This is a genomic window from Cobetia sp. 2AS (assembly GCF_029846355.1).
GTDB classification, from domain to species: Bacteria; Pseudomonadota; Gammaproteobacteria; order Pseudomonadales; family Halomonadaceae; genus Cobetia; species Cobetia amphilecti.
Genome location: NZ_JARWKQ010000002.1, coordinates 57,672 through 173,014, shown reverse-complemented (window position 1 = coordinate 173,014; position 115,343 = coordinate 57,672). Strand labels below are relative to the sequence as shown.

The following is a 115,343-nucleotide window of genomic DNA, read 5'->3' as shown; positions in this document are numbered from 1 at the left end:
CTACCCGGCAGATACAGGCAGGCCATGCCGAAGGACAGAAGGATGGCCAGTGTGCCGCAGAGCTTGCCGTGGCGGACGCGGAACGGACGCGGCATGTCGGGCTCACGGATACGCAGGATCAGGAACGAGATCGCGACGAACAGATAGGCGATGACGATACCCAGGCCACCCGCATCGACGATCCACACCAGTGCCGGACGACCGAAGAAGGGCGCGATGCAGGACAGCAGACCGATCAGCAGTACCGCATTGGTGGGCGTCTTGTGCTTGGGGTGCAGCTTGCCCAGCCAGGCAGGCAGCATGCCGGCATGTGCCAAGGCATAGATGGCGCGAGAGCCACCGATGTAGAAGGCATTCCAGCTGGTGATGATGCCGGCGATACCTGCAAGGATCATCAGCTTGCTGGCCCAGGGCGAATTGAACAGGGCGCCCATGGCGTCCGGCACGCTCAGTGAACTTGCCAGCAGGGAGTCATGATCCAGCGCCATGCTGGTGGCCAGGATGATCAGCGCATACCAGACCACGGCCAGTACCACGGACATCATCAGCACCTTGCCGATGGCGTTGTAGGGCAGATTGATTTCCTCTGCGGCCTGCGGAATGACGTCGAAGCCGACGAACAGGAAAGGCACCAGTACCAGCACCGCGATGATGCCTGCCACCACGCCGCCTTCGGACTGGGTGAACAGCGGTGTCATGTTGGCGACATCACCTTCGAACAAGGCGCCGGTCACGAACAGGACGCCGGCGATCAGAATCACGCCTGTGACGACCTTCTGCAGGAGTGCGGCAGTGGTGATCCCGACATAGTTGATCGCCATCATGGCCAGCGAGCCGCCGACACCGACAGCCACCCAGGTCGCCTTCACATCCCAACCGGCGATGGTCCACATGTGGCCAACGGCATAGTTGGGCGCGAGGTTCTCGATGACCGTGGGCAATGCCACCGCCTCGAAGGACACCACGCTCAGATAGCCGAGAATGATGGTCCAGGTGCACAGGAACGAAGAGAAGTGCCCCATGGCCCGGTAGCTGTAGACATGCTCACCGCCCACCTTGGGCATGGCTGCTGCCAGTTCTGCATAGGTCAGACCGATCAGGACGACGGCGATGCCGCCAATGATGAAAGCGATGATGGCGCCGACGCTACCGGCATCCTGAATCATGCCGCCGGTGAGGACGATCCAGCCCCAACCGACCATGGCGCCGAAGGCAAGTGCCAGGACGTCGCCACGCGCAAGGACTCTGACTAGCTGTTCTGCAGGGGGAGTACTGTTGTTCATTGGAATACTCAATTCGATCTTGGAATTTGTTATATAGCGAAGCCGTTTCCTGCTGATGTCCCGTGCGCTCTTCTCAATTTCAAATCCAAAGCTTGCTGGCATGAACGAGAAGTAATGACAGTCCTGTCGCTGGCTGATGCTTGCTGAAAGGTCGCTCCTGTAAAGGGGGAGCCAAGAGCGATTCAGCAATCATTTCGCTGTGAGCATCAGTCAGTAGGCAACGCCTGAAACACACGCTACCAGCGCCATGCCCGATGGCGAATAGACCAATTTTGCGTTTGACTGGACCAATCAGAAGGGGCTGCGGATAATCAGGGCTGAATGGGCGTTGCGCGCCGCCTGTCAGGCGAGTGGCTGGCGGGGGTTGGACGACCTCGGGAAGCTGCGTGACAGCACTACGACAACGTCAACGGGAGACCGGGATGGAACTGGCCGCGCTTGAGCCGCTGATCGAATGTTATCGCCGCCAGTCCGAGACGCTGGGCAAGCAGGTACGGCTGGAGCAGGCGTTGCTCGAGGTGATTCGTGAGCAATGGCCACTGGGCGCGCGGCTGCCGCCGCATCGCAAGCTGTGCGAGGCGCTGGGGGTGGCGCGCAATACGCTGGCGTTGGCCATCAAGTCGCTGATCGAGGAGGGCTATCTGCACACCGGCCAGGGGCAGGGTACCTGGACGCGTCGCCCGCATGCGCGCCGGGCAAGCGCGGGGTCGGGAGAGTTCGGGGCGGCGGAGTTAGGGCCGGGTGAATCAGGGGCGGTCGCGGCGGGGGTAGCACCGGCGCCGCTGCCGTTGTCTACTCGGGCCCGCAAGGTGCTGGGCGGGCAAGGGGCGAGTCTGATCCAGAGTGGCGCCTTCGTGCCGGGTATTCCGGACATCGCACGCTTTCCGATGCGCAAGTGGCGTCAGCTGTATGCCAGCGTGACGGTGCCCCACAACGCGCTGCTGCTGTCCTACTCCAGCGGCGGCTATGGCCCGCTCAAACGTGAGATCCGCGATTTTCTGCGTCGTTGGCGCAATATCGATTGCGATACCCAGCAGATCATCATCACCGAGGGCACCCACCACGGCATCGAGCTGTGCGCGCTGGCGCTGGCGGATGCCGGGCAGCGGGTGGTGATGGAGTCACCCTGTTATTGGGGCGCGCGCAATGTCTTTCTGGCCGCAGGCCTCGAGACCCGCCAGATTCCCTGGCGGCCGGTGAGCGATGCGACGAGTGATACGACAAGTGAGCCAGGACACGATCTCACCTCGCTTGGCGAAGGGCCGGTGCAGATCGCCTACTTCACCGGCTCGCATCACTATCCGCTGAGTGTGCCCACTTCGCGACGTGACAAGCTGAGACTGTGCGAGGCCTGTCAGCCCGCCTATATCCTCGAGGATGATTACGAGTTCAGCGGCGATGATCATGGTGAGCTGCTGTTTGATCCCGATTCCAGCAATCGCCTACTGGTGGGTTCGTTCTCCAAGCTGATGTTTCCCGGGCTGCGGCTGGGCTATCTGGTGGTACCGCGTGCGCTGGCCGGGCCGATGAACCGCCTGCGCAGCGAGGTGTTCCGCGAGGGGCGCATGCTCGATCAGGCGGTGCTGGCGCAATTCATCGCCGATGGCGATCTGGACGCCTGGTATCAGCGCATCCAGCGCGATTATCTCGGCCGGCAGCAGGTGGTGCATGACCAGCTGTGTCAGGTGAAGGGCGTGATCAGCGTCTCGCCGCCGTCGCGCGGCATCAGCCTGTGCGTTCAGTTCGCCCCCGAGATCGATGATCAGCGCGTCGCGCAGCTGATGGTCAAGGAGCATCTGATCGTGCGGCCACTGAGCATGGTCTGCAGCAGCGAAGACTCGCGGCGCGGTTTGGTGTTGGGGGTCGGCATGCTGGCGGGCGAGAGTCTGGTCAGCGAGGTGGCGCGCCTGAGACGCACGCTGGAGAGCATTCTGAGCATGCGGGATATTCGCCGCCACAACTGAAAACGCCTTCGCCGGACAGGCGAAGGCGTGGTATCGATACCGGTTGCGTGCATTATTTTGCCTGCTGCATGCGCTCGGTCAGCTTGCGGAACTCCTCGCGCATGGCGCTGTTCTCGAAGCTGGTGGCGACCGGTACCTGCAGGCCGGCTAAGGTGTCGAAGGTCTTGACGCCCTGGCGAATCAGGTCGGCGACGTGGGCGCTGAGCTTGACGGTGCGATAGGTATTGGTCGCCACCGCAAGCTCGCGCTGACTCTTGGTCAGAGAGGTCGTGACGCGGTCACGCTGCTCGGTCACCAGCGAGCGATACAGGTTGATCGTCTTGAGCGTCAGCGCATTGGCGCGGATGTTGTTCTCCAGACTCTCGCGTGACCCGCCTTGCTTGATCAGCGTGCGAGCTTCGCGCGTGGTGGCCTCGGCTTCGTCGGCGAAGCCTTGCAGTTGCGGCAATACCTCGTCATTCACGCGCGTGATGAAGTCCTGCTGCATGGTCACGATCATGCGGTGAAGCATGACGACCATGCCGTAATAACGGCGCGCGTAGTCGAGGTTCTCGCCGCTGTCGCGGGTCAGCTCGGCGAGCTGCTGGGCCACCGACTTGATGCTGGCGAACACGACACTCATGGTCAGCACATCATCGCCGACCACCGAAGACAGCCACACCTGGACCTGGTCCGGCGTCAGGGTGATGCCGATCTCCTCGAGTCGCGCGGCCAGCTTGCCTTCCAGCGTGGTCAGCTCGCCCTGATAGGCGGCGATGTTCTTCTCATGCGCGGCGATCAGCAGATCATAATCGCCGCGCGTGCTGGCGGTGAATTCGCGCAGGGTATCGGTGGGCGTGAGGCGCGTCAGTGTCGAGACATCGGTGTCCGGCGCGAGCATGCGCTTTTCCTTCAACTCGGAAATCTCGCCGCGCGATTCGCGAATCTTGTCCTCGACTTGCCGGTAAGTGCTGCGCAGTGTCGAGAGTTCCGGCACGTCGAGGGCCTGCATGGCTTCCTCGATCATCTCGTCCATATCGCTGCGCGCAGACGCTTGATCGCGGCTGATCCATGCCTCTTCCGGCAAGGTGTCCATTTCATCGAAATAGCTGACTGCCTTCTTCAGGGTGGCGAAGGCTTCCGGCTGGTCAAAGCGCATATCATCGTCTGACTGAGCTGCAGTGGGTATGAAAATCGCCAGAGATAATGTGAGAGTCACCAGCATTCGCCATGTTGAGGTGCCGGGGCGAATGCGAATGTCTTGCGGTGTGCCATGTGTCATTAAATAAACTCGAGTCGGCGTGGAGCATGGCAGCGCAGAGTAGCAAAATCGCTGACAGGCGTCTCCGAGTTCGCGTCGCGTAAGGCGTGTTCAGTGAGGTTCGTAGGTCTCGGGCTTGCCGGTGGCGGGATCGATGCGATCCAGCGACGGCCCTTGATAGCGGTTGGTGATCAGGTCCACCACGGCGTCACCGTATTGCGCGAACCAGAAATCGCCCATGGCCTTCAGATGCTTGATGTTGGTGGGGCTGATGTCGTCCATCGCGTCATCAGGCGCCTTGAGCATGCCGGGCTGTGGGCGCATCTCGGCATTGACGCGGATATAGCTGCCCGGCGGCGAGATGGTGATGGCCTGATAGCCGACCACCTTCTCATCGGAGAGCACGTCGATCAGGCTGCCTTCCAGTACCCACTGCACTGCGCCCCAGTGCTGCGAATCCGGGCCATTGATCTTGCGCGTGCGTGTTCCGGTGCCGATCGACAGCACGCGACGCGGCTCATGCGGCCACAGGCGACAGGCTTCGGCGATGGCGCACATGGTGGGATTGTTGGCGATGACGCCGCCATCGATCAGCCAGGTCTGCTCGTTGTCCGGCCCCAGCTTCATGTCGCGGGTCGGGAAGTAGGTGGGCGCCGCGCTGGAGGCGTCCGCGACCTGCCAGGCCAGCAGCTTGTGATGCTCGCGCTTGCTCGACTTCAAGACATGCGGGCGGCGTCGCTCGATGCCGTAGGTGACGACAAGTACCTGCTTGCCAGCGGGGACATCCCTGAGCTTGGCCTGGCCGAGGTGCTTCTTGAGCATCGCGCTCTTGCCCTTGGCCTCGTACTTGGGCGCATTGATGCCATCGAGTTCGAACCAGCCGCGGTTGTCGGCGAAGATCTGTTTGGCGCTGGTCGCGCTGTAGAGCCCGCTTATGTCCTCGAGGCTCATGTTGGTGGTGGCCAGCGCCAGCGCGATCAGACTGCCGGTACTGGTGCCCGCATAGAAATCGACCCGCTCACGCAGACTGGTCTGGTGGTCATTTCTGAGTGTCGCCTCGACACGCATCAGAAACTGCGCGGTGGCCGCCCCGCGTATGCCGCCGCCATCCAGTGAAAGAATCAGCTTGGACATTCTTGCCTCCTGCAGAGCGGGTAACGCTCAGTCCTGTCCACGGCAACGCCTGTGGCTGCTACCAGAATAGAGAGGCCACTGGCTTTCAGCCGACTGAAATGACTGATACGCACAAACAGCAGGGCCTGATACTGGCGGGGAGAGCAGAGGTGACAGGCCAGCGAGGCACTGAAGACGAGACAAAGGGGGAAGGCGGAAAGAGGAGAGAAAAGAGGAGAGAGGGGAACAGAAGAGGAGGGAAGAGAGGCGTGGCGAGGAAAGCCGCGATTACCTCCCATGCAGCGGACTGATCGCTCATTGCATGGGAGGCAAGCCGTTGGCGGCCGGAGTCGGTGCTAGAGGGTGTAGTCGACGCCGACCCACAGGCGGCGACCATCTTCCACGTAGCCGAAATCGTCGTAGCGCACGCGTTTGTCGAACAGGTTGTAGAGGCCGGCGCTAAGTGTCAGCTGAGTGGTGGCATCGAAGCTGACGCCGGTATCGACGATCGTGTAGGACGGCGCGATAACGGTACGACTGGTGACACCGGTGGCGGGCTGAGTCTCTTCGCCACGCCAGTCGACTCGTGTCCAGTGATTGAGGCGATGGTTGAGCTGCCAGTCCAGCTGAGCCGTGGCCTGGTGGCGGGGAATCTGGGTCAGCGGTTGGCCCTTGTTCTCGCCACTGGTCTGCTCGGAATCGGTATAGGTGTAGCTGAGTGCCAGCGCGAGGTCGTGACGCAGCTCCTGATTGAGGCTCAGCTCGACGCCCTGGGTGACGGCACTGTCGACGTTGTTGTACCAGCGCGCATCATCCGCGCCGCCGGCGCAGGCACCATCCGGGCACAGTTCGGTGACGATCTTGTCATCGAAGTCGCTGCGGAACAGGGTCACGCCCGCCTGGGTGCCTCTGGCATTGTCATACAGCAGGGCGATCTCGCGGCTGAGAGAGGTCTCGGCTTCCAGATCCGGATTGCCGTAGATATCGCCGCCGCGACTGTCCTGTACCCAGTTGTCGGCGACCTGACGCAGACTCGGCGCCTTGTAACCGGTCGCCACGCCTGTCTTGAGCGTCCAGCTGTCGGCCAGTTGATAGACGCTGTAAAGACGCGGTGACAGGTGGCTGCCGTAGTTCTCGTCTTCATCCAGACGCACGCCGCCGGTCAGCGCCCAGTCGTCGGTCAGCAGCCATTCGTCCTCGGCGAACAGTGACCAGCGGCTGTTGCGGATCTCGTTGATGTCGCTCAGAGCGTTGGTGTCGTTGTCCTCGAGGTGCTCCTCCTCGAAGCTCACGCCCAGGGTGGTCAGGTGATCGCCCAGCGGAATCAGCACGTTGCTGCTCGCCTTGGTATTGCTCAACGTGATGTCACGGCTATCGTTGCGTGACGTCTCGTACTGGACGTAGGAATTGGTGCTGGCGCTGGCCCAGTCACCCTGATGGCTCAGGCTGAAGCGGCGAGTATCCCAATCACGATCACTGTCCTGGCCCTGACTGCGGTCTTCCTCGGTCTGGCGATTCTGGTCATGGTAGGCGAATTCGGCCTCGATGCGCTGGTTGTCGTCCGGCGTGAGGCTGAGCTTGGTGTCGAGGTCCTGACGCTTGCGCTGTGGGTAGCCGCGGGTGATGTCATCTTCCTGGCGCGTGGTCTGTCCGGCGCTGACGCTCAGGCCCAGCAACCCATCGATGAGCGGGCCCGAGGTGCGAATGCGGCTCTGGCGTTCTTGTCCCGACACGCTGTGCTGGGGGATGAAGGTGTCATAGTGCAGATTGGTGACCCATTCCTCCTGCGTCTTGCGGGTGATGATATTGATGACCCCGCCGATGGCATCGGAGCCATAACGCGTCGACATCGGGCCACGTACTACCTCGATACGCTCGATCGCTTCCAGTGGCGGCAGCCAATCCTGCTCGAAGCCACCACTGCCACTCGGTCGCGTATCACGGCTGTCGATCGGGCGGCCATCCACCAGGATCAGCGTGTATTCACCGGGCATGCCGCGAATGCTGATGTCCTTGGAGTATCCGCCGCTGGATACCGTCACGCCGGGCAAGCCGCGCAGCGCATCGGTGAGGTCGCTGTAATGACGGCCTTCAAGGCTCTCGCGCGTGATCACGCTCATCGAGGCCGGGGCGTCCTTGACCATCTGATCATGACCGGACGCGGTGACGACGATGTCTTCCAGCTGGTCGGAGGCATGGCTCGGGAGTACCACCAGAGAGGGGAGCGCCGCCAGGGCCAACAAGACGGCTGAGCGTGAGGCCATGGGGCGGTGAGGTGCAGGAGGGTGCGCTGGCATCGATTGAAGTTCCCGAGATTATCGTTATGTGTGTGCATCATTCGTGCACTTTTTGAATGATAATGCTTTGCATTGGCGCAGCGCAACGCACTGTTGCGAAAATGTGACGTTGGTGACAATCTTCGACGCTGAATCCATTCATCTTGGTGAGATAGGGCTATCTATGGGGAATTCTCGGCTAGTAACGGCAGGACTGTTGGCAGGGGTGATCGGCCTGCCGCTGTCAGGTGTCGCCTTGGCCAGCGCGGCATCGCAGCCAGCTGATGCTCCTGCTGCGGCGATGTCGCCGCTTGCGACCCAGCTTGCGCAACGGGGGTTGGCGGCGGGTGAGGGGTATCCCGGCCTTCACAGCCTGTGTAGCCTCGAGGCACCCTTGGTAGACGCGGGCAAGCGCCACCGACACTCCGAGGATGAAACTGCCAAGCCCAGACCCAGATCGAAGCCCTCCGCTGACAAGCGCAAGTCGCTGGGGCCGCACAGGGTATTCGACAATCTCTACTTCGTCGGCAATGGCCAGGTTTCGAGCTGGGCCTTGACCACCTCCGAGGGCATCATCCTCATCGATGCGATGAACACCCCGAATCAGGCCGAGACCATCATCGCGCCAGGTATGCGCGAGCTGGGTTTGGACCCTGCCGATATTCGCTATCTGGTAATTACCCATGGCCATGGCGACCATTACGGCGGCCAGTCCTGGATCGTGGAGCAGTATGCGCCCGAGGTGATCATGACCAAGATCGATTGGGACATGCTGGATGACCCCGAGCAGCGCATCGACAACCCGCGCTGGGGAGAGCCGCCAGAGCGGGACCATCAGGTCATAGACGATGAGAGGCTGACGCTGGGTGACACCACGCTCGGCATGTACATCACGCCCGGCCACACCCCCGGCACGCTGTCGCTGGTGCTCCCGGTCAGGGATGGCGATGAGATGCATCACGCCGTGTTGTGGGGCGGCACTGGCTTCAACTTCGGGCCGAATGAGGCCAGACTGCGTGGCTATTCTGCCTCGGCGTCACGCATGCATCAGATCGCGCAGCAAGCCGGCGTAGACGTCTTCCTGTCCAATCACCCCAAGCGTGACGGCACACCCGGACGAATCGCGGACCTTGAGACTCGCAAGCCAGGCGAAGCGCATCCCTTCGTGACCGGAAACCAGGCGTTGGGCGCGCTGGATCTGCTCAGTGATTGCACGTTGGCCCAGGCCGAGCGTCTGCGCGCCGCACGCTGAGTCATCCTGCGGACATAGCCCGCGACAAACGAAACAGGCCGCCCAAGATGGGCGGCCTGTTTCGTGTCGAGCATGTCGCATCACACTCGGCTTGCTCAGGTGTGTGCTGAAGGTCTGCGATCAGGTGTTGAGCACGACGCCACCATTGAGGTGAATCGTCTGGCCTGTCATGTAGCTTGAGTCTTCGCTGGCCAGATAGACGTAGGCCGGGCCCATTTCGCTTGGCTGGCCGGGGCGTTCCATCGGTACCTGCTGGCCGAAGTTGGCGACCTTCTCATCCTCGAAGCTGGCGGGGATCAAGGGAGTCCACACCGGGCCGGGCGCGACGGCATTGACGCGAATGCCGCGGTCCATCAGCGTGCCGGACAGTGAGCGTACCAGCCCCTGGATGGCGCCCTTGGTGGCGCTGTAATCGATCAGGCTGTCATTGCCCTTGAAGGCGTTGACGGATGAGGTGGCGATGATGGAATCGCCTTTGGAGAGGTGCGGCACGGCGGCCTTGATCATGTAGAAGTGACTGAACAGATTGGTCTTGAAGGTGCGCTCGATCTGCTCGTCATCGATCTCGGTCACGTCATCCCAGTCGTACTGCTCGGCGGCATTGTTGACCAGAATATTGAGCTGTCCGAATTCCTCCATCGCGCCCTCGACGACCTTGCGGCAGAAGGCCGGGTCGCCGATATCCCCTGCGATGCGGCGCCCGCGTCTGCCTTCGGCTTCGATCAGACGGATGGTCTCCTGGGCATCGACTTCTTCACTGCCCAGGTGCGTGATCAGACAATCGGCACCTTCGCGTGCGAAGTGCACGGCGGCGGCGCGACCGATACCGCTGTCACCACCGGTGATGACTGCCACCTTGCCCAGCAGTTTGCCGCTGCCGCGATAGCTCTCGCGGATATATTCGGGCTTGGGGTCCATGCGATGTTCATCGCCCGGTTGATGGTTCTGATGCTGTGGGGGCTGTTGCTGAGTCATGCCGTCACCTCCGGTTCGTTGATCGTGAATGCGCTGCTGCGCGTTCAGACGCTGAACGTCTCCCCACAGATCTGTGGACGATCGTGGCGGATTAAACCCCCTTGATCATGATTTTCTTGTTTAGCGATATAAAAACGCCCAGCCCCGAGTGAACGGAGCTGGGCGTCAGAATGTCTCGTCATCGGCAAGCCTGACGGTTGTCAGGAAGCGATATCCTCATGCTTGTCATGCATGGTGGCTGGCGTACTGGCGCCCGCTGCCATGGTCTGTGCAAGCGGAACACGCGGCTCGCTTTCCTGAATCTGTTCTATTCCGTGCAGGCTCGGCAGATTGGCAGGATCATGCCCGGGGCCGGTTTCGAGGCTGGGCAGTGCCTTGCGAATGATGCTGGCGCACAGGGCCCGGTGTGCATGCAATGTCAGACCTTCCCGTTCGAGGAATTGCAGCAACCGAGTGGCCGAGACCAACGCCACGATGGGATGGAGATCGCGAAAGTGTTCCTCGACCTGGCTGGAACTGACCGACGCGAGTCGCTCCGGATGGGTATGCGGCATCGAAATATCCTCTTTTCGGGTTCCGATGAGTCGGAATCTTGAGTGTTACTTCAGGTGTCACTCTGCCTCGCCGGCGGTGGGGCTTGCCCATCTTCCGGCGTGACCCCTGCGCTTTCCTTGGCGCATCGGTCATTGGTCTCAAGGTGACAGCTCGTACTGAGAGTGTTCGTGCTGAGAGTGTTTGGTTTACGACGGTGTTGCGTTGTTCAAATGCTAGTATTAGAGAATTCGCGAATATCTTCCAGCCTTGATGCGCGCATGCTCTCATTTTTATCGTGATTTCACGAAACTTCATGTCTTCGCGTAGGCGAATACCTGCCACGGGGTTCCGACTGTTAGAATAACGCTCCCCCATGTCGTACAGATGTCCGTCATGTTGAATATAGTCAGGATGGCCACCAAGCCACCTGACAGATGATCATTTTTCCTTCTATGGATGTGCCATGAAACGCTTTGTGCTGCTCGATACCGCGCCGATCCCCGGCACGACGGATTCGTTGTGTCTGTTCGAGTATGGCGAGGACTTCGTCATCAAGATCGAGAGCGGCAAGGGCGGGCAGCTGATGAATACCCGCATGCATGGCTCGGAAGATGCGCTGGCTGAGATTCCGGCCGGTCTGCTCAAGAGTCGCGGCACGCCGGCGACGCCGCAGCGCGTATTGATCGGCGGCTTGGGGATGGGTTTCACCCTGGCCGCCGCACTCAAGCACTTCAAGGCAGATGCCGAGGTGGTCGTTGCCGAGCTGGTGCCGGGAGTGGTGGCCTGGAATGACGGCCCGCTGGGGGCCAAGGCGGGTTATCCGATTCGGGATCCGCGCACGACAGTCGAGAATCGCGATGTGGCCGAGGTGCTGCGTGAAGCGCCCGGCGGCTTCGATGCCATCATGCTGGATGTGGACAATGGCCCGGAAGGCCTGACCGCGGATGACAACGACTGGCTCTACAGTGCAGAGGGGCTGGCGGTGTGTGCCAAGGCGTTGCGCCCGGCCGGCATTCTGGCGGTGTGGTCGGCCACGGCCGATGCGCGCTTCTCGCAGCGCCTGTCGCGGGCCGGTTTCAAGGCCGAGGCACGTCAGGTCTACGCGCATGGTAGCTCGGGGGCCAAGCACACCATCTGGATCGCGCGTTACGTCGGGCGTGCGGAGAAGTCTGATGACAAGACGAAGGCCGGAAAAGGCAATGGCAAGCGCTCAGGCAGCCCGAGCAGAAAGCCGGCATCGAAGGGTGCCGCACGGCCGCCGCGCCGCAAGTAAGCTGAGTGTCTCGTTGCTGATGACGTGATGGATGACTCTTCGCCTCATGCGCTTACACACGCTGTGAGAGACAGCAGCGCCTTCACCGCAGGGCGAACGCATGACAAAACGGGCTGGCCACATGATGTGGTCAGCCCGTTTTGGTGTGCGTCATCGGCGCTTATCGATAGCGTCTAGCCTGTCACAGCGCCAAGCGCTTTCGACTAGGCCCGATGCTGGATTCTGGCTCAGGCCGCTTCGCGCGCCTTCATGTCCTGGTGATATTCCTCGGCGAGGCGCTTCTTGGTGGCGTCATCGAAGACGCGGCCTGCCAGCTGGAAGACTTCCTGCTCTTCCTCATCCAGGTGGTGGGTCACCAGGTGCTCGAGCTGCTTGGCGGTGGCCAGCCAGCCCGGCGAGCTGTAGTCGGTCGCCTCGAGCTTTTCGACCAGCTCATCGATCTCATGGTGCTCGGCGACACTGTGACGCGCCTTCTCCTGCGTCATGTCGTGCTCCATCATCGGCATGTAGAGCGCACGCTCCTCAGCACCGGCGTGATTGGTGAGCGATTCCTTGAGGCGCTTGAACAGGTCACCGCGCGGCTCGCTGTCACCTTCGGTCTGCAACAGCATGTCCAGCAGGCGGCGCTGTTCGTCGTGGGTCTCGCGCAGGGCTTCAAATACGGTCATGTTCCAGCTCCTCATCATGTCTGGCGTGTTGAGTGGCGGGTCTGCTTGTGTGCGCTCTTGCTCAAGTGCGGGCTTGCTTGTGTCAGGTGTGTACAACTCTGGTGGCGGATCGGCGGAAGTTCAAGTGCGCAACGCCGATCGGCCTTGAAAAAGCCTTGGCGCGAGGCAAGGAAACAAGGGTGACCCTTGAATTCTTTGCTCGGTGGCGTGCCCGCAACGGTGTCTGATCGATGCCAGCTGCCGGCCGCCACCGTCAGGAGCCCCGACATGTCCCAAGACCAGACCACGCCAGTCGATTCCTTCAGCCCCAAGGGGTCTCACGCACCGGCGTTATCGGCGTCGCTGTCCGGCAGTCAGCTGGACCGTCCACCGGGCGGTGGCTGGCCGTCGATCAAGGCGGTCGAGAAGTTCATCTGGCAGGAGCATCTGCCCATTGAGGGCCATCGCAGCCTGATGAAGATGAACAAGCCCGATGGCTTCTATTGCCCGAGTTGCGCATGGCCGAATGGCGACAAGCCCAAGGGTGCCAACTTCTGCGAAAACGGTGCCAAGGCGCTGGCGTGGGAGGCGACACGTGAACGTGTCAGTGATGAGCTGTTCGCCGACAACACGCTCAGCGAGCTGCGCGAGTGGTCGGATCACCATCTGGAGAAGGAAGGGCGCTTGACGCGACCCCTGCGCTACAACGCCCAGACGGACCGCTACGAGATCACCAGCTGGGAAGCGGCCTACGCCGAGATCGGCCAGCGCCTCAAGCGCTATGAGGACCCGAACCAGGTCGAGTTCTATACCTCGGGGCGCACCTCCAACGAAGCGGCGTTCCTGTTTTCCCTGTTCGGGCGCATGTACGGCACCAACAACTTCCCGGACTGCTCGAACATGTGCCACGAGACCACCTCGCGGGCGCTGCCGGAGTCCATCGGCATCGGCAAGGCGACGGTCAATCTCGAGGACTTCAAGCAGGCCGATGCCATCTTCATCTTCGGCCAGAACAGCGGCACCAACAGCCCGCGCATGATGGGGGATCTCCACGAGGCGCGTGGCCGCGGGGCCGAGGTAGTCAGCTTCAACCCGCTGCGCGAGCGGGCACTGGTCAGCTTTGCCGACCCGCAGTCACCCAAGGACATGTTGAGCGGCAAGGGTGTCGAGATCAGCAGTCAGTATCATCAGCTGCGCATCGGCGGGGACCTCGCCGCCGTGCAGGCGATGTGCAAGTACGTGATCGAGGCCGACGATGCGCTGCGCGAGCGCAATCCGCATGCGGTGGGCTATCTGGATCATGACTTCATCGCCCAGCACACCCACGGTTTTGATGCCTTCGCCGAGCATTGCCGCAAGCTCGAGTGGCAGGACCTGGTCGCCATGTCCGGCCTGTCACGTGAATCGCTGGAACAGGCGGGGCAGACCTATCTGGAGGCCGAGCGCGTGATCTGCTGCTGGGGCATGGGCATCACCCAGCATGCGCGCGGCGGCGACACCATCCAGCAGATCATCAATCTGTTGCTGCTGCGCGGCAATATCGGCAAGCCCGGCGCGGGGGCCTGCCCGATACGCGGCCATTCCAATGTGCAGGGCGACCGCACCGTCGGCATCGAGAATCTGCCCAATGACGCGATGCTGGATGCCTTCGATCGGGTCTTCGACATCAAGTGCCCGCGCGAGAACGGCCATGATGTCGCCGAATGCTGCGAGGCGATTCTGCGCGGTGAGGTACGCGCCTTCATCGGCATGGGCGGCAACTTCTTCCGCGCGATTCCCGATCAGAAGCGCGTGGTCGAGAAGGTACACGAGATGGACATGACGGTGCATATCGCCACCAAGCTCAATCGCAGTCACCTGCACCCCGGCAAGCATGGCTGGGTGCTGCCCACGATCGGTCATAGCGAGCGTGACCTGCAGGCGGGCGCCGATGGCAAGGGCGCGGAGCAGGTCTCCAGCGCTGAGGACGGCATGTGCAATGTGACGCCGTCGCGCGGCGTGATGGCGCCGGCGGACCCAAGTCTGCACTCCGAGATCGCCATCACCTGTCAGCTGGCCAAGGCGACGTTGCCGCCGCATCCCACCCTGGACTGGGATTGGCTGCAGGCGGATTACGCGCGGATTCGTGATCGCATCGAAGAGGTCTTCCCGCAGATCTTCCCTGACTACAACGCGCGCCTGGCTCAGGGCGGCTTCCATATTCGCATCGCCCCGCGCGAGCGCATCTGGCATACCGACTCGGGGCGTGCCAACTTCCTGTTCCCCGAGGGGCTGGGCACGGATGAGGAGGGGCTGAACAAGGTCACCCATGAGACCCTGAACATGGATAGCACCTTCCTGCTCATCACCATGCGCAGTCACGACCAGTTCAATACCACTGTCTATTCAAATGACGACCGCTATCGCGACGTCTATGGCACGCGCATGGTGGTGATGATCAGCCCGCAGGACCTCGAGACGCTGGGGCTGAGCGAGGGTCAGCGCGTGACGCTGGAAACGGTCAGCGAAGACGGCGTCGAGCGCAGCATGGCGGGCTTCAAGCTCAAGGAATACGACATCCCGACCGGCTGTCTGGCAGCGTACTACCCGGAAACCAATGATCTGATTCCGCTGGATCACCGCGATGCGCGCAGCAACACGCCCGCCTCGAAATCGGTGCCGGTCAGGTTGCGCCTGATGGACAGCGAAGAGGTCAATGCCAGCGAAGGGGTGCTGGCGAGCAGCTGAAGGGCTTCAGCATGAACCGCTAAACAAGGAAAGGCTGCAAAATTTGCATCCTGTACTCGGCGTCAGGTTTTGATGTCAGTGAAGGAGGGCGAAAGTCACGCCACGCGCTGCACTCAAAGAGTGCGCCGCGTGGCGTTCTACTGTCTGGCGCTCAAGATGATGCCAACGTCGGCGTAATTGAGGGGTTTGTAGGTACTGCGCCGGACTTGTCGCAAAATCTTTTCTGGAGGCGGTCTTGTGTCCAACCGCGCCTGTAGCCAGGCCGGATCCTGACGCCTGTGACAGCTTCATGGCACAGGCGGCGAGCTGGCGTCTTGCACGGCTTGAGGATGGGTGGCGTGAATCTTGCGTGGTGGTAGGGTAGCGACCGCCGCTCTGACCGCTGCCCTGCCCGCTACCTTGCCCGCAGGGGGCGGTGGCCGGCGTTCAGGCAGGCTGACACCACCACAAGACTCGACGACTCACGACCGAGCTCCAGGAAGGCACTCATGGCAGAACACTCCTCACCTAACGCATCAGGCCGCGCTTCAGACCCTGCCTCAGATCAGGCATCGATGGCAGGCGAATCCGGCAATGATTATCCCTTGAGCGAAGTGCCTGCCTCGGCACGACGGGGACTGCTCTCCACCTCGATGGTGCTGCTCGGCTTCACTTTCTTTACCGCCACCATGTGGGCGGGCGGGTCATTGGGTGCCGCGTTCGCGCTCAATGAACTGCTGTGGATCATCGTGATCGGCAATCTGCTGCTCGGCGGTTACGCTGCCGCCCTGGCCTATATCGCCTGCAAGAGCGGCCTGAATTCGGTGCTGATGGGCCGGCTGTGCTTCGGCGAGAAGGGCAGCCGCCTGTCTGACTTCGTGCTCGGGTTCACCCAGATCGGCTGGTACGCCTGGGGCACCGCGACCATTGCCATCGTGCTGGTCAAGACGCTCGGCTTGCCGGAGTGGCTGACCACACCGCTGATGGTCATCTTCGGTTTCGCCTTCTGTCTGACGGCGATGATCGGTTATCGCGGGCTGGACATGCTCTCGCGCATCGCTGTGCCGGCCATGTTGCTGTTCATCCTGTTCAGTCTCTACACCGGCATGATCGATGTCGGCGGTGTCGCAGGCCTTGCGGCACTGACGCCGACGGATTCCATGAGCTGGACGGCCGCCATCACAGCAGTGATCGGCACCTTCATCAGTGGCGGCACCCAGGCGACCAACTGGAGCCGCTTCGCGCGTTCGCCGAAGATCGCCGTCATTGCCACCCTGGCGGCCTTCTTCGTCGGCAATGGCCTGATGGTGCTCACCGGTGCGCTCGGCGCGATGATCTACCAGCAGGCCGATATCGTCGACGTGATGATCGCCCAGGGACTGGTCAGCCTCGCCGTCCTGATGCTGTTCCTCAATATCTGGACTACCCAGGACAACACCATCTACAACTTCGCGATCGCCGGCTGCAATCTGCTGCGCACCCCGCATCGTCAGCGTGTCACCCTGGGCGGCGCGGCCATCGGCACCGTGTTGGCGGTACTCGGCATGTATGAATGGCTGATTCCGTTCCTGATTCTGCTCGGCACCTTCATCCCGCCGATCGGCGGCGTGATCATGGCCAACTTCTGGCTCGGTCACAAAGGGCAGTATCCGCGCCTCGCCGAGGTGCCCAAGGTCGATTACCACTGGCCGGGCCTCGCCGCCTACGCCATCGCCTGCCTGTGCGCCTGGAGCTCACCCTTCATGCCGCCCGTCGTGGGTGTCGTGGTCGCCTTCGTCGTCTACGGTGGACTGATCAAACTTGCCAAGGTCGAGCTCGCCAACAAGACGGCGGCATGAGTGGCTGAGTGTCTAATGTGAAGGGCAGAGGAATATGAAACGCCCAACGAGTCCTGGACTCGTTGGGCGTTTTTCATGGGGGAAGAAGCGTCTGGGGAGAGCCACTTCAGGGTAGAGTCACTTGATGCACAACATGGTTGTGCATAGAATGAGGGGAAAAAGGTGCTGCCATGGCGGTGGAATTCAGGGATGTGTGGCTCGAGAGCTTCTACGAGCATGATGTTGGCCACCGCAAGGTACCTGCGGCGCTCTCCAGTTCGCTCTATCGCAAGTTGCAGATTCTCGATGCCGCAAGTCAGGAGTCTGATCTGAGGATTCCACCGGGCAATCGATTCGAGCATCTACAGGGCAATCTTGCAGGTTATTGCTCGATTCGTGTCAACAAGCAGTATCGACTCATCTTTCGATGGGAGGCAGGGATTGCCCATCAAACATATCTAGACCCGCATGCTTACAAGGGCTAGAGGAGGTAGCAGTGATGAGAAACACCCAGCGGCGCCCACTGACGGTAGGAGAGATGTTGACGGCAGAGTTTCTGGAGCCGATGAACATCGACATCCGCACCCTGGCCGAGGCGATGGGAGTACACAGGAATACCCTGAGCCGTATCGTGCATGACAAGGGGACCTTGACGGCCCCGATGGCCATCAAGCTGGCGGCTGCGTTAGGCAATACGCCGGAGTTCTGGCTCAACATCCAGCATGCCGTGGAGCTTTGGGATGTGCGCCATCGTGCCTACGCCCAGGATGCCAAGGGCGTACGCCGGATAACACCGCAAGTTGATGCCGGCGAGCTTGCCTCGCACTGACGTCGCGCGCTCTTCACGGCGAGTGATTGAGATGGCGTGAGCCCGTGAGTACATGCCCGGCAATGCAAAGCCCCAGCCTGAAACTCAGGCTGGGGCTTTGTGCTTTTTGTATCCGGAGCCATCTCGTCGTGCCGCTCGCGTTGATCAGGCGGTTGCTGGCTTCACCTGAATCAGCAGGCAGACCGCGATCAGCGCCATGCCGAGCCAGCCGAGCGGAGCGATATATTCCCCGACGATGGTGACGGCGAGCAGCGCGGCGACCAGCGGTTCGAACAGTGTGAGCAGGGTGGCCTTGCTGGCGGCGACGGTCTTCAGGCCGTAGCCGAAGGCGATATAGCCGAGGAACATCGGCACCAGCGCCATATAGAGCGCGACCGATGTGTTGCCGGGGGTGGCGAACAGGCGCGGGTCTGCCACCAGCATGCTGAGGCCCAGGCCCGCGATCAGCGCGATACCGGCGACGCCGAACAGGCTGCCCATGGCAGCGCGGGCGTGGGTGCCGTGGTCCATCATGCGCCGGGCGATCAGCGAATAGGCAGCGTAGGTCGTGCCGGCGATGATGCCCAGCACGATACCACCCAGACGTTGCCAGTCAGCGTAAAGCACGCTCCCTGTCGCCATCGGGTCACCGCCGGCGCTGAGGGCGCTGACGGTGGCAATGTCTCCGACATGAGTGGCCGTTTCGCCCATCGCCATCATCACCACACCGGTAATGCCCAGCGCGAGGCTGATATACCAGCTCAGCGTGAGTCGGTGGTCGCCGAACAGGCGCTCCAGAATCGCCGCGGCCAGTGGCGCCGTGGCGATGGTGATCACCGTGCCGATGGCGACGCCGGCCAGATGCATCGAGGAGTAGAAGGCCAGCGGGTAGATGACGACGCACGCGGCGCCGAGCAACACCCAGCGCTTCTGCGCCATCAAAAGGCCCAGGCAGCCCATGATATTGGGCCGCGCGATCACGGCCTGAAGCAAGCCGCCGACGCCCATGGCGAAGGCGCCGGTCGCCAGCGGGCTGACAGCCTGATTGAAGTGGGCCGCCGTGCCGGTGGTGCCCCATAGCAGCGCGGCAAACAGGACGGCCAGGCTTCCCATGTCGGTCGATCTTGAAGAGGCAGCGATATCGGGGCGGGTGGTTGTCATGGTGATGTCCTTGCGTGTCTTGCCAATCCCTTGGCCGTTTTCAGTCGCAGCATAAGCGCTGGCGAAAGTGTGCTGAAACCACTTTCGGGGAGTTGAGTTGTCGCGCCAGCTGGCTGCCGCTCAGGGCGCGCACTCCAGCTTGCCAACAAATCCCTCATCGCCGTCAGGCGTCGTGACGCTGCCATGGCTCCGTTCCTTGCTCCGGCCCTTGCTCCGGTCCTTGCTTGGCATCGCGGCCATGCTCGGTATCGCTCCACGGATCACGCTCACCCCAGTGGGCAGTGTCGCCGTGTGTATCAGCTAGCGCGTCGCAGGCCGTGTCAGGTGTCGTCCAGGCCGCGAGGTCTGCCTGCGGGCTGGCCATCGGCGCCTGCGTTGCCTGTGGACGCAATTGCAGCATCAGGCAGGTCATGATCAGCACCATGCCGATGGCGCCCATCAGCGTGAACTGCTCGCCGACCACGATGACGGCCAACAGGCCCGCCACCAGTGGCTCGAACATGGTCAGTACCGTCACCCGGCTGATGGGCACGCTGGCAAGCCCGCGTCCGAAGATGAGGCTGGCCAGCAGCATCGGGATCAGCGCCATGTAGATGGCGACCGCCGAATTCACCGGCGTGGCGAACAGGCGCGGATCGAGGAACAGGCAGCTGATGGCCAGGCCGATCAACAGCAGGACGCCGGCACAGCCGAACATCGCCCCCATGGCTGCACGGCGATGCACGCCCAGCAGCATCATGCGTCTGGCAAGCAGCGAATAGGTGGCGTAGCTCGCGCCGGCCAGCACGCCCAGCCCGATACCGATGAGCTTGCGGCTCTCGCTGGCAACGCCGCTGGCAGTGGCGTTTGCCGCCGTGTCTGCCAGGCGTGTCTCGCCCATGGCCATCAACCCCACACCTGTCATGCCCAGCATCAGCGCCGCGTACCAGCGCGCACTGACGCGCTTGCGATCCAGCACATATTCCAGCACCGCTGCCGCCAACGGCGCCGTGGCGATGGTGATCACGGTGCCCATCGCCACGCCGGTGTATTCCATGGCCGAATAGAAGGCCAGCGGGTAGACGATGATGAACAGCGCCGCCCACAGCACGAGATGCTTGTGGACCAGCAGGGCGGCCAGTTCCTCATGGAGGATTCGTCGCGACAGCACGGCCTGCAGAATGCCGCCAAAGCCCATGGCGAAGGCGCCGGTGGCCAACGGGCTGACATCCTGATTGAAGTGGGCGGCGGTGCCGGTCGTGCCCCATAGCAGGGCGGCCGTGAGGACGGAAAGATTGCCGATCTGGCGTTCCAGCGCTGGGCGGAAGGGCGTCCGGGAGAAGGAGTGCTGCATGGTGGATGGCTCGCAATGAAGTGTGTCTCGGTGTGCACGAGATTACGCCTCATCGCGAGAATATATTGTGCTGAAACTACGCTCTGATCTGCCAGGAGAAGCAAAACGTCATATACCGCCAGAGTGCGGTGATTGACTGTCGGGTTCGGGTACTCAATCGGTTGTTCAGATGATCGAGTCAGTCAGTCGTCATTCAGTGATTCAGTCATTCGGGGGAGTGAGGCTCGAATACTGACGCGTCATCTCGCGTGGCGACTGGCCGAAGTAGCAGGAAAAGCGCCGCGAGAAGGCGGAAAGGTTCTGATAGCCGACGGCCTCGGCGACCTGCTGGACGCTGAGATCGGTATGGATCAACTGCGCCCGCGCGCGCTCCATGCGTCTGGCGGTCAGGTACTGCTTGACGCTGACGCCCAGATTGTCGCGGAACACCTTGTGGAACTGGGTCGGGCTCAGGTGGGCGAGTCGGGCCAGTGATGCCACGTCGTGGGGCTGGGCCAGCTGCGCGTTCATGATGTCGAGCACTCTGAGCAGACGACGATCGACGCGCTGATCACAGGTCTGCTTCTCCAGCAGACCGAGAAACAGCGCGATGGAGAGCTGATCGATGTGCTTGTCGACCTCACCTTGCAGCTGTGCTTCGAGAAACAGCAGGTAGTTCATCAGCAGGGTGCTGATCGAGAACACCACGCGTTGCGACGCCGCAAGGTTGTCGGGCAGGTAGTCTAGGTCAGCAACGATGAAACGCGCGGCGTCCTTGGCATGAAACAGGTGCGATTCCCCGGGGCGAATGATGACGCACTCGCCGGTGACCACGGTGCCGTGATGGCTGCCGACCTGGATATCGAGATGGCCGCGGATCGGCAGCACCAGCTGGTGGTGGTCGTGGTCATGACTCGTGGCCTGCGGGGTATAGGCGCGCAGCGAGAGTGTCGTCATGGTGCGATGGCCATCATCGGGCGATGCAAGGGCAGCAAGCAGAGCAAGAGGAACACGCGGGCTATCAGCGGCTCAGCTCGATGCTGCGGGTCTGGCCACGGCCGACCTGCACCTGACTGAGAATCAGCGGGCTGCGTGTGCCGTCCGGCAACTGGATGACACCGGCGACATAGAAGGTGCCGGACGGCAGGCCAGTGGCATTGAAGTAGCCATTGCTGTCAGTGCGCACGATGTGGGTATAGGCCTGGGCACGCGGGTCGGCGCGAGACGCCGTCTTGCCTGCCAGCGCCAGTTCGGCGGCTTCTGCGGAGTAGGTGGTGACCGGTGCGATCGAGATGCCCGCCCGGTTGGCGTAGATCGTCTGGCCCTGCCATTCATAGGACATGCGGCCCTTGATCACCGAGGTGCCGGTCTTGTCCAGCTTGGCGTACTCCGCCTCCGGGAAGGCGACGGTGCGCTGGACGCGCTGCTCGCCCTGTTCGGACTGCGAAGAGCCGAAGTCCGGCAGCGAAATGCTGTCGGCCATGCGCGAGGCGCTTTCACACCCGGCAAGAACGGCGGTACACATGAGCAGAGCGAGCGGAGTACGCAAGTGACGAAGCATGGCGAGTCTTCCCTGAAGTCGAGTGATAGGCGGCGCGGGCGTCGGCTCGTGAGCGAGCCAGTCTGGCCACAGCTGCTGCCTTTGCCCCACATCCTACTGCGCCGAGCACAGTCAGGGAACTGCCGGTGAGCGGGAGACAGGCACGGGTGACTCTTCCGTCAGGCATCGGCATCCGTGGGCATCCGCTGGTAACACTTGCGGTTTCGACCGACCCTTGTCAGTAGGCCAGCAGCAAGCGTTTGCCCGTGAGCGCGCTGGGTTGCGCAAGGCATGCCTCTGGAGTTGCTTAAACAGGAACTCCTTGTTCATTATACGTTTGTCTATAACGTGATGGCGCTTGTTACCATGCGGCTCATCAAACCCTGTGCAAGGGCTGCGCAAGAGCTGTTCAAAACCGCTCAAGATCTGCTGGTGTGCTGTTCGAGTGCAGCACACAGGTGGCATTACCGCCTAGCGCGCGGTGCGCTGGCGTCGGGTGAACCATTCATTGTCCGGGAGGGGCCGCATGTCGACATCTCAGAGCGCTACTGATCCTTCACGTCGCCAGCTGTTGAAGCTGGGGCTTGGTGGGGCAGGCATTGCCGTGTTCGGCGGCCTGTCCCTTCAGGCCCTGGCCGAGACAGTCGCTGACGAGCAACAGAGGCAGGATGACAGTGCCTTCGCGACGTTCATGGTCCTGTCGCGCTGGCTGCTGAGCGACAAGACCCTGGATGAGCGGCTGGGCCAGCGCTACTTCGAGGCGCTGGCGAGAATTCCGGCCGAGGGAGTGCCCGGTGTCGGCAGCTTGCCGGCCCTCAAGACCCGCTTGCTGGCCCTGGGCGAGTCGCGAGAGTACGTGAAAAAGGAAGACCTGAGTGACGGCGAGATGGCGCTGGTGCGCCGTCTGCTGCAGGCCTGGATGCTGGGCACGGTCGGCAAGTCGATCAGTGACCCTGCCGCCGAGGTCATCGCCTTCGAGCGCGCTGGCATGTATGCCGGGCCGCGCGATGTGCAGGTGGTGCGTACCTATTGCCCCAATCGCCCGGGGTTCTGGGCAGAGGCACCCAAGGCCTGAGTGGGCACGCTTACTCCCAAGGCTTGCGCGTGGCGGATGGTCGGGCCTTGAGTCCGTGCTTAGATCTCAGCTCCTGACATCGCCTGCATGCCAGACCTTCCAGGGGCGTCCTGACCGCCCCTGTTGCTGTTCCCAATTTCCCGAGGAGAATCCTGCATGGCCGAGGAATCCCGTGCGTATGATGCCGATGTGATCGTGGTCGGTTCCGGCGTTGCCGGTGCCCTGATCGCACATCGCCTGGCCGAGGCCGGCAAGTCGGTCATCATGCTGGAAGCCGGCCCGCGCATGCAGCGCTGGCAGATCGTCGAGCGCTTCCGCAACCAGGCCAACAAGATGGACTTCATGGGGCCCTATCCTGCCAGCAAGGCGGCCCCCCATCCGATGCTCTACGGCGAGAACGCCGACTATCTGGTGCAGAAGGGCGAGCAGGCCTACGACGCCCAATACATTCGCGCCGTCGGCGGCACTACCTGGCACTGGGCGGCGTCTTCCTGGCGTTTCCTGCCCAGCGATTTCGTGCTCAAGAGCGAGTATGGCGTCGGGCGCGACTGGCCGATCGGCTATGACGACCTGGAAGACTATTACTTCCGGGCCGAGGTCGCGCTGGGTGTCTGGGGGCCGAATGATGTCGATCTCGGCAGCCCGCGCAGCGCCGAGTATCCGATGGCACCTCTGCCGCTGTCGTGGAACGAGCGGCGGGTCAGCGAGCGCATCAATCCCCACGGCTTTGACATGGTCACCGAGCCGGTGGCGCGCAACAGCCGCCCGTATGACGAGCGCCCGACCTGCTGCGGCAACAACAACTGCATGCCTATCTGCCCGATCGGTGCGATGTATTCCGGCATCATCCATGTCGAGAAGGCCGAACGTGCCGGTGCCAGGTTGATCGACAATGCCATCGTGCATCATCTGGAAAGCGACGCCAGCGGCAAGATTCGCGAGGTGCGCTATCTGGACCCCGACGGCAAGCAGCATCGCCTGAGCGCGGCGCGGGTGGTGCTGGCGGCCAATGGCATCGAGACGCCCAAGCTGATGCAGATGTCGGTCAACGCTCATACCCCCGATGGGGTGGGTAACCAGAACGACATGGTCGGTCGGCATCTTATGGACCATCCCGGCACCGGGGTGAGCTTTCTGGCCGATGAGCCGCTGTGGGCCGGGCGTGGCCCTCAGGAGATGACTTCGATCATCACCTGGCGCGACGGCGACTTCCGCAAGGACTTCGCGTCCAAGAAGCTGCACCTGTCCAACATTGCCCGCACGCAGCAGATGACCACGGAGGTGCTGTCGGAAACACCGCTCAGGCTCGGCGCGGATCTGCAGGCGCAGATCGATAACCGCGCCAGCCGCTATGTGCAGTTCGACAGCTTCCACGAGCTGTTACCAGAGGCCGCCAATCGCATCACGCCGTCAAAAAAACGTGACGCTCTCGGCCTGCCGCGCCCGGAATTCCGTTATGCTATCGATGATTACGTCAAGCGCAGCGCCGCGCATACCCGTGAACAATATGCGCGTATCGCTCAGCTGATGGGAGGCACCGACATCGCGTTCCGTGATGAGTTCTCCAACAACCAGCATATCTGCGGTACGACCCTGATGGGAGACAACCCCAAAGACTCCGTGGTGGATCGCGATTGCCGAGTGCATGGCCATGACAACCTGTTTGTCGCCAGCTCCGGCAGCATGCCCACCGTCGGGTCGGTCAATTGCACCCTGACCATCGCGGCGTTGTCTCTGCGTATTGCCGATCTGCTCGAACAGGAAATATAAGCATGGTCCCGCACGTCCGTACTGCTGGCACCCGTGATGCCATTGATGAGAAAGGTCGCGGTGCCCGCCCGATCCTTCGCCCCGCACGCCTGACCCGTGCCGTCCGCCTGGCCGCCATTGCGGGCACCAGCGCCTTGTTGCTCAGCGCCTGTGGTAGCGGCGAGGACGAGCACGCCAGCCAGGTGGAAGCCGACAAGGCTGCCACCAATGACCCCGCGCTGATCGAGAAGGGCCTGTACATGGCGCGCGCCAGCGATTGCGCGGCCTGTCACAGCACCGAGGACGGCGATGAATATGCCGGTGGCCTCGGCTTCGAGACCCCGGTGGGCGAGATCTACGCCACCAACATCACCCCGGACACCGAGCACGGCATCGGCAACTACACCCTCGAGGAGTACACCCGGGTGCTGCGCGAGGGCGAGGCCGCCGATGGCCACAACCTCTATCCGGCGATGCCGTTCCCGTCCTATGCCCGTCTGACGGATGAGGACATCAAGGCGCTCTACGCCTGGAACATGCATGAGGTGACGCCGAGCAGCACGCCCAACCGCGAAAGCGAGATTCCCTTCCCGCTCAACATGCGCTGGCCGATGGCACTGTGGGAAGAGATCTTCTCGCCGCTGGAGCCGTGGCAGGACCACGACGACAAGAGTGCCGACTGGAACCGTGGCGCCTATCTCGTCCAGGGGCCGGGCCACTGTGGCAGCTGTCACACCGAGCGTGGCTTCGCCTTCCAGGAAACGGCACTGACCGGTGATGAAGAAGGCTATCTCGGCGGGGCGATGATCGAAGGCTGGCGCGCCTTCAACCTCACGCCGGACATGCAGGATGGTCTGGGCAGCTGGAGCGAGCAGGATATCCAGACCTATCTGGCGACCGGCAACCTCAAGGGCAAGGCGCAGGCTGGCGGCCCGATGGCGGATGTGGTCGAACACTCCATGCGTCACATGAGTGAAGATGATCTGCGCGCCATCGCGGTCTATCTGAAGTCGATTCCGGCGGTGGATGGCAAGGGCGAGCAGGGCGAGGCGGTCAATGATGGCGATCGCGAGGCCGAAAGCGAGCCGCAGGTCGCCACGCGCTTCAATCAGGGCGCACCGGCCGATGACGTGCTGTTGCTGCGCGGTCAGCCGCTGGACAAGCGCCCCGATGATGAAGACCTGATCGGTCAGCTGACCGATGCAACTCCTGGCGTGCGTCTGTATCTGGGCCACTGCGCCATGTGTCACGGCGCGGATGGCGCCGGCACCCAGGATGGCTACTACCCGTCGCTGTTCCACAACAGCGTGACCGGCAGTGTCTATCCGGACAATCTGGCCCAGGCGATCCTCAATGGCGTGCAGCGTGAGAACAATGGCCACAGTGTCTTCATGCCGGCCTTCGATGACAGCCTGACCGATGATGAGCTGATCAACCTGATGGACTATCTCGAGAATCGCTTCGGGGAAGGTCATCAGTCCGAGACGCTGGCATCCCCCGACACGCGTCGTCAGCAGTTGAGCGACAAGCTCGAGGACTGGCGCAAGCACTGAGTCCGGTGCAGGCGCTGAGTCCGGTGCAGGCCTGAGTCCGGTGCAGGCACAGAGGTCTGTGCTGACAGGCCTGCGCAAGCGCTTGGTCGCCGAGTAAAAAGACAGCCCATGAAAGCGGGCTGTCTTTTCCGTGACCTGCTTCCGTGACCTGCGCCATGGCGCAGAGAGTGTGGTTGTCGTGTGCGTTCAGGCCGTCTCATCCCGCGTTCAGTTTCTCCGTGACTGGCTCATCCGTGACTGGCGATGTCACACAGTTGGGGTAATATTGCCCCATGCAGGACCCCCGATTCACATTCATCCCGCTCGGGTTGCGCTCAAATGCAGCACAAACTGAAGAACTGCGGTAGAATGTGCGCCCAGACTTTAGCTCTTTATCAATTATTCGAGGCAACATAGCAGTATGACCGACGCTAATCTTGACGACCAGCTTGCATCCCTGTTTCAGGAGCAGGACACCAAGCAGGACCAGAACGCCCGCATCAAGGAGCTGGAGCGTCAGCTGCGTGAAGCCAGCAAAGAAGCCGACAAGCTCCGTAATGCCCGTGACAAGGCAAAGAAGGAAGTCGAAGACCTGCGCGCTCGCAACGAACGCCTGAGCGAGAAAGCCGCAGCCTCTGACAAGCACCGCAAGCAGGTCGAACACGAGTTCAACCAGAAGCTGGTGCAGTACAAGGCACGTCTGGCACGCGAACAGGCTATCGCCCAGTCTCGCATGATGCCGATGGGCGCAGCCGTCGAGGAAGCGACCGAAGAAGCCGATGCGGCCTCTCTGGAAGACCTCGGCCTCAACGCTGCCGCTATCCGTGCCCTGACTGACGCTGGCTACGACGACGTCGCCAAGGTTCGCAAGGCTCACGCTGATGGCGTGATCTCTGAAGTCAAGGGCATCGGCCCGAAGGCTCAGTCCCAGATCGCTGAAGCCCTCGACGCCTGATCGTTGCCGTTGATCGAAAAAACCCGCCAATCGGCGGGTTTTTTTGTGTCTGTCATTCGCCCTGTGGCGGGCATGACCGCTGGATCTAGTGCTGGGCCTACGGCCGGGTCTACACCTGGGTCTACTGCTAGAGCTCAGGCCAGCTGACCGCTGACTGTTGCTCGCCCAGCCAGTCCTCGAGGGCGGTGCGCATGTCGGCGGTCGGGATCGAGCGTCCGTTCAGCGCATGCACCACCCTGGGCAGACTCGGCGCCTCACCGGCATCCGCCGGCCAGGCCTGCTTGAGCGTGAAGGCGAGCTTCATCGGCTCCTCGCCGTGCAGGTTCTGCTGCATGCGGGCGTGTTCCACGGCCAGCGACTCGAGCTCGGCCTCAAGGCTCGCATCCTCGATATCGGCGCGGCTGACCAGCAGCATGCGCGGCAGGTCGAGCATGTCGGCGCGCGGCAGCCAGTCCTTGGACAGCGGATGCAGCGCCACCAGACGCGTCGCGTCATCGCCGTTGAGGAAGGCAGCGTGCATCTTGCGGCTGTTGATCAGCGCCTGGGGTGCATCACCGACATACTCATCGCCTTCCAGCTCTTCCAGCGAGCGCGGGCTGACCAGCTGCATGCTGGAGCCGACCTTGACCTCGACCCACTGCTTCAAGGCCAGATGCGAGCGTGCATCGTCATCGCTCATCACCACTCGCACCGCACGCGTGGTGTCGTTGAGGAAGCGGATCAGCAGCTCCTGCGGCTCGAACAATTCGGTGTAGCGGATCAGCTCGTCACGCGCGACCAGGCTGACATCGTCGAGATCCGCGCCGTCCAGCACTCGCAGTGACATGCCGCCTTCGGCCAGCGCCTTGAGCATCTGCGGCGTCAGGTAGGCGGCGTCGAGGCTACCATCGCTCAGCCCTTGCTCCACGGCCTCAGGGCTTGAGAACTGCTTGAGCAACAGCGGGCTGCTCAGTTGCTCATCAAGGGTGCCCTCGGCTTCGAGCATCACGGCGGGACTGACGCTGACACCGCCATCGGCGGGCATGCCGATCTCCAGCGCGCTGGCGTGCTGGGCAAGGGTCAGGCTGGCAGTAGTGAGCGACAGGGTGGCGAACATGCGTGCCAGGCGCGGGCGAGATATCGGTAGTGATATCGAAGGACAGAACAGTGCAGGGGGAAGCAGGGACATCTGGCACTCCGGCAACGGTAACAGGGTGATGGTGTACGGCAGCGATGACAGCGCTCGCGCGTGGGCGCCAATGGTAGCCGTTTGGTCTGTGGGTGTCAGGCACGGCGCGGCGTCATGTCTCACCTCGCCGCCGGCACGCCATCCTGCGGGGTGGTTGAGAGGATGACCGTGAGGAAGACCGTGGAGATGAGCGTATGGATGACCGTATGGTTGACCGTATGAATGACCGCGGGCATGAAAAAAGCCCCGTCTCCGAACGGAGGCGGGGCTTTTGACGACTGTCAGCGCAGGTGGCTCAGACCACTTCAGCTCATGACTGAGCACATGCGGCAGCTCACGGCTCAGTACATAGGGCAGCTCACGACTGCGAGCGTGCCACCGGTGCTTCGCCGGTCGCGGCATCTGACGCAGGCGTAGCTACCACACCATCGCGGCGCGCGAAGTGATCGACCCACAGCGCGATCACGCCATCGCCGGTGACGTTGGTGGCGGTGCCGAAGCTGTCCTGGGCCAGATACAGCGCGATCATCAGGCCAAGTTCCGCCTCGCCAAAGCCGAGCATGCTGCCCAGAACCCCAAGCGCCGCCATCACCGCGCCACCCGGTGCTCCGGGCGCGGCGATCATGGTCAGGCCCAGCATGATCAGAAAAGGAATCACTTCGCCGAGGCTTGCGAGTGCCAGGTTGTGGCTCATCATCATCACGGCGGTGGCGCAGGTGACGATGGTGATGGTGGAACCGGACAGGTGGATGGTGGCGCACAGCGGCACGCTGAAGTTGGCCACTTCATCGCTGACGCCATTGGCCTTGGTCTGACGCAGGCTGACCGGAATGGTCGCCGCCGACGACATGGTGCCCAGCGCCGTCAGGTAGGCCGGCAGCATGTTGCGCAGGAGGCCCAGCGGAGAACGACGCTGGATCAGGCCGGTGATCAGGTAGGCCGTGCTCAGCCAGATCCAGTGCATCACGATCGCCAGCACCAGCACCTTCCAGAAGGTATCCAGTGTCGACAGCGCCTTGCCCTCGTAGGCCATCTCGGCAAAGGTGCCGGCGATGAACAGGGGCAGCAGCGGGATGATGACGCGATTGAGGAACACCTCGACCACTTCACGCGATTCGAAGACGGCGCTTTTCAGGGTCGGCAGTTCGCGGCGGCTGATGACCACGCCGAACACGAAGGCCAGCACCAGGGCCGTCATCACCGGCAGTGCCGCGGGGATTTCGAGATCGAGAAAGGGAGTCAGGGCATCGCGGCCTTCAGCGACCGGCGCCATGCCGGACAGCATGCCGGGCAGCAGGTTGCTGGCCACCAGAAAGGCGAAGATGCCGGCCAGAATCGTCGACCCGTAGGCCATGCCGACGGTGCGACCCAGCATGGCGCCGGAATTCTTCGGCAGCGACGCGATGCCGCTCATGACGTAGAACAGGATGATCAACGGGATGGTGAAGTTGATCAGCTGGCCGATGATGACCTTGGCGGTCAGCGCGGCACGTACGAGGGCATCCGGGGCCATCAGGCCGATCAGCAGGCCGGCAATGATGCCGAGGATAAGTTTGACGATGAGCTTCATGTGGATCTCGAGGGTTTGACGGGTTCTTGCCCCGATAACGGGTCGTGAATCGCGTACCACCTCGGCGACGCACCGAAATGGCGCGCAGAGTTTACCTGAATTGCGCCACCATTTCAGGCGCCTGGCCAGCTGCCGTGGCACGGGGGGTTATTGCCCATGACTCGACGTGCTGACCAGGCGCCATCTCAGGCTCTCAGCCGTTCATCGCTTCGCTTTCATCACTTTCGCGCTTTCACTCTTTCGCGCCTCGCTTGCCCACCCAGCGCTTCGCTTGCGCTCTCGTCTCGCTGTATTAAAGAGGCCGATCGACGCTACTTCACACCATGATGAATCAATGCCACCGCTGCCAGTGCCAGCCCGAACAGTGACATGCCCTGCCAGCCATACACGCTCATCATCTTGACGCCGATAGCGGAACCGGCTGCCGCGCCGAGGTAATAGCACAGCATGTAGACGGCGTTCATGCGGCTCTGGGCCTTGGGGTCGATCGAGAACACGCGCACCTGGTTGGGAATCTGGGCCGCGAAGACGCCCAGGTCCAGCAGGATGATGCCGACGATCAGTCCGGCCAGGCTGTCACCCCCCATGGCGAGCACCGCGAAGGACGCCAGCACCATTACCAGGGCGAAGCTGATCAGACGCCCCGCGCCGACACGATTGACCAGTCGGCCCGCCGCCTTGGCACCGAAGATGCCCGCCAGCCCGATGATGCCGAACAGCCCCGCCTGCTGGACGCTGTAGTCAAACGGCGCATCGGTGACGTGAATGGCCAGCGTCGCCCACATGGCATTGAAGGCCGCGAACCACAGCGCGCCGGTCAGCGCGGATTCCCGCAGCAGGGCATGTTGCTTGAACAGCGTGCCCATCGAGGCGATCAGTCTGGGGTAGGCCATCTGCACGGCAGGCGCGCGGCTGGGCAGATGACGATGCAGCAGCACACCGATGATGACGGTGAGGATGGCCGCGACCAGGAAGACGCTGCGCCAGCCCCAGTATCCGCCGATGCTGCCGCTCAGGGTGCGTGACAGCAGTATGCCGATGGTCAGTCCTGTCATCAGGGTGGCGATGTTCTTGCCGCGCGCCTCGGGGGTGGACAGCGAGGCGGTCAGCGGAATCAGCTGCTGGGTGATGTTGGCACCCAGTCCGGCCACGAAGCTTGCCAGCAACAGCGGCCAGAAGCTGGGGGCCAGGAAGATGCCCAGTGAGGCCAGTGCCAGGGTGATGGACAGATTGCGGATCAGCTGGCGTCTGTCCATGGTGTCGCCCAGCGGCGAGATCAGCAGGATGGCGGCGGCATAGCCGAATTGGGTCGCGGAGGGAATCAGGCCGATCATGCCCTGGCTCACGCCCAGTGAGCCGGCCATCTCCGCCAGAAGCGGCTGGTTGTAGTACAGATTGGCGGCGGTCGCGGCGACCGCGATCGCCATCAGCAACAACAACCCGCGGCCAATGGCGGGCGTGCTGTCGGCCTCTGGTGTCGATGTCGGCGTGTCAGTGCCTGCCTGGACAGTATCTGATCGCGCAGTGTCCGATGGGGAACTGCTTGAAGGGGAAGTGCTTGAAGAAGTGCCTGTCACCTGGGTGTCCTCATGTTCGTGCTGCCAAGCGTGGCAGCGGTGATTCACGAGGGGCAGAGTAGGTAGTGTTCACCTATAAGAGAAATGTTGTTGTTTGATATGTTTGATGCCCATCCGGTATAGATCCTGTGATCTACCATGGAGGCGTTAAATCCTGGTTGCCCTCAAGCCTGGCTGTGCTCAAACGTGGCTGCGCTCAAGCCTGGCTGTGCTTAAACGTTGCCTGGAGGCACTGGCCTGGCCGCGCGACACTGTCGCGTTCCACCAGCCTCGGGGCCAGTTGGGTCTGGCCCGGGAAGGGAGAGCCTTCCAGACGTGCGATCAGCTGATCGACGGCCGTGGTGCCCAGCGCATAGATCGGCTGACGGATGGTGGTCAGGGCGGGTGAGAGGTAGGCACTGATCTCGATATCGTCGTAGCCGATGATCGAGAGTTGCTTCGGTACCTCAAGACCCAGGTCCTGGGCGGCGCGCAGACAGCCCAGCGCCAGCAGGTCATTGAAGGCGAAGATGGCATCGGGTCTGTCGGCCGGATTGGCCAGCAGCAGGTGGGCCGCGCGATGACCGTCGGCCAGCATCAACTGGGTCGCGATCTGCCAGTCCTCGGCGAGCCCCAGGCCGGCGGCGTGCAGGGCGTCCAGTGCTCCGCTCAGGCGCTCGCGGGAACGGGCATGATCACGAGGCCCGGTCAGCAGGGCGATGCGCTCGATCCCCTGCGCCAGCAGGTGCTCGATGGCAAGCCTGCCCCCCAGGCGTGAATCGTCATTGACCACCGTCATGTCCCAGCCCGGCTGGGGCTCGGCGTCCATCATCACCGTCGGCAGTGGCAGGGCGCTGAGCGCCTCGAGAAAGCCCGCGCCGTTCTCGGCGGTCATCACCACCAGGCCATCGATGCGTCGGTCCCGCAGCGTCTCGAGATAGCTGAGCTGCTTGGCGTCGATATCGTCGCTGTTGCACAGGATCAGGCTGTAGCCCGCCTGGTAGCAGCGGTCCTCGACACCGCGGATCACCTCGGCGAAGAAGGGGTTGTGCGCACTGGTGACGATCATCCCCAGGGTGCGGCTGCGGTTGGATTTCAGCGCGCGGGCGACGCTGTCGGGCCGATAGCCGAGCGCGGCGATCGATTCGCGTACCCGCGCCTCGGTCGCACTGGCCACCGGGCGGGTGGCATTCACGACATGCGACACCGTGGTTACCGAAACTCCAGCGTGTGCCGCCACATCCTTGAGTCGAATCACTTTTCTATCCCTGGTGGTGAGCCTGATGGTGAAAGTCGAGCGGGCGTCACTGGCCCTGCGAGGCGAGCAAGACACGCCATTGATGGAAAGACGCAAAAAGACGAAAAAACGCCGGCCAGTGGCCGGCGTCCTGTCCCGCGCTGCAGGCGGCGTGAGCCGTGTGAGCGCTTATTCGGTGATCAGCTTGAGCGGCACGGAGATGGTCTTCTCGACGTCTTCGTCCTTGAGCAGCTTGTCGGCGGTATCGACGCCGAGACTGCCGATCAGTGCCGGTTGCTGGGCGACGGTAGCGTCCATCTTGCCGGCCTGCACGGCCTTGATGCCTTCATCGGTGCCATCGAAGCCGACCAGCAGGATGTCCTTGCCGGCGGCCTGCAGCGCACGCTGGGCGCCCAGCGCCATCTCATCGTTCTGGGCAAAGACGGCATTCACGCCCGGATGCGCCTGCAGCAGGTTCTCCATCACGTTCAGGCCCTGGGTGCGGTTGAAGTTGGCCGGCTGCGTGGCGACCAGGCTGAGGCCTGACTGGCCGTCGATGGCCTTCATGAAGCCTTCACCGCGATCACGCGTGGCCGAGGCGCCGGCGACACCTTCCAGCTGCACGATCTCCCCCTTGCCTGCGAGTTTCTCGGCGATGAAATTGCCCGCCAGTTCGCCACCGGCGACGTTGTCGGAGGCGACGTGCGCCGCGACACGACCGCCATTGGCGCTGCGATCCAGTGTCACCACCGGTACATTGCGGCCATTGGCGGTGCGCACGCTGGAGACCACGGCATCGGAATCGGTCGGGTTGATCAGCAGCAGATCGACGCCGCGGGACAGGGCGTCCTCGACATTGGACAGCTCTCGCGCGGCGTCATCGCCGGAATCCAGCACGATCAGCTCGTGGCCCAGTTCCTCGGCCTTGTCCTTGGCACCCTGCTGGAGGCTGACGAAGAACGGGTTGTTCAGCGTCGAGACCACCAGCGCGATCTTGTCGGCCATGGCGGATTGCACCGGCATCAAGCTCAGGCCTGCGGCAGTGATGGCGGTTGTCAGCGTGGAGGTGAGCATCTTTTTCATGGCGATGGTCCTTTCGTTGTTGTCGGCGACCCGCTGGAGGGCCCCCGTGGTTGGCGCACGGGGGCGAGGGTCTTCGATGCTGCCGGGAATGAAACCGTGTCGTGTGTTACTGACTTGCTCTTCTATTTCTGCGGTACTTGCGCTTCTATTTCTGCGCGCGGCTGTCGATCAGTACCGCGAGCAGTATGACGGCGCCCTTGGCGATCATCTGGTAGTAGCTGGAGACGCCCATGATGTTCAGCGCATTGTTGAGCACGCCGATCACCAGTGCCCCGATCAAGGTGCCGAAGATGCGCCCACGGCCACCCATCAGGCTGGTGCCGCCGATGACGACTGCCGCGATGGCGTCCAGCTCGTAACCGGTGCCGGCATTCGGCTGTGCCGAGCCCAGACGCGCGGCGAGGATGGCACCCGCCAGTGCCGCGAAGGCACCCGCGATGGCATAGACACTGATCTTGATGCGATTGACGTTGATGCCGGACAGGCGCGCGACCTTCTCACCACCGCCGACCGCATAGACGTGGCGCCCGAAGCGGGTGTGATGCAGTACGCCCCAGCACAGCACGTAGACGAAGAACATCATGTAGATCGGGATCGGCACGCCGAGCCAGTAACCACCGCCCAGATTCCAGAAGCTGTCGGCGGCTTCGCTGACGCCGATGGAAACCGGACGGCCATCGGTGTAGACGAGCGTGGCACCGCGCAGCACCGTCATCGCCACCAGCGTGACGATGAAGGCCTGGATGCGACCGAAGGCGACGAACAGACCGGAAATGGCACCCAGGCCGGCACCGGCGATGATGGTGCCCGGCACGCTCAGCCAGGGGGAGAGGCCGGCGGCGGTCATCGAGGCCGCGAAGGCGCCGGTCAGCGCCAGTACCGCGCCGACGGACAGATCGATACCCGCGGTGAGAATGACGAAGGTCACGCCCATGGCGATGATGGCATTGATGCTGGTCTGGCGAAGCACGTTGAGCAGGTTGTCGGACGACAGGAAGTTGTCGGACAGGCCGGCACTCACGGCGATCAGCAGGGCCAGCGCGATCAGCGCCTTGTTGTCGACCAGCAGGCGCATGACGTCGAGGCGGCGGCCGCTGGCGGCAGAGGAAGAAGGAGTAGACATCAGTTCGGCATCTCGTGGCGGGAAGCGGAGGAATCGGGGGTAGAAGACGGGCGGACGGTATCGCGTGATGCAGCGCTGGACATTGATGTGCCATTCGCGGCGTCGTTGCCACTGCTCAGGGGGCTCTCGAGGCCCGAGGCCGCAGTCATGATCGCTTCCTGGGTCGCGTTCTCACGGCTGAATTCGCCGGAGATGCGTCCATCGGCGACCACCAGAATGCGATCGGCCAGGCCGAGCAGTTCGGGCATCTCCGAGGAGATCAGCAGCACGCACTTGCCCTGGCGCTTGAGCTCGTTGATCAGCAGGTAGATCTCGCGCTTGGCGCCGACATCCACGCCACGGGTCGGTTCATCGAGAATCACCAGCTCCGGCGCCGGCATCAGTGCCTTGGCCAGCGACACCTTCTGCTGGTTGCCGCCGGACAGCGTATCGACCGGCTGGTCGGTATTGCTGACCTTGATCTGCATGCTCTTGACGAAGCTTTCGACGGCGGCGGCTTCCTCGACATGACGAATGCGCCCGAACGCGCCACAGAAACTCGGCAGGGCGCTCAACGACATGTTGCTGGCCACCGAGTGGGCGAGAATCAGGCCCGCCTGCTTGCGGTCTTCCGGCACATACACCAGGCCTGCGGCCAAGGCCTCGGCCGGCGAGGCGAAGCGCACCGGCTGGCCATGCAGCTGCACGCTGCCGGCGCTGATGCGGGTATCGCCGCACAGGGCGCGGGCCAGTTCGGTACGCCCGGCGCCCATCAGGCCGCCAAAGCCGAGCACTTCCCCGCGGCGGGCCGAGAAGCTGATGCCCTTGACGCCCGGCGCCTCGAGATTCGTCACCTCGAGCATCACCTCGCCATCAGGGCTGGCGGGCGTGTAAGGGTAGCGCTCGGCCAGCTCGCGACCGACCATCAGGCGAATCAGCCCATCTTCATCCAGCTCTGCCGTCGGCCCCTGGTGAATCATCTGGCCATCGCGCAGCACGGCGACTTCATCGCACATGCTGAAGATCTCGTTCAGGCGGTGGGTGATCAGGACCAGCGAGCGGCCTTCGGCGCGCAGCTCCGCGACGACCTCGGCGAGAATCTCGGTCTCGATGTCGGTCAGCGCATCCGTGGGCTCATCCATGATGATGATCTCGGCGTCCAGTGACAGCGCACGCGCGATCTCGACCATCTGCTGCTGACCGATGCTCAGCTCGCTGACGGCGGTGCGGGAATCCAGCGATTGGCGAAGGCGGTCGAGCAGCTGGCGGGCATCACGGTGCAGGCGCTTCCAGTCGACGGTGCCCAACGCGGTGCGTGGCTCACGGCCGAGGAAGATGTTCTCGCCGGCGGACAGGCCCGGCACCAGATTGAGTTCCTGGTGGATGATGGCGATGCGGCTGTCCATCGCCTGACGCGGGGTGGTGAAGACCACTTCCTCGTCACGCAGCCACAGCGTGCCGGCGTCGTAGCGATAGACGCCGGAGAGAATCTTCATCAGCGTCGACTTGCCCGCGCCATTCTCGCCGGCCAGCGCATGCACGCGCCCCGCGCGCAGTGTCAAGTCGACACCCTTGAGCACGCTGACCCCGGAGAAACCCTTGTCGATGCCCTTGAGTGCCATCAGCACTCGCGGTTGTGCATGGCTCTGCATCAGAAGGGCACTCCACAGTGCAGAATCACGTTGGCGTACGGCGTGCACTCGCCCGTGCGCACGATGACGCTCGCCTCGGGCAGCGCCGCCTTGAAGGCTTCATGACTGAGCTGCTGGCGGGCGATCGGTGCGAGGGACAGGCGGTCCAGGGTGTCCAGGCGTTCGACGATGGCGTCATGGAAGGAGGGACTCTTGACCGGCAGCTCCTCGGCCAGGGTCGTGGCCTCGATGCAAAGCTCGGCCAGCAGGGCGTCCAGCACCGGTAGCATGGCAGGCAGGCCGGGCACCACCGCGAGATCGACACAGGGCACGCCCTCGGGAATCGGCAGGCCGGCGTCGGCGATCACCACGGTGTGGGTATGGCCGAGACGGGCGAGGTGGCCACTGAGAGGTCCGTTCAAGATGCCGTGTCGTTTCACGTCGCAGTCCTTGGGTAAAGCAGGAATGAGTCGATCCAGTGTCTGAATCCGCTGGTTCACAATGGCGCCAATTATGAACCGCAAACGTTTGCGGTGCGGTAAGCGATACGTCGTAGGCGCTGTAGGGTGACTACCTTTCTGTAGTCTGAGGTCCAATGCGGGGTGCGCTCGGGAGGTGATCAACAAGGAAGGCGATCGAAAAAGAAGGTGGTCGGAAGAAGAAGGTGGTCGAAAGAAGGTGATCGAAAGATGGTGATCGAAAGAAGAAAGCGCTCACACAAGAAAACGTCTGCACAAGAAAGCCCTCAAGTTCACGAACCCTGTGCCGATAGCCACAACACTCAGACAGACAAATACGCCCGGTATGCGTGCTTTTTCGCCTGATGGCGGTTCAGCGGGCATGTGAAAATACCTTCACCCTATCGAGAGGTGCATATGGCGACGATTTCATCGCTGGGGATTGGCTCTGGGCTCGACCTCAACAGTCTGCTGACGGATCTGGAGACGGCAGAGCGTCAGAAGCTCACGCCGATCGAGACCCAGCAGGCAAGTTATGAGGCCGAGTTGTCGGCCTGGGGCACGATTCAAAGTCGTCTGGAATCCCTGGATAACGCCGCCGCGGCGCTGGCCGATGCCGAGACCTATGCCGGCATGACGACCACCGCCAGTGGCTCGGGCGTCAGTGCCACGGCAACCTCGGAAGTGAGTGCGGGCAGTTATTCGGTGGCTGTCACCCAGCTGGCGCAGGCGCAGAGTCTGGCGACGACGGGCCAGGCGAGTCGCGATGAAGCCATCGGTGATGGCACCGCGACCACGCTGACGCTGTCATTGGGCACGCTGGCTAGTGACGGCAGCTATGCGGCGGACGCCGAGCGCAGCGCCAGCATCGTCATCGACGAGAGCAACAACACGCTGGAAGGCATTCGTGATGCCATCAATGAGGCGGGTCTCGGGGTCACGGCCTCGATCGTCAATGATGGCTCCGACACGCCGTATCGCCTGGTGATGACCTCGGACGAGACGGGCAACGAGGCGGTGATGAGCCTCTCGACCAGCGGCGAGGTGGCAGAGCTCGATAGCCTGCTCAGCCATGACCCGACGAGCAGTGACCCGGCCGCCGGCGGGATGGAGGAAGTCGTCGCGGCGCGCAATGCCGAGTTCAGCGTCAACGGCATCAGCATGCAAGCCACCTCCAATATCATCGATGATGCCGTGGATGGCTTGACTCTGACGCTGAGCGAGACGAATACGACTGCGAGCGTGGTCACCGTCAAGGAGAATGCCGAGTCGGTAAGCAAGGCGATGGAAACCTTCGTCAATGCCTACAACGACCTTCAGGACACCATCGACAATTACACCGCCTTCAATGCCGATGAAGGGACGGCGGGGGAATTGCTGGGCGATTCGACGCTGCGCACCATCGAGAGTCGTCTGACCTCGGCGCTGAATTTCACCAGTGAGGGCGATTTCTATGCGCTCTCCTCGCTGGGAGTGAGCCGTACCAACGATGGCAAGCTCGAATTCGACAGCGCCGTGATCGAGGCTGCCGACAGTGAGCAGCTGGCGGCGATGTCGGGGTTCTTCATCTCCGATGATGAGGCGGGCACCAGCGGTTTCGCCAGCCAGATGTCCAGTCTGCTGGAAGAGGTAGTCGGGGAAGACGGCACGCTGGAAAGCACCACGGAAGGCATCGAGGGGTCGCTGGAGAGTCTCGCCAGTCAGTATGAGCAGACCGAAGACACCATCGAGGCCACCATCGAGCGTTATCGGGAGCAGTTCACGGAACTCGACATCCTGGTGGCCAACCTGACATCCACCAGTGACTACCTGACCAGTCAGCTGGAAACGCTGGAAAACAGCTGGGACATGACGGGCTGATCGGTGGCTGATGCCTTGAGACATTGGTTATTGGTCATTGGTTACTGACCCAGGCCCAGGCCATCCGCCATGCGCTTGCGAGATTCGATGAGTCCGGCGATGCCCGCAGTCGAGACGGCATGCCGACGACGGCTCCATATCTGACAGAGATACTGACAAACGCCATGAACAAGGGAACCCAATCACCATGAGTCGCTATCGTGGCGCCAATGCCTATGCCCGTGTCGGCGTGGAATCCGGTGTGCTTTCCGCCAGCCCGCACCAGTTGATCGTGATGTTGTTCGAGGGAGCAGACCGCGCGCTGGCGGCGGCGCGTCTGCAGATGGAGGCCGGCGACGTGGCCGCCAAGGGGCAGTCGCTGGCCAAGGCGACCAGCATCGTCACCGAAGGTCTGCGTGCCTGTCTGGATCATGAGCAGGGCAATGAAGTCGCGACCAATCTCGATCGCATGTATGACTACATCGCGCGCCTGATCATGCAGGCCAACCTGGGCAATAGCCCGGAAAAGCTCGACGAGGCGCGTCGCCTGCTCAACGAGCTGGGAGACGCCTGGCGTCAGATTGCCGTACACGACAAGGGATTGGACTGACCATGGACAGCAATGCACTGCTCGCCGATGACACCTTCCAGCAATGCGATGAGCTGCTGGAGCAGATGAATGCCATGCTGCGCTCGGCACGCCTGGGTGACTGGCCCGCGGTTCTCGGCGGGCAGGCCAGCTATATCGAGAAGATGCAGCAGCTGCGCATGCCGCGAGGTGGCAACGCCGAGACGCGCAGGGCGCTGGAACAACGCCTGCGTACGCTGACCACACTGGAATCAGAGCTGACTGTCCAGCTCAAGGCGCGTCAGAGCCAGTTGCAGGAAGTGCTCGGGGATGTGGGTACGCGCCGCAAGCTGGCACGCAGCTATGGCCAGGGCAATTATGGCCAAGGCAGCTACGGTCAGAATAGCTGAGGTCACAGTAGCCAAGGCCAGAACAGCCAAGATCAGAATAGCTGAGGCCAGAACAACCAAGGTCAGGCAAGTTACGATCAGGGCGGCCAGGCTCAGCAGAGCAAGGCTTGATCGGGCGCGGGGAGAGCCGAGCCTCCAAGGCTTCGCGCATGACTCCCTGACGGCCTCCCCGGGCAATGAGGATTGCACGACATGAGCGGCATCAATCCCTTGATCGATAGTCTGCTCCATCAGGTGTTGGGGAGGGCGGCACAACGCCCGCCGCCGGCGGACTCCGGTGTCGTCTTCCCGACCTCCGCTCTCCAGTCGCGCCAGGGGCTGGGGGCGGAAGATGGCAAGGGCAGTGGCGGCCAGAATGGCGCCAATCCGCTCTTCCAGACGGGAACTGATACAGGCTCAGGCGCAAGGCCTGCGGCCCCGTCATTGAATGCCAGCGCAGCGTTGCTGACAGCCTCGCAAGCCTCCACTTCTCCCACTGGCGCCCTCGCGTCAGCTTCCTCCTCCCTCCCACCGTCCGGTGCTTCCGTCGAGCTGACGACGCAGACGCAGACGATGTCGCGTTTGCTCGATGCCCTGTCACAGCTGGTAGCCAGTGGCTCGCCGTCCGCGCGGGTCGGGTTGGCGCTGCCGGAAGGGCAATCGCTTGTTTCTCTGCTGGCACGCGGCCAGCCCTTGCCCGGTCTTCTGGCGCCCATGGCGTTGTCCAGCGCATCACTTCTCAGTCTGTCGGCGGCCTTGAGCCAGCAGATCCACCAGAGCGGGCTCTTCTACGAGGCGGACCTGCTCGCCTGGGTCGAGAATCGGCTGGGATTGGCCGAGCTCGGCGGTCATCCTCAGCTTGCCAATGCCAGATTGGAGGCTCTGTTGGCATGGCGGCAATGGCCGGTGCTGGCGGAGGCGCGCTTCATCCCCTGGGAGGCGGCACGCGAGGACGCCTTTGTCTGGCGCATGCGAGACGTGCGAGCAGGGCTGCGCCGTGAGCCTCGCGCAGGCATGGCACGGCCGAGCGGTGACAGCTTGTTGCCGCCGGGTGGCATTGACGCGGCCCGCCAGGGCGCCAGCGCCCATGAAGCCAGTGCGCTGGGTGCCTATCGCGCCAACATGCAATTGGGCGTCGCTCAACCTGCCGCCTCTGATGTGTCTCGCCAGGCGAGTGGCTCAGACGCCCTTGCCAGCGGGCTGGTGCAGCAACAGCTGTTGTTGATTCTGGGTCAGCCCTTCCATTGGCAGGGCTTGTTGATGCCCGGCCTGCATGTCTTCTTCAGCCTCTATTTCCCGGGGCCGCCTTATCGGCATCGCTCGCGGGATGAGGAGGAGCGACGTGCAGCGCCATTGGCCGTGACGCCCGTGGCTGCGCATGACGCCACAGCTGACAGTCGCCGCAGTGATCACGGCGAGGCACAACAGTGGAAGATGTCGCTGACCTTGGTGGCAGGCGACAGCGATGGCGAGGAGGGCAGCGATCGCAAGCCACAGGTGACTTCCGAGTCGGAGGATCTTGCCGCGAAGGAAAATGCAGAACAGGGCGAAGGGCAGGCGCCAGCGCCCGGTAGTGCGGAAAGTGCGGAAAGTGAGGGTGGTGAGAAAAGCAGGAGCAGTGATGCTTCAGAGAGGGCAACGCTTGCACTGAACCTGACCTGGTATCAGCTCGCTGCGCCTGTGGCATTGGTGGTCGAGATAGAGCGACTGACGCAACCCTCCAGCAACTCAGGCGAGCGTGATACGGCCTTGCGCGAGCTGCAGCATGCGCTCGCGCAAGGTCTGGCCGGGATGGCGCCCAGGGTGCACGTACGCCCCGTCGATGCAGTACCTGATCATGAGGCGCCCGCGTCTTCTGATGGCACATCTGTCGATGCCCCTCGGGCCACGGCAGAGCAAGCGACGGATTTCATGCATACCCAGGGTGAGAGGCTGGGGCAGCGCATCCAGCAGCGGGCCAATTCGCTGGGTCTGAGCATGCATGAAATGCCCGAGCTGGTCGAAATGCTGGCCACCGGCCTGCCGGCACGCAAGGAACTGCCCACAGCCTTGATGCAGGTCGTCGTCAAGATCGCTGAGCTATGGGCCGAGAGACATCGCTCACAGAAGGCACCTTGCGAGTAAAATTCTCGAATGTCCCGCTCTGCAGGATGATGTTTCATCCTTGTACGATTCTTGCTCATTGAGCCTTGGCGAATGTTTTTATGACATGCCACTGCATGGCGACTGTGGAGGTGTGAAGTGACACTTCAGGCGTCACGCCACAGGCCAGGATATCGAGAAATATAATTTATTTATAATATTTAAATAAAGCGTCACTCAGGCGAACTGCTTGCGTGGATACGGTATTGAAACTCCGCCGAGGGTCGCTTTGTAAATGCAGCTCGATCCTGCATGTTGTTTGTGCCAGAACCCTCATATTCAGTGTTTTATTGTGTTGAAGCGGCGAGAGAAGCCCATTTGGGCGAGCCGCTGGCGGGTCCTCTCACAGCGTTGAAATAGCAGATAGCCCATTCTGGACAAGTGCTGACATTGCGTTATTCCTCGCCTTTACGCAGGGGTAACTTGCTGCCTGTTGGCGGCCCGTTCGGGGCAATTGCTCGATATTGTACAAGGCATGCCCCGGGTGGCGGGAAAGAGTCAGGCCTGCCTTTCACGAAAATGCAACACACTGTGCGCACCATCCGCTTGCTATTGCTTTGTATGACAAATCTGGTGCATCGTGATTATGCAAGTCGTCTTGAAGACAAGATTGAGGGCTTTTCTGACACACCTTGCTGCCATTTCGGCGGCTTGATGCAGCTTTTGTGCATATAGCGTAGTGGTATGTAAAAAAATGTTGATGAAGAGTCTGGTCCATTACGTGATTAAGTATTAGAATCGCCATCTTAAAGTGGGTGGCTCATTTGGTCATGAAGCCGCTAGCCCGCATGGCGCCACTGGTCCGGCGCCATTGAGTATTTCGTTTCATCACATCAAAACCATAAGGAATGACGGTCGAGCGCCAGGGTTGGCGGTAGCTCGGGACGATCAGACCACTCAGGGAATTATGATGTCCTCACTGCTCAATGATATACAGAGTGTCAATCTGTCGTATCTTCTGCTTGTGCAGCGCTTGTTGGTCGAAGATACGGAAATGGCGCTGGTACGCCTGGGTCTCGATCAAGAGATGGCGGATCTATTGTCTGGCATGAGTGTCAGTCAGCTGGTATCGTTGTCGTCCTGCAATCAACTGCTGTGCGAGCTGGCGTTGGATGATGCCTCGCAGCTCAAGGGAGTCTTGCAGGGTGGACGCGACCAGGATTTCAGCGCGATGCACACTGCCATGCTGCTGAATGCGCGCCAGAACGATGCTGGACTTCGCCAGGGGGGAGTCAGCTGATGACCCAGAAAAGTCTCGTCGATGAACTGCAACAGCTGCAGTTGGCAGTAGAGTTGATCGAACTGGGGGCCCGCCTGCAGGTGCTCGAGACGGAAACGGAGATCAGCCGCGCGCGTCTGGTCAAGCTGTACAAGGAAGTTCGTGGTGTCTCGCCGCCCAAGGGCATGCTGCCGTTTTCCACCGACTGGTTCATGACCTGGCAGCCCAATCTGCATGCATCGCTGTTCCACGGTTTCTACCGCCGGCTCAAGGCGCAGGGCGCGTCGCGCATGAATGCCTTCGTCAAGGCATATCGCTTCTACCTGGAGCATGTCGGCGAAGACGAGCCGGTGCTGGCGCTCACGCGCGCCTGGACGCTGGTGCGCTTTTTTGAAAGCGATCTGCTGGAAGTGGCCAGCTGCAAGACCTGCAGTGGCCATTTCGTGGTGCACGCCCACACGCCATCACATGATTACGTGTGTGGCATCTGTCAGCCGCCATCGCGTGCCGGCAAGACGGCAGCCCGCCGCAAGGCCCGTGAAGAACTGGCACTGGAGCAGTCGGCAGCCGTCGCTAGCCTCGGCTGATAGCTGTCTTGTGTCAGTGAAGGCGCCAGGATTGCGCCAGGCGAACGAGCAAGACGAGCGTGCAAAGACCAGAAGGCTTGCCCATCCCCGGGCAGGCCTTCTTGCGTTGTGCGCCATTGCTCTGACGCCTGGCTCATTGCCGACTGTTCGACCATGGTGCTTTCGACCATGGTGCTTTCGACCATTGCTCTTTCGACAACGTCTGCCTCAATGAATATTCCCCCGTGACCCTAAAGACATGCTCAGCGACGCCGATAGTCAGATTCATGCGACGTTGACCGAATGCCAAGGGGGTTATTGTGTTGTTGTTCATAGGCTATCTAGTGGTCATCGGGTCCACCCTGGGCGGGTATCTGATGGTGGGCGGGCACCTGGCGGTGCTGATGCAGCCCGCGGAATTGCTCATCATCTGTGGCTCTGCCGTCGGCGCCTTTCTGGCCGGCAACAACGGCAAGGCCATCAAGGCCACCGGCAAGGCATTCTCGAAGTTGAAGCGCACGCGTGGCTACAACAAGTCCCTGTACATGGAAGTCATCGGGCTGTTGTATCTGCTGCTGTCGCGTGCCCGTCAGCAGGGCATGCTGGCGATCGAGCAGGACATCGACAATCCGCAGGAAAGCGCCTTGTTTGCCGAGTATCCGCGCCTGCTCTCCGACCCCATTCTGATGAATTTCATCACCGACTACCTGCGCCTGATGGTCAGCGGCAACATGGACCCCTTCGAGCTCGAGTCGCTGATGGAGCACGAGATCGAGACCTTCAAGCACGAGACCGAAATTCCGGTGCATTCCCTCTCGGCGGTGGCCGATGGTCTGCCGGCCTTCGGGATCGTCGCCGCCGTGATGGGGGTGGTGCATGCGCTGGCCTCGGCGGATCAGGGCGCCGCCCAGCTGGGCGTGTTGATCGCCAATGCCATGGTCGGCACCTTCCTCGGCATCCTGCTGGCCTATGGCTTCGTCACGCCGGTCGCCAACAAGATCCAACACGAGGTGCACGAGGCCGTGAAGATGATGCAGTGCATTCGCGTCATCCTGATGGCCTCGCTCAATGGCTACGCTCCGCAGGTCGCGGTGGAATTCGGCCGCAAGGCGTTGTTCACCGCCGAGCGTCCCAGCTTCAACGAGCTGGAAGAGCATGTACGCGAGATCAAGAACAAGGGTGCGGGCTGATATGGCGTTGCTGTCAGTCGCAAGTGCGTCTCTCGCAAGTGCGTCACTCACAAGTGCGTCAGTCGCAAGCGTGTCCGTTACCTGCGTGCCAGTGACACAGGTATCGCTGGCTGTCGTGGTCGAGTCAGTGGGTGTCTCTGGACTGAAGCTCGGAGGTCTCGATGAGTGAAGAGCGCAGACCCATCGTCATCAAGCGGCCGCGTATCGTCAAAGGACATCATGGCGGTGGTTGGAAGATCGCCTACGCCGACTTCATGACCGCGATGATGGCCTTCTTCTTGGTGATGTGGGTGATCTCGAATGCCTCGGATGACGACCTGAGGGAAATCTCCGACTACTTCGGTGCGCCGCTGGAAGTCTCGCTGCTGGGGGGCGATCGCAATTCGGCCTCCAGCAGTGCCATTCCCGGTGGCGGCTTCATGGCCGAGCAGACCCAGGGCGAGAAGGGCGCTGATCTGCAACGCCTGCAGCGCCAGGCGCTGGCCGATGATTCCCGCATGGCCGCCATTCGCGACGAGATCGACACCACCATGACGCAGCGCATGGCCGATGACGCGGACCTGGCCGAACTGCGTGAGCAGCTGCAGATCGAGCTGACCTCCGAAGGCTTGCGCATCCAGATCACCGATAGCGACCAGCACCCGATGTTCGCGTTGGGCAGCAAGCAACCCTCGCCACAACTGTCGCAGCTGCTTGGCTTGCTGGCGCCGATTCTCAAGCGGCTGCCCAATCATCTGAGCATCACCGGGCATACCGACAATCGTCCCTTCGTCGGCGAAGGCGGCTACGGCAACTGGGAGCTCTCAACCGATCGCGCCAATGCCGCGCGCCGCGTGCTGGGCAACAGTGGGCTGCCCTATGAGCGCATCGTGCGCGTGGTCGGCATGGGCTCGCGCATCAGCCTCGACAGCCAGAACCCCGAGGCCGCCATCAATCGTCGCATCAGCCTGATGGTGCTCAGCCAGTCGGCCTATCGCGATATCACCGACAGCAACGGCGTCAATCCCCGGCCCGCCGAGGACATCAACAGCCTGCGCGAGCGTCTCGAACAGCTGGCAAGCCCGGTGCGTGTGACGAATCCCGTCGCTGGCAGTCCTGTCACCGACAGCCCCGTCGCCTCCGGGCTGGACAGCTGAGTGCGCTCAAGGCGCCTCATGTCAGAACTCAAGCGGCGCCGCTTCCCGTGTGATAGCGCAATGACAGCCAGCGAGAACATGCATGGATATCAGTGAGTTTTACGACACCTTCTTCGAGGAGGCGCAGGAGCTGCTGGCCGAGATGGAACGCCTGCTGCTGGCGCTGGATGTCGAGGCGCCGGATGGCGAGCAGCTCAACGCCATCTTTCGTGCGGCCCATTCCATCAAGGGCGGCGCCGCGACCTTCGGCTTCACGGTCCTGCAGGACACCACCCATCACCTCGAGAATCTGCTGGACCGTGCCCGCCGTGGCGAGTTGCGGTTGAGCATTCAGCATATCGATCGCTTTCTGGAGACAAAGGACATGCTCGACGACCAGTTGGCGGCCTATCGCAATGCCCAGTCCCCCGACCCCGAGGCCTACGCGCATATCGTCGCGGTGCTCAAGCAGCTGGGCGAAGAGTCGTCGGTGATGGATGCCTCGAGCGAACCAGTGCCATCTGACATTGATGGCCCGAGCCTACCAGGGCCGTCAGGCGAAGCGTCTGCGCCAGTCGGCAGCGATATGGCCACGCCGCCTGCGCTCGAGCCACGGCCCAGCGCCGACGCAAGTGTGCCGTTGCTCTCGGTCACTCTGATGTTCGTCGCCGACCGCGAGCGTGAACTGCTGATCGAAGAGCTGGCCAACCTTGGAGAGGTCATCTCCAGCAGCGGTGACGAGCAGGTATGTCGCGTCATCGTGAGTACCACGGTCAGCGCCGCGGATATCGAAGCGGTACTGTGCTTCGTCATCGAGCCGGAGCAGATTCTGATCGAGCCCGCGACAGCTGCTCCACCAGCGGAGGTTGATGGCGTAGCTGATGGCGTAGTGGGCGGCGTAGCGGATGGGCTGGTTGAAGCGCTGACTGAAGAGCTGACTGAAAAGCAGGCCGAGGACGTCGCCGACGGCATGGCTGACGACGCAGCGGTTGAACTTGCTGACCAGCCAGCGCCTGCGGAAGCGACAGCCGACACAGGCTCTTCGGCAGATGTCTCTTCCGCTGGCGCGGCAGAATCGTCCTCCGCTGGCGCGGCAGAGACGTCTTCCACTGCCGTGGCAGGGCCATCTGCCGCTACCCCGGCGAGTGGTGAGCGACGCAGCCAGCCGGGGCGGCGCGCCACTGATGCGCCCACCGAACAGGGCTCCATCCGCGTCGGCGTCGACAAGGTCGATACCATCATCAACCTGGTCGGCGAGCTGATCATCACCCAGTCGATGCTGGAGCAGACGGCATCGGCGACCACGCCGCCGGATCAGGCGGCGCTGGTCAGTGGCATCAGCCAGCTGCAGCGCAATGCACGAGATCTGCAGGAAGCGGTGATGTCGGTGCGCATGATGCCGATGGATTACGTGTTCTCGCGGTTTCCGCGCCTGATTCGCGACCTTGCCTCGCGGCTGGGCAAGCAGGTCGAGCTGGTCAGCCAGGGGCATGACACCGAGCTGGACAAGAGCCTGATCGAGCGGATCATCGATCCGCTGACCCATCTGGTGCGCAACAGCCTCGATCATGGCATCGAATCGCCCAGCGAGCGTGAGGCGGGTGGCAAGAGCGCCCACGGCACCCTGACGCTGTCTGCCCGCCATCAGGGCGGCAATATCGTCATCGAGGTGATGGATGACGGCGCCGGCCTCGATCGCGCGCGCATTCTGGCCAAGGCGCGCAGCAACGGCCTGGCGGTCAGCGATAGCATGAGCGACGACGAGGTCTGGCAGCTGATCTTCGCCCCCGGCTTCTCGACGGCCGAGCAGGTCAGTGATGTCTCGGGGCGTGGAGTCGGCATGGATGTGGTCAAGCGCAACATCCAGGCGCTGGGCGGGCACGTGGAGCTCGCCTCCGTGACCGGGCAGGGCACCACCACGCGCATCGTGCTGCCGCTGACGCTGGCGATCCTCGAGGGCATGGCCATTCGCGTCGGCGAGGAAATCTACATCCTGCCGCTGTCGGTGGTGGTGGAGTCGTTGCAGCCGCAGGCCGACATGCTGTTCAGCATGGTCGGCAATGATCGCCTGCTGAAGGTGCGAGACGAATACCTGAGCCTGGTCGCCTTGCATGAGGTGTTCGCGGTACCTGGCGCCCAGACGCAGCCGGAGCAGGGCATCGTGGTGGTGGTGCAGGGCAAGGGGCGCCACTACGCCTTGCTGGTGGATGAGCTGATCGGTCAGCAGCAGGTGGTGGTCAAGAATCTCGAAAGGAATTATCGCAAGGTGCCGGGCGTCTCTTCGGCGACGATCCTGGGCGATGGGCGGGTGTCGCTGATACTGGATGTCTCGGACCTGCATCGCCTCGCCAACCAGATGCCAGCGGTGCAGAGGCAGGCAGAGGTCGTCACTGAGTCCGCCATGCCCCAGGTCGCCATCATGCCCCAGGTCGCCATTGTCAGCTGAGGCGATGGCCGTTCACCGGCCGCATCCTCGCCCCTTGCGCCTCGGCGCGAAGCTCCACCCCATCACAGACAGGAGATGAGAATGTCTCACACTCAAGTTGCCGCGGCGCAGACGTCCAATGTCGGCCTGGCGCAGGACCACGCCTCCAAGGTCAATGACGGCGGCGAATACCTGGTATTCAGCCTCGGCGAGGAGCACTACGCCGTGGATATCCTCAAGGTGCAGGAGATTCGCGGTTACGAGAACGTCACGCGTATCGCCAATGCACCGGCCTTCATCAAGGGCGTGACCAACCTGCGTGGCGTCATCGTGCCGATCGTCGATCTGCGGCTGAAGTTCCAGTTGGGCCAGGCTGAATACACGGCGCAGACGGTGGTCATCGTGATCAATATCGGTGAGCGTGTGGTCGGCATCGTCGTCGATGGCGTCTCCGATGTGATCAGCCTCGCGGCCGATCAGGTGCTGCCGCCGCCGGAATTCGGTGCGCGCATGAACAGTGACTTCCTGGCGGGGCTGGCGACCGTCAATGATCACATGCTGCTGATCATGGATATCGAGCACATGATGACCAGTGATGAAATGGCGCTGATGGAGCCCGCGACGCAGTCTGCATGACCTGCTGTCTCGCGGCATGAGTCAGGCGTAATAGGCGGCATGTTGCCTGCGGCGTGTGCTCGCCTGATCTCGCAAGCTTTCCACCCGTTTCGTCTCGAGCACCGCTGGCCTGCTGGTCAGCGGCGTTCTTGCGTTCAAGAACGGCCGACAGCGGCCGATAAGGTGTGCACCACAAGGTCGTGGGCGGCTGTGCCGGGCAATGACGGTCATGCTGCCGGTCAGTGGTCTCGCCGGGTCAATGATGATCACGCTGTGACGAGTACGAGGCTAAGCAAGGGCAATGCGAAACAATCAGCCGGTGACGGCAAGGGGATACCCCATTGGTGAGCATGACTACCTGATCTCGCGTACCGATCTCAAGGGACGCATCACCTACGCCAACTCTGTCTTCATCGAGGTCAGTGGCTTCACGCGTGATGCCTTGATCGGTGCGCCGCACAATCTGGTCCGCCACCCCGACATGCCAGAGGCCGCCTTCGAGAATCTGTGGGCGACGCTCAAGCAAGGCGAAAGCTGGCAGGGACTGGTCAAGAATCGACGCGAGAACGGCGACTATTACTGGGTCGACGCCTGTGTGACGCCGCTGATCGAACAGGGCGAGCTGATGGGATTTGCCTCGGTGCGCGTCAAGGCCAGTCGCGAGCAGATCGCCCAGGCCGAGCAGGTCTACTCGGGCCTCAAGCAGGGCAAGCGCGACTATCGCTTGAGCAAGGGTCGCATCGTGCGTGCTGGCTTCATGGGGGCCTTCAAGCGCCTCACCCAGTGGCGCATGGCGCCGCGTATCGTGCTGCTGGCCGCATTGCCGCTGGTGGCCGGAGCCTTGATGGGCAGCGAGCTGCTGCAGGTGCTGGCCGATAGTCAGGCGCATGCCCGCGCGGTGCTGACCCAACTGTCTGCCGAGCTGCCCGCGGCACAGCTGGCGACGCTCGAGCAGCGCCAACAAGCGCTTGAGGCGAGCCATGCGCGTCTGGAGTGGGGGGTGTGGACCGCCTTCGCTGGCGTGGGCGTGGTGTCGCTGTGGTTGGCACTGAGTACCTACCGCAGCCTGGTTCGTCCGCTGCGCAGTACTCTGGATTTCGCGCGCCAGATCGCCGCGGGCAATCTTTCCCAGTCGATGACGCTGGCGGGCAATGACGAGATGGCACGCCTGGTACGAGCGCTGGACAGCATGCGCAAGTCGCTGGTCGGCATCGTCAGCGAGGTCAATGCGGGCATCAATGTGGTCAGGCCTGCCGCTGGCGACATGGCGCACGGCAATCAGGAATTCTCGGCGCGGGTCGAACAGCAGGCGGCATCGCTGGAAGAGACGGCGGCCAGCATGGAGCAGATGACCGGCACCGTGCGCCAGAATGCCGACAATGCCATCCAGGTCTCGCAACTGGCTGATCAGGCCACGCGCTCCTCCAATGAAGGTGGCGAGGCGATGCAGGCGGTGGTGGTGCGCATGGAGGGGATTACCGCCACCTCTGAAAAGATGGCCGACATCATCAAGGTGATCGACTCGATCGCCTTCCAGACCAACCTGCTGGCCCTCAATGCCTCGGTGGAGGCTGCACGCGCCGGTGAACATGGTCGTGGCTTTGCCGTGGTGGCCGGTGAGGTGCGCAATCTGGCCTCTCGCAGTGCCGAGGCGGCGCGCGAGATCAAGACGCTGATCGACACCACCCAGCGGGAGATCAGCGACGGCGGTGATCAGGTCGAGGCGGCGCGCGGCACCATGGAGGCGATCGTGACCGGCATCTCGCGGGTCAATGACCTGATCGCCGAGATCTCCTCGGCCTCGCGTGAGCAGAGCGGCGGCATCGAGCAGATCAATACCGCCATCAACGAGATGGACCAGGCCACCCAACAGAACGCCCAGCGTGTGATGAGCAGCGCCCATCTGGCGCAGGACCTCGAACGTTCGGTCGCGGGGCTGTCGCATGCGGTCAACGTCTTCCGCTTTGGCGGCGAAGGCCCGGAGCAGATCCCCGCACGTCTGCCGGGGGACGCATCAGCCGAGCAGACTTCTTATGAGCACGCTCAGGCCGCGACTCGAGCGCAGGTGCCTGGCGGCTCACAGGGTCCGCGACGGTGACAGATCTCACGCCGCCACCCATCTGGTCCGCCCCGTCACCGGCTTCCCACGCCCTCGGGCGGGACCTGGTGATGACCGATGACGACTTCGAGCGCATCGCGCGCCTCATCTATCAGCGCGCCGGCATCGTGCTGGCGCGTCACAAGCGTGAGATGGTCTACAGCCGTCTGTCGCGCCGGCTCAGAGTGCATGGTCTGACGCGTTTCCATGATTATCTGACCATGCTGGAGGCCAGCCTGAGTCGCAGTGATCACGACGAGTGGCCTGCCTTCATCAATGCGCTGACCACCAATCTGACCGCGTTCTTTCGCGAGCCCCATCACTTCGTGATGCTCGAGAACTTCCTGCGCGAGCGCCTCCAGCGCCAGGCGTCGGGGCAGCGAGCGCCGCTACGTATCTGGTGTGCGGCCGCCTCGACCGGGGAGGAGCCCTATTCCATCGCGATGGTGCTGCGCGAGGTGATGGGAGCCGCGGCGAATCAGGTCGAGCTGATCGCCACCGATATCGACACGGACGCGCTGCGGGAAGCCGAACTCGGCATCTACCCCTTCGAGCGCATCGCCAAACTGGGTGAGCAACGCTGCAAGCGCTTCATGCTGCGTGGCAGCGGCAGTCGCCAGGGGCAGGTGAGGGTGCGCCCGGAGATCAAGCAGCTGGTGAGCTTTCGCCACCTGAATCTGCTGGATAGCCACTGGGACCTCGGTAGCGGCTTTGACGTGATCTTCTGTCGCAATGTGATGATCTACTTCGACAAGCAGACCCAGTCACGCCTGCTGGACCGCTTCGCGCTGATGCTCAAGCCCGATGGACTGTTGTTTGCCGGTCATTCAGAGAATTTCTCATGGCTCAATGATGCCTTCACGCTGCGCGGCCAGACGGTCTATACCCTGTCTCGCCGCCGGACGGAGGGTGCGTGATGCGTCGTGATGGCTGGTGATGATTCCCTTTCCCTTACCCACTCTCCAGGAGTGTCTGGATGCCTACCCCCGCTTCATCGTCATGCTCGGTCTCAAGCTCAAATGCTGGTTCAAGGCCAGATTCGAACTCAAGTGCAGCTGCTGGCGCAGGCACGTCCCAGACCGGGGCCGGGCGCATGATCCGTGTGCTGTGTGTCGATGACTCCGCGCTGATTCGTGAGTTGATGGCAGAGATCATCAATGCCCAGCCTGACATGCAGGTCGTGGCCACCGCGCCGGACCCGCTGGTCGCGCGAGACCTGATCAAGCGTCACGAGCCGGATGTGCTGACGCTGGATGTGGAAATGCCACGCATGGATGGGCTGGACTTCCTCGAGCGCCTGATGCGTCTGCGGCCGATGCCGGTGGTGATGGTGTCTTCGCTGACCGAGCGTGGCGGGGAAATCACGCTGCGCGCGCTGGAGCTGGGCGCGGTGGATTTCGTCTCCAAGCCGCGCCTGGGAATACGTGGCGGCATGCTCGAGTATGCCGAGACGATTGCCGACAAGATTCGCGCCGCCGCGCGGGCGCGTGTGCGGCCTGCGGGTCGCGCCGTGACGTCGCCGTCTGCTGGCGGTGCACAGGCCGGCTCGGTTCTGTCCAATTCGACCCTATCCAATCCGGCTCAGCCCAGCCTGCCTCAGTCCAATCCATATCAGTCCAGTCTGGCAGACAGGTCAGTCGCCACTTCGGTTAGTCAGGACACGGTCAGTCAGGGCACGGTGCCGCCTGCGACCGCTGCTGCCGGCCGCCGGCCATTGCTGTCGAGCGAGAAGCTGATCGCAGTGGGGGCCTCGACCGGCGGGACCGAGGCGATACGCGCGGTGTTGCAGTCGTTGCCGGCGGATGCGCCGGCCATCCTGGTGACTCAGCACATGCCGCCGGGCTTCACGCGCTCGTTCGCCGAGCGACTCAATGGGTTGTGTCGTATCGCCGTCAAGGAAGCTGCGCACGGTGAGCGCATCCTGCCCGGGCATGCCTATATCGCGCCTGGCGACGCCCACCTGACGCTGTCGCGCAGCGGGGCCAACTATGTGGTCACCCTCGATCAGCGTCCGCCGGTCAATCGTCACCGCCCATCGGTGGATGTGCTGTTCGATTCCGTGGCGCGGGTGGCCGGTCGCAACGCCGTGGGCGTGATCCTGACCGGCATGGGTCGCGACGGCGCGCGGGGGTTGTTGCAGATGCGCGAAGCCGGCGCCCACACCATCGCCCAGGACGAGCAAAGCTGCGTGGTCTATGGCATGCCGCGGGAAGCCGTCGAGCTCGGGGCCGCGGAAAGCGTGTTGCCGTTGAGTCGCATCAGTGGGCATCTGCTCCACCAGGTACAGCTGGCCGGGCGTTCGCAACGCGTCTAGACCGCTTCGTTCTGCCTGGGCGTGGAGGTTAAGTGGGTGTGAGTTGCCGGCAAGGAGAAGATGGGCGCAGAGGGTAAAGTCTGCCGGCTTGTGGCCGATAACCCCCTCACAAGGCTGGAATTTTCAGCCGTTCCCTCATGTGATTCTGGAAGAGAGCCCGACCGCTGATGGCCGACAAGAACCTGCGAATCCTCGTCGTCGACGACTTTCCCACCATGCGTCGGATCGTGCGCAACCTGCTCAAGGAGCTCGGCTTCACCAATGTGGAGGAAGCCGAAGATGGGCAACAGGCCCTGGAGTTCCTGAATCAAGGCAGCTTCGAACTGGTGATTTCCGACTGGAACATGCCCAACCTCGATGGGCTCGAGATGCTCAGGCGCGTGCGTGCCAATCCCGCCACGGCCACGTTGCCGGTGCTGATGGTTACCGCTGAGGCCAAGAAGGAAAACATCATTGCCGCTGCCCAGGCCGGTGCCAGTGGCTATGTGGTCAAGCCCTTCACGGCGGCGGTGCTGGAAGAGAAGCTGGGCAAGGTCTTCGAGAAACACGGCCTCTAAGCCATCGCGCCACGTTGGTCGGGCCGCGCTGGTCAGGCAAGGCTGGCGCGGTCAGCGTAGTTGGTCACATCAAGGAGGGTGTCATGAGTCATCTGGAATCATCATCTGAACCCCAGTCATCCTCGGGCGCTGATCCTGGTGTGATGGCGCGCGATGGGGCAGCCAACTTCGCCAGAACGGGGGACAGCAGCGAAGACCTGATTCGGCGTATCGGCCAGCTGACGCGCATGCTGCGCGACAACATGCGTGAGCTGGGGCTGGATCGGGAGATCGAACGTGCTGCCGAGGCGATCCCCGATGCTCGTGATCGCCTCAATTACGTGGCCAGCAAGACGGAGCAGGCGGCAGATCGTGCCCTCAATGCCTGTGAGCGGGCCCAGCCGCTGCAGGATGCCCTGGCCAGTGAGGCGAAGTCGCTCAGCGGGCGCTGGGACGCCTGGTTTGCCGAGCCGGTGGCTCTGGATCAGGCGCGTGAATTGGTGATCGACACGCGTGCCTATCTGGCCGTGGTGCCTGATCAGACCAGCGCCACCAACAGCGAATTGCTCGAGATCATGATGGCGCAGGATTTCCAGGACCTTACCGGTCAGGTGATCAAGCGCATGATGGATGTCATCCAGCAGATCGAGATGCAGCTGCTGCAGTTGCTGCTCGACAATGTCCCGGAGGGCCATGCACGTTCGGCGCTGGCGTCTTCCGGGCAGGCCGCCACCACGGCGGCCGCTGCGGGGCTTTCGGCAGCAGAGCTTTCAGCCTCGGCGCTGGATGAGCAGGCAAGCCCCGGCGACGGGGGCGCCCAGTCTGGCGCCTTGCTCAATGGCCCCCAGGTGCGAGCCGATGCACCGGGGGTGGTCGCCAGTCAGGATGAGGTCGATGACCTGCTGGATAGCCTCGGTTTCTAGCCGCCTTCCGTGTAGTGGCACCTGCTGGTCCTTGTTCTTAATACTCTCGTCCTTCATGCCCTTGCCCATCACGCCCTGCGTGGCGGGCAAGGGCGTTTTTGGGCGCTATTCCGCGCTTTGATGCCCGCCGTGCTTGGCACAATGAGGCCCATTCTCGGCATGATGCGTTCGCCGTGCGCGCCAGAGTGAGCGAGCGTCATGCTCTTCGGCAGTTCAGGCAGATGCGATCCCAGGCAAGCGGAGTAGCCGGTGGCTGACGAGCAGAGCAGCGACGACAAGACAGAAGACGCCACGCCCCACCGAATACAGAAGGCCCGCGAGGAAGGGCAGGTGCCCCGCTCGCGGGAGCTTGCGACCTTTCTGTTGCTGGGCGGAGGTGCGGCAGGCCTGTGGCTGTTGGCCGGGCCGCTTGGCGACACCCTGGAGCGAGTACTGGGCGCCTCGTTCGGCTTTGATCGCGCTCAGGCACTCGACAGTCGCGTGATGCTTGCCAACGCCTTGATGCTGGGCCAGGAGGCCTTGCTGGCACTGTTGCCGTTGTTCGCCTTGCTGATGGTGCTGGCGCTGGTCGGCCCGGTGCTGCTGGGAGGCTGGATGTTCTCCACCAAGTCGCTGGCGCCGTCGCTGGGCAAGCTCAATCCCGTCAAGGGGCTGGGCAGGATGGTGTCCTCCCAGGCGCTGGCCGAGCTGCTCAAGACCATCGCCAAGTCGATACTGGTCGGTGGTGTGGTGGTGATGTATCTGCATGCCCAGCGCCAGGAATTGATGGCCTTGATGATGATGCCGCTGGGCAACGCCATGGCGGATGCACTGGCGATCGTGGCGCGCTGTACGGCGCTGGCGATATTGATGCTGATCGTGCCGACGCTGATGGATGTGCCGTATCAGTTGTGGAGTCACGCCAAGAAGCTGCGCATGAGCCTCGAGGAGATCAAGCGCGAGCACAAGGAGACGGATGGCGACCCGCAGATCAAGGCGCGCATCCGTCAGCAGCAGCAGGCCATGGCGCGTGCGCGCATGATGAGCGCCGTGCCCACTGCCGATGTCATCGTCAACAACCCGACGCACTACTCGGTGGCGCTGGTCTATCACGAGGGCGACATGCGCGCACCGCGGGTGGTGGCCAAGGGGCGTGATGAGGTGGCGCTGCGCATTCGCGAAGTGGGCGAGGCGAACGGGGTGCCGATGCTGAGTGCGCCGCCCCTGGCGCGTGCCCTGCACACCCATGTCGATCTCGAGCAGGAGATTCCCATTGCGCTCTATCAGGTGATCGCCGAGGTGCTGGCCTGGGCGATGCGACTCAAGCGGGCGCGCCATCAGGGTGGCCTGCGCCCGAGCCTGCCGGCAGATCTGTCCGTTCCCGATGAGTATCAGGTGCCCGAGGAGGCGCAAGGGACGGCTGAGGAGGCTGGCCCGCCAGGCGCCGAGCGTGATGACGGGGAGCCGGCAGCCGAAGCTGAGGCTTCAGCCACAGGCGCGATGTCTTCTGATCATGAATCTGATGACGCCGATGCCGGGGCGGTGTTCCAGCCCAGCGCCAATCCAGGGGCAGACGGTGACGCGACGACGGATCCTCGTGTCGGAAGTTGATGACCGCAGTTGATGACCGCAGTTGATGACCGACGTGGCTGATCGAAGTTGAGGCCCGAACTTGATAACCGTGCTGCTGCCCGATGCTGCTGCCCGAACCCCATGACTGACCGCCATTTCCGCTCCCCAAGTCCGGGCCGCTGCGCAGCACGCGCAACGCCCTTCACGATCGATGAGCCGCTTGCATGAATACCTTGCTGACACTGTTTGACCGCGTGGGGCTCAACACCTCCAGCCAGCTGAAGGTGCTGGCCGGGCCGCTGCTGATCATGATGATCCTGTCGATGATGGTGTTGCCGCTGGCGCCTTTCATCCTCGATCTGCTGTTCACCTTCAATATCGCGCTGTCGATCATGATCCTGATGGTCAGCATGTTTGCGCAGAAACCGCTGGATTTCTCGGCCTTCCCCGCGGTGCTGCTGTTCTCGACCTTGCTGCGTCTGTCGCTCAATGTCGCCTCGACGCGGGTGGTGCTGCTGGAAGGTCACAACGGCGGTGACTCGGCCGGCAAGGTCATCGAGGCCTTCGGTCAGTTTCTGGTCGGCGGCAACTTCGCCGTCGGCCTGGTGGTGTTCTCGATTCTGGTCATCATCAACTTCATGGTCATCACCAAGGGCGCCGGGCGTATCGCCGAGGTCGGCGCACGCTTCACGCTGGACGCCATGCCCGGCAAGCAGATGGCGATCGATGCCGACCTCAACGCCGGCCTGATCGGCGAAGACCAGGCGCGCGAGCGCCGCCGGGAAGTGTCGCAGGAAGCCGATTTCTTCGGCTCGATGGACGGTGCCAGCAAGTTCGTGCGCGGCGATGCGGTGGCGGGACTGGTGATCATGGTGGTCAATATCATCGGCGGGCTGATCATCGGGGTCGGGCAGCACGACCTGAGCATGTCCGATGCGGCGCGCACCTATACGCTGCTGACCATCGGCGATGGCCTGGTGGCCCAGATTCCGTCGCTGGTCATCTCGACCGCCGCGGGCGTGATGGTGTCGCGGGTCAACACCAATGAAGATGTCGGTCAGCAGATGATCGGCCAACTTTTCAAGAGCTCGCAGGTACTGTGGTTGGCGGCTGGCGTGATGGGGCTGCTGGGCCTGGTGCCGGGCATGCCCAACATGGTCTTCATTCTCTTCACCTTGCTGCTGGCGGGGCTTGGGTGGTGGGCCTCCCAGCGCGAGAAGGAGGTCAGCAGCGAGGCGAAGGAAGAGGCGGCGCCCGCGCCTGCGGCGGCCGTGCAGGAGGTCAGCGAGGCCAGCTGGGATGACGTGCGACTGGTGGAGCCGCTGGCGATGGAGGTCGGTCATCGCCTGATCGCGATGGTCGACATGCGCCAGGGCGGTGAGTTGCTAGCGCGCATCAAGGGAGTGCGTCGCAAGTACGCCCAGGAGATCGGATTTCTGCCGCCGGTGGTGCATATCCGCGACAACCTGGAGCTTGGGCCCAATCAGTATGTGATCAGCCTGAAGGGCGCCGAGGTCGGGCGGGGCGAGGCCTATCCGGGCCGCTGGCTGGCGATCAATCCGGGCAAGGTGTCCGGCAAGCTGCCGGGCGTGGCCACCACCGAGCCGGCCTTCGGTCTGGCCGCCACCTGGATCGAGCCGGAAACCCGCGAGCAGGCCCAGGTCTATGGCTACACGGTGGTCGACACCCCGACCGTGATCACGACCCACCTCAATCATCTGATGACCCGCCATGCCGATCAGCTGCTCGGGCGCAGTGAGGTCAGCAAGCTGCTCGAGAAGCTGGGCCCGCAGGATGGCGGCCTGGTGGAGGAAGTGGTGCCGGCCTTGATCAGTCAGGGTACCCTGCAGCGTATCCTGCACAACCTGCTGGATGAGGAGGTCTCGATACGCGACATGCGCACCATCCTCGAGGCACTTGCGGAGCATGCCCCGCACAGCAAGGACCCCAACGACCTGACCGCCATGGTGCGCGTCGCCCTCGGGCGTGCCATTACCCAGTACTGGTTCGGCGCCGAACGCGTCTTGCGCGTGATCGGTCTGGAGGCACAGCTCGAGCAGGTGCTGATGCAGGCCTTGAGCAGCGGCAATGCGCTGGAGCCCGGCCTTGCCGATACCTTGATGCAGCATGCCGAGAATGCCGTCGCCGCGCAGGACGCCAATGGCGAACCCAGCGTACTGGTGGTCGGGCATGCGCTGCGACCCTTGGTGGGGCGCTTCCTGCGTCGTCGCTTCAAGAGCCTGGCGGTGCTGTCCCAGGCAGAGATTCCCGATGACCGCGAGCTGCGGGTCACCCAGATGATCGGGGGTCGTGCGGCGTGACGTCAGGGCGGTGCGACTCACCACTGAGCAAGACAACAACATGCCGCAAAGGCAGAGAAGTGCGACAGGGAAGGTGCCGGCAAGGGGTGTGTCGAGCGTCTGCAGCAAGACGGATCTGAGGAGTCAGCGGTGCAGAGAAGAAGGCGAGTGGTGACAGGCTGCAGTACGCCCTGGGCGGGAGTGGCGTCGAGAGCGGAGCTGAGAGCGAAGCAAAAAAGCAGGACGGCACCGATGGCGGCCTTGATGACGGCAGCAGCGCTGTGGGCCGCGACGCTGTCCACGCCGGTGCAGGCCGCCAGCGCGGCGGTGATGATGTCCGTCGAATCGCTGACCATCGCTCAGCGGGGGCATTGGTATATGCGCCCTCTGGCAGTGGCAGATGCCGTGCGTGATTCAGGGCTGATGGCGCCTGACAGGACGCGCGTCACCGCGATTCATTGGCGCTATTCGCTCACGAGTGCGCCGGGGGAATGGCAGATCATGCTCTGCCTGGAAGAGCGCTGCGCCATGCTCGAGGCGAGGCGAGGCAAGTTGACCCTGCCGACCCGGGAGTTGGCGACGGCGCCTTTCTCGCTGAAGGTCTATCGCAATGGGCGTGGCGTACTCAAGCCGGCGGCACATCTGGATGACATCCAGCTGGTGATCGACGTCGAGAGTCTGGAAGGCGCGTGACTGGCGGCGTTGTCAGCGAAAGGGGCTGTCTTTGAATGGCTGATGATGAATGACGGCGATGAGTGGCTGACGATCAGCTGGCTGGTTGGCTAGTGAGTGGCGTGCAGCAGCAGTGTCTGGAGGCTCGGCAGAATGCCGGGCCTCGCGTGTTTCTGGGTCAGTAAAAAGGAAAGACAGTCGGGGTGTGCAGCCCGCGAGCCTCACGCCTTAGGTATTCAAGTCCGGACGCTCAGGCCAGGACAGTCTGGTCAGGACATTCAGGCCGAGACGTTCAGGCGTGAGGCGCCCGCCGCAGGCCGTCCATCGGCGCCGTAATGGCCGGGCGCACGTTGATGCAGGCTGTCGAGAATCTTGCTGTGCAGCGCCATGCGCTGACCGATCAGCTCGCCATTCAGGCGATTGCGTGCCTGGGCGCGGCGCGTCAGCGTCACCAGATGCCACCACTGGGTAGCCAACACCGGCTGGCTGGCGAGCACCGCATGCAGTTCCAGTGGGTCATTGGTGAGCCCTGCGTTGCTCAGCCAGCTGCGCCGGCGGCTCTCCAGCGCTTCCAGGCGGGCGGCGTTGGCCAGCTTGGCTTCGCGCGAGGCCTCAAGGTCTGGCGCGCTCGGCAGGCGTTGGCCCAGCAGGCGCTGTTCTTCCTCGAGCAGGGCGATGAAGTCATTCAGCTCCTGCTCGAGGCCGGAAAAGATCTCGCCCAGCAAGGCCGTCGAGGCGTCATCGAGTGTCATGTGTCACCTTCGAAGGCATCGATCAGGCCTTGTGCGATGCGATCGACATCGATCTTGATGCTGCCATCGGCGATGGCCTGCTTGAGGCTGTCGACGCGCGCCTGGTCGATGTCCTGGCCTGCATCGATCGCGCTGCTGGAAAGCTCGACCTGGGTGGAATCGGCCGTGGAGGTCGCCGCCGTGGTGGCGGTGGTGTCCTTGGCCGTCTCGGGACGCAGTTCGCGCGGGGCTTGAGTGTCGCTGCGCTGTATCGGGCCGCCATGTTCAATCTTCATTGACTGTCCTCTCTGGCCGTCGGGCCGGGCTCGACGACGAGCCTGTCATGGATGGGTTGCGTGCGTTATCTGCGCGCTTGAATCGACTATCGGCCATGCCGGCACAAGCTTTACCCCACACAGGCAATATGGTCCCTCAGGAATGAGGTGTCTGGTGCGGGTGGCGGCTTTTCAGTATCAAGCATTTCGGCCTTCGAGCGTCAGCATGTCTTTCCGGTGCGTCAGCGTGTCGTGGCTGAATGTGCACAGCCAACAGGATGACTCGGGTTGGCCCGGCGCGGCTCAGCTCGGCTCATCTAAACTGAAGTCATCATGGCGCTACCCGCCGCGGCCCGATGACGCGGGCGCGCACCCAGTCGCCCGGAGCGAGTTCGATGCGGATGCGCTCATCGAGCCCCCCAGCCTCCAGTGCCCGCGCACTGCGCTGCATGCTGAAGCCTGTGCCGCTGACCTGGTAGGTCACGGTATCGCCGAAGTTTACCAGCGGGATGGCGCGCACGCTGTTGCGGGTGATGACCTCGCCGGCGCGCAGGCGGCGGCGTACCTCGAAGCCTGACAGTGCCGCGGCGCTCTCGAAGCCATTGCCACGCAACTTGCCCAGTGGCGTCAGTACCGGCGTCAATCTCGCGGGTGCCAGCGGGGCGCCGCTCGCAAGTGGCTGTGGCGTGCTCAGGCGCCAGGCGTAGCGTTCCATGCGAACGCTGACGATATGTTGCTTGCCGTTGGCGCACAGCAGCTGCAGGCGTTTGAGGCCCGGTGCATGGCGGTCACTGCGCGCGGCATTGAGGCTCAGCTGGGGTGCCGAGCATTCTTTCAGGCGGGCGGGCAGGCGACGCAGCTCGAGTTGTACGGAGGCCTCGCTGGGCGCGCCCAGTGGTGGCTCGCCGGGCATGCGCACTCTGACGGGGCCGCTGTCCTCGGCGGTGAAGAAGTCGCTCAATTGCCAGCGCAGGGCCTCGACGGCGCGTGTCTGCGCGTCTTTGACTGAAGGCGCTGTTATTGAAGGCACTGGTGTTGATGAGGCTGATGCTGATGCCTGGGCGGCAGACGGCTGAATGGCAGAGCCGATCGCGTATGAAGTGTTGGCATGCACAGCGGTGCCCGCGGGCAGCAGGACCAATAGCCCGGTGCTGGCGATGGTGCGCCACAGGCCTTTTGCCGTCGTCAGGCCTTTTGTCACAAACAGTCCTTTTGCAACAGACAGTCCTCTAGCCACAGACAGACCTTTCGCTACGCTGATTTTCGGCATGCTGTCTCTCATCGCGAGTGGCGTCCGGGGCGGAAGGCGGGGTCAAGCGTCCCTGGTTCAGGGCACAAGGTTCAGGGCGCTGGATCAGTGCCGCGAGAGATTGTAAGCCGCCCCCGACACCGGCATGGCCAGAAATAGCCGCGATAAAGTGGCTTGTTCTTACCTTCATCCTGGCGCTGGCTGACTATTCTCAGTCCTGCTTTCCGTCATGCTCCCCTACGCGTGAGCTGATCGATGGATGTTCCCTCGCTCACATCAGAGCGAGGTGCCGACAGCGGGGCACTTCCATGTTTGATCGACTTGATTCCCTCATGAGCTTTCACCAGCAGGCACTGGGCCTTCGCGCCGAGCGTCAGCAGGTGCTGGCCACCAATATCGCCAATGCCGACACGCCGGGCTATCTGGCGCGCGATATCGACTTCTCCGCCACCCTGGCCAAGGCGACGGCGGGCAATGCCGCGCCGGGGCCGCTGGCGCTGAACACGACTCAGGCCGGCCATCAGGCCGCCAGTGGGGCGGGGCTGTCGCTGGGCGCGGACCTGCTCTATCGCGTGCCCACACAGCCGAGTCTGGACGGCAATACCGTCGACATGGATGTGGAGCGGGTCAATTTCGCGGACAACAGTCTGCATTACGAGGCCAGCCTTGAGCTTCTGACCGGCAAGATCCAGGGCCTGCGTCTGGCCATGCAATCGGAGAACAGTTGATGGCAGCGTTCAGCATCTTCAACGTCGCGGGTTCCGCGATGGCGGCCCAGTCGCAGCGCATCAATGCCGTGGCCAGCAACATGGCCAACGCTGACAGCGTGGCGGGCCCGGATGGCAAGCCCTATCAGGCGCGTCAGGTGGTGTTCGAGTACGCGCCCCTCGCGCGTCAGGCCAATGCCTCGCTGGCGACGGCCAACCTGGCCGGTGGCGGTCTGGCGACACAGATGGCGTCGCGTAGTGCAGGCCTCGGGGGTGTCAGGGTCAGCTCGGTGGAGCTGAGCGATGCCCCGGCGCGCCAGGAGTATCGCCCCGATCATCCCCTCGCCGACGAGCAGGGCTATGTGACCTTCTCCAATGTCGATCCGGTCGCCGAGATGGTCGACATGATCGCGGCTTCCAAGTCCTACGAGGCCAATGTCGAGGTCTTCAATACCTCCAAGTCCCTGCTGCGCAAGACGCTGACGCTAGGGGAATGACCTTCGCTCGGGGCTTTGGCCTTCTGACCGCTTCTTCTGATTTCGGGTAACCGCATGGCGACGCTAGACACCAGTGTGCTCAACAGCATCAACCAGACCACCACGACCTCCGGCGTCACCGACAGCACGCAGTCGGTGAGCAGTACCGAGGAGCTCAATGATCAGTTCATGACCCTGCTGGTGGCGCAGATGCAGAACCAGGACCCGATGGACCCGGTGTCGAATTCCGACCTGACCGCGCAGCTGGCCCAGATCAGCACCGTCAGTGGTATCGAAGAACTCAACACCACCCTTGAGGGCATCACGGCGCAGATTTCCAGCAGTGAAGCGCTGCAGGCGGCCAGTCTGCTCGATCAGGGCGTGCTGGTCGGCGGCAATGCGGTGCTGGTGGGCAACGCGACCTCGACACCCTTCGGCCTTGAGCTGGCCGACGATGTCGACAATGCCACCGTCGAGGTGCTGGGCGCGGATGGCAGTGTGGTCAAGACCTTCGAGTTGGGCGCATTGGAGGCGGGTATTCATGGCTTCGTCTGGGACGGTTTGCTGGATGATGGCACTGAAGCCGCCGATGGCTCCTACCAGCTGGCCGTGACGGCCGAGCGGGCAGGCGAGAGCTATGACGACCTGCAGACGCTGAGTTATGGCGTGGTCAGTGGCGTCAATCAGACCGACAGCGGTGCTCAGCTGGACCTGGGGCCGGTGTTGGGTGTCGTCAGTCTGGACGCCGTGCGTCAGGTGCTTTGAGCTGAGCCCATGGCGCCGGGATAGCGCCAGCGAGCCCGCCGGACGGGCCACCAGTTTCAGGCCGTTTGGCCGCCCCCGAGCTCGCTGACAGGTCTCGGGCTTTCATCTTCATCGTGATCAAAGGGACAGACCATGGCGTTTTCACAGGCATTGAGCGGCTTGAGTGCGGCGGCAACCAATCTGGATGTGATCGGCAACAACATCGCCAACTCGGAAACGGTAGGCTTCAAGTCCTCCGAGACCCAGTTCGCGGATCTTTATGCCAGTTCTCAGGCGGCGGGTATCGGGGTCCAGGTTGCCTCCATCTCCCAGGACTTCTCGACCGGTTCGCTGGAAACCACCGGGCGTGATCTCGATATCGCGATTTCCGGCGAAGGATTCCTGCGCTTTGCCGACAGCACCGGTCAGGTGGTCTATTCGCGCAATGGCCAGCTCAATGTCGATGCCGATGGCTATATCGTCAATACGCAGGGTGCTCAGCTGACGGGTTATGCCGGCGAGCGAGTCACTGGCGAGCCCGTCGTGCTGCAGGTGCCGACCGCGCCCCTGGCAGCCAGTGCGACCCAGGACAATCTTGCCAACAGCATCTATGGCGCGCAGATATCCATCAATCTGGATTCCGAAGCCGAGCCGACCACCACGACCTTCGATCCGATGGATCCGACCAGCTATGACTATGCGTCGTCGATGACCGTGTATGACAGCCTGGGCAGCGAGCATGTCGTGACGTCGTTCTATACCAAGACCGGCAGCAATACCTGGGATGTTCAGCATGTCATGGACTTCGCCGGCAAGTCGGCCGAATACCAGTCGGATGTGAATGCCGGCATCACCCCGACGGTGGATTTCGATGTCCAGGTGGAGCAGATCAGCTTCGGCACCAATGGCCAGCTGAACAGTGACTATACCCAGACCGCCATGACCTACACCCTCGCGAACGGTGCCGAAGACATGAACTTCAGCATCGATCTGACGGGCAGCACCCAGTACGCCAACGACTACGAGGTCACCTCGCTATCCCAGAACGGCTACACCTCGGGCAGCCTGGTGGGTATCTCCATCGACGGTGACGGGCGGGTGATCGGCAGCTACTCCAATGAACTGACCCAGACGCTTGGCACAATCGCGCTGGCCAACTTCGCCAACGATCAGGGCCTCAAGCCCAACGGCGACAACAGCTGGCTGGCGACCGCCGAATCCGGTGAGCCGCTGGTCGGCGTGCCGGGTGAGGGGGTGTTCGGTGATGTGGTCTCGGGTGCGGTGGAAGCCTCCAACGTCGACCTGACCACCGAGCTGGTCGATCTGATCATCGCCCAGCGCAACTACCAGTCGAATGCCCAGACCATCTCGGTGCAGGACGAAGTCCAGCAGACCGTGATCAACCTGCGTTGATCCGGGCTGACATGATGCCATGTCGCCTGACAGCGCCAGCGCTGCGCGCGTCATCTGACCAGATCGGAGTCGGTTGATGGACAGAATGCTCTACACCGCCATGAGCGGCGCCCAGCGCAGCCTGGCGGCTCAGGATGTCGCCAGTCATAACCTGGCCAACCTCTCGACCACCGGCTTTCGCGAGATGCTGACGCTGTCGCGGGCGGTGGATGTGCAGGGCGAAGGGCTGGCGACACGCGTCTCCAGTCAGCTGACCACCGCGGGGGCCTCGATGGCCCAGGGCACGATCCAGACCACGGATCGCTCGCTGGATGTCGCGCTGGACGGCCCCGGCATGCTGGCCGTGCAGGGCGCGAATGGTGAGGAGCTCTACACCCGCAACGGCGCGCTGCAGATCGATGCCGATGGTGTCCTGACCTCCGGCGGCTTGCCGGTAATGGGCGATGGCGGGCTGATCGAGCTGCCGCTCAACGCCATCGTGCATATCTCCGCCGATGGCAGCGTGAGTGCGCGCTCGGCGGCGGATGCACCTGACACCATGGTGCTGCAGGCCAAGCTCAAGCTGGTCAATCCCGAGGCCATTCCCGGCAGTCAGGCGCTTGTGCGCGGCGAGGACGGCTATTTCCGTCAGCCGCCGACTGCGGCGGGAGAGGCCGCGCCACCGCTGGCTGCCGACCCGCTGGTGCGCGTCGTCTCCGGCGCCCTGGAGAGCAGCAACGTCTCGGCGACCGACGCGATGGTCGCCATGATCAACAACGCGCGCAGTTTCGAGATGCAGATGAAGAGCATCGATACGGCAGAGCGCATGGCCGAGCGTGGCAACAGCCTGCTTGGTACCGACTGACCCCGTAATCACGGCGGAGCCCCCTGATGATTCGTGCCCTATGGACAGCCAAGAGCGGCCTTGAAGCTCAGCAGATGCAGATGGACGTCACGGCCAACAACCTGGCCAACGTCTCGACCAATGGTTTCAAGCAGTCGCGCGCGGTGTTTGAAGATCTGCTCTACCAGAACATGCGCCAGCCCGGCGCTGCCTCCTCTGCCACCACCGAGCTGCCCTCGGGGCTGCAGGTGGGCACCGGGGTGCGCACCGTGGCCACCGAGCGTCTACACATCCAGGGCAATCTGGAGCAGACCGAGAACTCCAAGGATGTCGCGATCAATGGTCAGGGCTTCTTCGCGGTGATGCTGCCGGATGGCACCAATGCCTATACCCGCGATGGCTCCTTCCAGCTCGACAGCACCGGCCAGATGGTCACCGCCAGTGGCTACCCGCTGGACCCGGCGATCGTCATTCCGGCCAATGCCCTGAGTGTCGATATCGCCTCCGATGGCGTGGTCAGTGTCACCCAGCCCGGTTCCACCAACAGCACCGAGGTCGGTCAGCTGCAGCTGTCCACCTTCATCAACCCGACGGGGCTGTTCAGTCGCGGCGAGAATCTGTATTCCGAGACCGATGCCTCGGGGCCGCGCAGTGACAACGTGCCGGGCTTCAATGGTGCGGGCACTCTCTATCAGGGCTTCGTCGAGACCTCCAACGTCAACGTGGTGGAAGAGATGGTGGGCATGATCCAGAACCAGCGCGCCTACGAGATCAATTCCAAGGCCGTGACCACCACCGATCAGATGCTGGAGCGTCTGGTCCAGATGTAAGGGTTGTCGCATGTCGCTTTCGCGTGATCTCCCGGTGGTGGCACTGCCATCCCTGTCAGCTGTTTGCCCAGGTCAGAATGGCTTGGCGTTGCCTGGATTGGCGTTGCCTGGCTGGCGTCGCATGCGCCGCGCGCTGGCCGGATTGGCGATGCTGACCATGACGCTGGTAGGCGCCGGGTGCGCCCATATCCCCAGCGAGCCGCTGGTCGATACCACACCAATGGAATCGACGATGCAGCCGCGCCCGGAACCGATGGCCAATGGCGCCATCTTCCAGCCGCTGTATGGCAACCAGCCGCTGTTCGAGGATCGCCGCCCGCGTGCCATCGGCGACATCATCACCATCCTGCTCGACGAGAATGTCAGCGCCAGCAAGAGCTCGGCCAGCAATGCCAGCCGCGACGGCAGCCTCGGTTTCTCGCTGACCGCCATCCCCGATTTCATGACGGGGCTGCTGGATGGCACCGATGCCGATATCGAGGGCGAGAATGATTTCACCGGCAGCGGTGGCTCGAATGCCAACAACAGTTTCACCGGCACCATCACCGTAACGGTCAGTCAGGTGCAACCCAACGGCAATCTGGAAGTGCGCGGCGAGAAGCGCATCGCGATCAATCAGGGCACCGAGTCGATTCGCTTTTCCGGAGTGGTCAATCCGCGCACGATTTCCTCGGCCAATACGGTGCAATCCACCCAGGTGGCCAGTGCACGCATCGAATATGTCGGTGATGGCTATATCAACGAGGCGCAGAACATGGGCTGGATGCAGCGCTTCTTCCTCAATCTGGCGCCGTTCTGAGCCTGGCGTGCTGATTGCCGTGCAATGTTCTGTAGAGAATTGTTTTGCAGAGACTTGTTCTGCACTGACTTGTTCTGCAGAGGCTTGTTCTGCAGAGAATTGTGCCGCGAATTGCCCCGCCCTGAAGGGTCCGTCCCGATTTCTTACCATGCTGTCCCATCATGAGTCGCTATCCGATGCCTGAGATGCTCCCTTATCCCCGCTGGCGCGCTGCGCTGGCCGCCTGCCTGATGCTGGTGAGCTGCCTGGCCCTGACGTTGCAGTCGGCGCAGGCCGATCGCATCAAGGACCTCGCCCAGGTGCGCGGCGTGCGTGACAACCCGCTGGTCGGCTACGGCCTGGTGGTGGGGCTGGATGGCAGTGGGGACCAGACCACCCAGGCGCCGTTCACTGGCCAGAGTCTGACCAACATGCTCTCCCAGCTGGGCGTGACGGTGCCGTCGGGCACCAACATGCAGCTCAAGAACGTGGCGGCGGTCATGGTCACCGCCAGCCTGCCGGCCTTCGCAAGCTCCGGTCAGCCCATCGATGTCGTGGTGTCGTCGCTGGGCAATGCCAAGAGTCTGCGCGGTGGCACCCTGTTGATGACGCCGCTCAAGGGCGTGGATGGCCAGGTCTACGCGCTGGCGCAGGGCAATCTGATCATCGGTGGCGCCGGTGCCTCGGCCGGCGGTTCCAGCGTGCAGGTCAACCAGCTCACGGCCGGGCGTATTCCCAGTGGCGCGACGGTGGAGCGCGGCGTGCCGACGCGTCTCGGTGATGAGAATGGCGTGATCCATCTCGATCTGTTCGAGGGCGATTTCAATCATGCCCAGAACGTCGCCAGCGCCATCAATCGCAACTTCGGCGGCTCGCTGGCCTCGCCGCTCAGCAGTCGCGATATCGTGGTGCAGGCACCGCGTGACCTCAGTCAGCGTGTCGGGTTCATCGCCAGGCTCGAGAACATCGAAGTCGCCCTGGGTGTGCCGCGTGCGCGTGTGGTGGTCAATGCGCGGACCGGCTCGGTGGTGATGAATTCCGAAGTGCGCCTGGCGCGCGCTGCGGTCACCCACGGCAACCTGTCGGTGGTTATCGACGCCAATCCGGTGATCAGTCAGCCTGCGCCGCTGTCCCAGGGGCAGACGGCAGTGGTCAACGACCCCGATATCAGCGTGAATCAGCAGGGCGGTGCGCTGCGCATGGTCGAGGGAACTGCCAGTCTGCAGGAGGTCGTCGATGGCCTGAATGCGCTGGGCGCCACGCCGCAGGACCTGGTCTCGATTCTGGAAGCGCTCAAGGCAGCCGGTGCGCTGCGTGCTGATCTCGAGGTGATCTGATGAGTGTGCTTGGTAGCGGTGCCAACGTGGATGCCGGTCGTCTGGCCTTCGATACCCAGGGTCTGGCGAGCCTCAAGGGGGCGGCCAGCAGTGGCGGCGAGCGTCAGCAGGAGGCGCTGGAGGAGAGTGCGCGTCAATTCGAGGCCTTGATGCTCAACATGATGCTCAAGCAGATGCGCTCGGCCACCGAGAACTCAGCGCTGACCGGCTCCCAGCAGCAAGAGATGATGACCTCGATGCTGGACCAGCAGCTCTCCCAGCAACTGGCCAGTGTCGGCGACGGTATCGGCCTGTCGAAGATCCTGATTCAGCAGTTGTCTTCCAGCACGGCGACGGGCACGAACAAGGATCGCAGCACCGCAATCTCCCCTAGCGCTGCAGTGAATGGTGAGTCGGACGATGAACAGGGTGCCGATGACTGGTTGTCGGCGGTAGGGCTGCCCCCGGAGGTGGGCGCGGCTCGCGAAGGTGACTGGCAGGCGGCGGTGGAGACACGCGCTGCAGACGAGGTTACCGGCTTCATGGCGATGCTCGATACGCTGGCGCCCGGCGACATGGCGCGAGGCGTCTATGCCGAATTGCCGATGGCGACGACAGGCAAGGATGACGTGTCTGACACCGTCAGCCCGGTGACAGTGACCGACGTGGCAGCGCTCAGCGAGCAACAACGCCGTCAGCCCGAGAATGTACAGCGCTTCGTGGCGGAATTTGGCCCCGCCGCTCAGGCGGCCAGTCGTGAAAGCGGGCTGCCCGCAGAATTGATTCTGGCCCAGGCCGCGCTGGAAACGGGCTGGGGTGAGCGTCGTATCCACACCGAGGCCGGCACTGACAGCCATAACCTGTTCGGCATCAAGGTCGGCAGCAGCTGGCAGGGCGACAGCACCACGGTGCTGACCACCGAATATCGCGATGGGCGCCGCATGCGTCTTGAAGACAGCTTCCGCGTCTATCCCGATCAGGCCAGTGCGCTGCGCGATCATGCCGCACTGCTGACCGGCGCCCAGCGTTATGCCCACGTGACCCGGTCGCCGGACGCCGAGAGTGCCGCGCGCGCCTTGCAGGAGGCGGGCTACGCCACTGACCCGCACTATGCCGACAAGCTGATCTCGATCATGAGTCGGGTCGGCCCGCTGGAGGCCAGCGGCACTCTCGAGACACAGGAAACCCGCCTGGCATCACGCGATGCCGTGCCTGCGTCATCGTCTGTCGCAACCGCCAACTCAGGCTCCCCGCGCGGGCTGCTTGAGGCTTCTGCGCCGCTGTTTGCCCTCGATGCGCGCGATGCTCAGCCGCTGGTCCAGATGTCGTCTGCGACGGATGTGGCGTCTGCGGCGGATGTGGCGTCTGCGACGGGTGTGGCGTCTGCGACGGGTTTGGCGTCTGCGACGAATAAAGAGATCGGTACTGGCAGTGAAGGCACTGCATCAGGTGCCATCCAGTTGGCGATGGGCCGTTCAGAGCCGCTGATCCGCTAGAGCCGCTGATGACGATTCACTGTCGATGAATTGCTGGCAACTATTGCTGCCTACGGTCTCAAGTTGGCGTCTGGCGCGCCGATAATCACAGCATCCGTACGCCGGTGTGGCGTCATTCACCTTCTCCCTTTTCCCATTGTTCCTTTCAGGTAAACGCCATGGCCAGCAGCATGTTGAGTATCGGTGTCAGTGGTCTGCAAGCCGCCCAGACGGCGCTTGCCACCAACAGCAACAACATCGCCAACGTCTACACGCCGGGCTATAGCCGTGAAACGGTCGAACTGAGTGGCAGCAGTGGTGGCGGTGTGAGCGTGGCGTCGATCAGCCGCCAGACCGACAGCTATCTCTCGGCGCAGCTGGACAGCGCCATGAGCGCCAGCACGGCGCTTGAGACCCACGAAGCCAACATCAGTCAGATCGACAATCTGCTCGCCGATGACGAGGCGGGCCTGGCGCCGTTGATGCAGGAGTTCTTCGGCGCCATCGAAGGCGTGGCCAGTCAGCCGAGTGATCCGGCGGCGCGCGAGAGCCTGCTGGGCAGCGCCGAGAGTCTGGCCGGGCAGTTCAATGCCTTCTCTGCCTATCTGGATGACATGGACTCTGCGGTCAATTCACAGCTCGGTGATGTGGTCGGCGATATCAACACTGCCACCAGCCAGATCGCCTCGCTCAACGAGCAGATTTCCCTGACGCGTGCGCGTACCGGCGAAGAGCCACTGGGCCTGCTGGACCAGCGTGATCAGGCGGTGACCGACCTGCAGACGCTGGTCGGCGTCGAGGTGCAGGAACAGGATGGTCGGCTGAGCGTCAGCCTCGGCAACGGCCAGCTGCTGGTCAACGGCAGCAGCAATTACGAACTGGCCGTGGAGCCCGACCCGCAGGACATGAGCCGTTCGGTGGTCACTTACAGCGTGGCGCCGGGCGTCACCAGCGCCATCGATGAGGCGCAGCTCGAAGGTGGCACCCTGGGCGGGTTGTTGAGCTTCCGCGCCGACAGCCTCGAGCCGACCCAGAATCAGCTCGGCCAGTTGGCCGCGGGGCTGGCGTTGACCTTCAATGCCCAGCACGCCGACGGTGTCGACGCCAATGGCAACGCGGGGGGCGACTTCTTCACCCTCGGCGATCCGGAAGTGCTGCCGGCCAGCGGCAATGCCGCCGGAGCGGACCTTGAGGTGACATTCGCCCCCGCCACCCAGCAGGAAGGTGACGACTTCTACAGTATCGCGCTGACCGGCGATGACTACCGCCTGAGTCTTGACGGCGGCACCTATCAGCTGGAAAACCTCAGCAGCGGCGCCGTGCAGACCCTGACCCCGGACAGCGAAGGCGTGATGCGCCAGGATGGCCTGGTGTTCACCGCCACCGGCATGGCGGACGGTGACAGCTTCACCATCCAGCCGACGCGCAATATCGCCGATACCTTCGGGGTCGCGATCGACGAGGGCGCCGAGATCGCCGCGGGTTCCAGCGACGCCAGCCTCGACAACCGCAACATTCTCGCCCTGCAGTCACTGCAGAGCAGCGACGCCCTGGGCAGCGCCGGCAGCTTCAATGATCACTACGCGTCACTGGTCAGCCAGGTCGGCAACCAGACCCGTCAGGTGCAGGTCAACCTGGAGGCTCAGCAGGGCCTGACCGAGCAGCTGTCGGCGGCAGACCAGTCGATCTCGGGGGTCAATCTGGATGAAGAGGCCGCGGACCTGATCCGTTATCAGCAGTATTACCAGGCCAACGCCCAGGTCATCCAGACCGCGTCGACGGTGCTGGATACCATTCTGAACATCCGCTAACGAGGCCGTGATGCGCATCAGTACCCAAACCCTCTATGCCCAGGGCGTCACCTCGATGCTGGATCAGCAGGCGGCGTTCTCCAAGGTGTCCGAGCAGCTGGCCACCGGCAAGCGCGTGGTCAATCCCTCGGATGACCCGAGTGCGGCCAGCCAGGCGGTGACGATCTCGCAGTCCCAGGCCGTCAATGAGCAGTTCAGTGACAGCCGCACCACGGCGCGCAACAACCTCTCCATCGAGGAAAGCGCGCTCAATCAGATCACCGACACCATCACGCGTGTCCAGAGCCTGATCGTGCAGGCGGGCAACGGCACCCTCAGTGACAGCGACCGTGATGCGCTGGCCACCGAGCTTGAAGGCAGCCGCGAAGTGCTACTGGGGCTGGCCAACAGCACCGACGGCAACGGCAACTATCTGTTCGGCGGCATGAGCGGTGATACGGCGCCCTTTGGCGAGGATGGCAGCTATCGCGGCGATGATGAGCAGCGCCAGCAACGCGTCGACAGCTCGCGCCTGATGGAGGTCAATCATACCGGCAGCCAGATCTTTGGCGGCGTGGCATCCGGCAATCAGCAGCTGGCCCGCCAGACCAGCGAGAGCGAGTCGTCACTGCCGATCACCTTCAAGGGCCCGGAAGTCGTTGATGCCGCGGCGCGGGTGGATGGTGCGGCCTACAGCGTCAGCATCGATGCCGCTGGCGTCACGATCAGCGGCACCGATGCCGATGGCAATGATCTCCAGGTCCTGGATGGCGAAGGCAACCCGCTGCCATCGCCCATGGCGTTCAGCGATGGCATGACGCTTGCGTTCAATGGCCTGTCGATGACGCTGTCCGGTGACGAGCAACAGGTCGCTGAGGCCCAGGCTGAAGGCAAGGCAACGCAGCTGGTGGTCGAGGAGGGTGAGGCCAGCGCCGATCTGTTCGCCAACCTGGATGGGCTGATCACTGCGCTGAGCACGCCGATCGAGAGCGAGGCCGACCAGGCCGCCTTCAACAACGCCATCTCGACCGCCAGTCGCCAGTTCAGCAACAGTCTCGACAATGTGCTGACGGTGCGCGCCGATGTCGGCACCAAGCTCAACGAGCTGGATTCGCTGGATATCATCGGGGATGACCGTGAGCTCAACTATGCCTCGACACGCTCTGACCTGATCGATCTGGACTACAACGAGGCGATCTCCGACTACTCGCTGACCCAGGTGGGGCTGCAGGCCTCCCAGCAGGCGTTCTCGGATATCTCGGGCATGTCGCTGTTCGACTATCTGCGCTGAGTGATGGCGTGACCGCGTTCGAAAAATGATGAAAAAGCCGCACTGGATACTCGCTCTCGCGATGGCATTCGGTGCGGCTCTTGCGTGCTGGTGGTTGCTTTTCAGTTCAGTGCTTGCGTGTCATGGCATCGTGCCCAGGCCTTCATGCACGGCCTGGAAGGCGCCCAGCGCCTGACGGAACAACAGCGACAGCCAGTCCGTCATGCCCGGCATCATCAGCCACAGCATCGCGATGCCCAGCAGCAGGGTCAGCGGGAAGCCGATCGAGAACACCGACAGCTGCGGTGCCGAGCGGTTGAGTACGCCCATCGCGAGGTTGATCGCCAGCAGCGAGGCGACCAGCGGCAAGGCCAGCAGCAGGCCGGCGCTGAACAGGCTGGCGCTCCACAGCAACAGATTCTCGAGCCCGACGGGCCCCATGCGGCGCAGGTCGAGGGGAATCTCGTGGAAGTGGGTGACCAGGATTTCCAGTACCAGCAGATGGCCATTGAAGGCCAGAAACAGCAGCATGGCCAGCATGCCCAGCAGACGCGACAGCACCTGGGTATTGGTGCCGGTGTCGGCCGAGAAGAAGCTGGCGAAGGCCAACCCCATCTGCAAGCCGATGAATTCCCCGGCCGCCTCGACGATGGCGAAGGTGATGCGCATCACCAGGCCCAGTGCCAGGCCGACGCCCATCTGCAGTGCCAGCTGCCAGACGGCGGCCGGGCCGAGCACATCCACCGGGGGCGGGCTCTCGACCAGCGGCGCGATGATCAGCGCCAGGCCAAAGGCCATCAACAGGCGCACTGGCGTCGGCAGGCTGCGGTGACCGAACAGCGGCGCGCTGATCATGAAGCCGGACAGGCGCGCGAAGGGCCACATCACGCTCAGCAGCAGGGCCTGGAGATGCTCGGGGGACAGCAGGTCATTCGGCAATGGAGCGGCCTCCCGCCGGGAGTGCGTCGGGCTTTACGGTGACGCTCATCGGTGCATCGCTCATCCGATCAGGTGCGGGAAGCCGGTGAAGACGCTGCGCGTGAAGTCCATCAGCGTCTCCAGCAACCAGGGGCCGGCCAATACCAGGGTGCCGAACACGCCGAGAATCTTGGGGATGAAGGACAGGGTCATCTCGTTGATCTGGGTCGCGGCCTGGAACAGGCTGACGATCAGGCCGATGAACAGGGCGCTGGCCAGCAGCGGGCTTGCCACCAACAGGGTGATGTACATGGCATGCGAGGCCAGGCTGGTGATGACTTCAGGTGTCATGGCGGCGCGTTCTCGATGGGCAGATGGGAGGTGTCGAGGCTGGCAGTGCACGGTTGCGCGGCACGGTTGCGCGGCACGGTTGCGCGTCACGACGAGAAAGCCCGGTGACGGCGTGATGTCAGGGCCTGGCTCAGTAGAAGCACTCTCAGTAGAAGCTCTCTCAGTAGAAGCTCTCGGCCAGCGACCCCAGTAGCAGCTGCCAGCCATCGACCATCACGAACAGCATCAACTTGAAGGGCAGCGAGATGGTGGCGGGTGGCACCATCATCATCCCCAGCGCCATCAGCACACTTGCCACTACCAGGTCGATGATCAGGAAGGGCACGAACAGGCTGAAGCCGATCTGGAAGGCGGTCTTCAGCTCGCTGGTGACGAAGGCCGGCAGCAGCACGCGCCACGGCACGTCCTGCGGGGTCTGGATTTCCTCGACCTTGGCCAGGCGCGCGAACAGGGCGATATCCGGCTCACGCACCTGACCGAGCATGAAGTCGCGCAGTGGATCGCCGCCACGTTCGATGGCTTCCTGCAGGCTGATGGCCTGGCTGTCATAGGGTTGCCAGGCCTCGTCGTAGATGCGCTCCAGCACCGGCGACATCACGAAGAAGGTCAGAAACAGCGCGATGCCGACCAGCACCTGATTGGGCGGCGCAGACGCGGTACCCAGCGCGGTGCGCAGCAGGCCGAGCACGATGATGATGCGGGTAAAGGCACTCATCATCAGCAGGGCCGCCGGCAGCAGGGCGAGGCCACTGAGCAGGATCAGCGTCTGGATATTCAGTGACCAGGACTCGCCGCCGTCCGGCAGTGGCTGGCTGGTCAGGCCGCTGAGCACATCGGCGTGCGCCGCTTGGCTGGTCAGCAGGCATGCCGACAATGCGATCAATAGCCCTGTCAGCAGCTCTCTTGTCTTCAGCCTTCCTGCTTTCTTCAAGCCCGGCGACAACCTCACCAGCCCCGTCATGAGCGAGGCTCCGCGTCATCTGTCTTGTCTGAGGTAGTAGTTTGCGTCACATCAGAGGGCGTCGTGGCGGACGTGGCAGCCGGCGAGCGTCTGGCAAGACGATCGCGCAGCAGCTCGGCGAAGCCGGCCGCGGCACCGCTCCCGCCGGTTGCGGAGGCAGGCGAGGCCAGCGATGCGTCGTTCGGAGTGCTGCCATCGTCTGCGGGCACCAGGCCGCCATTCTCGGCCGTCAGCTCACCGAGGGAGGTGATGCCCGCCGGCCCGACGCCCAGCAGCAATTGCTGGTTGCCCACCGCTACCACCACCAGGCTCTGCTTGTGACCCAGCGCCAGACGCGCCAGCGGGCGCAGGGCAATGCGATTGCCGCGCAGTGTCTGGGCACCCCCGAGTGTCTTCATCAGCCAAGCCAGCAGCAGGATCACGCCGATCACGCCGGCAAGTGCCAGCCCGGTATTGACCAGGCTGGCCGCCCCCAGCGGTGAGCTGTGGCCTGTGTCGGCAGTCAGGTTTGCGTCGCTACCGAGAAAGGCCGGTGACGGCGCCTGAGTGCTGGCGCTGGTATTGGCGCTGACATTGCTGCTGGCGTTGGCAGCGCTGTAGGGCGCCGACTCGGCATCCGGCAGCAAGATCGCGCCGTCAGGGGCATCGGAGGTCATGACAGGAACAGCCTTAGCGGTTGAGCTTCTGTACCCGCTCATTGGGGGTGATGATTTCCGTGATGCGGATACCGTACTTGTCCTCGACCACGACCACCTCGCCCTGAGCGATCAGATAGCCGTTGATCAGGATGTCCATCGGCTCACCGGCCAGGCCATCCAGCTCGATCACCGAGCCCTGCGACAGCTCCAGCAGCTGCTTGATGGTCAGGCGCGTGCGCCCCAGCTCCACGGTCATCTTGACCGGGATGTCCATGATCATGTCCAGCTCACGCGGACGTGCGCCGCCACCGCTGCCATCGAGGGGCTCGAAGATGTCGCCGCCCTGGGGGGCAGCCTCGCTCTGCTGTTCTTCCAGCGCCTTGGCCCACTCGTCGCCCATCTGCTCGGTCATCGCATCGGCCCAGGGGTCGTCAGTGCCGGATGTCGGGGAATTCGGTGTGGCCTTGGGCGCGGGCGCGTCTGGCGAATTGGGCTCACTCATCGCCGCTGTCCTCGCTGGCAGTGTTGATCGGATGATTGATGATGCGGGTCACGCGCAGGGCGCGGTGGCCATTGGCGCGTCCGAAACCGGCTTCGAGAACCGGCACATTGTTGACGTAGGCGTTGACGCGCTCGGGCTTCTCGATGGGCAGCACATCGCCCACGGAAAGTTCGGCCAATGCGCCCAGCGTGGTGGTGATGCTGGCAAAGTCGGCGTGCAGCTCGACATCGGTGGCGCGCACTTCCTTGCGCAGGCGCTCGCCCCAGCGACTGTCACCCTCGGCGCTGGTTTCCTGCAGCGGGCTCGAGAGCAGCTCGCGGTGCGGCTCGATCATCGAGTAGGGCAGGCAGATCTGGAAGTCGCTGCTGTGATTGCCGACCTCCAGATGGAAGCTGGTGCACACCACGATCTCGTTGGGCGAACTGGTGATATTGGCGAACTTGACCTGCATCTCGCTGCGCAGATAGTCGGTTTCCACGGCGTAGACCGCCGACCAGGCGTCGCGGTAGGCATTCAAGGCCAGCTGCATCAGGCGCTGGATGACGCGTTGTTCGGTGCGCGTGAATTCGCGACCCTCTGACTTGGTCACGAAGCGGCCGTCACCGCCGAACAGGCTGTCGACCACCATGAACACGAGACTGGGCGGAAACACCAGCATCGAGGTGCCGCGCAGCGGCTTCATGGTGAACAGGTTGATGTTGGTCGGCACCGGCACGTTGCGGGAAAATTCGTTGTAGCTCAGGAACTGCACCGGCCCGGCGGTGATATCGGCGCCGCGGCGGATCAGGTTGAACAGCCCCATGCGGAACTGGCGACTGAAACGCGAGTTGATGATATCCAGGGCATGCAGGCGATCCCGGATGATGCGGTGCTGGCTCGCCGGGTCGAAGGGGCGAATGCGCGCTTCGGCGGGCGTGCTCGAGGCGTCAGCCGTTGCACCGCTGTCACCGTTCACGCCGGAGAGCAGAGCATCGATTTCGTCCTGTGACAGCAGATCGTCTTGAGCCATGGCCAGTTATTGCACGATGAAGTCGTTATACAGCACACCGGAGATGGCCAGTGGCTGGCCGCCTTCACTGTAGGGGCGCGAAAGCGCCTCGGTCAGGGTGCTCTGCAGCGTCTGCTTGCCGGCCTGGGTGATCAGCTCATCCGGGCTCTGGCCCGACAGCAACAGCAGCAGACGGCTCTTGAGTTCGGGCTTGAGTTCTTCCACGCGCGCCACCGCGTCCTGATCGGCCATCTTGAGCGTGATGCCGATATAGAGCAGGCGATTGCCGCGCGGGCTTTCCAGGTTGACCGTGAAGGGCGCCAGCGGCATGAAGACCGGCGGTGGCACGACCACGACTTCCGGCTCGGCGTCCTGTGCGGCCTTCTGATCACTGAGCATCGGCAGTGCGAAATAGACGGCCACTAGCGCCGCGATCACGGCACTCATCAGGCTGATGACCCCGATCAGCAGCCAGGAGCGACGCTGACTGGCGGGGGAGGTGATAATCGTTGACATCGTGGTGCGGTGTCCCTGGAGTCGGTGGCGGGGCCAGTATGACCGAAGGCGTGGTTATCGAACGGCGGAATAACGCCACGTGCGAGCGCTTACTTGAATGATGACGCGCCAGGCGGACTCATCTGGCAGCTACCTGACGGGAGCCGCTGACACAAGCACCTGGCAAGCGCCAGGCCCGTCATGCCTGCCATTCACGCTGTCCCCAGGCTGCCTGGGATGCACTTGCAAGATTGCTTGTGAGATTGCTTGTGAGATTGCCCGCGGCGAGGCTTCCCTCCATGGCGTCAGCGCTTGTGCTGGCATCACTCGCCGGCTGACCCTCGATGTGCTGGGCGAACTGACCCTGATTGGCCGAGTTGTCCGCCGCCCCGTCCGGTGTGTTGTCAGGTGTGTCGTCCGGAGTACTGAAACTGATCGCCGTCAGCTCGTGCCCCCGGGATTCCAGCGCCTGACGCAGCTCGCTCAGGGATGACTCGACAGCCGAGCGCACCTGTTGGTGGCCCGCGACGAAGTGCGCACTGGTGCCCTGTTCGCCGATGTTGAGGCGAATGGTCAGCTTGCCCAAGTTGGCCGGATTGAGCGCGATCTCGGCCTGCGGCGACTTGCTCAGCTGCATGCGTACCACCTGCTCGCTGAGTGCCTGTTGCCAGGCCTGAGTGCCGACGCTTGCGGGGATCAAGGTGCCCGCCTGTGATGCCAAGCCCGCTGGAGTGGCTGCTGGATTGCCCGCGCCATTGAGCATGGCGCCGCTGCCTGCAGCGGTCGAACTCGACGCGCCAGCAGATGACGCACCCGATAGCAGGGACTGATCGCCACCGCTACGTGAAGAATTTGCATCAAGCAGGGCGCCGTCGGCCTTGGCGGTGACGCCTTCAATGGCCTCCTCGGACAGTGGACCCAGCGCGCCACCCGTCAGCGAGGAGGGCGCATCTTGGCTCAGGCTGCCTGCCGCTGTTGCGGAGGTTCTGCTGCTGGGCGCCTGATCCGCAATCGCGCCGTCCAGTCCCGCCGCCGCAGGATTGTGCAACACAGCGAGCCAGTCACCTTGCAGCGCCGTGCTGCCCGCTGTAGAGAGCGCCTGCGTGCTAGCGAGCGTTGCCGCTGCCGCTTTCAGTGCTGCCTGGTCGCTGCCAGAGGCGTCTTGACCGCCTTGCGTGAGTTGCTGCAGCTGTTGCGTGCGCGAGATGCCGCGCTCGACGCTGCTATCCAGTCGTGAGGCCTTGAGTGGCTGCGCTGATCGCTGTCCGTTTGCCGATGAGGGCTGGGCAGGCGGGAGGGTGCCGCTCTGGAGGGCGGCAGCGACCGGGTCCGGAGTGAGTGAGGTGTCTGACGATGCTGCCTGAGTCTGCTCGAGGTGCTGGGCATGCTTGTCTTCAGCCGCCTCGCGACGCTCGACACGCTGCTGCTGTGCGTCTTGCGCTTGCGTCTGCACCGCTTGCCTGTCCTGCTGACGATCCTCACGCTGCGCGCGTGACAGATGTGCCTCGAAGGCGCTCTCTGCGGAAGACGAGCTGACGTCGTCGCGCGAGCTAGCCTCCTCAGAGGAGACCTTGGCGCTGGTCGGCGCCCTGGTTGGCGAGGTGGCCGACAACATCGAGATGCGTGCAGTGTCCGTCATGGTGTCACTCCTTCGACTGGCCGTCTTCAGCCATTGGCACGGCGTAACCAGGCCTGGGTGGCTTGCTCATCGCTCTGGCGTTGCTCGGCGGTGCGCGCCTGCAACGCGGCGCTCAGGCTGGCGCGGTCCGCCAGGCCCTGCCAGGCCGCGTGGGTCTGCTGTTCCTTCACCAGCCGCTGATGCTGATGGTGCGTCTGGGTCTGTTCCTGGGCCACCCGCATGCGACATTGGGCAATCGCCTTGTCCAGCGAGGCGATGAAGGCCTGATAGTTGTGCCAGCTGGCCGGGTCCAGCCCCTGAGTCAGGCGTGCCTGCATCTGCTGGCAGTAGTCGAGACGGTACTGCTCGAGGGTGACCAGTTGCTGGGCAGCGGTTTCCTGACGCTGACGCTGGCTGGAGAGCTGGCGCGCAGCGCCATCACGCCGGCGCTCGCTCAGCTGGGTCAGGGTGTCGAAACGTGACGATGAGATGGCCATTCAGTGAGGGTTCCCGATCAATGACAGGTGAAGGCGGCCATCATGGCTGGGCCAGCAATTGTTCGAGCATGTTCGTACTATCGGCAAGACTTGCGTGCTGTGTAGTGCCTTGTTGCAGGAAACGTCCCATCGGCTCGTGCAGACGAACCGCGGCGTCGAGCACCTTGTCGTTGCCGGGCTGGTAGGCGCCGATGGCGATCAGGTCCTGATTGCGCTGATAACTGGAATAGAACTGCTTGAAGCGACGGGCGCGAGTGAGCTGCCGCTCCGGCGCCACCGCCGACATCGCGCGGCTGATCGAGGCTTCGATATCGATGGCCGGGTAGTGGCCGCTTTCCGCGATGCGCCGCGACAGCACGATATGCCCATCCAGAATCGCGCGGGCACTGTCGGCGATGGGGTCCTGCTGGTCATCGCCTTCGGTCAGCACGGTATAGAAGGCGGTGATCGACCCGCCGCCACGCCGTCCGTTGCCGGTGCGTTCCACCAGCGCTGGCAGCTTGGCGAAGACCGAAGGCGGATAGCCCTTGGTGGCCGGTGGCTCACCGATGGCCAGGGCGATCTCGCGCTGGGCCATCGCGTAACGGGTCAGCGAATCCATGATCAGCAGCACATTCTGGCCCTTGTCACGCAGGGACTCGGCGATGCGTGTCGCGTAGCTGGCGCCCTTGAGGCGATGCAGCGGCGTCATGTCGGCCGGCGTGGCCACGACCACGGCGCGCTTGAGACCTTGTTCGCCGAGAATGTTCTCGATGAATTCCTGCACCTCGCGCCCACGCTCGCCGATCAGGCCGACCACGATCACATCGGCATCGGTGAAGCGCGCCATCATGCCCAGCAGCACACTCTTGCCGACGCCAGAGCCGGCGAACAGCCCCATGCGCTGGCCACGGCCGACGCTCAGCAAGGCATTGATGGCGCGAATGCCGACATCCAGCGGCGTGTCGATGGGCGCGCGCTCCAGTGGATTGAGCGGGCGGCTCTCCAGCGGCGCATGTTCGACATCTTCCAGCGGGCCGAGGCCATCAAGCGGGCGACCCACGCCGTCGACGACCCGCCCGAGCAGCGCTTCGCCGACCGGATAGCGTCGCTCGCCGACATTGCCATGCCCGAGGGGAAACACCCGCGCCCCCGGTGCGACGCCGCTGAGCGGGTCGATGGGCATCAGGTAGAGGGTCTGATCGGCGAAGCCGACCACCTCGGCCTCGGCCGGCGGCAGGTTCGCGCCCAGCTCGACCAGACAGCTGGCGCCCACCGGCAGGCGCAGGCCGACCGCTTCCAGCACCAGGCCGGTCGCGCGTACCAGCCGGCCATTGCTGCGCTGGGGCTCGAGGCTCTCGACACGCTCACGAATGGCGCCGAGCGCGCTGCGCCATTGCTGTGCGGAATAGGGGCTCATGGCGTGTCACTCATGTGCGATCTCCTGCCAGCTCGGTGCGTGCCTGCTCTGGCTGTACATGTTCTGACGACTGGCGTTGCACGATGCGCGAACCGCTGGCCTCATCCTTGCCATGCAGGCTGCCGTCGGCGCTGCCGCGATGGCGCAACTGGCGTGACAACATCTCCAGGCGGCTTTCGAGGCTGGCATCGTGACAGCCGCTGTCGGCTTCGGCGCGACATCCGCCGAGGCTCAGACTGGCGTCCGGCAGACATTGCCAGCCCAGCTTGGCGAGCTGTTGGCCCATCGCCTGCTCGACGCGCGGCAGGTCGTCCGGATTCAGGTAAAGACGCGGACGGCCGATCAGCGGCGGATCCGCCGCCAGCAGGCTGCGCACGCTGTCGATGATGTGCTCCGGGTGGGCACGAAATGCCTCGCGAGCCAGATGCTGACCGACGCTGATGGCCAGTGCCGCCAGCTCATCGCTGATCTGCTCATCCAGGCACGCCAGCGATTGCTGCAGATTCTCGATCAGCGGTGCCAGCTGGGCGGCCTGCTGTTCGAGCGCTAGCTGGGCGGCCTCGGCCTGACGCGCCGCCTGCTCGGCGGCTTCCTGCCTTGCACGCGCCAGACCCGCTTCATAACCGGCTTTCTCGCCCGCGGCATAGCCTTCGTCACGTGCCGCCTGTTGCTGCTCTAGCGTCTCCTGTTCGAAGGTCGAACGGGCACGCTGCGCCATGCGCCGAATCAGGCCGACATCCGGCGCCGCAGTGTGCGGCATGCCGGCTTGAAAGCCGCCACCCGACTGAGGCGATGCGGGCTTGCCATCCAGCGCGTCGAGTTCCAGCGGCTGCCATTGATGCATGTCATCGCTGCCTGCCACGTCGCGCTCGGCCCACGGGTCAGGCGCGTCATGATGCGGATCAGAACTGGACATGGTCCTCACTAGACGTAGCCCTCACTAGACATGGTCCTCATTAGACATAGTCCTCGCCACCGCTGTTGATCACGATCTCGCCGCTGTCGGCCAGTCGACGCACCGTCTGCAGGATGCTCTTCTGCTCGGCCTCGACCTGGCTGACACGCACTGGGCCGCGCGCCTCCATGTCATCACGCAGCATCTCGGCAGCACGCTGCGACATGTTCTGCAGGAATTTCTGGATGATCGCCTCGGGGGAGCCCTTGAGCGCCGTGACCAGCGTCTCGTTGTCGATCTCCTTGAGCAGCAGCTGGATGGAGCGATCCTCGAGCCCGACCAGGTTCTCGAACACGAACATCTCGTCAATGATCTGCTGCGCCAGACTCTCGTCGTGATTACGTACCGCCTCGAGGACCTGCTCTTCCTGCTGGCCCGGCATTAGGTTGAGTATCTCGGCCGCGGTGCGAATGCCGCCCATCTTGCTGCGCTTGAGGTTCTGGCCACTGAGCATGTTGCTCAGCACTTCTGTCAGCTCCTGCAGGGCCGCCGGCTGCACGCCACTGAATGTGGCGATACGCAGCAGCACATCGTTGCGCAGGGTGTCGGAGAAGTGCTCGAGAATCTGCGAGGCCTGATGGCGCTCCAGATGCACCATGATGGTGGCGATGATCTGCGGGTGTTCGTCGCGGATCATCTCGGCCACCAGCGGTGGCTCCATCAGGTTCAGCGTCTCGATGCCATTGTTCTGGCCGGAGCTCTCGTAGATGTCTTCGAGCAGCGAGCTGGCGCGCTCCTGACCCAGCGCCTTCACCAGCACCGAGCGGATATGGTCGGTGGAGAGCAGATTGACGGCGCTGAACTGCTCGCTGTCGGCGTGGAATTCCTCCAGCGTCTTCGCCATCTGCTCCTGGGTGACCTGCGGCATGTTGGTCATCGTCGCACTGAGCTGCTGGATCTCTTGGGCAGACAGGAACTTGAAGACCTCTGCGGCGCTGTCCTCGTCGAGGCTCATGATCAGGGCCGCGCTGCGTTCCATGTTCGTCAGTGTCTTACTCATGGTGACTCATCCAGTTCTTGAGGATCATGGCGACCATGCGCGGGTCATCGCGGGCCATGTCACGCGCATCCTTGAGGTTCTGCTGATAGGTGGTCGGCGTGCGCGGGCCACTGGCCGGCGCTGTCTGGCTCGCCATCATGCTGCCCAGATCGCCATTGGCCGTCGCCAGACCAGACTCCATGGCGCCGATACCACCCACTGCGCTGCCGGCTGCCTGAGTGCCGGGCGGCTGACCGATGGTCTGGTAGGCCTCCTGCGGACGCAGCAGCGGCTGCAAGAGCGGGCGCAGCAACTTGCGATATAGCAGCCAGGCGATGAAGCCGATGATCAGGTATCGGCCAAGCTCGATGGCCAGCGCCTGCATCTCGGGATTGTTGAGCCACTTCTCCCACCACCGCTGCGGCGGGCCGGCGTTCTGCTGTTCGGCGGTCATGAAGGGCGCATTGATCACGCTGAGGCTGTCGCCACGCTCGGCATTGAAACCCATCGCCTCGCGCACCAGCGAATCGATCTGTGCCAGCTGGTCGTCTGCCAGCGGTTCGCTGGTCGGGTTGCCGTCACTGTCCATGATGCGACGGTGATTGATCACCACCGCCACCGAGAGATTGTCGAGGCGCCCCAGGCGCGCACGGGTGTGGCGCACGCGCTTGTTGACTTCATAGTTGATGGTGCTGCTGCGCTGATAGTTGCTCAGACCGCTGGCCGCGTCGTCAGTCTGTGTGGTGCCGTCACTATTCGCCGCGTCATCGGCATTGATGGGCGAGGCGGCAATCCCCGGGGGCGTGTTGGAGAGGGCACCCGGCACGCCGCCGATGCCGAGCATCTCGCCGGCGCCGGTATTGTTGAGCTGTTCACTGCGCACTGCTGCGCTGCCCGGCTGCTGATTGGGCGTGTAGTGCTCTTCGGTCTCTTCGGCGTGGGAGAAATCGAGCTGGGCGCTGACCTCGGCGTGGAAGTTGTCGCGTCCCACCAGTGGCGTCAGCAGGGCATTGATGCGCGATTGATAGCTGCGCTCCAGTGCCTGGGCATATTCCAGCGCGCTGCCATCGAGATTGAGCGCATCGCCCGCCGGGCGCGACAGCGGATTGCCGTCCTGATCGACGACGGTGATGTCTTCGCTGGCCAGGCCCTGCACGCTGCCGGCCACCAGATGCTGGATGGCCTGGATCTGACGTGCCTTGAGCTGCTGGCCGCCCTTGAGTTCAACCACGACGGACGCCGTCGCTGGGCGGCGCTCGCGCACGAAGACGGAATCTTCCGGCAGTGCCAGGTGCACACGGGCGCTGGACACGGGCTCGAGACTGGCGATGGTGCGCGACAGTTCGCCGGACAGGGCGCGCTGATAATTGACGTGTTCGGTGAACTGGCTGATGCCGAAGGCCTGGGTATCCATCAGCTCGAAGCCGGAACCGCCCTGGCTGGGCAGGCCCTGCTGGGCAAGTGCCAGACGCAGGCGATAGACATCTTCCTTGGGGACCTCGACGGTGGCGCCTTCATTGCTCAGCCGATAGGGCACGCCGGTCTGCTCCAGCTGCGCGACGATCTCGCCGCCTTCGCTGGCGGGCAGATCACGATAGAGCACACTCCACTGGGTGCCAGCGCCCCACAGCAACAACGCGACGATGACAGCCACGCTGAAGGCGGCCGCCATGATGAGCGGCAGACGTGGCAATGCCGCCAGGCGCGCCATCAAGGGGTTGGCTGGCTTGTCCGATGATTGTGGCGTCGTCGAGGTGCCCGACTGGGCCGCTGTCTGGCTGGGTGTACTCATGCAGATGTCCGATAAGCGCCGTGGTCTGAACTCGCAGCGGGTGATTCCAGCAAGCAGGGCGAAACATGAAAACGATGGATCAACAATGTCGCGTTTCGCAGCGCCTTCTTGCGTAGGCTGGCCATTATCGAAGCTGGGCGCACATCCAATCAGACGAATAGCGTCGCAAAACAGGGGTATTAGTCACTTTCAGCCGCTCGACTGACTGGTAGTCTGAGCCCCACTGAAAGCGGCAGACGAATGGCGCGCGTTGAGAAAGGAGAGGCGGGATGGCAATTGAAGCAGTCGGCGCGGCGATGTCATCCGCGATGACGGGCAGTCTGCAGCAGCTCGATCAGATGGCGGCGCAGGCAGCCGCGGGAAGCAATGCTCAGTCGGCGGGCGCAGTGTCAGAGGCCAGCGGCACTGATGCTCAGGGCTTTGCCGGCATGCTCAAGGATTCGCTGGCGCGCGTCAGCCAGTCACAGCAGGTCGCGGCGGGGCAGGCCAAGGCCTTCGAGCTGGGCAGCCCGGGTGTCAGCCTCGATCAGGTCATGGTGGCGGGCCAGAAGGCTTCACTGGAATTCGAGATGACCGTACAGGTGCGCAACAAGCTGCTCAGCGCCTACAAGGAAATCATGAATATGGCGGTGTGATTCATGTTCGCATTCCAATGAAAAAGGGCAGACGCGATGCGTCTGCCCTTTTTTGTTTTCTGGCGGTGGTGCTGGATATCGCTGGCGGAGGTTGGAATGCACGAGTTCTGTCAACTAAAAGGACCAATATCAACAAGGCCACTATCCTCTGCCAGCGACGGGCCTGCCACTCTTGCTGAGTGACAGGCCTATGCAGCATGCGAGTCAGAGATCAGCCCAGCAGTGACAGCACGTTCTGCGGCACCTGGTTGGCCTGGGTCAGCATGGAAGTCCCCGCCTGCTGCAGAATTTGTGCAGTGGTCATGCTGGACACTTCTTCTGCGTAATCGGCATCCTGAATACGCGACTGGGCAGAGGCCAGGTTGGTTTCAGTCGTCGCCAGGTTGGTGATGGCAGAATCGAAACGGTTTTGCACGGCACCGAGGGCGGAGCGTTGGCTATCGACCTTTTTGATCGCACTGTCAATTTGTGCCAGAGGGTCCAAAGATGCAGTGCCATCAAATTGCTCCGTTGCGCTTGCTCCGCTTAGCTCAATGACACTTGCGTCTGTTTCAGACGTAGGGGAGCCGCCACCATTAGCTAGGGCAGCAGATGCTACTTCGTAACTGCTTCCTTGAATATCCACATATGATGTAACTGTACCATCATCAGCTGAGCCAACCTTGACTAGCTGGTCAGGTAGAGAAACTGCATTTGCAGTTGTAATACCATTTTCTTCATCTGCATAACTAACTTTAACTTTGTTTAATTCCACTTTTCCAGTTGAGTCATCTACGGAAGCAGCATAATGATCATCTCCAGATTTAACTATAAAGTTGCTTGTGGCATTGCCATTGGCATCTTTTACGTTATGAAGACTTATACTATCGGCATCAACGCCTAAAGTACTTGCTGCGCTACTTAGATTGACGTCGGCAGGGGTTCCGCCCCCATTAGTAACTTGTGAAAGCTTGTCGCTAATATTGAGTGTGTTGCTGCTAACAGAGAAGCCCTCTAACCCAAGTGTGCTGCGATTCGTTCTCTCCAACTCAATATCAATTGTGTCATCATCGTATGCGCCGACTTGAATGCTAAGTGAGTCATCAGTGTCTAATACATTGATTCCATTGAAGCTGGTTTGTTCTGAAATACGGTCAATCTCATCCATACGCATGGTGATCTCGTCCTGAATGGACTGGAGGTCTTCTGCATTATTAGTACCATTCTGTGCTTGGACAGTCAGCTCACGTACTCGCTGCAGGTTATCGTTGACCTGATTCAATGCGCCTTCAGCGGTCTGGGCGACAGAGATGCCATCGTTGGCGTTACGCTGTGCCTGGGACAGGCCGGTGATCTGGGAGTCCATGCGGTTGGCGATGGCCTGGCCGGCGGCGTCGTCCTTGGCGCTGTTGATGCGCAGGCCGGAGGACAGACGTTCCATGGAGGTGTTCAGGGCGTTCTGGGACTGATTCAGGTTCTGCTGAGTCACCATGGAAAGGGTGTTGGTATTGATCACTGAAGCCATGTGTCACTTCCTGTCGTAATGGGGAGATAGATGGCGTGTCGCCAGTAACGACTCCTGTGCCGTTGCTTCAGTTATCGTCGCGGCGCGACAGAACTTTAGAATTTTTTTGCAGCCTTTCGACGTTTCTCATTCCGACTGAGTTTCTGGCTCGCCCCGTGAGATGCTCGCGACATTCTGTCGATCTGCTGTCGGGCGTTGTGCGTGTCTCGTCTTCCCTCTCTGTCTCTTCACGTCTGTCTTCATTTCCGCCTCCCCGAGGCGGAGTGGCGACGTAAGGCAGGAAAGCCGTCGCTGAGGGTAGCTATTCGAGCGAATGGTTTGTGGTGAGGGCGCGACAATACGCTGGGAACAGGAGTCCCGACGATGGGGGCGCGACCCTGAGTCAAACGACCCCGAGGGATGCAAGCGAGGACCAGGACGCCGATGTATACCGCCAATGGGCGCATGGCCCAGCAGGATATCTACACCGAGTATCAGCCGCTGGTGCGCCGCATCGCGCTGCAGTTGCAGGTGCGCTTGCCAGCGAGTGTCGATCTCGAGGATTTGATCCAGGCCGGCATGTTAGGGCTGTGTGAATGCGTGGGCCGCTATGAGCAGGGTCATGGCGCCAGCTTTGCCACCTATGCCAGTCAGCGCATCCGTGGCGCGATGCTCGATGAGCTGCGCTCGCGCGACTGGTTGCCGCGCAGTGTGCGCCGTGCCGGACGCGAGCTTGAAAGCGTGATCCAGCAGCTGGAGCAGAGCCTGGGCTATCCCCCCGAGGAGACCCAGATCGCCGCCGCCATGGGGCTTGAGCTGGAGGATTATCGACGCCTGCTGCTGGACACCAACAACGGCATGGTGATGTCGCTGGACGAGATGATGGATGAGGAAGGCGGGCTGGCGGGCGGTTATGCCTCGCCTGAAGCGACGCCTTTCGCCACGCCGTTTGCCTTGCCGCATGATGCGCTGGAAGAGGCCGATACGCGGCGGGCCTTGAATGAGGCCATCGCGCGGCTGCCGGAGCGCGAGAAGCTGTTGATGGCGCTTTATTATCAGGAGAAGCTCAACCTCAAGGAGATCGGCGCGGTACTCGATGTCACCGAGTCGCGTGTCTCGCAGCTGCATTCCCAGGCCGTGCGCCGTCTGCAGGGTGTGCTGGCACCGCATCTGGTGGCACGGGCGGGCAAGCGTCGTCGCTGAGCCTCTATCCTGAGTCTCTATCGTTGTGAGCCTTCTTCGTTTCCCCGAGCTTTATCCTCTCGCTGAACCGTCTTGCTGTTACGCCTGCCTTGTTTCTCCTGTCTCAGTTTCGCCCGCCCAAAACAAGAACACCGCCCTGAGAGGCGGTGTTCTTGTCTATCACTCGAGCATGTCATCAGACGTGATCAGTAGCTCTCGCGCTCCGGCTCCGACTTGACGCGGCGCTCCTCTTCGCTGAGGTGCTGGGCCTGCTCATCGATATGGCCATCCAGATGCCAGTCGTCTTCCATGCCGGTGACGCGATCGTTCATCACGCCTTCTTCGTTGTCGACCTGCTGCACGACGCCTTCCTCTGCTTCAGCGGCGGCTTCCTGTTGCTGGGCAGCGAGCTCTTCCTCGCTCGGTTCCGGCTCAGGTTCGGCGTCGAAGTCGAATTCCAGCTGACCGGTTTCCGGCTCGGTGATGGCTTCCTCGACCCAGGCGGCGCTCAGCGGACTGGTGGTGGAGGGCGCTACCACATAGTGGCCGGGGTGATCGCCTTCCTCGGCATCCAGTTCCTGGCGCGGCTTGCTGGTGACACTGGCGGCCAGAATCACGATCAGCACGTGAATGGCGGTCAGGGTATAGAGGAAGCCGACGGCCCCGAAGCGCTCCATCAGCAGACCCGCGGTGAGCGGGCCCAGAATCGCGCCCGCGCCATGCATCAGCACCAGCGTGCCGCTGGCGGAGATGATCTGTGGCGTGGTCAGCAGGTTGTTGGCCGCCGCCAGGAACAGCGAGTACTGGGTCAGGATCAACCCGCCGAGGCCTGCACCCATCAGCGCCATGGTCAGCATGCTGCCACCACTGAACGGCACGCCACCGATGGACAGCGCGATCGCCCCGAGACTGCAGCCCAGAATCACCTTCTTGGCCGACAGCTTGTCGGAGAGCTTGCCCAGCGGCCATTGCAGCAGGGCGGCACCCAGAATGAAGGCGCCCATGAACCAGGAGACTTCCTGCACCGGCAGGCCGGCGCGGTCGGCATACACCGCGCCCATGCCGAAGACGGTGCCGTTGGCGATACCGGTGGCAAAGCCGCCCAGGGTGCCCAGCGGCGCCAGGCGCAGCAGACGAACGATCCCCATCGCCTCCGGCTGCGCGCCTTCCGGTTGTGGTGAGGCGGACAGCAGCATCGGCACCAGCGCCAGCGACATGATCACCGACACCAGGATAAACAGCAGATAGGTGTCCGGGTTGGCGACGTTGAGCAGCAACTGGCCGCCGCCCATGCCCAGATAGGTGATCACCATGTAGATGGCCAGCAGACGGCCACGCATCTGGTTGGTCGCCTGGCTGTTGAGCCAGCTCTCCGCGACCACGTAGAGGCCGGCGAAGGCGAAGCCGGTGATGAAGCGCATGGCGATCCACACCTCGGGCACCACATAGAGTGCGTGGATCAGGATGCACACCGAGGTGATGGAGGCCAGCGCCGCGAAGGTGCGCACATGGCCGACCCGGCGCAGCTTGCGGGGTGCAAGCGTCGAGCCGAGCAGGAAGCCGGCGAAGTACGCCGACATGATGATGCCCGTCATGGTGTTGCTGAAACCTTCCGAGGAGGCGCGAATCCCCAACAGACTGCCTTGCAGTCCGTTCGCCAGCATCAGCATCCCCATTCCCAGCAGCAGCGACCACAGAACGACCGCTGCGCCGAGACTGCTGGTCGGCTGCAGTCGTTTGCGCGAGGTGTCGAGCGGCTCGGTCTCGAAGGTGGGAGTGGGTATGGCTTCCTGCTGGGGGTTCGGCATGGAAGGGGGCCTCATCGGTCAGGGTCGGGACCGTGGGAGCGGTGCCGACGAGATGTCAGGTACGACACTTGCGTGCGTGGTGTTGGTCAGTCGTGGTCGGTCCTTGCGGGAACGGCGCTCAGTCTACCGACCGAATCCGGAGTCTGCGACCCGTGGTGCGCCATTGTGTGGTTGAAAGGCGACATATCGTGAAATTTGTCTCAAGGATGTAATGAGGTGGATAAATATACAGTGTCTCATGAAATCCTGCCCCGGCCCGGGCTCGGGACACGCTGGCGCTGTAAAGGCACGGCATCCTGCAAAGGGCAATATCGCCAAGCTCCCTGTTGGTGGGGCCTGCGCGAGGGTTGGCCCTCGTGCATCGCTGGATGCACTCCTTGGCGACACGCGCTGATGACACCACATGGTCGAGCGTTTCGTACTCAAGAGGTCTCGGAAAACCCGAGGGGTGGATGAATATACAGTAATCGGTAATGCAGCAAGACAGCATGTGAGCGTCGAAAAAGCGCCGATCTGTCGCATGGTCGAATGGTCAGCGACCAAAGTAGATGCGAATCTGCCTCTGGACACACTCAACAACATCATAATCAAGAGGTTATTCATGACCCTGACCGCTGCACACGCCAACGCTGGCCCCGCCTCTCGTCATCTGCGTTACCGCTCTTCGGATCATTCGCCAGCTCTTTCTCAAAGCCATACCGCGCGCCCGCGTGTCGCTGCCACGGGGCGCTCTGCCCTGATGGCCGGCGTGCTTGGCCTGGCTCTGCTGTCACCGCTGATGGCGAGTGATGCCGAGGCGCGTGAGCTGTCCGTCTCCACCGTGCTGTCGGATGCCTTCCCGTGGGGGCAGGCGGCCGAGAAGTGGGCCGAACTGGTAGAGGAGCGCTCCGGTGGCGAGCTCACCCTGCGCGTCTATCCGAATGCCCAGCTGGTGGCGGGGGACCAGACCAAGGAGTTCTCGGCCATGCGTCAGGGGCTGATCGATCTCGCGGTGGGCTCGACCATCAACTGGTCGCCCCAGGTACCGGAGCTTAATCTGTTCTCGCTACCGTTCCTGATGCCGGACCACGCCGCCATCGATGCGCTGACCCAGGGCGAGTCGGGCAAGCAGGTCTTCGCCGCCATCGAGTCCAAGGGCATCAAGCCGCTGGCGTGGGGCGAGAACGGCTTCCGTGAGGTGTCCAACTCCTCGAAATCGATCACCTCGCCGGATGACCTGAAGGGCCTGAAGATTCGTGTGGTGGGCTCGCCGCTGTTCCAGGACACCTTCACGGCGCTGGGTGCCAACCCGACCCAGATGAGCTGGGCGGATGCCAAGCCGGCACTGACCACCGGGGCGGTGGATGGACAGGAGAACCCGCTGTCGGTGTTCGATGTCGCGCGCATCGACCAGGTCGGTCAGACCCACCTGACCCTCTGGCACTACATGGCGGACCCGCTGATCTTCGCCGCCAACCAGCGCGTGTGGAAGTCGCTCAGTGAACAGGAGCGCACTCTGCTGACCGAGACGGCCAAGGAAGCGGGTGCCTGGGAGATCGCCATGAGTCGTGAGGGCAATGCCCAGCGGCTGGCGGACATAGAGGCGCGCGGCGTGAATGTCGTCAAGCTCGATGAGGATGCGATGCAGACCTTCCGTGACGCTACTCAGTCGGTCTACGCCAGCTGGACACCGAAGATCGGTGAGGGGCTGGTCGAGACGGCACGTGCCGAGGTCGAGGCCTCGCGCTGAGTCTGGCCATGATCGCCGCTGCTCACGGAGCAGATGACAACGGGAATAATGCGGTCTGTGCGCGTTATTGAGTGAAGAACCACGCCGGGGCCTGACAGCCTCGGCGTTCGTGTGGATCGCGTGTCATGTCGCAAAAGTCGCAACAAATCTCTCAACAAGCATCACCGCAAACCTTGCAAGACGGCGCCAACGGAGCGCCTGCCCCCGCGGACAGACCACCGCCACGCGTGCGGCCGGAATCGTGGCTGGCGGCGTTGGCGCTGGGGCTGATCGGTATCATCAGTCTGGCCAACGTGGTGGTGCGCTATGCCACCGATGCCTCCTTTGCCTTTACCGAGGAATTCTCGGTCTTCCTGCTGGTGTTGTTGACGCTGGCGGGCGCCTCGGTGGCGATTCGCCGTCAGGCACATATTCGTATTGCGTTGCTGGAAGACGTGCTGCCGTTGCCTCTGTGGCGACTGGTCGTGGTATTGCAGACCCTGGCGGTACTGGTCGTACTGGGGCTGGTGGTGTGGTTCGGGGGTACCTTCGCGCTGGAGGAGTATCAGTGGGACTCGCTGTCACCGGGACTGGGCCTGCCCAACTGGTGGTACGTGATCTGGCTGCCGCTATTGGCGCTGGCGATGGCCTGGCGTCAGCTGCAGCAGTGTGTCGAGCGTCTTGCGCAAGGGCCTGGGCAGGGACCCGGTCAGAATGCGTCGCCGGAGCACAAGGAGTCAGATCATGAGTCCTGATCTCTGGTTGCTCGCAAGCTTTGCCGCCCTGTTGATTTTCGGCGTGCCAGTCGCCTTCGCGCTGGGACTCTCGGGGGCGGTGGGGATCGTCGCGGGGCTACCGGTCAGCATGCTGGCCACCCTCGGCACCAATACCTACAACAGCATCGCCAAGTATCCGCTGATCGCCATTCCGCTGTTCATCCTCACTGGTCTGGTGTTCGAGCGTGCCGGAGTGGCGGCGCGGCTGGTGCGCTTCGCCCAGGCGCTGATCGGCCCGCGGCATGGCGGTCTCGCGCTGGTGGCGGTGCTGGTGTGTCTGATCATGGGCGGCATGAGTGGCTCCGGCCCGGCGGATGCCGCTGCGGTGGCGATGGTGATGATCCCCAGCATGACGCGGGCGGGCTATCCCAAGGCGTTCTCGGCGACGCTGATTGCGGCCTCGGCCTCCACGGCGATCCTGATCCCGCCGTCCATCGCACTGATCCTTTATTCCATCGTGGTACCGGGGGTGGATCTACGCGCGCTGTTTGCCGCAGGCCTGATCCCGGGACTGCTGGTGGGTGTGGCCTTGCTGCTGCCGGCCTGGTTCCTCTCGCGTCGCTATCGCTGGGAAGACCCGACTCAGGTCGAGCGTATCGCGCTGGGTCCGGCGTTTCGCTCAGCGATCCCGGCCCTGCTGGCGCCAGTGATCATCCTCGGCGGGCTGCGCTCAGGCCTTTTCACGCCCACGGAAGCGGCAGTGGTCGCGGCTGCCTATGGGCTGTGTGTCGGGCTCTTCATCACCCGCGAGCTCAAGCTCTCTCAGGTGTGGGAGCTGCTCAGGGAGGCGGCCGTGATCTCCGGTGTGGTGATGCTGATCATCGCGCTGGCGGGCATATTCGCCTGGGCGGGCACCATGCTGGGCACTTTCCGGCATCTGGCCGAATGGCTGATCACGCTGTCGGATAGCGGAACGACGTTGCTGATACTGGTGATGGTGGCAGTGCTGATCGCCGGGATGCTGCTGGATGCGGTCTCCATCTACCTGATCCTGATGCCGGTGCTGATTCCGGTGATGCAGCACTTCGGCTGGCATCCGGTGTGGTTCGGTATCCTGCTGGCGATGAATATCGCGATCGGGCAGTTCACCCCGCCAGTGGCGGTCAACCTGATGGTGACCAGTAGCGTGGCCGGAGTAAGACTCGAGAAGACGGTCGGGTGGGCGATGGTCTTCGTGGTGGCGATGCTGGCGGCGTTGGCGGTGGTGATGCTGTTCCCTGATCTCGCCTTGTGGCTGCCACGCGTGCTTGGCTACGCGGTGTAGAAAAAGAAAGAATGGGGTGAGTGAAGGCGTAACGCATGTGGCGTATGTAAGAGAGCGTATGGCGGTGGGTGGATAGCAGTCACGCTTGTCATGAGGTTCTCGTGCAACCCACGCGCAACCCGCTTGCGCCTCCCATGATCCCATTTTGTGGTCTTCACTGTGCAAAACAAGACGGTTTGCCTTCAAGGTAAGCCGTTTTGCGTTTCGGGACACCTTGGCCGCTGCTTGAACCTGAATGTTTGGTGTCTATACCAGCTTTGCCGGTTAGCGCTCGGCAAAACGGAAAGCAGATCGAGTGCCGTGCTGTGCAAGGAATGGGGGGATTCTGCTGACGCAACGGTGCGCGTCGTGCAAAAATGTTAGCCTGCATATATTCTCAGCGATGACGCTGTCGTCATAGTTCTCATAGTGGAACAGTTCATCCGTGGCACTTGAATGCATGGCAGACAGACACCATCGTTGAACGCTGATTGTACGCATGGCAGTCGGGACTCAGATCTCGCACAACGCAAGCTAAGGAGATCTCGATGACGGAATTCGCTGCAGGCAATGATGTTGCGTCTGGCTTCAATGCGCTGCATGAAATGGTGGTCGGGGAGTTCCTGATCAGCCCGATGCTGGTCTATGCGCTGGTTGCCTTGCTGGCGGCGGGTCTCATTCGTACGCTGCTGCATCGTTTGCTGGCCAATTACGAGCTCTGGTTCGAGGCCTGGTTCGATATCTCGCTGTTTGTCATCTGTCTGGCAGCGGTGGTTGCCCTCGTGACGTGACGCACGTCATTGCCCCAGCGTCTTGTCATTCGTCGTCCCGATTTCCCCGCGAATCCTTTCGTGGCACCCATTTCCTCCAGCCCCTCTATCCCCCAAGGAAACCGCATGCGCAACCTGCGACAGAAAGCCGTCAAATGGATCATCACTCTATGTCTGGTGGCGGCTGCAGCCTGGTGTGCGGTGTGGCTGTGGAATACCTACATGTACAGTCCCTGGACGCGTGACGCCCGGGTGCGCGCCGAGGTGATCACGCTGAGCCCGGATGTCTCCGGCTGGGTGCGTGAGCTGAACGTGGCGGATACCACGCGGGTCAAGGAAGGGGATGTCATTCTTCAGGTCGATCGTGCGCGCTATGAGGCGGCGCTCGCCAAGGCCAAGGCCAGTCTCGCCAGTGCCAAGGCGACCCTGAGCCTCAAGGAGCATGAATCCAATCGTCGTGGTCGCTTGACCAATCGTGCCATCAGCGAGGAAGAGCGCGACAGTGCGCGCCTGGAGGCCGAGGTCGCCCGCGCTGACGTGCAACAGGCCGAAGCCGCGGTGCAATCCGCGCAGCTGGATCTCGATCGTACGCGTCTGGTGGCACCCGCCGACGGTAGCATCCTCAACATGCACCTCAGTCAGGGCAATTACGTCACGGCAGGCACGGCGGTGATGGCGCTGATCAAGGACGACTCCTTCTACCTGAGCGCCTACTTCCAGGAGACCAAGCTGCAGCATGTGCGTCCGGGCGATCCGGTCCAGATCACGCTGATGAGCGGCAATGAAGACTTCAAGGGGCGAGTCGTGGGGATAGGCCAGGGCATCGCCGATGACAATACCGCGACCAATGCCCAGCAGTTGCCACAGGTGAGCGCCACCTTCAGTTGGGTGCGTCTGGCGCAGCGCATTCCGGTGCGGGTGGAATTCGATGATATCGAGGCGGTACGTGCCTCAGGTGTCAATCTTGCCGCCGGCATGACGGCGAGTGTCAGGCTGATCACTGCGGAAGATGGCAATGATGAGGCGACGCAGGCCAAGGCGGCACCTGTCGAGGCGGAACCGGTCGAGAAAGCTCAGGCCGTCCAAGACGAAGACGGGAAGCACTGATCCATGTCTCCCGCTCTGGCCGCCTTCCTCAGGCCTTCGCCGTTCGCGCTCAAGTTCGCCACCAAGGGTGTGCTGGCGATGGCGCTGGCCCTCTACGCCGCCTTCTTCTTTGATCTCGATCGACCCTATTGGGCGCTGATCTCGGCGGCGTTTCTGCAGACACGTCCGATGTCGGGCATGGTGGTCGAGAAGGGTATCTGTCAGGTCACGGGTACCTTCGTCGGTACCTGTGTGGCCGTGGTGATCATGGGCTGCTTTGCCCAGGTGCCGGAACTGGCGCTGGGCTCGGTCACGCTGTGGATCGGGCTATGCATCTATGGCGCCTCGCTGACGCACAACAATCTGTCCTATGGCTGTGTGATGGCGGCGGTGGCCTGCATGATCATCGTGGTGCTGACGTCCTCGGCGCCGGATGACTTCTTCTCGGTGGCACTGGCACGTCTCAGCGAGCTGAGTCTCGGCGCGCTGTGTGCTGTCGTCGTGAGTGCGCTGGTCTGGCCGATTCGTGTACGTGATCATCTCGGCCAGCTGGCGGACACGGCGGTGAATGCCACCTTCCGTTATATGGCGCTGGCCTTCTCGATGCCGCTCGAGGCGGACAGGGCCGTGAGCCGAGACACTGCCGGTCAGTCACAAGGCAATTCACAAGATCAGTCACAAGATCAGCAACGCGAACGCATGGCGATGCTCGAGCAGATGATGACCGGGCTGGATGCGCTCAACAATCTCGAGATCGATGCCCACTCGGCGCGTTATGAAGGCCCCCAGGGCAAGGGGCGCATTCGCGGCGTACACCTGCTGACGCGGCGAAGCATGCGTCTCTACGCGACCCTCAAGGCCCTGCACCAGCTGCGTCATCCCGAGTTCTTTGTGCCTTCACAAGGCGATGACGGTGAGGCGATGGCACCGACGGGTGAGCTGAACCAGACCCAGACCCAGACCCAGAGACAGGAAGCCGAACGTTTCAGTCAGCCGACGCAGGACCTGATGCAACGCCTGGGCGCGGCCTTTCAAAGCATGGCCGACAATCAGGGCACGGCCCAGGCGCGCAAGACGCTCAAGGAGCTGCGTGGGGAATGTCTGCGCCTGTCGCGCGGTCAGCGAAGCATCACCGCACTGGAAGCCCGGTTGCTGTTCAGTCTGCGTGAGGTGCTGGGGCATGCGCTGGTCATCCTGCAGGCACGCGAGGTCATCAATCATCCCGGCCGTCATCAGCTGCGTCAGCCAAGCATGAGTTGGCACCGCGATCATGGTCGTGCCGCCATTGATGCGCTGCGCGCGATGGCCATCTTCAGTGCCACGGCGATCTTCTGGCTTGCGACGGCGTGGGACAACGGCGCGGTGGCCATGCTGCTGGGCACGCTGTTCTCGGGCATCTTCGTCAGTCGCGGTGATCCGGCACCGATCATTCCGATGGTGCTCAAGGGCTTGCTGCTGGCGGTGCCGAGCGTGTTGCTGTTCGGCAATGTCATGCTCAGTCACGCCCAGCACTTCGTGCCCTTCGTGATCATCTTCAGTATCCCTCTGTTCCTCGGCTTGATGGGCTCCGTCGTGCCTGCGCTGGCGGGGATCGCCTTGCCCTTCGTGGTGTTCAACATTCTGCTGGTGATGCCGGACAACGGGATGACCTTCGATGTCGCCTACACCCTCAATCGGAGTCTGGCGGCCGGGATCGGTCTCATCGTGACCATCATCGGTTTCCGCCTGATTCCCGTGCCGGGGGCCGGCTGGGACAAGCGTCAGCTGATTCGCGCCACGGCGAGTGATATTCGTGAGCTGGCGGAACGCTCCACCGAGCGCCTGGATAGCTGGTTCGGCGGGCGCATGGGCGACAGGCTGCTGCGTCTCGCCCGGCATGAACAGACTCGCAGTCGTGAACAGGAAGCGCGTCGTAGTGGCGAGAATGCAAGTGGTCAGCCCGATGATGCACAGCAGCAAGTGCTCGGTATGCCGCTACTGACGCTGGGGCTGACAGGGATGGATATCGGACGCGGCATAGGCTTCGTGCGGCGGGAATTGGGCAACGATGTGCCACGCCCGGTACAGCACGCCCTGCGCGAATTGATCCATGCGCTGGCGGATGATTATCAGCGCTGTGCACGAGGAGAGAGTCCCACCAGGATGCGGGCGGCCGGCGACCGATTATGCGAAGTGATCGAGCAACATCGCACCATGAGTCGGCATAAGCAGGCGCTGCTGGCGGGCTGGCTGACGCGAGTTCAGCTAACCTTGCAAAGTGATGCCCTGCGCCAACAACGTAGCTGATACTGCGTTAATGAGAGTCCCTTGCAGTTTCCAACAAAATGTTCTTATAAACCGGCCCGCAGCATATCTTCTGCGCTATGATAAGAAGGTCAGCTCAAAAATGAGCGAAATGTATTAGCGCCTTACTGTAGGAGAGAGCCATGGCTTTCATGAACGATATCAGCAACAGTGGGCGCAATGTTCCCGAGCGTTTTCGGCGCGTGACTTTCACGACGCAATATCTGCATGAGTTGAATCTCTATGTATTGCCGGCAAGCGAGGTATTGTTGCGCATCTCCCAAGCGGGCGAGGACCTCATGCTGCTGCAGTTCGACGACGAGTTTCATGCCGAATTCATTGCCTCGCGCATCGTCGAGTGGGTCGCCGAGAATCCCGGCACCGACCGCGATGACCTGACGCTGTGGATCAAGACGCGGGCACGCCATGAGACTCTGGACCCGAAGCGGGCTCACCACGTCTATTGAGATGTCAGCATGTTGCTGGCCAGCGTGATTGCTCAACAAGAAGGCCACCCATTCGGGTGGCCTTCTTGTCATAGGCCTGGCGTCATTTTGTTCCACTCATGGCCAGAAACTGCCCACAGTTGTGGAGCTTCAGGGCTCAGAAGCTGCCGACCAGGCTGCCCAGGGTCACGACGGCAATCAGGGCCAGCATCGGGAAGGCGACCGTCATCATGAACATCTGGCCGTAGGATTGGCGGTGAGTCAGCTTGCAGATCGCCAGCAGGGTGATGACCGCGCCGGAGTGCGGCAAGGTGTCCATGCTGCCCGCCGCCAGCGCCGCCACGCGGTGCATCAGTTCCAGGTCGATGCCGGCATTGACGGCCATCTCGCGGTAGGTCTCGCCCAGAGTCGACAGCGCAATGCTCATGCCGCCGGATGACGAGCCGGTGATGCCGGCCAGCACGTTGACCGCCACCGCTTCCGAGATCAGCGGGTTGGCCGGATACAGGCCGAGCACCGCCTCCTTGACCATCGCGAAGCCGGCCAGGCTGGCGATCACCGCGCCATATCCCACCTCTGAGGCGGTATTGAAGACCGGCAGCATGGCGCCGAAGCAGCCATTGTTGACGGTGGTCTTCAGGTCGGCCCACTGCTTCCAGCGTGAAATGACCAGCCAGGTGGACGCGAAGGCCAGCGCGATCAGGATCGACCACATGCCGGTGGCACCCGCAGGGTCAAGCTCCGGGAAGGCCTCGCTCAGGTAGGAGAAATCGATGCGCGGGAAGACGAGATAGGTCAGCAGAGCATTCAGGCCGATGACCATCACCAGCGGAATCAGCGCCGTGATCATGCCCATCTGTGCAGCGGATGCCGGGGATTCCTCAAGCGCTTCATCCTTGTGGACCCCGTAGCCTTCCCCCTGTGCCTGAGCCTTGCCGGCACGTCCCTTCAGCCACCAGGTGCCCAGTCCCAGCATGATCAGGCCCGCGATGATGCCCAGGCCCGGCGCTGCAAAGCTGTTGGTCTGGAAGTAGGGGATCGGGATGGCGTTCTGGATGGCCGGCGTGCCCGGGAGTGCCGTCATGGTGAAGGTGAAGGAGCCGAGGGCGATGGCCGCGGGCAGCAGTCGCTTGGGCGTGCCAGTGCGCTGGAAGAGCTGGGCGCCAATCGGATAGACGGCGAAGGCGACCACGAACAGCGAGACGCCCCCATAGGTGAGCAGTGCACAGGCCAGCACCACGGTCAGGATCACATGGCGTGTGCCCAGGCGTTTGACCAGGCCTTCGGAGATGGCATGCGCGGCCCCGGAATCAGCCATCAGCTGGCCGAACAGGGCGCCGAGGATGAACAGCGGAAAGAATTTGGTCAGATAGCCGCCCAGCTGACTCATGAAGGTCACGGTGTAGCTGGGCAGGAGGGCGGCTGCATCTCCTGACAGGACGACGGCGAGGGCGGCCATCAGAGGGGCGAGCAAGAGAACGGTGATACCGCGGTAGGCCAGGAACATCAGCAGCCCGAGCGATATCAGAATGGCAAGAATACTCATGGGGGTATCTCGTAGTTGGCGTTATCGTAGTCGTGGGTCGTCTGCCATTGACGACGGTTGTCCTGTCTACAGGTGCGTGGCCTGTTGTTTTTGCTATTTATTGGCTTATATACAGAGACATCCAGCACACTAGAGATTGTCTGACATGAGAACAATGCGCCTTAAGTGGCAGCGCTGTGCGGTCAGTGAGCACTCAAGGACAAACTTCATCTGGCCTTGCGCAGCGAAAAGAGAGGTCATTTTACATAAAAAATATACCGTTATCTTTTATCTACCTTATTTCGACGATGTGCAACCTCAGTCAGCCGGTAAGCAGGGGGGTTGTGTCAGCACGCTATTGTAATCACTCATGAAGCCTGGACAGGGGACATGGATGCCCAGAATAGCGGTTCAAAAAAAAGCGGCGCCCGAAGGCGCCGCGGCAAGTGATCGAACAGTCTGCCGGTCGCGAAATCCGAGAGATGTCCTGCTTTCAAGCAAAGTCGATTTTCGCGTTGAATGAGGGGCCAGCAGTCGCCTCACTCAGGGGCGCTTTTCGTCACTGAACCAGATACAGACGTCAGCGGGTGCCAGCACCCGGCTACCGGCCAGCAGCCCGCTGTCATTGACGAGTCCTTCCGGCAGCCAGCGCGGCTCGGGCGCATAGTTGAAGGCGAAGCAGAGCGGCCCGCGCCGCCGCAGACGCACGCCGTCGGGCAGCGCATGGGTGGTGATGCCGCAGGCCTGACACTCCGCCTGCAGCATCGCCACCAGACTGTCTTCACTCAACCAGGCGGTCAGATAGCTGACACCGCGCTGATGCAGGATGGCGGGTTCGCCATCCTCGAATCGCGTTACCACCTGTGCACTGGTGCGCTGATGATCGAGCAGATCGCGCCAGCGCAGGGCGTGACCGCGTGCGCCGTTGCTCAGGGTGATGGCAGGCTCGGCGCCTGGCCTCAGACCATCGACTCGATCGATCGTGACGCCCGTCAGCTCGCTGAGTGCCCCGGGCGCCAGCTGCGCGGGTATCTGAAACTCCGGCGTGCGCGAGCCGGAGCGTGCGCCGATCACCACGCGACTGCCGGAATCGCGCGCCGCGCTCAGACGCGCCGCCAGTGCCTCATCAGCGATCACCTGACAGGGCAGCACGATCAGCGGATAGCCACTGAGTGCATCGCGCGGTGAGACGATATCGACATCAAGCCCGAGTCGTCGCAGCGCGCTGTACCAGCTCAGGTACAGCTCGAGCGGGTTGAAGTTCTCGGCGTGGGGCTGGATCTGACAGGCCCAGATGGAGGCGTAATCGAACATCAGGGCGACGGGGGCCTGCTGGGCAGTCGTCGTGTCATGTTCCGCGAGTGTCGCCAGCTCATCGCGCACCTGCAAAAGCTCCGGCCAGGCCGAGGCGGGTGAGCCATCCGGGCGCAGCAGACCTGCGTGCATCTGCTCCTGCGCGAAGGGTGCCTGACGCCAGCGGAAGTAGGAGACGACTTCGGCGCCATGCGCGAAGGCTTCGTGGCTCCACAGTCGCACCATGCCGGGCAAGGGTGCGGCGTTGCTGATCGCCCAGTTGACCGGACCGGGCTGCTGCTCCATCACCCACCAGCGGCCCTTGCACATGGCGCGGTAGAGGTCGTGATGAAAGCCGGCAAAGTCCGGATGGCCTTGCTGGCGATAATGGGCCTTGGTGGCATCATCGTGGGCACCGCGCTCCAGAAAGCCCAGCGGGTAGCTGTCCCAGCTGGCGATATCCAGATCCCGGGCGACATCGAAGTGATCGAATTCGGTGAACAGGCCCATGAAGTTGTGCACGATATCGCCGCTGACGCCCGCGGCACGCAGGGTGTCGACCTGCAGGCGGTTGTATTCGACCACCATGTCGGAGCAGAAGCGTCGATAATCGAGCACGATGGCCGGATGCGGTTCGGTCACGGTGCCGACGGGCGCCTCGACCTGGGAGAACTCGCTGACTTCCATGCTCCAGAACACCGTCCCCCAGGCCTGATTGAGCGCCTCGACCGTGCCATAGCGTGCTTCGAGCCATGTGGGGAAGCGGGCACGGGCGGCCGCGGAGTAGCTGAGGATGGTGTCATGACAGCCGTACTCGTTGTCGGTCTGCCAGGCGATGATCGCGGGATGGTGCGCATAGCGCTCGCCCATCAGGCGCACGATGCGCTCACTCAAGGTACGAAACGACGGCGAAGAGAAGCAGTAATGACGGCGCGAGCCATAGCCACGCGTGTCGCCATTCTCATCGACAGCCAGAATCTCCGGGTGGGCGTCCACCAGCCATTTCGGCGGTGTCGCTGTGGGCGTACCCATCACGATCTTGAGACCAGCCGCCGCCAGAACCTCGACGGCCTCATCCAGCCACTCGAAGCGCAGATCGCCCGCGCTAGGTTCCAGGCGACTCCAGGCGAATTCACCGATACGCACGACACGAATGCCGGCTTCCATCATGTCACGAGCATCCTGCGGCCAGCGATCACGTGGCCAGTGTTCCGGGTAGTAACAGACACCGAGCTGCATGGGGTTCATCCTTGAAGCTGAAAATGGGGAGCGAGCGCAGCGCACGCAATCACGGCCTGCGCGGCTCGGGTCAAGCCGCCACCGCTTGAAGGTGGATCAGGATTGCCTGGTCGGGGTCCAACACCGGCAGGGCAAGGCCTTCACGCATCAGGTACTCACCGGAGACGACGACCGGCTCGCCGGCCTGTTGTCGTCTGATCCAGGCGGGTAGCTGCTTCATGCGTCGCTCCGGGTGCTCCGGAAGTTCCAGCAGCTCGAGCCGGTAGACCGTGTCGGCTTGCAGGCCGGTCAGCGGCTGGGCGGCGGGCACGGCGTGACGTGGCATGGCCAGCTGGCTGATGCTGAAAAGGGCCTGCTGGCCATCCTGACTGACCACGCCGTGGGCATGCTGATTGTCATCCAGGCAATCCAGACGCCAGCTGACACCGTTGTGCAGCAGGCCACGCAGCGCCTTGTAGCGCGCTATCCAGCCGCGCAGCTCACTGCGCTCCGCCTGATCGAGCTGGCTGACATCCAGCTCCAGCCCCAGATGACCGAACAATGCCGTGGAGGCGCGGAAGGCGAGCGTCGTGCGCCGCGAGGTGGTGTGGGCGTGTTGCGGCCCGATATGCGCGCCCAGAAGCTCCGGCGGCAGTACGCGACTGGCCCCGCGCTGGATATGCGTGCGCTCGTGGGGGTCGTTGCAGTCAGACGTCCAGACGCGATGGGTGTGCCGAAGAATGCCGTGATCGGTGCGCGCGCCACCCGAGGCGCAGCTCTCGATTTCGACGCCGGGATGTGCCTTTCGCAGGCGGGCCAGCAGCGAGTAGAGCGCGCTGACCTGAGCATGGGCGGCAGGCCTGCCGCGACCTTGCTCCGACTGACCGCCCGCATGGGTCAGGTCGCGATTCATGTCCCATTTCAGATACTTGATCGGGTACTCACTGAGCAGCGCATCGAGACGCGCAAACAGGTAGTCACAGACCTCGCGGCGGGTCAGATCCAGCACGCATTGATAGCGCCCCAGCGGCTGCTCGCGTCCCTCCAGCCCGAGGATCCAGTCCGGATGGGTGCGGAAGAGCTCACTGTCGGGATTGACCATCTCGGGCTCGACCCACAGGCCGAATTCCATGCCGTGCGCCTGTACGGACTCGATCAGCGGCCCCAGCCCCTGCGGGTACTTGCCGGTATCCAGATACCAGTCGCCCAGGGCGGCGCGCTCGCCATCCCGGCCGACGAACCAGCCATCATCGAGCACGAAACGCTCGGCACCCACCTCACCGGCGGCAACGACCAACTCTTGGAGGCGCGTCGCATCGTGATCGAAGTAGAGCGCTTCCCAGGTATTGACGTGTACCGGGCGCGGCTTGTCAGCCACCGGCCAGTCAAGGCGCGCGCGCAGGGTGCGATGCATGCGCTGGCTGGCGCCATTGATGCCCGTATCCGACCAGGCCATCACCACCTCCGGGGTGGTCACGCTGTCGCCGGCGGCCAGCATCTGCTCACCGGGCAGCAGCAGGGCGCCCATCTGCAATTGGGTGCTGCCATCGAACTGCCGCTCGATCAGGGCGCGATGGTTGCCGCTCCACGCCAGATGCGCGGTGATGACTTCGCCACGCTGCTCACTGAAGCCTGGCGTGCCGGTGATCAGCGTCGGAACGCGTTGATGCGAGCTGCGGCCGCGACGGTTCTCGAGCGTGAAGGTGCCTTCGCTGAGACGATGACGCGTCTCGGTGAATTCCTGTACCCAGCGGCCGCCGAAGCTCAGGCATTCCTCGAAGCGGACCGGCAGCGGCAGGCAGGCGGCCGCCAGCCATTCGAGCCGGTAGGGCGCTGATGACTGATTGCTCAGGGTCGTCTGCTGACGCAATACGCCCTCGCGGGTGACGGTCAGCGCCAGCAGCACTTCCAGCTCACTCAGGGTGTCACGAAGCGTCAGGCGAGCGTGGGCGCCGGTGGCATCCGTCGAGCAGGCCACATCGCTCAGGCGCATCGCCGTCAGCCAGTCGCGGCCTTCGCGATCACCGATCAGCGCGGGATAGCCGGCAAAGCCGAGCCCGGCATCATTGAACAGGGTGTTGGGCGGCAGCTGATCCAGGCTCGCCTGGGGCGTGGCGGTAGCGCTCATCAGGCGATGCTGAGCCGGATTGATGGGCGCGATGCGCCCGAAATGGGCCAGCTTGAGCAGGCCATCGGCGAGATCCAGCTGCAGCTGGATGCCATCGGCACTCAGGCTCAACCACTGCTGATCGCTTGACCAGGTCGCGTCAGGCGCGGCCGAAGGTCGGGAAGATGGGGCGTCTGCGGTCATGAGAGGTCCAGAAATGAAGAAAGATCAGAGACGGAATGGCAGTGTCAGCCCAGCACCAGCGGTGGCTCTGCCAGTCCCTCGAAGCCGTGTGCTGACAGGTCCAGCGCGAAGAGGTCACCGTCACCCGCCGCATGATCCGGCGTGGTCATGCCTTCATGCGCCGTGGTGATGTACAGCGTGCTCAGCCCCTCGCCACCGAACAGCGGGCACGAAGGCTGGCTGACCGGCAACGCCACATGGGCGATTTCCTTGCCGTCGTGGTCCAGCCTTGCCACGCGGCTGGCCCCCCAGAGCGCGATCCACATATGGCCGTCGGCATCGATCACGGCGCCATCCGGGCCACCACCGGCATCGCGCAGATCGGCCCAGACCTCAGGGGCGTTGTATTCGCCTGCCGACGTCAGTGGCCAGCCATCGGCGTCCAGCTGCCAGCGCATCACCTGACCGGTGACGGTGTCGGTGAAATAGGCGAAGCGGCCATCCGGCGAAAAGCACAGCGCATTGGGAATGGTCAGCCCCTCGAGCACGCGGGTCAGTTCACCGCGATGCAGCCGATAAAGGCTACCGGCGCCGGACTCGGCGTTGTAGCCCATGCTCGAGAGCCACAGACTGCCGTGGCGATCGACCCGCGCGTCATTGCTGCGCGTGGCCGGCGTCGTTTCCGCCGCGAAGGGCATGACATCTTCCACGGCGCCGGTCTCGGGGGTGAAGCGCGACAGCATTCCCTGCGCGACCAGCAGGTAATCGCCGTCTTGGGTAACGGCTGCGTAGGAGGTGCGGCGCGCAAGCTGAGTGATGACGTGATCACTGCCGTCCGCAGCGGCGTGATGCAGCTCGCCGGCGAGTATGTTCAGCCAGCGCACTCGCGCAGGCAGGGTGTTCGTCGCGGGCGTCCAGCCCGGCCCTTCGCCCAGCTCGCAGCCACTGGCGACGAGGCGCCTGGCAGTGCCAAGGCATGGTGATGACGTCATCTGCTGCTCCTTTGCGAAATCGGTGGGCTCTTTACGCTGTTCAGTCGGCCGCCTGCCATGCCGCGACCAGCGTGCGGGCACGTTCGCCCACCTCGGCGGCGCTCAGGCCGGGCGTGTAGATGGCCGTGCCGAGGCCAGCGCCATGGACACCCGCCGCGCGCCATTCGGCGAAGTTGTCACTGCCGATGCCGCCGACGGCATAAAGCTCGGTGTCCTTGGGCAGCACGGCCAGCATGGCCTTCATGTTGACGATGCCGACCTGAGTCGCCGGGAACAGCTTGAGGCCCGAGGCGCCGGCAGCGAGAGCCGCGAAGGCTTCCGTCGGCGTGACGATACCGGGCAGCGAGACCATCTCCAGCCGGCGACTTTCGCGGATGACGTCGACATCGGCGTTGGGCGAGACGATCAGACGGCCGCCCGTGGCGTGCACGTCGCGCACCTGCTGCGGGGTCAGCACGGTGCCGGCACCGATCAGGATCTTGCCGCCATGCGCGCGCTCGCAGTGCTCGACCAGCGCGGCGATGCTCTCCAGCGGTTGAGGGGAGTTGAGCGGGACTTCGATGCGGGTGATGCCGGCGGCGATGATCTCGTCGGCGATGGCGAGAATGTCTTGCGGTGTCACACCGCGCAGTATGGCGACCAGAGGCAGGCTCATGGCGATCTCCAGAAATGGGGCTGTTTGAATAGGAGCTGTTTGAGGAGGAGCTCTTTGAATAAGGGCTGTGTGAAGTTGGGAATGACGTGGCTCACCGGCTAGCAATGTCAGCAACGCTGAATCAATGGCTCACAGAGGCGCGATCCGATGACGACGCACGGGCCGAGGACGAGCCACGGTCTGATGACGATGCCTGCGCGGATGATCGTGCACGCTGGATGCGTCCAAGCCCTGCCAGAATCATGTCGGCGTTGGCCGCGGTGGTGACCTGATAGCCCAGATGTTCCAGCGCGACCTGATAGCGCTGGCACAGCACGGCGTCACCGATCAGGGTGATGGTGGCGTGGTCAGGCAGCTCCGCAGTGGCGCCCGCCAGCTCAAGACCCAGCACCAGGCCTGACAGGCGTGCGCCGAGTACCGCCTTGCGGGCATCACCCTGAGGCAGAGCCGTATCGAGCAGATCACGGGCACGAATGCCGAACAGCTGTGCGGTGGTACGCTCCGGGGCGGCAAGCGCCGTGTCGATGCCCTCCAGATAGGCATCGCGCTGGGCGGGGTCGCTGAGATCTCCCCCGGCGACGGAGTGCTTGAGCACCGAATCCTGACTGAGCAGCTTGTAGAGCTCGCCGCTCATGAAGGTGCTGAAGCCGGTGATCGCGCCACTGGCGAGATGTGCCCACTTGGCGTGGGTGCCGGGCAGACACACCGCACCGCTGTAGTCGGGCTGGGCGGCGACCAGGCCCGCCAGCTGGGTCTCCTCGCCACGCATGACATCGTAGCTCGGCTGCTGCTGGCAGAGGCCCGGCACGATGGCGACGGCAAGGCGGCTGTCGCGGGTCGCGACATGGGTCAGCTGCTCGGAGAGTGCCCCCAGCACATCACGGGAAGGCGTCTTCTCCGTAGGCAACGGCAGGTAAGCCGCCTCCTGCCAGCCCTGACGCGCGCCGGCCATGCCACAGATCAGCACCGGCATGGGAGAGGTCGCATCGTCGGGCAGCCAATCATTGATCAGCACGCGCAGCACATCCTCGAACTCATCCGCCGCCAGTCCCAACATGCCGCGGGCACTGCTGGCCTGAGCGATGACTGCATCGTCGCCATTGACGGCCCAGGCGCGCAGATTGCTGGAACCCCAGTCGACGGCGATCCAGGCCGGCGTGACGCTGACGGCGCTCACACTCGGCCTCCGTCTACCACCATCGGTTGGCCAGTCATCATGCGCGAGGCGCTGGAGGCCAGGAACAGACACGGATTGATCATGTCCTCGACCGGAATGGCCTCTTTCAGACACTGCTGATCAATGCACTCGTTCAGGTCCTTGTCGTTGACCCACAGCTCGCGCTGACGCTCCGTCATCACCCAGCCCGGAATCAGGCAGTTGACGCGAATGGCATCCGGGCCCAGCTCACGTGCCAGTGCCTTGGTCATGCCCATGATGCCGGCCTTGGCGGTGACGTAGGTCGGGTAGCCGCCCAGTCCCAGCATGTAGCTGTTGGAGGACAGATTGATGATGGCGCCGCCACCCAGCGCGCGCATGTCGGGGGCGACGGCCTGGGCGGTGAAGAATTGCGGGCGCAGGTTGGTGGCGATGGATTCATCCCACTGTTCCACCGTCCACTCATCCAGCGTATGACGGGTATCTCGCGCGGCGTTGTTGACCAGCACGTTGATCAGGCCGTGGGCCTCACGCGCCTGAGCGACGGCGGCCTGCAGCGTCTCGATATCCTGGATGTTGCAGGGGATGAACAGCGGACGATTGGCGTAGCGAGCTTCCATGGCGTCACAGAATTCGCTGGCATCGGACAGGCCGACGAAGGCGACCTTGGCGCCCTGGGCGAGGAAGCCTTCGGTCAGCGCGGCGCCGATGCCGGAGCCACCGCCGGTGATGAAGACGCTGGCGCCTTCGAGGTCCGGGTAGCGAAAGTCGGCGAAGGCGGGGCGTTCGGATGATGCGGTACGAGTCATGTCGAATCCTTCCTTGAGCGTGACAGGCCCTCGGCGGAAGGCCTGTCCTGGCATGGCGTCTGTGTTGTCAGTGTGTGCGTTGCGGCTTGCTCGGCATTACCACTCGGCGACGGAGCCGTCTTCGTGGGTCCACAGCGGGTTGCGCCAGCGATGGCCGACCTTGGCACGCTCTTCGACGAAGGCTTCGTCGATCTCGACGCCCAGCCCAGGGCCCTGCGGAATGGCGCAGAAGCCGTCCTTGATCGCCAGCGCATCCTTGTCGACCAGGTAATCCAGTACGTCGTTGTCCTTGTTGTAGTGGATTCCCATGCTCTGTTCCTGGATGAAGGCGTTGTGACACACCGCGTCCAGTTGCAGCGAGGCCGCCAGCGTCAGCGGGCCGAGCGGGCAGTGCGGGGCCAGCGCCACATCGTAGGCCGAGGCCAGGGTGGCGATCTTCAGGCCTTCGCTGATGCCGCCACAGTGGGAGAGATCCGGCTGGATGATGTCGACCATGCCGTCCGCCAGCAGATCGCGGAACTGGAAGCGGGTGTGCAGGCGCTCGCCGGTGGCGATGGGCGTCGCGATGCCTTCGGCGATGTGCTTGAGCGACGGCAGGTGCTCAGGCGCGACCGGCTCCTCGATGAACATCGGGTGGAATTGCTCCAGCTCACGCAGCAACGCCTTGGCCATCGGGCGATGTACGCGACCATGGAAGTCGATACCGATGCCGACATCCGGGCCGACCGCGTCACGGGCCTCGGCGACACGTGCCACGGCGTCATCGATCTTCTTGTGCGAGTCGACGATCTGCATCTCCGGCGTGCCATTCATCTTGAAGGCGGTGAAGCCCTGATCGACCAGCGCCTTGGCGCCTGCGCCGACATCTGACGGGCGATCGCCGCCGGTCCAGGCGTACATGCGCATCTTGTCGCGCACCGGGCCGCCGAGCAGCTGGTGCACGGGCACTCCCAGATCACGGCCCTTCAGGTCCCACAGCGCCTGATCGATGCCGGCGATGGCAGACATCAGGATCGGGCCACCACGGTAGAAGCCCGCGCGGTACATCACGTTCCACAGGTGCTCGATATTGCGCGGGTCCTGACCGACCAGATAATCGGACAGCTCGTGCACGGCGGCCTCGACTGTCGCGGCGCGGCCCTCGATGACCGGTTCGCCCCAGCCATAACAGCCTTCATCGGTCTCGATCTTGAGGAACAGCCAGCGCGGCGGAACTTGCCAGGTCTTGAGTCGGGTGATTTTCACGGATGCATCCTTGTTGAGAATGGGCGTTTGAACGAGGCTCAGCGCCAGGCGAAGCGGGTGGTGGAATCGGTCGTCATCGGCTGACGCCCGATCAGCATCAGAAGCGGCGGTGTCCCAGCTGCGGGTGGTCCGGTGAGAAGCCGAGATCGCGCGCTGCGGTCTCCAGTACCCGCTCGGCACAGGTGCGTGCCATCTCGGGCTGGCGCAGGCGAATGGCCTCCATCACCGCGCGGTGACGATCGAGGCTGGCGCGATGATGGCTGTGATCATGCTGCTGCGCGGACTGCTGGGTACTGTGGATCAGTTGGCTGATGGAAGGGCGCAGCAAACTGCCAAGCTGTGTCCACACCAGATTGTGCGTGGCGTGGTAGATGGCCTCGTGGAAGGCGACATCGTGCTCGGCATGCGCCTCGCGTGAGCTGTCATTGGCGGTATTGACCATGCCTTCGAAGGCGCGCTCCAGGCGTGCGAGGTCCTGGGCATTGGCCTTCATCGCGGCCAGCGCACTGACATAGGGCTCGACGGAGAGGCGGAAGGCGTAGATCTCGCGCATCAGGTCCGGGTTGATTCCGTCGAGACCGCTGACCCAATGGCTCATCAGCGGGTCCAGCAGCTGCCATTCGCTCATCTCGCGCACGATGGTGCCACGCCCGGCGGTACGCTCCAGCAGCCCGGCACTCACCAGCTGAGCCAGGGCATTGCGAACACGGTTGCGGCTGGCGTCGAAGCGCTGGCAGAGGTCCAGTTCACGCGGAAAACTGTCACCGGGGCCGAAGCTGCCCGCGAGGATTTCCCGCGCCATGCAGGTGGCGATGGCCTCCATGCTGCGCGGGGTCGCGTCGTCCGCCGAGGCGCTGTCAGTGGCGAGCGCGGCTGTCGCCAGAGAGTCGGTCATTGAGATGCCTGTCGTGAGGAGATGGTCAGGTGAGTCACTGCATCGCACCGCCTTGGAGCGTGGCGCTGACGCATGAGGTTCCGAGCATCAGAATAAATGTCTGAACACACATTAATAAATGTCGGACATTTCAACAAGACGCAAACGCTTCAACTTTGGTCGCGCGAGAAGCCCGCCAGACACAGCTAACAAGGAGGCGGGTAACAAGGAGTGCGGCCAGAACGACAGGGGCCAGACGCGATGTCTGGCCCCTGTCACGCCATGTGGCCTTGGGGAGGTGGGTCACATGCAAAACGCCATGACCGGGTCAAGCCGATGGCGGGTAGCGAGCCAGGTGGCCATTGAGGGTCAGTTGCCATTCCTTGAGTGTCTGGGCACAGGAGAGATCGAGCAGCGTGACCTCCAGCGTCGCGGTGTCCTCCAGCGATGACAGCAGCGATGTCAGGGAGTCGGCGGTGGGCGGCGAGGCAGTGCCATTGGCTGGCGCCTCGAACAGTGGTTCATTGCCTTCAGGGTGGCGAGTCACTTTCTGCGCAGGCGAGATATCCCGACATTGATGGCCCATCACGATGAAGTTGCCCTCACTGACGCGGAAGACACGCAACGGATAGAAGCAGGCATTCAGGTGCGGGCCAAGCTGGGCATCGAGTGGCGCCAGTTGTCTGTCGCCAGCGTCGCGTCGGGCGCCTCCCTTCCGGCTCAGACGAAGATGGCACAGCGTGATGTGCTGCCCCATGGCGTCCTGACACTCACGGGCCAGTGCTTCGAGAGCGGCATCCATCAGTGCGCGGGTGAAGCAGCCACTGTGGCTGTCGCGCCACCGGTTCGGGTCACGTTCTACCTGCTGCGGGCAGAGTCGATGCAGGGTGGGCGCCGGCGGTATCGGTTGCTCCGTCAGTACTTCACGCGCCGCCTGCAGCAACTCTGGCGGTAGATGGCCATGACGGTGTTCGATATCGCACAGCGCCTGGGCCTCACGGACCCCGGTGTGTCGCACCAGCTCGATGACCTGCACGACCAGCGCCAGAGTGCTGGCAGCGAGCGACGTCTCGCCAAGCGACGTTGCAGCAATATCGGTAGAGGCCTGCTCCGCCTGTGGGATGTCTGCATTAGGAGGAGCAGAAGGAGACCCAGACTGAGGCGCAGCAGGAGGTGTTGAAGAGGTTTGCGAGAGCTGGGAGGGCGCGTCAGCGTTGCCGTTTGCATGCGGCGCCAACCTGCTGCAGGCCCCCAGCATGAATTGTTGGCTGGCACGCAACAGGTCAGCTTCGGCGGGCGCCATCAGGGCGTCTTCCATCATGCGAGCCCCGATCTCGACATGGCGACGCAGCAAGTGATACTGATCGAAATGTAGTTCATCGCGTGGTCGCAGCAGTGAGTCAGGCAGCGCCAGCTTGCCGATATCATGCAGCATGGCCACGCGTTCCAGCGTGGCGATTTCCTGGCGGTCCATCCCGAGTCGTGTCGCGATGGCGCTGACAAGGTTGGCGGCCAGCCAGTCTTCTCCCGAGCGCTCGGGGCAGCGTTCCTCGCGGATCATGCGCATCACCGACCCGAGCCTGTCTTCGCCGCGCTGCTCAAGCTCATGCTCTAGCTGATTCATGCGCTGGCGCATCTGCAGCTGTCGCTCGCGATACTGGCGCAGGAAGGCGTAGCCAAAGGCCAGGCAGAGCATCAAGGTCACCAGCAGGGTGATCAGGAAGTGCCAACGCTCCAGCGCGTGCTTCTTCTTCATCAAGTCTTCGTGCGCCTGGAAGGCGGCTTCACTGATGTCATCGAGATAGACGCCGCTGGCGATGATCCACTGGAAGGGGGGATACAGGGCGGCGTAGGCGGTCTTGTCGACCTGCTCGGCGCCCGGGCGCTTGGGGAAGCGGTAATCGAAGTAGATGCCACTGCCGTTCAAGACACCTTCGAGCTCGGTGCGATACGGGAAGCGGCCACTGCTGTCCTGGTACTCGGTCGACAGCAACTTGCCTTCGGTGGCCGGCAGCAGAGGATGGATCAAGCGGCGTGCATAGCCCTCACCGCCGGCCGGGTCCAGGATCTCGTTGATCCAGACATAGCGGCTTTCCTCGCGCTCGATACTCGCGTGCAGTGACTGTCTCAGCTCATTGGCGACCAGAAAGGCCACCATCTTCGGGTCGATATGCACTAGCGCCCAGGGGGCAGGCTGCTGTCGACGATCAAGGCGCACGGCGCCGGGGCTGTCTTCCTCTTGCCCCAGAGGCACGGCAAACACCAGTCCGGCATCCGTGCCGCGCAGGAATTGTGCCTTGCGCATATCCGCGTTGAGGCGCTGATTCAGCTCCCGACTCCACCAGTCAGGGTAAAGCGTGGTGGGGAGCTGCGTGATACCGATCCAGTCCGGGTCGATGCGTAGGTCCGGGAACTGGCGCAACAGTTCGGTGCTGACATAAGAGCGATCGCGGCCACTAAGGTGACTTATGCCCAGCGACGGGGATCTCATGGTGGTGATGAGAAGTCGTTGCAGGCGATGCTCATAATCGCGATGTCGCGAGGCGATCATGCCCAGTGTCTGCTCTACCATCAGACTGGCCTGATGTCGGCGCTCCTTGGCGACCAGCATTTGTGTCGCCTGGGCCTGCAGAATGTCTTGCTTGCGACTCTGCGATTCCTGAAATACCAGCAAGCCGCCCAGAGAAAGGCATGAGAGTGCGGTCAACCCCAGCCACAGCCTCAAGGGTTTGCCGAACGGACGCTGTCTGTCCGGGGAGCGAAGATCGGACGGGCCGGTATCTGGCCCATGTCGAGAGAGATCACTATCCTTGATCATCGAGTCACGTCATCCATGAGTGATGCGGTGGCGCTGGGAAGGGCGATGATGGCACTGTTTCGAGCATAGCGGCTAGCGCTAGACACAGGAGATGTCGTTTCAGGCATCGACGTCATCTAGCCAACGCTACGGGGTTGCCGTCCAGATGCCAAGTCAGGGCGCTCAACACTCCGCGAAGCCCCAGTTCATGGCACTTGCGCGCTTTGCGTATCGCGCGATGTCTTGCGAGCAGGCGTTGAAAGGGGCATGATGAAGCTAGTTTTCTGTATGGCTTTCAAGAAGATATCTGTCATTTGTCTATGGCTGTCCAGAAGAGGCTCGCTAACATCTTGATTTGAGGCGCGCCGGTCGAGTGTTGAAGGTGTCGTGCATATGCTGCAAGTCAAATTGTCGCTCATCGTCCTGCAGTGAACTCATAGCGTTGTCTTCTTGTTGTCGACAAGATCAAAAGTGGAAAATCGTGCATGAACCGACATGATGAAAAGATCATTGCCAGTGCTCGCAAGCAGCGCGCTCTCTTTGATGAGCTCGAAAAGGCATTGGCGGAAGAGCTGAATGCGCTGGATCGCTCTTCTCAGCCTACGCCTGCCGCTGAGTCTAACCACGACGTCGACGACGCGCGTGCCCAGCAGCGTGAAGCGGAGTTCGTAGCGCGGCTCGAGAGCCTGATCGCGGAATTCGATCTTGATCGCGAGGCCGCCCAGACATGGCTGCGTGAACTCGAGGCCTTCAAGGGAGGCGCGGAGTCAGAGAATTCAGCTTAAGCCCTCGTCTTGACTGACGTCTCTTTGCACTTCGTCCTGAGCCATGCAGATATGGCTCCGTGCGTCGCGATGGTCTGATCAGGCCTGCAAGCTTGTAAGCACAACGCCCAGCACTTCTTCCTGAAGGCTGGGCGTTGTGCGTTTCTCGCTTGGCTCATCTGGATCCAGTGAATTATCTAGCCCGATAGAGTTTCTGACGTCTGTTTATTGGCTCACCGGCTAGCGAATTATCGGCTTGCCGGCCTACTGACGAAACCGCTTGCCTGTTTGGCGACAATCTCCATTCGACAACGCTCCCACCAGCCCTCGCCCTTGGGCCTAGATCTCCTCCCAGATGGCTTCCTTCAACTCATCCGTCAGGCCTTGCAGGCGTTGCAGGCGCTTGACGGTATGTTCCTGCACATCACTGACAATGTCCGTCAGGCACTCCTTCGACTCGAGAGGGTCAACGAACCCGGTTGATAGCAGGCACTGGCCCATTTCCATGCTCTTGGTCTGCCACATGCGAATAAACTCGATTTCCTGCTCATATGCCTTGAGGCTCAGGGTCCACCATACCTGCTGACAACGCATCAAGGGGGCGAGGGGATGCACGAGGTCGTCGGGTCGATTCATCCAGGGCAGTGGGGTGCTGAACATGGCAGCGAAAGGCTGCATCGGTTGATTGGCGACTGGCATTCTGGACTCCTGTCTCATGGTATCTGATAGCTGATGAGTGCAAACCTTGGGGGCAATACCTGCGGGGCGGCTGGTGTTTGGCGTTATTGTGACCAATAGTGATAGTTGCTGGTGTCTAGTGGCACAGGCTTCGCAACCTGAGCTGATTTGAGCATAG

General features: G+C 62.8%; 97 protein-coding genes and 1 pseudogene (1 of these 98 only partly in view). 50 read left to right on the top strand and 48 right to left on the bottom strand.

The window, feature by feature from the left end; all coding sequences use genetic code 11:
• Positions 1-1,283 carry the 5' portion of an APC family permease gene (locus tag QD356_RS05935; RefSeq protein WP_131432121.1) on the bottom strand. Its footprint begins 142 nt before the window's first position, so only the first 1,283 of its 1,425 coding nucleotides appear in the window; its start codon is at positions 1,281-1,283; the stop codon falls past the left edge of the window.
• A gap of 422 nt (positions 1,284-1,705) precedes the next feature.
• Here QD356_RS05935 and QD356_RS05930 point away from each other — a divergent pair, with 422 nt between their 5' ends.
• Positions 1,706-3,247, top strand: coding sequence for a PLP-dependent aminotransferase family protein (locus QD356_RS05930; protein ID WP_192838878.1), 1,542 nt, complete (start codon positions 1,706-1,708; stop codon positions 3,245-3,247).
• A 52-nt stretch (positions 3,248-3,299) separates the two neighbouring features.
• Here QD356_RS05930 and QD356_RS05925 read toward each other — a convergent pair whose 3' ends face one another.
• The 3 genes from QD356_RS05925 to QD356_RS05915 form a co-directional block, all read right to left on the bottom strand.
• Complete coding sequence (locus QD356_RS05925; RefSeq protein ID WP_192838877.1) at positions 3,300-4,385, bottom strand: hypothetical protein; 1,086 nt, start codon at positions 4,383-4,385, stop codon at positions 3,300-3,302.
• 213 nt (positions 4,386-4,598) lie between these two features.
• Positions 4,599-5,621 (bottom strand): patatin-like phospholipase family protein, encoded by a 1,023-nt coding sequence (locus QD356_RS05920; RefSeq protein ID WP_192838876.1) that lies wholly within the window; start codon positions 5,619-5,621, stop codon positions 4,599-4,601.
• Between the two features lie 335 nt (positions 5,622-5,956).
• Positions 5,957-7,864: a TonB-dependent receptor gene (locus tag QD356_RS05915; RefSeq protein ID WP_192838875.1), complete on the bottom strand. Its 1,908-nt coding sequence runs from the start codon at positions 7,862-7,864 to the stop codon at positions 5,957-5,959.
• A gap of 406 nt (positions 7,865-8,270) precedes the next feature.
• On the opposite strand from QD356_RS05915, the gene QD356_RS05910 reads away from it, so the two are divergent.
• Positions 8,271-9,128, top strand: a complete 858-nt coding sequence (locus QD356_RS05910) for an MBL fold metallo-hydrolase (RefSeq protein WP_225996569.1) — start codon at positions 8,271-8,273, stop codon at positions 9,126-9,128.
• A gap of 120 nt (positions 9,129-9,248) precedes the next feature.
• Here QD356_RS05910 and QD356_RS05905 read toward each other — a convergent pair whose 3' ends face one another.
• Complete coding sequence (locus QD356_RS05905) at positions 9,249-10,103, bottom strand: SDR family oxidoreductase (protein ID WP_054556575.1); 855 nt, start codon at positions 10,101-10,103, stop codon at positions 9,249-9,251.
• Between the two features lie 200 nt (positions 10,104-10,303).
• Complete coding sequence (locus QD356_RS05900) at positions 10,304-10,657, bottom strand: hypothetical protein (RefSeq protein WP_192838873.1); 354 nt, start codon at positions 10,655-10,657, stop codon at positions 10,304-10,306.
• A gap of 443 nt (positions 10,658-11,100) precedes the next feature.
• Here QD356_RS05900 and QD356_RS05895 point away from each other — a divergent pair.
• Positions 11,101-11,781, top strand: a pseudogene (locus tag QD356_RS05895) (hypothetical protein); the annotation flags it as partial.
• A gap of 356 nt (positions 11,782-12,137) precedes the next feature.
• On the opposite strand, the gene QD356_RS05890 reads toward QD356_RS05895, so the two are convergent.
• On the bottom strand, positions 12,138-12,578 hold the full coding sequence (locus tag QD356_RS05890; protein WP_192838872.1) for a hemerythrin domain-containing protein: 441 nt from the start codon (positions 12,576-12,578) through the stop codon (positions 12,138-12,140).
• A gap of 267 nt (positions 12,579-12,845) precedes the next feature.
• Here QD356_RS05890 and QD356_RS05885 point away from each other — a divergent pair, with 267 nt between their 5' ends.
• The 4 genes from QD356_RS05885 to QD356_RS05870 all read left to right on the top strand — a co-directional run bounded on the left by QD356_RS05885 (position 12,846) and on the right by QD356_RS05870 (position 17,909).
• The gene (locus tag QD356_RS05885) at positions 12,846-15,284 is read left to right on the top strand and encodes an FdhF/YdeP family oxidoreductase (protein ID WP_192838871.1); all 2,439 of its coding nucleotides are present in this window, start codon (positions 12,846-12,848) and stop codon (positions 15,282-15,284) included.
• Positions 15,285-15,838: 554 nt separating this feature from the next.
• On the top strand, positions 15,839-17,101 hold the full coding sequence (codB, locus tag QD356_RS05880; protein ID WP_192838870.1) for a cytosine permease: 1,263 nt from the start codon (positions 15,839-15,841) through the stop codon (positions 17,099-17,101).
• A 170-nt stretch (positions 17,102-17,271) separates the two neighbouring features.
• Positions 17,272-17,565, top strand: a complete 294-nt coding sequence (locus tag QD356_RS05875) for a type II toxin-antitoxin system RelE/ParE family toxin (RefSeq protein ID WP_192838869.1) — start codon at positions 17,272-17,274, stop codon at positions 17,563-17,565.
• 14 nt (positions 17,566-17,579) lie between these two features.
• Positions 17,580-17,909, top strand: coding sequence for a HigA family addiction module antitoxin (locus QD356_RS05870; RefSeq protein ID WP_153635856.1), 330 nt, complete (start codon positions 17,580-17,582; stop codon positions 17,907-17,909).
• A 144-nt stretch (positions 17,910-18,053) separates the two neighbouring features.
• Here the strand turns inward: QD356_RS05870 and QD356_RS05865 are convergent, their stop codons facing one another.
• The 4 genes from QD356_RS05865 to QD356_RS05850 form a co-directional block, all read right to left on the bottom strand.
• Positions 18,054-19,049 carry an EamA family transporter gene (locus QD356_RS05865; RefSeq protein WP_192838868.1) on the bottom strand — a complete coding sequence of 332 codons (996 nt, stop codon included), beginning with the start codon at positions 19,047-19,049 and terminating at the stop codon, positions 18,054-18,056.
• A gap of 163 nt (positions 19,050-19,212) precedes the next feature.
• The gene (locus QD356_RS05860; protein WP_192838867.1) at positions 19,213-20,382 is read right to left on the bottom strand and encodes a DMT family transporter; all 1,170 of its coding nucleotides are present in this window, start codon (positions 20,380-20,382) and stop codon (positions 19,213-19,215) included.
• Positions 20,383-20,583: 201 nt separating this feature from the next.
• Positions 20,584-21,318: an AraC family transcriptional regulator gene (locus QD356_RS05855; protein ID WP_192838866.1), complete on the bottom strand. Its 735-nt coding sequence runs from the start codon at positions 21,316-21,318 to the stop codon at positions 20,584-20,586.
• Between the two features lie 64 nt (positions 21,319-21,382).
• Positions 21,383-21,844, bottom strand: a complete 462-nt coding sequence (locus QD356_RS05850) for a carboxypeptidase regulatory-like domain-containing protein (protein ID WP_176677188.1) — start codon at positions 21,842-21,844, stop codon at positions 21,383-21,385.
• Positions 21,845-22,427: 583 nt separating this feature from the next.
• Here QD356_RS05850 and QD356_RS05845 point away from each other — a divergent pair.
• The 4 genes from QD356_RS05845 to QD356_RS05830 all read left to right on the top strand — a co-directional run bounded on the left by QD356_RS05845 (position 22,428) and on the right by QD356_RS05830 (position 27,212).
• Positions 22,428-22,976: a sugar dehydrogenase complex small subunit gene (locus tag QD356_RS05845; RefSeq protein WP_192838865.1), complete on the top strand. Its 549-nt coding sequence runs from the start codon at positions 22,428-22,430 to the stop codon at positions 22,974-22,976.
• A gap of 156 nt (positions 22,977-23,132) precedes the next feature.
• Positions 23,133-24,746: a GMC family oxidoreductase gene (locus QD356_RS05840; protein ID WP_192838864.1), complete on the top strand. Its 1,614-nt coding sequence runs from the start codon at positions 23,133-23,135 to the stop codon at positions 24,744-24,746.
• Between the two features lie 2 nt (positions 24,747-24,748).
• Positions 24,749-26,278: a cytochrome c gene (locus QD356_RS05835; protein WP_192838863.1), complete on the top strand. Its 1,530-nt coding sequence runs from the start codon at positions 24,749-24,751 to the stop codon at positions 26,276-26,278.
• Positions 26,279-26,678: 400 nt separating this feature from the next.
• Positions 26,679-27,212 carry a hypothetical protein gene (locus QD356_RS05830; RefSeq protein ID WP_054556587.1) on the top strand — a complete coding sequence of 178 codons (534 nt, stop codon included), beginning with the start codon at positions 26,679-26,681 and terminating at the stop codon, positions 27,210-27,212.
• A gap of 127 nt (positions 27,213-27,339) precedes the next feature.
• Here QD356_RS05830 and QD356_RS05825 read toward each other — a convergent pair whose 3' ends face one another.
• The 8 genes from QD356_RS05825 to rbsD form a co-directional block, all read right to left on the bottom strand.
• Positions 27,340-28,380, bottom strand: coding sequence for a hypothetical protein (locus QD356_RS05825; protein ID WP_192838862.1), 1,041 nt, complete (start codon positions 28,378-28,380; stop codon positions 27,340-27,342).
• A gap of 358 nt (positions 28,381-28,738) precedes the next feature.
• Entirely contained in the window at positions 28,739-29,950 is a 1,212-nt protein-coding gene (locus QD356_RS05820) for a dicarboxylate/amino acid:cation symporter (protein ID WP_192838861.1), read from the bottom strand.
• A gap of 311 nt (positions 29,951-30,261) precedes the next feature.
• Positions 30,262-31,377 (bottom strand): MFS transporter, encoded by a 1,116-nt coding sequence (locus QD356_RS05815; RefSeq protein ID WP_192838860.1) that lies wholly within the window; start codon positions 31,375-31,377, stop codon positions 30,262-30,264.
• Positions 31,378-31,723: 346 nt separating this feature from the next.
• Positions 31,724-32,746, bottom strand: a complete 1,023-nt coding sequence (locus QD356_RS05810) for a LacI family DNA-binding transcriptional regulator (protein WP_279877662.1) — start codon at positions 32,744-32,746, stop codon at positions 31,724-31,726.
• 186 nt (positions 32,747-32,932) lie between these two features.
• Complete coding sequence (rbsB, locus tag QD356_RS05805; RefSeq protein ID WP_192838858.1) at positions 32,933-33,826, bottom strand: ribose ABC transporter substrate-binding protein RbsB; 894 nt, start codon at positions 33,824-33,826, stop codon at positions 32,933-32,935.
• A 145-nt stretch (positions 33,827-33,971) separates the two neighbouring features.
• Positions 33,972-34,949 carry a ribose ABC transporter permease gene (gene rbsC, locus QD356_RS05800; RefSeq protein ID WP_107334720.1) on the bottom strand — a complete coding sequence of 326 codons (978 nt, stop codon included), beginning with the start codon at positions 34,947-34,949 and terminating at the stop codon, positions 33,972-33,974.
• Positions 34,949-36,580, bottom strand: coding sequence for a sugar ABC transporter ATP-binding protein (locus QD356_RS05795; protein WP_192838857.1), 1,632 nt, complete (start codon positions 36,578-36,580; stop codon positions 34,949-34,951). The genes rbsC and QD356_RS05795 overlap by 1 nt, the downstream gene beginning before the upstream one ends.
• Positions 36,580-36,999, bottom strand: a complete 420-nt coding sequence (gene rbsD / locus QD356_RS05790) for a D-ribose pyranase (protein WP_192838856.1) — start codon at positions 36,997-36,999, stop codon at positions 36,580-36,582. The genes QD356_RS05795 and rbsD overlap by 1 nt, the downstream gene beginning before the upstream one ends.
• 435 nt (positions 37,000-37,434) lie before the next feature.
• Here rbsD and fliD point away from each other — a divergent pair, with 435 nt between their 5' ends.
• The 18 genes from fliD (at position 37,435) to QD356_RS05700 (ending at position 59,500) form a co-directional block, all read left to right on the top strand.
• Complete coding sequence (fliD, locus tag QD356_RS05785; protein WP_192838855.1) at positions 37,435-38,877, top strand: flagellar filament capping protein FliD; 1,443 nt, start codon at positions 37,435-37,437, stop codon at positions 38,875-38,877.
• A gap of 187 nt (positions 38,878-39,064) precedes the next feature.
• Positions 39,065-39,466 (top strand): flagellar export chaperone FliS, encoded by a 402-nt coding sequence (gene fliS / locus QD356_RS05780; RefSeq protein ID WP_054556596.1) that lies wholly within the window; start codon positions 39,065-39,067, stop codon positions 39,464-39,466.
• A gap of 2 nt (positions 39,467-39,468) precedes the next feature.
• Positions 39,469-39,834, top strand: a complete 366-nt coding sequence (locus QD356_RS05775) for a flagellar protein FliT (RefSeq protein WP_192838854.1) — start codon at positions 39,469-39,471, stop codon at positions 39,832-39,834.
• 192 nt (positions 39,835-40,026) lie between these two features.
• Positions 40,027-41,937, top strand: coding sequence for a hypothetical protein (locus QD356_RS05770; RefSeq protein ID WP_192838853.1), 1,911 nt, complete (start codon positions 40,027-40,029; stop codon positions 41,935-41,937).
• A 928-nt stretch (positions 41,938-42,865) separates the two neighbouring features.
• Entirely contained in the window at positions 42,866-43,195 is a 330-nt protein-coding gene (flhD, locus tag QD356_RS05765) for a flagellar transcriptional regulator FlhD (protein ID WP_159055718.1), read from the top strand.
• Positions 43,195-43,761, top strand: coding sequence for a flagellar transcriptional regulator FlhC (flhC, locus tag QD356_RS05760; protein WP_054556600.1), 567 nt, complete (start codon positions 43,195-43,197; stop codon positions 43,759-43,761). The genes flhD and flhC overlap by 1 nt, the downstream gene beginning before the upstream one ends.
• A gap of 299 nt (positions 43,762-44,060) precedes the next feature.
• Positions 44,061-44,930 (top strand): flagellar motor stator protein MotA, encoded by an 870-nt coding sequence (gene motA / locus QD356_RS05755; protein ID WP_176677172.1) that lies wholly within the window; start codon positions 44,061-44,063, stop codon positions 44,928-44,930.
• A 161-nt stretch (positions 44,931-45,091) separates the two neighbouring features.
• Positions 45,092-46,066 (top strand): flagellar motor protein MotB, encoded by a 975-nt coding sequence (gene motB, locus QD356_RS05750; protein WP_131432099.1) that lies wholly within the window; start codon positions 45,092-45,094, stop codon positions 46,064-46,066.
• A gap of 82 nt (positions 46,067-46,148) precedes the next feature.
• Positions 46,149-48,491, top strand: coding sequence for a chemotaxis protein CheA (cheA, locus tag QD356_RS05745; protein ID WP_192838852.1), 2,343 nt, complete (start codon positions 46,149-46,151; stop codon positions 48,489-48,491).
• A gap of 81 nt (positions 48,492-48,572) precedes the next feature.
• Entirely contained in the window at positions 48,573-49,106 is a 534-nt protein-coding gene (locus QD356_RS05740; RefSeq protein WP_192838851.1) for a chemotaxis protein CheW, read from the top strand.
• 280 nt (positions 49,107-49,386) lie between these two features.
• Positions 49,387-51,183, top strand: a complete 1,797-nt coding sequence (locus QD356_RS05735) for a methyl-accepting chemotaxis protein (protein WP_192838850.1) — start codon at positions 49,387-49,389, stop codon at positions 51,181-51,183.
• Between the two features lie 71 nt (positions 51,184-51,254).
• Positions 51,255-52,100, top strand: a complete 846-nt coding sequence (locus tag QD356_RS05730) for a CheR family methyltransferase (protein ID WP_192838849.1) — start codon at positions 51,255-51,257, stop codon at positions 52,098-52,100.
• 176 nt (positions 52,101-52,276) lie between these two features.
• Complete coding sequence (locus QD356_RS05725) at positions 52,277-53,497, top strand: chemotaxis response regulator protein-glutamate methylesterase (protein ID WP_192838848.1); 1,221 nt, start codon at positions 52,277-52,279, stop codon at positions 53,495-53,497.
• A 167-nt stretch (positions 53,498-53,664) separates the two neighbouring features.
• The gene (gene cheY / locus QD356_RS05720) at positions 53,665-54,054 is read left to right on the top strand and encodes a chemotaxis response regulator CheY (protein WP_131432094.1); all 390 of its coding nucleotides are present in this window, start codon (positions 53,665-53,667) and stop codon (positions 54,052-54,054) included.
• Positions 54,055-54,197: 143 nt separating this feature from the next.
• Complete coding sequence (gene cheZ, locus QD356_RS05715; protein WP_192838967.1) at positions 54,198-54,956, top strand: protein phosphatase CheZ; 759 nt, start codon at positions 54,198-54,200, stop codon at positions 54,954-54,956.
• A gap of 249 nt (positions 54,957-55,205) precedes the next feature.
• Entirely contained in the window at positions 55,206-56,546 is a 1,341-nt protein-coding gene (gene flhB / locus QD356_RS05710) for a flagellar biosynthesis protein FlhB (RefSeq protein ID WP_192838847.1), read from the top strand.
• A 185-nt stretch (positions 56,547-56,731) separates the two neighbouring features.
• Positions 56,732-58,828 carry a flagellar biosynthesis protein FlhA gene (gene flhA / locus QD356_RS05705; protein WP_192838846.1) on the top strand — a complete coding sequence of 699 codons (2,097 nt, stop codon included), beginning with the start codon at positions 56,732-56,734 and terminating at the stop codon, positions 58,826-58,828.
• A gap of 231 nt (positions 58,829-59,059) precedes the next feature.
• Complete coding sequence (locus tag QD356_RS05700; protein ID WP_192838845.1) at positions 59,060-59,500, top strand: flagellar protein FlhE; 441 nt, start codon at positions 59,060-59,062, stop codon at positions 59,498-59,500.
• A 257-nt stretch (positions 59,501-59,757) separates the two neighbouring features.
• On the opposite strand, the gene QD356_RS05695 is transcribed toward QD356_RS05700, so the two are convergent.
• The 3 genes from QD356_RS05695 to flgA form a co-directional block, all read right to left on the bottom strand.
• Positions 59,758-60,231 (bottom strand): flagellar protein FlgN, encoded by a 474-nt coding sequence (locus tag QD356_RS05695; protein ID WP_192838844.1) that lies wholly within the window; start codon positions 60,229-60,231, stop codon positions 59,758-59,760.
• Positions 60,228-60,506, bottom strand: coding sequence for a flagellar biosynthesis anti-sigma factor FlgM (flgM, locus tag QD356_RS05690; protein ID WP_192838843.1), 279 nt, complete (start codon positions 60,504-60,506; stop codon positions 60,228-60,230). Before flgM ends, QD356_RS05695 begins: the two co-directional genes overlap by 4 nt.
• A 310-nt stretch (positions 60,507-60,816) precedes the next feature.
• Positions 60,817-61,515: a flagellar basal body P-ring formation chaperone FlgA gene (flgA, locus tag QD356_RS05685; RefSeq protein ID WP_279877102.1), complete on the bottom strand. Its 699-nt coding sequence runs from the start codon at positions 61,513-61,515 to the stop codon at positions 60,817-60,819.
• 551 nt (positions 61,516-62,066) lie between these two features.
• Between flgA and flgB the strand changes: the two genes are divergently transcribed.
• The 11 genes from flgB to flgL all read left to right on the top strand — a co-directional run bounded on the left by flgB (position 62,067) and on the right by flgL (position 73,377).
• The gene (flgB, locus tag QD356_RS05680) at positions 62,067-62,462 is read left to right on the top strand and encodes a flagellar basal body rod protein FlgB (protein ID WP_318833290.1); all 396 of its coding nucleotides are present in this window, start codon (positions 62,067-62,069) and stop codon (positions 62,460-62,462) included.
• Entirely contained in the window at positions 62,462-62,938 is a 477-nt protein-coding gene (flgC, locus tag QD356_RS05675; RefSeq protein WP_054556609.1) for a flagellar basal body rod protein FlgC, read from the top strand. Before flgB ends, flgC begins: the two co-directional genes overlap by 1 nt.
• Positions 62,939-62,992: 54 nt before the next feature.
• On the top strand, positions 62,993-63,682 hold the full coding sequence (locus QD356_RS05670) for a flagellar hook assembly protein FlgD (RefSeq protein ID WP_131432086.1): 690 nt from the start codon (positions 62,993-62,995) through the stop codon (positions 63,680-63,682).
• Between the two features lie 132 nt (positions 63,683-63,814).
• Complete coding sequence (gene flgE, locus QD356_RS05665) at positions 63,815-65,074, top strand: flagellar hook protein FlgE (RefSeq protein ID WP_192838841.1); 1,260 nt, start codon at positions 63,815-63,817, stop codon at positions 65,072-65,074.
• Between the two features lie 76 nt (positions 65,075-65,150).
• The gene (locus tag QD356_RS05660; protein ID WP_192838840.1) at positions 65,151-65,918 is read left to right on the top strand and encodes a flagellar basal body rod protein FlgF; all 768 of its coding nucleotides are present in this window, start codon (positions 65,151-65,153) and stop codon (positions 65,916-65,918) included.
• A 26-nt stretch (positions 65,919-65,944) separates the two neighbouring features.
• Positions 65,945-66,727: a flagellar basal-body rod protein FlgG gene (gene flgG, locus QD356_RS05655; RefSeq protein ID WP_054556613.1), complete on the top strand. Its 783-nt coding sequence runs from the start codon at positions 65,945-65,947 to the stop codon at positions 66,725-66,727.
• 121 nt (positions 66,728-66,848) lie between these two features.
• Positions 66,849-67,526, top strand: coding sequence for a flagellar basal body L-ring protein FlgH (locus tag QD356_RS05650; RefSeq protein WP_192838839.1), 678 nt, complete (start codon positions 66,849-66,851; stop codon positions 67,524-67,526).
• Positions 67,527-67,756: 230 nt separating this feature from the next.
• Positions 67,757-68,842, top strand: a complete 1,086-nt coding sequence (locus tag QD356_RS05645; RefSeq protein WP_225996587.1) for a flagellar basal body P-ring protein FlgI — start codon at positions 67,757-67,759, stop codon at positions 68,840-68,842.
• Complete coding sequence (gene flgJ, locus QD356_RS05640; protein WP_192838838.1) at positions 68,842-70,317, top strand: flagellar assembly peptidoglycan hydrolase FlgJ; 1,476 nt, start codon at positions 68,842-68,844, stop codon at positions 70,315-70,317. Before QD356_RS05645 ends, flgJ begins: the two co-directional genes overlap by 1 nt.
• A 158-nt stretch (positions 70,318-70,475) precedes the next feature.
• The gene (gene flgK, locus QD356_RS05635) at positions 70,476-72,107 is read left to right on the top strand and encodes a flagellar hook-associated protein FlgK (protein WP_192838837.1); all 1,632 of its coding nucleotides are present in this window, start codon (positions 70,476-70,478) and stop codon (positions 72,105-72,107) included.
• Between the two features lie 10 nt (positions 72,108-72,117).
• The gene (flgL, locus tag QD356_RS05630) at positions 72,118-73,377 is read left to right on the top strand and encodes a flagellar hook-associated protein FlgL (RefSeq protein WP_192838836.1); all 1,260 of its coding nucleotides are present in this window, start codon (positions 72,118-72,120) and stop codon (positions 73,375-73,377) included.
• Positions 73,378-73,497: 120 nt separating this feature from the next.
• Here flgL and fliR read toward each other — a convergent pair whose 3' ends face one another.
• From fliR to fliF, 13 genes are all read right to left on the bottom strand, one after another.
• On the bottom strand, positions 73,498-74,295 hold the full coding sequence (gene fliR / locus QD356_RS05625) for a flagellar biosynthetic protein FliR (RefSeq protein WP_225996565.1): 798 nt from the start codon (positions 74,293-74,295) through the stop codon (positions 73,498-73,500).
• A gap of 60 nt (positions 74,296-74,355) precedes the next feature.
• The gene (fliQ, locus tag QD356_RS05620) at positions 74,356-74,625 is read right to left on the bottom strand and encodes a flagellar biosynthesis protein FliQ (RefSeq protein WP_054556620.1); all 270 of its coding nucleotides are present in this window, start codon (positions 74,623-74,625) and stop codon (positions 74,356-74,358) included.
• Positions 74,626-74,785: 160 nt separating this feature from the next.
• Positions 74,786-75,586: a flagellar type III secretion system pore protein FliP gene (gene fliP, locus QD356_RS05615; RefSeq protein WP_279877094.1), complete on the bottom strand. Its 801-nt coding sequence runs from the start codon at positions 75,584-75,586 to the stop codon at positions 74,786-74,788.
• Positions 75,583-76,242: a flagellar biosynthetic protein FliO gene (gene fliO / locus QD356_RS05610; RefSeq protein ID WP_192838835.1), complete on the bottom strand. Its 660-nt coding sequence runs from the start codon at positions 76,240-76,242 to the stop codon at positions 75,583-75,585. Before fliO ends, fliP begins: the two co-directional genes overlap by 4 nt.
• A 13-nt stretch (positions 76,243-76,255) precedes the next feature.
• Complete coding sequence (fliN, locus tag QD356_RS05605) at positions 76,256-76,726, bottom strand: flagellar motor switch protein FliN (RefSeq protein WP_107334750.1); 471 nt, start codon at positions 76,724-76,726, stop codon at positions 76,256-76,258.
• Entirely contained in the window at positions 76,719-77,735 is a 1,017-nt protein-coding gene (fliM, locus tag QD356_RS05600; protein ID WP_192838834.1) for a flagellar motor switch protein FliM, read from the bottom strand. Before fliM ends, fliN begins: the two co-directional genes overlap by 8 nt.
• 6 nt (positions 77,736-77,741) lie before the next feature.
• Positions 77,742-78,230 carry a flagellar basal body-associated protein FliL gene (gene fliL / locus QD356_RS05595; protein ID WP_192838833.1) on the bottom strand — a complete coding sequence of 163 codons (489 nt, stop codon included), beginning with the start codon at positions 78,228-78,230 and terminating at the stop codon, positions 77,742-77,744.
• 178 nt (positions 78,231-78,408) lie between these two features.
• Positions 78,409-79,848, bottom strand: coding sequence for a flagellar hook-length control protein FliK (locus tag QD356_RS05590; RefSeq protein WP_192838832.1), 1,440 nt, complete (start codon positions 79,846-79,848; stop codon positions 78,409-78,411).
• A 26-nt stretch (positions 79,849-79,874) separates the two neighbouring features.
• A complete protein-coding gene (fliJ, locus tag QD356_RS05585) occupies positions 79,875-80,324 on the bottom strand; it encodes a flagellar export protein FliJ (RefSeq protein ID WP_192838831.1) in 450 nt (149 codons plus the stop codon).
• 40 nt (positions 80,325-80,364) lie between these two features.
• Positions 80,365-81,723, bottom strand: a complete 1,359-nt coding sequence (fliI, locus tag QD356_RS05580; protein WP_192838830.1) for a flagellar protein export ATPase FliI — start codon at positions 81,721-81,723, stop codon at positions 80,365-80,367.
• 10 nt (positions 81,724-81,733) lie between these two features.
• Complete coding sequence (locus QD356_RS05575; RefSeq protein ID WP_192838829.1) at positions 81,734-82,639, bottom strand: flagellar assembly protein FliH; 906 nt, start codon at positions 82,637-82,639, stop codon at positions 81,734-81,736.
• Positions 82,640-82,679: 40 nt separating this feature from the next.
• Complete coding sequence (gene fliG / locus QD356_RS05570; RefSeq protein ID WP_192838828.1) at positions 82,680-83,678, bottom strand: flagellar motor switch protein FliG; 999 nt, start codon at positions 83,676-83,678, stop codon at positions 82,680-82,682.
• Positions 83,671-85,449: a flagellar basal-body MS-ring/collar protein FliF gene (fliF, locus tag QD356_RS05565; RefSeq protein ID WP_192838827.1), complete on the bottom strand. Its 1,779-nt coding sequence runs from the start codon at positions 85,447-85,449 to the stop codon at positions 83,671-83,673. The genes fliG and fliF overlap by 8 nt, the downstream gene beginning before the upstream one ends.
• Before the next feature lie 269 nt (positions 85,450-85,718).
• On the opposite strand from fliF, the gene fliE reads away from it, so the two are divergent.
• Entirely contained in the window at positions 85,719-86,084 is a 366-nt protein-coding gene (fliE, locus tag QD356_RS05560) for a flagellar hook-basal body complex protein FliE (protein ID WP_225996564.1), read from the top strand.
• A gap of 211 nt (positions 86,085-86,295) precedes the next feature.
• Here the strand turns inward: fliE and QD356_RS05555 are convergent, their stop codons facing one another.
• Positions 86,296-87,588 (bottom strand): FliC/FljB family flagellin, encoded by a 1,293-nt coding sequence (locus QD356_RS05555; protein WP_192838826.1) that lies wholly within the window; start codon positions 87,586-87,588, stop codon positions 86,296-86,298.
• Positions 87,589-88,011: 423 nt separating this feature from the next.
• Between QD356_RS05555 and QD356_RS05550 the strand changes: the two genes are divergently transcribed.
• Positions 88,012-88,770: an RNA polymerase sigma factor FliA gene (locus tag QD356_RS05550; RefSeq protein ID WP_192838825.1), complete on the top strand. Its 759-nt coding sequence runs from the start codon at positions 88,012-88,014 to the stop codon at positions 88,768-88,770.
• Between the two features lie 185 nt (positions 88,771-88,955).
• Here the strand turns inward: QD356_RS05550 and QD356_RS05545 are convergent, their stop codons facing one another.
• Positions 88,956-90,557 (bottom strand): MFS transporter, encoded by a 1,602-nt coding sequence (locus QD356_RS05545; RefSeq protein ID WP_192838824.1) that lies wholly within the window; start codon positions 90,555-90,557, stop codon positions 88,956-88,958.
• Between the two features lie 739 nt (positions 90,558-91,296).
• On the opposite strand from QD356_RS05545, the gene QD356_RS05540 reads away from it, so the two are divergent.
• From QD356_RS05540 to QD356_RS05510, 7 genes are all read left to right on the top strand, one after another.
• The gene (locus tag QD356_RS05540; protein ID WP_192838964.1) at positions 91,297-92,286 is read left to right on the top strand and encodes a DctP family TRAP transporter solute-binding subunit; all 990 of its coding nucleotides are present in this window, start codon (positions 91,297-91,299) and stop codon (positions 92,284-92,286) included.
• A gap of 227 nt (positions 92,287-92,513) precedes the next feature.
• Complete coding sequence (locus QD356_RS05535; protein ID WP_279877079.1) at positions 92,514-93,020, top strand: TRAP transporter small permease; 507 nt, start codon at positions 92,514-92,516, stop codon at positions 93,018-93,020.
• Positions 93,010-94,305, top strand: a complete 1,296-nt coding sequence (locus QD356_RS05530; RefSeq protein ID WP_192838822.1) for a TRAP transporter large permease — start codon at positions 93,010-93,012, stop codon at positions 94,303-94,305. Before QD356_RS05535 ends, QD356_RS05530 begins: the two co-directional genes overlap by 11 nt.
• Positions 94,306-94,832: 527 nt before the next feature.
• A complete protein-coding gene (locus tag QD356_RS05525; protein WP_225996563.1) occupies positions 94,833-95,075 on the top strand; it encodes a DUF1656 domain-containing protein in 243 nt (80 codons plus the stop codon).
• A 105-nt stretch (positions 95,076-95,180) separates the two neighbouring features.
• Positions 95,181-96,161: an efflux RND transporter periplasmic adaptor subunit gene (locus tag QD356_RS05520; protein WP_192838821.1), complete on the top strand. Its 981-nt coding sequence runs from the start codon at positions 95,181-95,183 to the stop codon at positions 96,159-96,161.
• Positions 96,162-96,164: 3 nt separating this feature from the next.
• A complete protein-coding gene (locus QD356_RS05515) occupies positions 96,165-98,426 on the top strand; it encodes an FUSC family protein (protein WP_192838820.1) in 2,262 nt (753 codons plus the stop codon).
• A gap of 140 nt (positions 98,427-98,566) precedes the next feature.
• Positions 98,567-98,890, top strand: a complete 324-nt coding sequence (locus QD356_RS05510; protein WP_192838819.1) for a hypothetical protein — start codon at positions 98,567-98,569, stop codon at positions 98,888-98,890.
• A gap of 136 nt (positions 98,891-99,026) precedes the next feature.
• Here QD356_RS05510 and QD356_RS05505 read toward each other — a convergent pair whose 3' ends face one another.
• The 10 genes from QD356_RS05505 to QD356_RS05460 form a co-directional block, all read right to left on the bottom strand.
• A complete protein-coding gene (locus tag QD356_RS05505; protein WP_192838818.1) occupies positions 99,027-100,415 on the bottom strand; it encodes a GntP family permease in 1,389 nt (462 codons plus the stop codon).
• A gap of 522 nt (positions 100,416-100,937) precedes the next feature.
• Positions 100,938-102,926, bottom strand: a complete 1,989-nt coding sequence (locus tag QD356_RS05500; RefSeq protein WP_192838817.1) for a beta-galactosidase — start codon at positions 102,924-102,926, stop codon at positions 100,938-100,940.
• Positions 102,927-102,996: 70 nt separating this feature from the next.
• On the bottom strand, positions 102,997-105,216 hold the full coding sequence (locus QD356_RS05495) for an alpha-galactosidase (protein WP_192838816.1): 2,220 nt from the start codon (positions 105,214-105,216) through the stop codon (positions 102,997-102,999).
• 44 nt (positions 105,217-105,260) lie between these two features.
• Positions 105,261-106,187, bottom strand: coding sequence for an SMP-30/gluconolactonase/LRE family protein (locus tag QD356_RS05490; protein WP_192838815.1), 927 nt, complete (start codon positions 106,185-106,187; stop codon positions 105,261-105,263).
• A gap of 40 nt (positions 106,188-106,227) precedes the next feature.
• The gene (locus tag QD356_RS05485) at positions 106,228-106,842 is read right to left on the bottom strand and encodes a 2-dehydro-3-deoxy-6-phosphogalactonate aldolase (protein WP_192838814.1); all 615 of its coding nucleotides are present in this window, start codon (positions 106,840-106,842) and stop codon (positions 106,228-106,230) included.
• A 121-nt stretch (positions 106,843-106,963) separates the two neighbouring features.
• Positions 106,964-108,019, bottom strand: coding sequence for a 2-dehydro-3-deoxygalactonokinase (locus QD356_RS05480; protein ID WP_192838813.1), 1,056 nt, complete (start codon positions 108,017-108,019; stop codon positions 106,964-106,966).
• The gene (locus QD356_RS05475) at positions 108,016-108,807 is read right to left on the bottom strand and encodes an SDR family oxidoreductase (protein WP_192838812.1); all 792 of its coding nucleotides are present in this window, start codon (positions 108,805-108,807) and stop codon (positions 108,016-108,018) included. Before QD356_RS05475 ends, QD356_RS05480 begins: the two co-directional genes overlap by 4 nt.
• Before the next feature lie 96 nt (positions 108,808-108,903).
• Entirely contained in the window at positions 108,904-110,052 is a 1,149-nt protein-coding gene (gene dgoD / locus QD356_RS05470) for a galactonate dehydratase (RefSeq protein ID WP_054556643.1), read from the bottom strand.
• Between the two features lie 97 nt (positions 110,053-110,149).
• Positions 110,150-110,947: a FadR/GntR family transcriptional regulator gene (locus tag QD356_RS05465; protein WP_225996562.1), complete on the bottom strand. Its 798-nt coding sequence runs from the start codon at positions 110,945-110,947 to the stop codon at positions 110,150-110,152.
• A gap of 307 nt (positions 110,948-111,254) precedes the next feature.
• The gene (locus QD356_RS05460; protein ID WP_192838811.1) at positions 111,255-113,537 is read right to left on the bottom strand and encodes a cache domain-containing protein; all 2,283 of its coding nucleotides are present in this window, start codon (positions 113,535-113,537) and stop codon (positions 111,255-111,257) included.
• A 671-nt stretch (positions 113,538-114,208) separates the two neighbouring features.
• Between QD356_RS05460 and QD356_RS05455 the strand changes: the two genes are divergently transcribed.
• The gene (locus QD356_RS05455; protein WP_192838810.1) at positions 114,209-114,508 is read left to right on the top strand and encodes a hypothetical protein; all 300 of its coding nucleotides are present in this window, start codon (positions 114,209-114,211) and stop codon (positions 114,506-114,508) included.
• A gap of 318 nt (positions 114,509-114,826) precedes the next feature.
• Here the strand turns inward: QD356_RS05455 and QD356_RS05450 are convergent, their stop codons facing one another.
• On the bottom strand, positions 114,827-115,186 hold the full coding sequence (locus QD356_RS05450) for a hypothetical protein (protein WP_054556646.1): 360 nt from the start codon (positions 115,184-115,186) through the stop codon (positions 114,827-114,829).
• Positions 115,187-115,343: the final 157 nt, after the last annotated feature.

Coding starts and splice junctions, on each gene's coding strand:
- QD356_RS05840 (WP_192838864.1), top strand. CDS start 23,133: ATGGCCGAGGAATCCCGTGCGTATGATGCCGATGTGATCGTGGTCGGT.
- flgL (WP_192838836.1), top strand. CDS start 72,118: ATGCGCATCAGTACCCAAACCCTCTATGCCCAGGGCGTCACCTCGATG.
- fliP (WP_279877094.1), bottom strand. CDS start 75,586: ATGACGGGGCTGGTGAGGTTGTCGCCGGGCTTGAAGAAAGCAGGAAGG.
- fliE (WP_225996564.1), top strand. CDS start 85,719: ATGGCAATTGAAGCAGTCGGCGCGGCGATGTCATCCGCGATGACGGGC.
- QD356_RS05495 (WP_192838816.1), bottom strand. CDS start 105,216: ATGACCGCAGACGCCCCATCTTCCCGACCTTCGGCCGCGCCTGACGCG.
- QD356_RS05825 (WP_192838862.1), bottom strand. CDS start 28,380: ATGTCCCTGCTTCCCCCTGCACTGTTCTGTCCTTCGATATCACTACCG.
- QD356_RS05830 (WP_054556587.1), top strand. CDS start 26,679: ATGACCGACGCTAATCTTGACGACCAGCTTGCATCCCTGTTTCAGGAG.
- QD356_RS05490 (WP_192838815.1), bottom strand. CDS start 106,187: ATGACGTCATCACCATGCCTTGGCACTGCCAGGCGCCTCGTCGCCAGT.
- QD356_RS05505 (WP_192838818.1), bottom strand. CDS start 100,415: ATGAGTATTCTTGCCATTCTGATATCGCTCGGGCTGCTGATGTTCCTG.
- QD356_RS05915 (WP_192838875.1), bottom strand. CDS start 7,864: ATGGCCTCACGCTCAGCCGTCTTGTTGGCCCTGGCGGCGCTCCCCTCT.
- fliF (WP_192838827.1), bottom strand. CDS start 85,449: ATGAGTACACCCAGCCAGACAGCGGCCCAGTCGGGCACCTCGACGACG.
- fliD (WP_192838855.1), top strand. CDS start 37,435: ATGGCGACGATTTCATCGCTGGGGATTGGCTCTGGGCTCGACCTCAAC.
- codB (WP_192838870.1), top strand. CDS start 15,839: ATGGCAGGCGAATCCGGCAATGATTATCCCTTGAGCGAAGTGCCTGCC.
- QD356_RS05770 (WP_192838853.1), top strand. CDS start 40,027: ATGAGCGGCATCAATCCCTTGATCGATAGTCTGCTCCATCAGGTGTTG.
- QD356_RS05590 (WP_192838832.1), bottom strand. CDS start 79,848: ATGACGGACACTGCACGCATCTCGATGTTGTCGGCCACCTCGCCAACC.
- cheZ (WP_192838967.1), top strand. CDS start 54,198: ATGGCGCGCGATGGGGCAGCCAACTTCGCCAGAACGGGGGACAGCAGC.
- QD356_RS05500 (WP_192838817.1), bottom strand. CDS start 102,926: ATGCAGCTCGGTGTCTGTTACTACCCGGAACACTGGCCACGTGATCGC.
- QD356_RS05525 (WP_225996563.1), top strand. CDS start 94,833: ATGACGGAATTCGCTGCAGGCAATGATGTTGCGTCTGGCTTCAATGCG.
- QD356_RS05545 (WP_192838824.1), bottom strand. CDS start 90,557: ATGCCGAACCCCCAGCAGGAAGCCATACCCACTCCCACCTTCGAGACC.
- QD356_RS05855 (WP_192838866.1), bottom strand. CDS start 21,318: ATGACGACACTCTCGCTGCGCGCCTATACCCCGCAGGCCACGAGTCAT.
- QD356_RS05835 (WP_192838863.1), top strand. CDS start 24,749: ATGGTCCCGCACGTCCGTACTGCTGGCACCCGTGATGCCATTGATGAG.
- QD356_RS05450 (WP_054556646.1), bottom strand. CDS start 115,186: ATGCCAGTCGCCAATCAACCGATGCAGCCTTTCGCTGCCATGTTCAGC.
- flgB (WP_318833290.1), top strand. CDS start 62,067: ATGAGCTTTCACCAGCAGGCACTGGGCCTTCGCGCCGAGCGTCAGCAG.
- flgC (WP_054556609.1), top strand. CDS start 62,462: ATGGCAGCGTTCAGCATCTTCAACGTCGCGGGTTCCGCGATGGCGGCC.
- QD356_RS05575 (WP_192838829.1), bottom strand. CDS start 82,639: ATGTCCAGTTCTGATCCGCATCATGACGCGCCTGACCCGTGGGCCGAG.
- QD356_RS05455 (WP_192838810.1), top strand. CDS start 114,209: ATGAACCGACATGATGAAAAGATCATTGCCAGTGCTCGCAAGCAGCGC.
- QD356_RS05485 (WP_192838814.1), bottom strand. CDS start 106,842: ATGAGCCTGCCTCTGGTCGCCATACTGCGCGGTGTGACACCGCAAGAC.
- QD356_RS05645 (WP_225996587.1), top strand. CDS start 67,757: ATGCTGGTGAGCTGCCTGGCCCTGACGTTGCAGTCGGCGCAGGCCGAT.
- QD356_RS05730 (WP_192838849.1), top strand. CDS start 51,255: ATGACCGATGACGACTTCGAGCGCATCGCGCGCCTCATCTATCAGCGC.
- QD356_RS05775 (WP_192838854.1), top strand. CDS start 39,469: ATGGACAGCAATGCACTGCTCGCCGATGACACCTTCCAGCAATGCGAT.
- QD356_RS05865 (WP_192838868.1), bottom strand. CDS start 19,049: ATGACAACCACCCGCCCCGATATCGCTGCCTCTTCAAGATCGACCGAC.
- QD356_RS05795 (WP_192838857.1), bottom strand. CDS start 36,580: ATGCAGAGCCATGCACAACCGCGAGTGCTGATGGCACTCAAGGGCATC.
- QD356_RS05460 (WP_192838811.1), bottom strand. CDS start 113,537: ATGCTGGTCGCCAAGGAGCGCCGACATCAGGCCAGTCTGATGGTAGAG.
- QD356_RS05475 (WP_192838812.1), bottom strand. CDS start 108,807: ATGACTCGTACCGCATCATCCGAACGCCCCGCCTTCGCCGACTTTCGC.
- QD356_RS05815 (WP_192838860.1), bottom strand. CDS start 31,377: ATGGCGATCGCGGTCGCCGCGACCGCCGCCAATCTGTACTACAACCAG.
- QD356_RS05510 (WP_192838819.1), top strand. CDS start 98,567: ATGGCTTTCATGAACGATATCAGCAACAGTGGGCGCAATGTTCCCGAG.
- QD356_RS05650 (WP_192838839.1), top strand. CDS start 66,849: ATGCGCCGCGCGCTGGCCGGATTGGCGATGCTGACCATGACGCTGGTA.
- rbsC (WP_107334720.1), bottom strand. CDS start 34,949: ATGTCTACTCCTTCTTCCTCTGCCGCCAGCGGCCGCCGCCTCGACGTC.
- QD356_RS05820 (WP_192838861.1), bottom strand. CDS start 29,950: ATGAAGCTCATCGTCAAACTTATCCTCGGCATCATTGCCGGCCTGCTG.
- QD356_RS05520 (WP_192838821.1), top strand. CDS start 95,181: ATGCGCAACCTGCGACAGAAAGCCGTCAAATGGATCATCACTCTATGT.
- fliJ (WP_192838831.1), bottom strand. CDS start 80,324: ATGGCCATCTCATCGTCACGTTTCGACACCCTGACCCAGCTGAGCGAG.
- QD356_RS05885 (WP_192838871.1), top strand. CDS start 12,846: ATGTCCCAAGACCAGACCACGCCAGTCGATTCCTTCAGCCCCAAGGGG.
- QD356_RS05550 (WP_192838825.1), top strand. CDS start 88,012: ATGTATACCGCCAATGGGCGCATGGCCCAGCAGGATATCTACACCGAG.
- QD356_RS05905 (WP_054556575.1), bottom strand. CDS start 10,103: ATGACTCAGCAACAGCCCCCACAGCATCAGAACCATCAACCGGGCGAT.
- fliL (WP_192838833.1), bottom strand. CDS start 78,230: ATGTCAACGATTATCACCTCCCCCGCCAGTCAGCGTCGCTCCTGGCTG.
- QD356_RS05845 (WP_192838865.1), top strand. CDS start 22,428: ATGTCGACATCTCAGAGCGCTACTGATCCTTCACGTCGCCAGCTGTTG.
- fliN (WP_107334750.1), bottom strand. CDS start 76,726: ATGAGTGAGCCCAATTCGCCAGACGCGCCCGCGCCCAAGGCCACACCG.
- QD356_RS05700 (WP_192838845.1), top strand. CDS start 59,060: ATGGCGGCCTTGATGACGGCAGCAGCGCTGTGGGCCGCGACGCTGTCC.
- QD356_RS05735 (WP_192838850.1), top strand. CDS start 49,387: ATGCGAAACAATCAGCCGGTGACGGCAAGGGGATACCCCATTGGTGAG.
- flhD (WP_159055718.1), top strand. CDS start 42,866: ATGTCCTCACTGCTCAATGATATACAGAGTGTCAATCTGTCGTATCTT.
- QD356_RS05890 (WP_192838872.1), bottom strand. CDS start 12,578: ATGACCGTATTTGAAGCCCTGCGCGAGACCCACGACGAACAGCGCCGC.
- fliQ (WP_054556620.1), bottom strand. CDS start 74,625: ATGACACCTGAAGTCATCACCAGCCTGGCCTCGCATGCCATGTACATC.
- QD356_RS05925 (WP_192838877.1), bottom strand. CDS start 4,385: ATGCGCTTTGACCAGCCGGAAGCCTTCGCCACCCTGAAGAAGGCAGTC.
- QD356_RS05740 (WP_192838851.1), top strand. CDS start 48,573: ATGTCTCACACTCAAGTTGCCGCGGCGCAGACGTCCAATGTCGGCCTG.
- flgJ (WP_192838838.1), top strand. CDS start 68,842: ATGAGTGTGCTTGGTAGCGGTGCCAACGTGGATGCCGGTCGTCTGGCC.
- motB (WP_131432099.1), top strand. CDS start 45,092: ATGAGTGAAGAGCGCAGACCCATCGTCATCAAGCGGCCGCGTATCGTC.
- fliO (WP_192838835.1), bottom strand. CDS start 76,242: ATGACCTCCGATGCCCCTGACGGCGCGATCTTGCTGCCGGATGCCGAG.
- fliM (WP_192838834.1), bottom strand. CDS start 77,735: ATGGCTCAAGACGATCTGCTGTCACAGGACGAAATCGATGCTCTGCTC.
- QD356_RS05530 (WP_192838822.1), top strand. CDS start 93,010: ATGAGTCCTGATCTCTGGTTGCTCGCAAGCTTTGCCGCCCTGTTGATT.
- QD356_RS05725 (WP_192838848.1), top strand. CDS start 52,277: ATGATCCGTGTGCTGTGTGTCGATGACTCCGCGCTGATTCGTGAGTTG.
- QD356_RS05875 (WP_192838869.1), top strand. CDS start 17,272: ATGGCGGTGGAATTCAGGGATGTGTGGCTCGAGAGCTTCTACGAGCAT.
- QD356_RS05850 (WP_176677188.1), bottom strand. CDS start 21,844: ATGGCCGACAGCATTTCGCTGCCGGACTTCGGCTCTTCGCAGTCCGAA.
- flhA (WP_192838846.1), top strand. CDS start 56,732: ATGAATACCTTGCTGACACTGTTTGACCGCGTGGGGCTCAACACCTCC.
- flgK (WP_192838837.1), top strand. CDS start 70,476: ATGGCCAGCAGCATGTTGAGTATCGGTGTCAGTGGTCTGCAAGCCGCC.
- QD356_RS05515 (WP_192838820.1), top strand. CDS start 96,165: ATGTCTCCCGCTCTGGCCGCCTTCCTCAGGCCTTCGCCGTTCGCGCTC.
- flgM (WP_192838843.1), bottom strand. CDS start 60,506: ATGAAGATTGAACATGGCGGCCCGATACAGCGCAGCGACACTCAAGCC.
- cheY (WP_131432094.1), top strand. CDS start 53,665: ATGGCCGACAAGAACCTGCGAATCCTCGTCGTCGACGACTTTCCCACC.
- QD356_RS05900 (WP_192838873.1), bottom strand. CDS start 10,657: ATGCCGCATACCCATCCGGAGCGACTCGCGTCGGTCAGTTCCAGCCAG.
- QD356_RS05465 (WP_225996562.1), bottom strand. CDS start 110,947: ATGACCGACTCTCTGGCGACAGCCGCGCTCGCCACTGACAGCGCCTCG.
- cheA (WP_192838852.1), top strand. CDS start 46,149: ATGGATATCAGTGAGTTTTACGACACCTTCTTCGAGGAGGCGCAGGAG.
- QD356_RS05930 (WP_192838878.1), top strand. CDS start 1,706: ATGGAACTGGCCGCGCTTGAGCCGCTGATCGAATGTTATCGCCGCCAG.
- flgG (WP_054556613.1), top strand. CDS start 65,945: ATGATTCGTGCCCTATGGACAGCCAAGAGCGGCCTTGAAGCTCAGCAG.
- QD356_RS05555 (WP_192838826.1), bottom strand. CDS start 87,588: ATGGCTTCAGTGATCAATACCAACACCCTTTCCATGGTGACTCAGCAG.
- QD356_RS05860 (WP_192838867.1), bottom strand. CDS start 20,382: ATGCAGCACTCCTTCTCCCGGACGCCCTTCCGCCCAGCGCTGGAACGC.
- QD356_RS05920 (WP_192838876.1), bottom strand. CDS start 5,621: ATGTCCAAGCTGATTCTTTCACTGGATGGCGGCGGCATACGCGGGGCG.
- fliG (WP_192838828.1), bottom strand. CDS start 83,678: ATGAGTAAGACACTGACGAACATGGAACGCAGCGCGGCCCTGATCATG.
- fliI (WP_192838830.1), bottom strand. CDS start 81,723: ATGAGCCCCTATTCCGCACAGCAATGGCGCAGCGCGCTCGGCGCCATT.
- QD356_RS05670 (WP_131432086.1), top strand. CDS start 62,993: ATGGCGACGCTAGACACCAGTGTGCTCAACAGCATCAACCAGACCACC.
- rbsB (WP_192838858.1), bottom strand. CDS start 33,826: ATGAAAAAGATGCTCACCTCCACGCTGACAACCGCCATCACTGCCGCA.
- flhC (WP_054556600.1), top strand. CDS start 43,195: ATGACCCAGAAAAGTCTCGTCGATGAACTGCAACAGCTGCAGTTGGCA.
- flgE (WP_192838841.1), top strand. CDS start 63,815: ATGGCGTTTTCACAGGCATTGAGCGGCTTGAGTGCGGCGGCAACCAAT.
- QD356_RS05870 (WP_153635856.1), top strand. CDS start 17,580: ATGAGAAACACCCAGCGGCGCCCACTGACGGTAGGAGAGATGTTGACG.
- QD356_RS05695 (WP_192838844.1), bottom strand. CDS start 60,231: ATGACACTCGATGACGCCTCGACGGCCTTGCTGGGCGAGATCTTTTCC.
- fliS (WP_054556596.1), top strand. CDS start 39,065: ATGAGTCGCTATCGTGGCGCCAATGCCTATGCCCGTGTCGGCGTGGAA.
- QD356_RS05660 (WP_192838840.1), top strand. CDS start 65,151: ATGGACAGAATGCTCTACACCGCCATGAGCGGCGCCCAGCGCAGCCTG.
- QD356_RS05540 (WP_192838964.1), top strand. CDS start 91,297: ATGGCCGGCGTGCTTGGCCTGGCTCTGCTGTCACCGCTGATGGCGAGT.